Annotated in this window: 85 protein-coding genes and 2 pseudogenes (1 of these 87 only partly in view); 33 read left to right on the top strand and 54 right to left on the bottom strand. The window is 70.6% G+C overall.

Going from position 1 to position 89430, the window contains the following annotated elements:
• Window positions 1–491: 491 nt before the first annotated feature.
• Window positions 492–1508 (bottom strand): GlxA family transcriptional regulator, encoded by a 1017-nt coding sequence (locus AB0I23_RS16210; protein ID WP_359109816.1) that lies wholly within the window; start codon window positions 1506–1508, stop codon window positions 492–494.
• Window positions 1509–1582: 74 nt separating this feature from the next.
• Here AB0I23_RS16210 and AB0I23_RS16205 point away from each other — a divergent pair, with 74 nt between their 5' ends.
• On the top strand, window positions 1583–2170 hold the full coding sequence (locus tag AB0I23_RS16205; protein ID WP_359109815.1) for a cysteine hydrolase family protein: 588 nt from the start codon (window positions 1583–1585) through the stop codon (window positions 2168–2170).
• Between the two features lie 2 nt (window positions 2171–2172).
• Here the strand turns inward: AB0I23_RS16205 and proC are convergent, their stop codons facing one another.
• The 3 genes from proC to AB0I23_RS16190 all read right to left on the bottom strand — a co-directional run bounded on the left by proC (window position 2173) and on the right by AB0I23_RS16190 (window position 4641).
• Entirely contained in the window at window positions 2173–2982 is an 810-nt protein-coding gene (gene proC / locus AB0I23_RS16200) for a pyrroline-5-carboxylate reductase (RefSeq protein WP_359109814.1), read from the bottom strand.
• Between the two features lie 76 nt (window positions 2983–3058).
• Window positions 3059–3880: an ABC transporter permease gene (locus tag AB0I23_RS16195; RefSeq protein WP_359109813.1), complete on the bottom strand. Its 822-nt coding sequence runs from the start codon at window positions 3878–3880 to the stop codon at window positions 3059–3061.
• Window positions 3877–4641: an ABC transporter ATP-binding protein gene (locus tag AB0I23_RS16190; protein ID WP_359109812.1), complete on the bottom strand. Its 765-nt coding sequence runs from the start codon at window positions 4639–4641 to the stop codon at window positions 3877–3879. The genes AB0I23_RS16195 and AB0I23_RS16190 overlap by 4 nt, the downstream gene beginning before the upstream one ends.
• Window positions 4642–4782: 141 nt before the next feature.
• Between AB0I23_RS16190 and AB0I23_RS16185 the strand changes: the two are divergent.
• Window positions 4783–5431: pseudogene (locus AB0I23_RS16185) on the top strand (SulP family inorganic anion transporter); the annotation flags it as partial.
• Between the two features lie 17 nt (window positions 5432–5448).
• Here AB0I23_RS16185 and AB0I23_RS16180 read toward each other — a convergent pair.
• The 7 genes and pseudogenes from AB0I23_RS16180 to AB0I23_RS16150 all read right to left on the bottom strand — a co-directional run.
• A pseudogene (locus AB0I23_RS16180) lies at window positions 5449–6080 on the bottom strand (class I SAM-dependent methyltransferase); the annotation flags it as partial.
• A gap of 17 nt (window positions 6081–6097) precedes the next feature.
• Window positions 6098–6646: a hypothetical protein gene (locus tag AB0I23_RS16175; RefSeq protein WP_359109811.1), complete on the bottom strand. Its 549-nt coding sequence runs from the start codon at window positions 6644–6646 to the stop codon at window positions 6098–6100.
• 79 nt (window positions 6647–6725) lie between these two features.
• Entirely contained in the window at window positions 6726–7217 is a 492-nt protein-coding gene (locus AB0I23_RS16170) for an acetyltransferase (protein WP_359109810.1), read from the bottom strand.
• Between the two features lie 150 nt (window positions 7218–7367).
• Window positions 7368–9218: a dihydroxy-acid dehydratase gene (ilvD, locus tag AB0I23_RS16165; protein WP_359109809.1), complete on the bottom strand. Its 1851-nt coding sequence runs from the start codon at window positions 9216–9218 to the stop codon at window positions 7368–7370.
• 236 nt (window positions 9219–9454) lie between these two features.
• Window positions 9455–10117, bottom strand: coding sequence for a TetR family transcriptional regulator (locus AB0I23_RS16160; protein WP_359109808.1), 663 nt, complete (start codon window positions 10115–10117; stop codon window positions 9455–9457).
• Window positions 10114–10941 carry a sugar phosphate isomerase/epimerase family protein gene (locus AB0I23_RS16155; protein ID WP_359109807.1) on the bottom strand — a complete coding sequence of 276 codons (828 nt, stop codon included), beginning with the start codon at window positions 10939–10941 and terminating at the stop codon, window positions 10114–10116. The genes AB0I23_RS16160 and AB0I23_RS16155 overlap by 4 nt, the downstream gene beginning before the upstream one ends.
• Before the next feature lie 125 nt (window positions 10942–11066).
• Entirely contained in the window at window positions 11067–12017 is a 951-nt protein-coding gene (locus AB0I23_RS16150) for a Ppx/GppA phosphatase family protein (protein ID WP_359109806.1), read from the bottom strand.
• Between the two features lie 40 nt (window positions 12018–12057).
• Between AB0I23_RS16150 and AB0I23_RS16145 the strand changes: the two genes are divergently transcribed.
• Entirely contained in the window at window positions 12058–12915 is an 858-nt protein-coding gene (locus AB0I23_RS16145; RefSeq protein ID WP_359109805.1) for a hypothetical protein, read from the top strand.
• A 44-nt stretch (window positions 12916–12959) separates the two neighbouring features.
• Here the strand turns inward: AB0I23_RS16145 and AB0I23_RS16140 are convergent, their stop codons facing one another.
• On the bottom strand, window positions 12960–14819 hold the full coding sequence (locus tag AB0I23_RS16140) for a BACON domain-containing protein (protein WP_436846941.1): 1860 nt from the start codon (window positions 14817–14819) through the stop codon (window positions 12960–12962).
• A gap of 195 nt (window positions 14820–15014) precedes the next feature.
• Between AB0I23_RS16140 and radA the strand changes: the two genes are divergently transcribed.
• On the top strand, window positions 15015–16427 hold the full coding sequence (gene radA, locus AB0I23_RS16135) for a DNA repair protein RadA (protein ID WP_359109803.1): 1413 nt from the start codon (window positions 15015–15017) through the stop codon (window positions 16425–16427).
• 79 nt (window positions 16428–16506) lie between these two features.
• Window positions 16507–17631, top strand: coding sequence for a DNA integrity scanning diadenylate cyclase DisA (gene disA, locus AB0I23_RS16130; protein WP_359109802.1), 1125 nt, complete (start codon window positions 16507–16509; stop codon window positions 17629–17631).
• 189 nt (window positions 17632–17820) lie between these two features.
• Here the strand turns inward: disA and AB0I23_RS16125 are convergent, their stop codons facing one another.
• On the bottom strand, window positions 17821–18639 hold the full coding sequence (locus AB0I23_RS16125) for a hypothetical protein (RefSeq protein ID WP_359109801.1): 819 nt from the start codon (window positions 18637–18639) through the stop codon (window positions 17821–17823).
• An 883-nt stretch (window positions 18640–19522) separates the two neighbouring features.
• On the opposite strand from AB0I23_RS16125, the gene AB0I23_RS16120 reads away from it, so the two are divergent.
• The 5 genes from AB0I23_RS16120 (at window position 19523) to cseC (ending at window position 24080) form a co-directional block, all read left to right on the top strand.
• Entirely contained in the window at window positions 19523–20425 is a 903-nt protein-coding gene (locus AB0I23_RS16120; protein WP_359109800.1) for an A/G-specific adenine glycosylase, read from the top strand.
• A 165-nt stretch (window positions 20426–20590) separates the two neighbouring features.
• Window positions 20591–21244, top strand: a complete 654-nt coding sequence (locus tag AB0I23_RS16115; RefSeq protein WP_359109799.1) for a SigE family RNA polymerase sigma factor — start codon at window positions 20591–20593, stop codon at window positions 21242–21244.
• Window positions 21232–21990 (top strand): hypothetical protein, encoded by a 759-nt coding sequence (locus tag AB0I23_RS16110; protein WP_436846940.1) that lies wholly within the window; start codon window positions 21232–21234, stop codon window positions 21988–21990. Before AB0I23_RS16115 ends, AB0I23_RS16110 begins: the two co-directional genes overlap by 13 nt.
• Before the next feature lie 9 nt (window positions 21991–21999).
• Entirely contained in the window at window positions 22000–22704 is a 705-nt protein-coding gene (cseB, locus tag AB0I23_RS16105) for a two-component system response regulator CseB (protein WP_359109798.1), read from the top strand.
• Window positions 22701–24080, top strand: coding sequence for a two-component system sensor histidine kinase CseC (gene cseC / locus AB0I23_RS16100; RefSeq protein ID WP_359109797.1), 1380 nt, complete (start codon window positions 22701–22703; stop codon window positions 24078–24080). Before cseB ends, cseC begins: the two co-directional genes overlap by 4 nt.
• 73 nt (window positions 24081–24153) lie before the next feature.
• Here the strand turns inward: cseC and AB0I23_RS16095 are convergent, their stop codons facing one another.
• Complete coding sequence (locus tag AB0I23_RS16095; RefSeq protein WP_359109796.1) at window positions 24154–25812, bottom strand: MDR family MFS transporter; 1659 nt, start codon at window positions 25810–25812, stop codon at window positions 24154–24156.
• A gap of 124 nt (window positions 25813–25936) precedes the next feature.
• On the opposite strand from AB0I23_RS16095, the gene AB0I23_RS16090 reads away from it, so the two are divergent.
• Window positions 25937–26518, top strand: a complete 582-nt coding sequence (locus AB0I23_RS16090) for a TetR/AcrR family transcriptional regulator (protein ID WP_359109795.1) — start codon at window positions 25937–25939, stop codon at window positions 26516–26518.
• Window positions 26519–26553: 35 nt separating this feature from the next.
• Here AB0I23_RS16090 and AB0I23_RS16085 read toward each other — a convergent pair whose 3' ends face one another.
• Window positions 26554–27255, bottom strand: coding sequence for a M23 family metallopeptidase (locus AB0I23_RS16085; RefSeq protein WP_359109794.1), 702 nt, complete (start codon window positions 27253–27255; stop codon window positions 26554–26556).
• A gap of 423 nt (window positions 27256–27678) precedes the next feature.
• Window positions 27679–28695, bottom strand: coding sequence for a hypothetical protein (locus AB0I23_RS16080; protein WP_359109793.1), 1017 nt, complete (start codon window positions 28693–28695; stop codon window positions 27679–27681).
• 58 nt (window positions 28696–28753) lie between these two features.
• Between AB0I23_RS16080 and AB0I23_RS16075 the strand changes: the two genes are divergently transcribed.
• On the top strand, window positions 28754–29011 hold the full coding sequence (locus AB0I23_RS16075; protein WP_359109792.1) for a hypothetical protein: 258 nt from the start codon (window positions 28754–28756) through the stop codon (window positions 29009–29011).
• A gap of 83 nt (window positions 29012–29094) precedes the next feature.
• Here the strand turns inward: AB0I23_RS16075 and AB0I23_RS16070 are convergent, their stop codons facing one another.
• Window positions 29095–31623: an ATP-dependent Clp protease ATP-binding subunit gene (locus AB0I23_RS16070; protein WP_037691061.1), complete on the bottom strand. Its 2529-nt coding sequence runs from the start codon at window positions 31621–31623 to the stop codon at window positions 29095–29097.
• A 430-nt stretch (window positions 31624–32053) separates the two neighbouring features.
• Between AB0I23_RS16070 and AB0I23_RS16065 the strand changes: the two genes are divergently transcribed.
• A complete protein-coding gene (locus AB0I23_RS16065; protein WP_359109791.1) occupies window positions 32054–32692 on the top strand; it encodes an SCO3374 family protein in 639 nt (212 codons plus the stop codon).
• On the opposite strand, the gene AB0I23_RS16060 is transcribed toward AB0I23_RS16065, so the two are convergent.
• From AB0I23_RS16060 to AB0I23_RS16015, 10 genes are all read right to left on the bottom strand, one after another.
• The gene (locus AB0I23_RS16060; protein ID WP_359109790.1) at window positions 32671–33006 is read right to left on the bottom strand and encodes a histone-like nucleoid-structuring protein Lsr2; all 336 of its coding nucleotides are present in this window, start codon (window positions 33004–33006) and stop codon (window positions 32671–32673) included. The two genes, AB0I23_RS16065 and AB0I23_RS16060, sit on opposite strands and share 22 nt — an antisense overlap.
• Before the next feature lie 144 nt (window positions 33007–33150).
• The gene (locus AB0I23_RS16055) at window positions 33151–33708 is read right to left on the bottom strand and encodes an amino-acid N-acetyltransferase (RefSeq protein WP_051956392.1); all 558 of its coding nucleotides are present in this window, start codon (window positions 33706–33708) and stop codon (window positions 33151–33153) included.
• A gap of 9 nt (window positions 33709–33717) precedes the next feature.
• Window positions 33718–34134 carry a BlaI/MecI/CopY family transcriptional regulator gene (locus tag AB0I23_RS16050; protein ID WP_359109789.1) on the bottom strand — a complete coding sequence of 139 codons (417 nt, stop codon included), beginning with the start codon at window positions 34132–34134 and terminating at the stop codon, window positions 33718–33720.
• Window positions 34135–34268: 134 nt separating this feature from the next.
• Window positions 34269–34448: a hypothetical protein gene (locus AB0I23_RS16045; RefSeq protein ID WP_359109788.1), complete on the bottom strand. Its 180-nt coding sequence runs from the start codon at window positions 34446–34448 to the stop codon at window positions 34269–34271.
• A 59-nt stretch (window positions 34449–34507) separates the two neighbouring features.
• Window positions 34508–35089 carry a hypothetical protein gene (locus AB0I23_RS16040; protein WP_359109825.1) on the bottom strand — a complete coding sequence of 194 codons (582 nt, stop codon included), beginning with the start codon at window positions 35087–35089 and terminating at the stop codon, window positions 34508–34510.
• Between the two features lie 138 nt (window positions 35090–35227).
• Window positions 35228–36025 (bottom strand): type III pantothenate kinase, encoded by a 798-nt coding sequence (locus tag AB0I23_RS16035; RefSeq protein ID WP_037691052.1) that lies wholly within the window; start codon window positions 36023–36025, stop codon window positions 35228–35230.
• Window positions 36025–37068 carry a carboxylating nicotinate-nucleotide diphosphorylase gene (nadC, locus tag AB0I23_RS16030; protein WP_359109787.1) on the bottom strand — a complete coding sequence of 348 codons (1044 nt, stop codon included), beginning with the start codon at window positions 37066–37068 and terminating at the stop codon, window positions 36025–36027. The genes AB0I23_RS16035 and nadC overlap by 1 nt, the downstream gene beginning before the upstream one ends.
• Window positions 37069–37070: 2 nt before the next feature.
• Entirely contained in the window at window positions 37071–38822 is a 1752-nt protein-coding gene (locus AB0I23_RS16025) for an L-aspartate oxidase (RefSeq protein ID WP_359109786.1), read from the bottom strand.
• Window positions 38819–39829, bottom strand: coding sequence for a pantoate--beta-alanine ligase (gene panC / locus AB0I23_RS16020; RefSeq protein ID WP_359109785.1), 1011 nt, complete (start codon window positions 39827–39829; stop codon window positions 38819–38821). Before panC ends, AB0I23_RS16025 begins: the two co-directional genes overlap by 4 nt.
• Window positions 39826–40785 carry a Rossmann-like and DUF2520 domain-containing protein gene (locus AB0I23_RS16015; protein WP_359109783.1) on the bottom strand — a complete coding sequence of 320 codons (960 nt, stop codon included), beginning with the start codon at window positions 40783–40785 and terminating at the stop codon, window positions 39826–39828. The genes panC and AB0I23_RS16015 overlap by 4 nt, the downstream gene beginning before the upstream one ends.
• Window positions 40786–40967: 182 nt before the next feature.
• Here AB0I23_RS16015 and AB0I23_RS16010 point away from each other — a divergent pair, with 182 nt between their 5' ends.
• Entirely contained in the window at window positions 40968–42179 is a 1212-nt protein-coding gene (locus AB0I23_RS16010; protein WP_359109782.1) for a threonine aldolase family protein, read from the top strand.
• A gap of 121 nt (window positions 42180–42300) precedes the next feature.
• Here AB0I23_RS16010 and AB0I23_RS16005 read toward each other — a convergent pair whose 3' ends face one another.
• Complete coding sequence (locus tag AB0I23_RS16005) at window positions 42301–42549, bottom strand: hypothetical protein (protein WP_359109780.1); 249 nt, start codon at window positions 42547–42549, stop codon at window positions 42301–42303.
• 104 nt (window positions 42550–42653) lie between these two features.
• Between AB0I23_RS16005 and AB0I23_RS16000 the strand changes: the two genes are divergently transcribed.
• On the top strand, window positions 42654–43766 hold the full coding sequence (locus AB0I23_RS16000) for a DUF5937 family protein (protein ID WP_359109824.1): 1113 nt from the start codon (window positions 42654–42656) through the stop codon (window positions 43764–43766).
• 138 nt (window positions 43767–43904) lie between these two features.
• On the opposite strand, the gene AB0I23_RS15995 is transcribed toward AB0I23_RS16000, so the two are convergent.
• Entirely contained in the window at window positions 43905–44582 is a 678-nt protein-coding gene (locus tag AB0I23_RS15995) for a response regulator transcription factor (RefSeq protein ID WP_359109779.1), read from the bottom strand.
• 42 nt (window positions 44583–44624) lie between these two features.
• On the bottom strand, window positions 44625–45824 hold the full coding sequence (locus tag AB0I23_RS15990; RefSeq protein ID WP_359109778.1) for a sensor histidine kinase: 1200 nt from the start codon (window positions 45822–45824) through the stop codon (window positions 44625–44627).
• A 96-nt stretch (window positions 45825–45920) separates the two neighbouring features.
• On the opposite strand from AB0I23_RS15990, the gene AB0I23_RS15985 reads away from it, so the two are divergent.
• Both AB0I23_RS15985 and AB0I23_RS15980 read left to right on the top strand, forming a co-directional pair.
• Complete coding sequence (locus AB0I23_RS15985; protein ID WP_359109777.1) at window positions 45921–46928, top strand: SAM-dependent methyltransferase; 1008 nt, start codon at window positions 45921–45923, stop codon at window positions 46926–46928.
• Window positions 46929–47043: 115 nt separating this feature from the next.
• Entirely contained in the window at window positions 47044–48186 is a 1143-nt protein-coding gene (locus AB0I23_RS15980; protein WP_359109776.1) for an NADH-quinone oxidoreductase subunit D, read from the top strand.
• Between the two features lie 30 nt (window positions 48187–48216).
• Here the strand turns inward: AB0I23_RS15980 and AB0I23_RS15975 are convergent, their stop codons facing one another.
• The 4 genes from AB0I23_RS15975 to AB0I23_RS15960 all read right to left on the bottom strand — a co-directional run bounded on the left by AB0I23_RS15975 (window position 48217) and on the right by AB0I23_RS15960 (window position 51756).
• The gene (locus AB0I23_RS15975; protein WP_359109775.1) at window positions 48217–49221 is read right to left on the bottom strand and encodes a hypothetical protein; all 1005 of its coding nucleotides are present in this window, start codon (window positions 49219–49221) and stop codon (window positions 48217–48219) included.
• A 105-nt stretch (window positions 49222–49326) separates the two neighbouring features.
• Window positions 49327–50304: an ABC transporter substrate-binding protein gene (locus AB0I23_RS15970; RefSeq protein WP_359109773.1), complete on the bottom strand. Its 978-nt coding sequence runs from the start codon at window positions 50302–50304 to the stop codon at window positions 49327–49329.
• A gap of 30 nt (window positions 50305–50334) precedes the next feature.
• On the bottom strand, window positions 50335–51039 hold the full coding sequence (locus AB0I23_RS15965; RefSeq protein WP_359109772.1) for an ABC transporter permease: 705 nt from the start codon (window positions 51037–51039) through the stop codon (window positions 50335–50337).
• 3 nt (window positions 51040–51042) lie between these two features.
• Window positions 51043–51756, bottom strand: a complete 714-nt coding sequence (locus AB0I23_RS15960; RefSeq protein WP_359109771.1) for an ABC transporter permease — start codon at window positions 51754–51756, stop codon at window positions 51043–51045.
• Between the two features lie 131 nt (window positions 51757–51887).
• Here AB0I23_RS15960 and AB0I23_RS15955 point away from each other — a divergent pair, with 131 nt between their 5' ends.
• A complete protein-coding gene (locus AB0I23_RS15955) occupies window positions 51888–53066 on the top strand; it encodes an ABC transporter ATP-binding protein (protein WP_359109770.1) in 1179 nt (392 codons plus the stop codon).
• Window positions 53067–53111: 45 nt separating this feature from the next.
• On the opposite strand, the gene AB0I23_RS15950 is transcribed toward AB0I23_RS15955, so the two are convergent.
• Window positions 53112–54233: an alpha/beta hydrolase gene (locus AB0I23_RS15950; RefSeq protein ID WP_359109769.1), complete on the bottom strand. Its 1122-nt coding sequence runs from the start codon at window positions 54231–54233 to the stop codon at window positions 53112–53114.
• A gap of 140 nt (window positions 54234–54373) precedes the next feature.
• On the opposite strand from AB0I23_RS15950, the gene AB0I23_RS15945 reads away from it, so the two are divergent.
• From AB0I23_RS15945 to AB0I23_RS15920, 6 genes are all read left to right on the top strand, one after another.
• On the top strand, window positions 54374–56215 hold the full coding sequence (locus AB0I23_RS15945) for a phosphatidylglycerol lysyltransferase domain-containing protein (RefSeq protein WP_359109768.1): 1842 nt from the start codon (window positions 54374–54376) through the stop codon (window positions 56213–56215).
• Window positions 56216–56245: 30 nt separating this feature from the next.
• Window positions 56246–57106 carry a dihydropteroate synthase gene (gene folP / locus AB0I23_RS15940; RefSeq protein ID WP_436846939.1) on the top strand — a complete coding sequence of 287 codons (861 nt, stop codon included), beginning with the start codon at window positions 56246–56248 and terminating at the stop codon, window positions 57104–57106.
• A complete protein-coding gene (locus AB0I23_RS15935) occupies window positions 57103–57576 on the top strand; it encodes a nuclear transport factor 2 family protein (RefSeq protein WP_359109767.1) in 474 nt (157 codons plus the stop codon). The genes folP and AB0I23_RS15935 overlap by 4 nt, the downstream gene beginning before the upstream one ends.
• Before the next feature lie 219 nt (window positions 57577–57795).
• Window positions 57796–58155: a dihydroneopterin aldolase gene (gene folB, locus AB0I23_RS15930; RefSeq protein WP_359109766.1), complete on the top strand. Its 360-nt coding sequence runs from the start codon at window positions 57796–57798 to the stop codon at window positions 58153–58155.
• Window positions 58152–58763 carry a 2-amino-4-hydroxy-6-hydroxymethyldihydropteridine diphosphokinase gene (gene folK / locus AB0I23_RS15925; protein WP_359109765.1) on the top strand — a complete coding sequence of 204 codons (612 nt, stop codon included), beginning with the start codon at window positions 58152–58154 and terminating at the stop codon, window positions 58761–58763. Before folB ends, folK begins: the two co-directional genes overlap by 4 nt.
• Window positions 58764–58861: 98 nt before the next feature.
• Window positions 58862–59344: a DUF3180 domain-containing protein gene (locus AB0I23_RS15920; protein ID WP_359109764.1), complete on the top strand. Its 483-nt coding sequence runs from the start codon at window positions 58862–58864 to the stop codon at window positions 59342–59344.
• A 42-nt stretch (window positions 59345–59386) separates the two neighbouring features.
• Here the strand turns inward: AB0I23_RS15920 and folE are convergent, their stop codons facing one another.
• From folE to dacB, 6 genes are all read right to left on the bottom strand, one after another.
• The gene (gene folE / locus AB0I23_RS15915) at window positions 59387–59992 is read right to left on the bottom strand and encodes a GTP cyclohydrolase I FolE (RefSeq protein ID WP_037691010.1); all 606 of its coding nucleotides are present in this window, start codon (window positions 59990–59992) and stop codon (window positions 59387–59389) included.
• 145 nt (window positions 59993–60137) lie between these two features.
• On the bottom strand, window positions 60138–62165 hold the full coding sequence (gene ftsH, locus AB0I23_RS15910) for an ATP-dependent zinc metalloprotease FtsH (protein WP_359109763.1): 2028 nt from the start codon (window positions 62163–62165) through the stop codon (window positions 60138–60140).
• Window positions 62166–62379: 214 nt separating this feature from the next.
• Window positions 62380–62919: a hypoxanthine phosphoribosyltransferase gene (gene hpt / locus AB0I23_RS15905; RefSeq protein ID WP_072487175.1), complete on the bottom strand. Its 540-nt coding sequence runs from the start codon at window positions 62917–62919 to the stop codon at window positions 62380–62382.
• Between the two features lie 99 nt (window positions 62920–63018).
• A complete protein-coding gene (gene tilS / locus AB0I23_RS15900) occupies window positions 63019–64101 on the bottom strand; it encodes a tRNA lysidine(34) synthetase TilS (RefSeq protein ID WP_359109762.1) in 1083 nt (360 codons plus the stop codon).
• A gap of 198 nt (window positions 64102–64299) precedes the next feature.
• The gene (locus tag AB0I23_RS15895) at window positions 64300–65433 is read right to left on the bottom strand and encodes a zinc-dependent metalloprotease (RefSeq protein WP_359109761.1); all 1134 of its coding nucleotides are present in this window, start codon (window positions 65431–65433) and stop codon (window positions 64300–64302) included.
• Between the two features lie 49 nt (window positions 65434–65482).
• Window positions 65483–66988, bottom strand: coding sequence for a D-alanyl-D-alanine carboxypeptidase/D-alanyl-D-alanine endopeptidase (gene dacB / locus AB0I23_RS15890; protein ID WP_436846938.1), 1506 nt, complete (start codon window positions 66986–66988; stop codon window positions 65483–65485).
• Between the two features lie 86 nt (window positions 66989–67074).
• Between dacB and AB0I23_RS15885 the strand changes: the two genes are divergently transcribed.
• Together AB0I23_RS15885 and AB0I23_RS15880 are read left to right on the top strand one after the other, a co-directional pair.
• On the top strand, window positions 67075–67569 hold the full coding sequence (locus AB0I23_RS15885; RefSeq protein WP_359109822.1) for an inorganic diphosphatase: 495 nt from the start codon (window positions 67075–67077) through the stop codon (window positions 67567–67569).
• Window positions 67570–67774: 205 nt separating this feature from the next.
• Entirely contained in the window at window positions 67775–69496 is a 1722-nt protein-coding gene (locus tag AB0I23_RS15880) for a threonine/serine ThrE exporter family protein (RefSeq protein ID WP_359109759.1), read from the top strand.
• Between the two features lie 24 nt (window positions 69497–69520).
• On the opposite strand, the gene AB0I23_RS15875 is transcribed toward AB0I23_RS15880, so the two are convergent.
• Window positions 69521–70237, bottom strand: a complete 717-nt coding sequence (locus tag AB0I23_RS15875; protein WP_359109758.1) for a DedA family protein — start codon at window positions 70235–70237, stop codon at window positions 69521–69523.
• Window positions 70238–70383: 146 nt separating this feature from the next.
• On the opposite strand from AB0I23_RS15875, the gene AB0I23_RS15870 reads away from it, so the two are divergent.
• Window positions 70384–70749: a YbjQ family protein gene (locus AB0I23_RS15870; protein ID WP_359109757.1), complete on the top strand. Its 366-nt coding sequence runs from the start codon at window positions 70384–70386 to the stop codon at window positions 70747–70749.
• Between the two features lie 46 nt (window positions 70750–70795).
• Here AB0I23_RS15870 and AB0I23_RS15865 read toward each other — a convergent pair whose 3' ends face one another.
• Window positions 70796–71554, bottom strand: coding sequence for a MerR family transcriptional regulator (locus AB0I23_RS15865; protein ID WP_359109756.1), 759 nt, complete (start codon window positions 71552–71554; stop codon window positions 70796–70798).
• Between the two features lie 309 nt (window positions 71555–71863).
• On the opposite strand from AB0I23_RS15865, the gene AB0I23_RS15860 reads away from it, so the two are divergent.
• Window positions 71864–73288, top strand: a complete 1425-nt coding sequence (locus AB0I23_RS15860) for a glutamate decarboxylase (protein ID WP_359109755.1) — start codon at window positions 71864–71866, stop codon at window positions 73286–73288.
• 17 nt (window positions 73289–73305) lie between these two features.
• Here AB0I23_RS15860 and AB0I23_RS15855 read toward each other — a convergent pair whose 3' ends face one another.
• The 6 genes from AB0I23_RS15855 to AB0I23_RS15830 all read right to left on the bottom strand — a co-directional run bounded on the left by AB0I23_RS15855 (window position 73306) and on the right by AB0I23_RS15830 (window position 78856).
• Window positions 73306–74118, bottom strand: coding sequence for an ABC transporter permease (locus AB0I23_RS15855; protein ID WP_359109754.1), 813 nt, complete (start codon window positions 74116–74118; stop codon window positions 73306–73308).
• Window positions 74115–75053, bottom strand: a complete 939-nt coding sequence (locus tag AB0I23_RS15850; RefSeq protein WP_359109753.1) for an ATP-binding cassette domain-containing protein — start codon at window positions 75051–75053, stop codon at window positions 74115–74117. The genes AB0I23_RS15855 and AB0I23_RS15850 overlap by 4 nt, the downstream gene beginning before the upstream one ends.
• Window positions 75054–75147: 94 nt before the next feature.
• Entirely contained in the window at window positions 75148–75789 is a 642-nt protein-coding gene (locus AB0I23_RS15845; RefSeq protein WP_359109752.1) for a PadR family transcriptional regulator, read from the bottom strand.
• An 18-nt stretch (window positions 75790–75807) separates the two neighbouring features.
• The gene (locus AB0I23_RS15840) at window positions 75808–76359 is read right to left on the bottom strand and encodes a DinB family protein (protein WP_359109751.1); all 552 of its coding nucleotides are present in this window, start codon (window positions 76357–76359) and stop codon (window positions 75808–75810) included.
• Window positions 76360–76462: 103 nt separating this feature from the next.
• A complete protein-coding gene (locus tag AB0I23_RS15835; RefSeq protein WP_359109750.1) occupies window positions 76463–77920 on the bottom strand; it encodes an aldehyde dehydrogenase family protein in 1458 nt (485 codons plus the stop codon).
• A 54-nt stretch (window positions 77921–77974) separates the two neighbouring features.
• Complete coding sequence (locus AB0I23_RS15830; RefSeq protein ID WP_359109749.1) at window positions 77975–78856, bottom strand: helix-turn-helix domain-containing protein; 882 nt, start codon at window positions 78854–78856, stop codon at window positions 77975–77977.
• 327 nt (window positions 78857–79183) lie between these two features.
• On the opposite strand from AB0I23_RS15830, the gene AB0I23_RS15825 reads away from it, so the two are divergent.
• Window positions 79184–79687, top strand: a complete 504-nt coding sequence (locus tag AB0I23_RS15825) for an ATP-binding protein (protein ID WP_359109748.1) — start codon at window positions 79184–79186, stop codon at window positions 79685–79687.
• Window positions 79688–79722: 35 nt separating this feature from the next.
• Here the strand turns inward: AB0I23_RS15825 and AB0I23_RS15820 are convergent, their stop codons facing one another.
• On the bottom strand, window positions 79723–79965 hold the full coding sequence (locus tag AB0I23_RS15820; protein ID WP_359109747.1) for a DUF397 domain-containing protein: 243 nt from the start codon (window positions 79963–79965) through the stop codon (window positions 79723–79725).
• Window positions 79966–80224: 259 nt separating this feature from the next.
• Between AB0I23_RS15820 and AB0I23_RS15815 the strand changes: the two genes are divergently transcribed.
• On the top strand, window positions 80225–80692 hold the full coding sequence (locus AB0I23_RS15815) for a hypothetical protein (RefSeq protein ID WP_436846937.1): 468 nt from the start codon (window positions 80225–80227) through the stop codon (window positions 80690–80692).
• 22 nt (window positions 80693–80714) lie between these two features.
• On the opposite strand, the gene AB0I23_RS15810 is transcribed toward AB0I23_RS15815, so the two are convergent.
• Together AB0I23_RS15810 and AB0I23_RS15805 are read right to left on the bottom strand one after the other, a co-directional pair.
• Window positions 80715–82847 (bottom strand): FUSC family protein, encoded by a 2133-nt coding sequence (locus tag AB0I23_RS15810; protein WP_359109746.1) that lies wholly within the window; start codon window positions 82845–82847, stop codon window positions 80715–80717.
• A gap of 89 nt (window positions 82848–82936) precedes the next feature.
• Window positions 82937–84103, bottom strand: coding sequence for a DUF2786 domain-containing protein (locus AB0I23_RS15805; RefSeq protein ID WP_359109745.1), 1167 nt, complete (start codon window positions 84101–84103; stop codon window positions 82937–82939).
• A 105-nt stretch (window positions 84104–84208) separates the two neighbouring features.
• Between AB0I23_RS15805 and AB0I23_RS15800 the strand changes: the two genes are divergently transcribed.
• Together AB0I23_RS15800 and AB0I23_RS15795 are read left to right on the top strand one after the other, a co-directional pair.
• Window positions 84209–84991 carry an ABC transporter ATP-binding protein gene (locus AB0I23_RS15800; protein ID WP_359109744.1) on the top strand — a complete coding sequence of 261 codons (783 nt, stop codon included), beginning with the start codon at window positions 84209–84211 and terminating at the stop codon, window positions 84989–84991.
• The gene (locus AB0I23_RS15795) at window positions 84985–87117 is read left to right on the top strand and encodes an ABC transporter permease (RefSeq protein WP_359109743.1); all 2133 of its coding nucleotides are present in this window, start codon (window positions 84985–84987) and stop codon (window positions 87115–87117) included. Before AB0I23_RS15800 ends, AB0I23_RS15795 begins: the two co-directional genes overlap by 7 nt.
• 13 nt (window positions 87118–87130) lie before the next feature.
• Here the strand turns inward: AB0I23_RS15795 and AB0I23_RS15790 are convergent, their stop codons facing one another.
• Window positions 87131–87361, bottom strand: coding sequence for a hypothetical protein (locus AB0I23_RS15790; protein WP_359109742.1), 231 nt, complete (start codon window positions 87359–87361; stop codon window positions 87131–87133).
• Window positions 87362–87512: 151 nt separating this feature from the next.
• On the opposite strand from AB0I23_RS15790, the gene AB0I23_RS15785 reads away from it, so the two are divergent.
• The gene (locus AB0I23_RS15785; protein ID WP_359109741.1) at window positions 87513–89207 is read left to right on the top strand and encodes a bifunctional 3'-5' exonuclease/DNA polymerase; all 1695 of its coding nucleotides are present in this window, start codon (window positions 87513–87515) and stop codon (window positions 89205–89207) included.
• A gap of 6 nt (window positions 89208–89213) precedes the next feature.
• Here the strand turns inward: AB0I23_RS15785 and AB0I23_RS15780 are convergent, their stop codons facing one another.
• Window positions 89214–89430, bottom strand: partial view of a hypothetical protein gene (locus tag AB0I23_RS15780; protein WP_359109740.1) — the 3' portion only. The gene runs 62 nt beyond the window's last position; the window shows 217 of its 279 coding nt (coding positions 63–279); the start codon falls outside the window, past its right edge — the gene reads right to left on this strand; the stop codon is at window positions 89214–89216.

Here is an 89430-nt window from a genome sequence, read left to right as displayed (position 1 = left end):
CTGGCGTTGACTTTTGGCACGCTGTTGAGTTCTCAAGGAACGGACGCTTCCTTTGTACTCACCCTCTCGGGCTTTCCTCCGGGCTTTTCCCTTCGGTCTTGCGTTTCCGACTCTATCAGACTCTTTCGTGTCCGATTCCCGGTCGAAGCGGGCCCTCTGCGAAGCAGAAGATTTGTTACTGCGCTTTCCAGTTCTTCGCTTTCGCGTTTCCCTTTCCGGCGAGTCCGACTCTATCAGATCCTTTCGGGCCTGATTCCCAGTCAGCGGGGTTTGCCTTCCCGGCTGTTCGGCCGTTCCGACGAGTGAGACTTTAGCGGAATCCTGGGACCCGACGCTAATCGGGGTCGCGTTCCTTCGAACACGGATTCCTCATTTCGCATATGCGCACAGAAAGCAGGGCGACAGACGTCGCTTGCTCGATGTGGTTACTGCGGAATGGCTGTCCGGGGACCGACCGGGGTCGGCGCTCACGTCGGACAACTCGGAGAACATTACGGATGCGGGCGGGCCGTGTCAACCTGCGGCTGGCCCGGAGTGTGGTGGAAGGCCAAGCGGTAGTCCCGGGGGCTGGTGGCCAGGTGGGTCGCGAAGTGCTGGCGCATGGTGATCTCGCTGCCGAAGCCCGTGCGGCGGGCCACCTCGGGTAGCGGCAGGTCGGTCCGCTCCAGGAGCTTCTGGGCTGCGGCGATGCGTTGAGTGATCAACCAGCGCAGCGGTGTGGTGCCCGTGGTCGCCTGGAAGTGGCGCGCGAAGGAGCGGGGGGACATGCCGGCGCGGGCTGCGAGGTCGGCCACCGTGTGGGGTTCGGCCAGGTGGGTGAGGGCAAAGGCGCGCACCGCAGCCAGGGTGTCGGCGTCCCGGTCCGTGTGCGGGGTGGGGTGTTCGATGAATTGAGCCTGGGTGCCGGTGCGGAACGGGGCCGTGACCATCGAACGGGCGATCGCCGCTGCGGCTTCGGCGCCATGGGCCGTGCGGACGAGATGGAGGCAGAGGTCGATACCGGCTGCGGTGCCGGCCGACGTCCAGACGTTGTCGTCGTGGAGGAAGAGGGCGTCCGGGACGACCGTCACCTGAGGATGGCGGGTGCGGAGGAGGTCGGTGAGGTTCCAGTGGGTGACAGCTTGGCGACCGTCGAGGAGTCCCGCCTGCGCGAGGGTGAACGCGCCGCCGCAGAGTGCGGCTATGGGGGTACCTCGGGTGTGGGCGTGGCGGAGGGCTTCGAGGACCGGTGTGGGGGCGGGTGTCAGGTGGTCGTCGAGGCCGGGGACGACAATCAGATCGGCGTCGGTCAGCCAGGCGAGGGTGCGGTCCGGGCTGAGGGAGAGGCCGCCGCGCAGCGGGATGGGGGCCGGGCCGGCAGCGGTGCGGCGCAGCTCGAAGGGCGGGACTCCGCGGTCGGTGCGGTTCACGCCCCAGACCTCGGTGATGACCGAGACGTCGAAGGCGCGGATGCCGGGGAACGCGACCAGGGCGATCCGCGTGGGGGTGGCGGAGGGGTGGGGCGACATGGTGGCAGTAAATCATCGATCGATGACATTTCGACCTCTGGGCTGGTGCGGTCCGGGGCGGCAGCATCGTTCGTATGGAGATCGCAGAGAACGCAGCGCTGGTCGTGGTGGATGTACAGGAAGGCTTTGAGGAGGAGGCTCACTGGGGGCCACGGAACAATCCGGAGGCGGATCGGAACATTGCGGAGCTCATCGACGCCTGGCAGGCGAGTGGGCGCCCCGTCGTGTTTGTGCGGCATGACTCGGCGAAGCCGGATTCGCCGCTGCGGCCCGGGTACTCGGGGAACGCGTTCAAGGGATACGTGGAGGAGCGGCGGGGGAAGGGCAGTGGGCCCGAACTGTTCCTGACGAAGACCGTGAATTCCGCCTTCTACGGCACGCCCGATCTCGGGGCGTGGCTCAGTGCGGGCGGGGTGCGGCAGATCGTGGTGGCCGGGATCCAGACCAATATGTGCGCGGAGACGACGGCGCGGATGGGCGGGAATCTCGGGTACGAGGTGTTCTTCGCGTTCGATGCCACGTACACGTTCGACGGGGTCGGGCCGTGGGGGTGGGCGCTGAGTGCGGACGAGCTGGCGCGGGCCACCGCTGTGTCGCTGCACAACGGTGGCTTCGCGAAGGTCGTGACCAGCGCGGAACTGGTGACTGCCGCCGGCAGGTGAGGTCAGCCGTTGCCCGAGGCCAGCTCGCGGCTGCGGTCGCGGGCTGCTTCGAGGGCGGCGATGAGGGCGGCGCGTACGCCGTGGTTCTCCAGCTCACGGATGGCGCTGATGGTGGTGCCGGCCGGGCTGGTGACGGCTTCGCGGAGCTTGACCGGGTGTTCGCCGCTGTCCCGGAGCATCACCGCAGCGCCGATGGCGGCCTGCACGATCAGGTCGTGGGCCTGGGCGCGGGGCAGGCCGAGCAGGATGCCCGCGTCGGTCATCGCTTCGACGAGGAAGTAGAAGTAGGCGGGTCCCGAGCCGGACAGCGCGGTCGCGGCGTCCTGCTGGGACTCGGGGACGCGGAGGGTCTTGCCCACGCCGCCGAAGATCGCCTCGGCGGTGGCGAGGTGTTCGGTGGTGGCGTGGCTGCCCGCCGAGATGACGGACATGCCCTCGTCGACGAGGACCGGGGTGTTCGGCATGACCCGTACGACCGGAGTCTTCGGAGCGAGGCGGTCCTCGATGAAGGCGGTCGGGATACCGGCGGCGGCGCTGATGACCAGACGGCCGGCCGTGAGGTGGGAGGTGAGTTCGTCGAGGAGCCGGCCCATGTCCTGGGGCTTGACCGCGAGGATGAGGACATCGGCGCGCTTGGCGGCTTCGGCGTTGGTGACGGACTCGACGCCGTAACGGGTACGGAGTTCCTCGGCACGCTCGGAGCGGCGGGCGGTGACCAGCAGGTCGGCCGGGCGCCACCCCGCGCGGATCATTCCGCTGAGCAGAGCCTCGCCGATCTTGCCGGTGCCGAGGACTGCGACTGTCTGGGTCATGCGGTTCACCCTCCGGACGGTGCGGTGGTACGCGGTTCTGGTGGTGCGTCGTCGTTGCCATCCTCGCACCGGCGCGTCAGGTGGTGCGGCGGCGGAGGGTGGCCGCGCCGAGGGTGAGGACGAGGAGGGCGCAGCACGAGACGATCAGGACGTCACGGACGAAGTTGCCGGTGACCTCTGTGTGGTGGAGGACTTCGTTCATGCCGTCGACCGCGTACGACATGGGCAGGACGTTCGAGATCGCTTCGAGGGCGGGTGCCATCCGGTCGCGCGCGATGAACAGTCCGCAGAGCAGGAGTTGGGGGAAGATCACGGCCGGCATGAACTGGACGGCCTGGAACTCGGACGCGGCAAAGGCGGAGACGAAGAGGCCGAGGGCCGTGCCGAGCAGGGCGTCGAGCAGGGCGACGAGGAGCAGCAGCCAGGGGGAGCCGACGACGTCGAGGCCGAGCACCCAGACCGAGAGCGCGGTGGCCAGGAGGGACTGGAGGATCGCGACGGCGCCGAACGCGAGGGCGTAGCCGGCGATCAGGTCGCCCTTGCCGAGCGGCATGGCGAGGAGGCGTTCCAGGGTGCCCGACGTGCGTTCGCGGAGGGTGGCGATCGAGGTCACCAGGAACATCGTGATCAGCGGGAAGATGCCGAGGAGCGAGGCGCCGATGGCGTCGAAGGTCTGCGGGCTGCCGTCGAAGACATACCGGAGCAGCGTGATCAACACGACCGGGACGAGGAGCAGCAGCGCGACGGTGCGCGGGTCGTGGGTCAGCTGGCGCAGGACGCGGGCGGCGGTGGCGAGGGCGCGGGCGGGGCTGAGGGCCGGGGGTTCGGGCTGGGCGCGGGGGTCGGTGGGGGCCTGCGGAGTGGTGGGGGCCTGCTGCGGCGTGTTGGCCGTGCTCATCGGGCGTTCTCCTGACGGGTGGCGGCCTCGTCGACCAGGTGGAGGAAGGCTTCTTCGACGGTGGCGGTCCGGGCGTGGGTGCGCAGCGCCTCGGGGGTGCCGTCGGCGAGGATCTCGCCCTCGCGCATGAGGAGCAGGCGGTGGCAGCGCTCGGCCTCGTCCATGACGTGGGAGGAGACGAGGAGCGTGGCGCCGTGGTCGGCAGCGAGGGCGTGGAAGAGGCTCCACAGGTCGCGGCGGAGTACCGGGTCGAGGCCGACGGTCGGCTCGTCGAGGACGAGGAGCTCGGGGGTGCCGAGCAGGGCGGCGGCGAGGGAGACACGGGTCAGCTGGCCGCCGGAGAGGGTGCCGGCCAGGGCGTCCGCGTGGCTGGTCAGGTCGACATCGGTGAGGGCGCGGGCGACAGCGGCGCGGCGGGTGTCCCGGTGTCCGCGGCCCGGCTGGAGGATCGCCGCGAAGTAGTCGAGGTTCTGCCGGACACTGAGGTCGGTGTAGACCGACGGTGCCTGGGTGACGTACCCGATGCGCGGGCGGAGGGTGGGGTGGCCCGCGGGGGCACCGAGGACGTCGAGGGTGCCGGTGACCTTGGCCTGGGTGCCGACGACGGCCCGCATCAGGGTGGATTTGCCACAGCCGGAGGGGCCGAGGAGGCCGGTGACCCTGCCGGGTTCGACGGTGAAGTCGAGGCCGCGCAGGACGGTGCGGTTGCCTCGTACGACCGTGAGGCCGCGGGCCTCGATGGCACCCGAATAATTCATCATGCGATGAATTTTGATCGTCACCGCGCCCCTTCGTCAAGGGATCGGGGCGGTGCGCAGGCTTCCGGACACCGAGGTGTCGTCGGCACGGGACGTGGAGTGGGCGCAGGCGGTCGGGGGCGACCGGGGCCGTTCCACCTCTGATTGGCCGGGCAGATCTTCGTGCTCGCCGACGTGGCGGCTTCCGGGTCCATGGGGCAGCAGCCGGGCGGGCTGCCCGGACTCGTCAGGGGTACGGGGGTGACGGGCGCCGCCGTCCTGGTGGGGGTCGGGACGCTCGCCGTCCTCACGCTGTGGCGGCGGGCGGCCCGGGTGGTGCCCGCACCGCTCGCGGCGGTTGGGTCTCGCGACGGGGGCGACCGCGCTGATCGTGTCGGCCGAGTCGCTGTTCAGCGCGGCGGCCGTGGACGGGCTGCACGACGGCAGGCGGACCGAGTACCACGAGGAGCTGATCGCGCAGGGGTGGGCAATTCGGTCTGCGGGCTTCTCGGTGCGCTACCGATGGCCGCCGTGATCGTCCGCGGCGCCGCCCATGTGCGGTCGGGGCGCGGACGAAGCCGTCCCGGGTGCTGCACGGGGTGTGGCTGCTGCTGTTCGTGGCCGTGCTGCCGGGCGTGCTCGGCGTGATTCCGGTGGCCGCGCCGACGGGGGTGCTGGTGCATGCGGGCTGCACGCTCGTTCCTGTGCGGCCGTGGTGCCGCTGCGGCGTGAGCATCGCGGGGGAGGCCGTCGTGCCGGGGTGGCGGCAGGGACTGTCGTGGCGACGGGCCTGTTCGAAGGCGTACGGCAGGGCTGGTGCCGACGGTCCTGGCGGGTCCAGGGCACCAGGCGGTGCGCGAAGCCGAGTTCGGCCGGCAGGTCGCGGGAGCGGACGGGCGAACCGTGCGCGCTGTCGTCCGCGCCGAAGAAGCGGCGAAGGCGGGTGTCCTGCCCGGCGATCCAGGGCACGGCGTGTCGGAGACGTTCCACCAGAGCGCGAGCGCGCCGCCCGGGCGCAGGACGCGGAGGGCCTCGGAGGCGGCTCGGGTCTGATCGGTCCAGTGCCAGGACTGTGCGTACGTGATCAGATCGGCCGAGGCGGTGGCGAAGGGAAGGCGGTTGCCGTCGCCGCGCACGATCGGCATGTTCGGGAGCGCGCGGTACAGTTCCGCCGCCATGCCGGGGCCCGGTTCGACGGCGGTGACGTGGGCGCCGCGCTCGTACAGGAGCCGGGTGGAGATGCCGGTGCCCGCGCCGACATCGAGGGTGCGGGCGCCGCGCAGGGGGCGGCCGGTGAGTTCTTCGACCGCGGCGAAGAGGGCGGGCGGGTAGCCGGGACGGGCCGCGGCGTACTGGGCGGCGGCGCGGTCGAAGGAGAGACCGCGGGATCGAGGCGAGGTGAGTCCGCGGGACGGTGCGGGCTCTGCGGGGGTGGTGGGGTCTGTGTGGGGCCATGGGGTCATCCTGACCCCTGCCGGGGCTACCTGTGGCGGGGTTTCCCGCCCTTGGGTGTCTTGCGGCCTGCCGGGTTTCCGGTCCGGGCCGAGCGGCGCTTCGCGTACCGGGCGACGGCCGCCTCGTACTCCGTACGCCGCAGCTTCTCGCCCGGCGCCTCCAGGAACGAGCGGAGGAAGTACGCGAGCAGCGAGCCGACGAACCCGATCGCCTTCAGGCTGCGCAGGTTGTCCTCGCCGGCCGGGTCGGCCGGGCGGCGGCTGAACCCCTCCCAGGACTTGCGGAAGGCGATGGCGCTGCAGATGCCGAACATCAGAACGACCAGGATGCCGACGAAGCTGCCGGCGTCGGCGATCTCCAGGCCCTGATAGGCGAAGCGGAGCACGAAGCAGGAGGCGACGGCCGCGGCGAGGGAGCCGAGGGCGACGCCGACACGGCGGAGCCCGTACCGGCTGTCGTGCTCGACCCAGCTCGTGCCGAAGAAGCGGATGGGCTCGGGCTGCGGGCCGGGGGCGGTTCCGGCGCTCGCGTTGCTGGGCTCGGTACCGTCGGGGGCTTCGCTTTTCTCGCTCACGAGGTCGATTATCCCCGGGTCGACGGCGGTACCGGCGGCGGCGCTGCCCCTGCGCGGGACGGAGCAGCGCCGTCCGGCATCAGCCGCAGTGCTCCCACGGGCTCGTGTAGGTGTACGTACCGACGCCCGCCTCGATCATTCCGCCCCACTTCACACAGCGGCTGCCCGCGGCGAGGCGTACCGGACCGGCGTACGAGGAGTACGTGCCCTGGTCCTTCGTCTGCCCCTTGCCGTCGCCGTCCACATCGAGCCAGGCCCCGGTCGGCAGCGCGTAACCGCTGGTGGAGGAGGAGTGGAGGGTGACCACGCAGTTGGACTTCGTGCTCGCGTTGTAGAGCAGATGGACGCGGGCGAGTTCGGTGGTGGAGTTACGGAAGGCGTGCGAGTCGATCTGGGTGTAGCCGGATCCGCAGATACCGGCCGGGGTGGCGGTGGCAGTCGCAGTGGTGGCTCCTGTGGACGCCGCGTGGGCCGGGACGGCGCCGAGGACCGCCAGTGCGGCGATCGCGGAGGCGATGACCGCCGAGCGGCGGATGAGGACGTCGGTACGGACAGGGATGTGCATGCTCATCCAATCGTGATGAACGCATGATGGGCGTGATTATGGGCATTTACCCGAACACGTGGAGTGACTACCCGTCCGTCTCGTCAGGCACACACAGTGGCCCCCGGCGCGTGGAGAACGCCGGGGGCCACTGTGTGTGCGGGACCTGGTGCCGTATCAGCCGAGTTTCGAGACGTCGCGCACCGCGCCGCGGTCCGCGCTCGTCGCCATCGCCGCATACGCGCGCAGCGCCGCCGAGACCTTGCGCTCGCGGTTTTTCGGCGCGTACACGCCGTTCAGCGCCTCACGGCGGGTGGTCAGCTCGGCGTCGGGGACGAGGAGCTCGATCGAGCGGTTCGGGATGTCGATCCGGATCCGGTCGCCGTCCTCGACCAGTGCGATCGTGCCGCCCGACGCCGCCTCCGGCGATGCGTGACCGATCGACAGACCCGACGTGCCGCCGGAGAAGCGGCCGTCGGTGACGAGCGCACAGCTCTTGCCCAGGCCCCGGCCCTTCAGGAAGGAGGTGGGGTAGAGCATCTCCTGCATGCCGGGACCACCGCGCGGACCCTCGTAACGGATGACGACGACGTCGCCCTCCTTGATCTCCTTGCGGAGGATCTTGTCGACGGCCTCTTCCTGCGACTCGCAGACGACCGCCGGGCCTTCGAAGGTCCAGATCGACTCGTCGACGCCCGCCGTCTTCACGACGCAGCCGTCCTCGGCGAGGTTGCCCTTCAGGACCGCGAGGCCGCCGTCCTTGGAGTACGCGTGCTCCAGGTCGCGGATGCATCCGCCCGCCGCGTCCAGGTCGAGGGTGTCCCAGCGCTCGGACTGCGAGAAGGCCGTCGCGGAACGCACGCATCCGGGGGCCGCGTGCCACAGCTCGACGGCCTCGGGGGACGGGGAGCCGCCCCGGACGTCCCAGTTCTTCAGCCACTCGCCGAGGGTCGCGGAGTGCACCGAGTGCACGTCCTCGTCGAGCAGGCCGCCGCGGTGCAGCTCACCGAGGATGGCGGGGACGCCGCCGGCCCGGTGGACGTCCTCCATGTAGTACGTGCCACCGGGGGCCACGTTGGGAGCGACCTTCGACAGGCAGGGGACGCGGCGCGAGACCTCGTTGATGTCGTCGAGGTCGTAGTCCAGCTCGGCCTCCTGCGCGGCGGCGAGCAGGTGCAGGATCGTGTTGGTGGAGCCGCCCATGGCGATGTCCAGCGCCATCGCGTTGTCGAACGCGGCGCGGGTGCCGATGGAGCGCGGCAGGACCGTCGCGTCGTCCTGCTCGTAGTAGCGCTTGGTGATCTCGACGACCGTGCGGCCGGCCTCCTCGTACAGCGCCTTGCGGGCGGTGTGCGTGGCGAGGACGGAGCCGTTGCCGGGGAGGGAGAGGCCGAGGACCTCGGTCAGGCAGTTCATCGAGTTGGCGGTGAACATGCCGGAACAGCTGCCGCAGGTGGGACAGGCGTTCTCCTCGATACGGAGGATGTCCTCGTCCGAGACGTTCTCGTTGACGGCGTCGCTGATCGCGTTGATCAGGTCGAGCTTGCGGACCGTGCCGTCGACAAGGGTGGCCTTGCCGGCCTCCATCGGGCCGCCGGAGACGAAGACCGTCGGGATGTTGAGGCGCATCGCGGCCATCAGCATGCCGGGGGTGATCTTGTCGCAGTTGGAGATGCAGATCAGCGCGTCCGCGCAGTGCGCCTCGACCATGTACTCGACGGAGTCGGCGATCAGGTCGCGGGACGGGAGGCTGTAGAGCATCCCGGCGTGGCCCATCGCGATGCCGTCGTCGACGGCGATCGTGTTGAACTCGCGGGGGACGGCGCCCGCGGCCTTGATGGCGTCGGAGACGATCCTGCCCACCGGGGCGAGGTGCGTGTGGCCGGGGACGAACTCGGTGAACGAGTTGGCGACCGCGATGATCGGCTTGCCGATGTCCTCGCCGGCTACGCCCGAGGCCCGCATAAGGGCGCGGGCGCCCGCCATGTTGCGGCCGTGGGTGACAGTGCGGGACCTCAGCTGCGGCATCGTCTCTCGCTCCTTCGACAGAAAAGACTGTCTTCGAGCCTACGCTTCGACTCCAAGATCTGGACACCGTGTCCGGAATGCGGGACGGGGTGCTCAGTGAGTGGGCGGAGTCGGGGTTCGGGGGGCGGGGCCGCTGCGCGGGGTCCGCTCCCCCTGCCCGCCCCGTCCCGGAACGGACCTCCGCCCCGGCCCCCGGTCCTCCGACGCCGGACGGACGAAAGGTCACCCCGGGGCGGTCAGGTCTCCGTCAAGTAGCGCTGGAGCGCCGGAGCGACCATGGCGATGATCTTCTCCGGGTCCGCCGAGGCCAGCGGCTCCGCCTTGATCACGTACCGCAGCATCACGATCCCGACCATGTGCGACGCGGCCAGTTCCGCACGGAACGTCGCGTCCGGCACGTCCAGTGTGTCAGCGATCCGCTCCAGCAGGCGCCGCAGGACGAAGCCGCGCAGTACCTTCGCCGCCCCTTCGTGCGTCAGGGCGGAGCGCATGATCGCCAGCAGAGGGGCCCTGGACGCCGGGTTCTCCCATACGCCGATGAAATAGCGGGCCAGCCGCTCCCCCAGGCCGTCCGTGCCCATGCCCAGTACGGACGGGATCACCAGGGCGGGTTCGAAGGAGACTTCGATCGCCGCCGCGAAGACCTCGTCCTTCGTACCGAAGTAGTGGTGGACGAGTGCGGCGTCGACGCCTGCCGCCTTGGCGATGCCCCGGACCGACGTCTTGTCGTAGCCGCGTTCGGCGAATTCCGTGCGGGCCGCTTCCAGGATGCGTTCGCGGGCACCGGGGCCGGTGGCTGCCGTCGTACGGGAGGGGCGGCCTCGGCGTTTCGGGCGCTCGGGAGGTGTGTGTGCCGTGCCCTCGCCGCCGGCGTTCCCGCCTGCCGTGCCGGGGGTCATGAGCGGGGGACCCGCGCCGACGAGGACGCCAGGTGGAGGCGGGTGAAGGCGAGCGCCTCCGCCAGGTCGGCTTCGCGTTCGGCTGCGGACATGGCGCGGCGGGTGTTGACCTCGATGACGACATGGCCCTCGAAACCCGTACGCGCCAGGCGCTCCAGCAGTTCCGCACAGGGCTGGTCACCACGGCCGGGCACCAGATGCTCGTCCTTGTTGGAGCCCTTGCCGTCGGCGAGGTGGACGTGGGCGAGCCGGTCACCCATCCGGTCGACCATGGCCATGCCGTCGGTGCGGGCGGTCGCGGTGTGCGAGAGGTCCACCGTGAAGTGGCGGTAGTCGTTGTTGGTGACGTCCCAGTCGGGGGCGTACGCGAGCATCTCGCGGTCCCGGTACCGCCACGGGTACATGTTCTCGACGGCGAACCGCACGTCCGTCTCGTCCGCCATCCGCCAGATGCCGGTGACGAAGTCGCGCGCGTACTGGCGCTGCCAGCGGAACGGCGGATGGACGACGACGGTCGTCGCTCCGAGCTTCTCCGCGGCCGCACGGGCCCGCTGGAGCTTCACCCAGGGATCGGTGGACCAGACCCGCTGGGTGATCAGCAGACAGGGCGCGTGAACGGCGAGGATCGGCACCTGGTGGTAGTCCGAGAGCCGTCGCAAGGCCTCGATGTCCTGGCTGACGGGATCGGTCCAGACCATGATCTCGACACCGTCGTAGCCCAGACGCGCGGCAATCTCGAAGGCCGTCGCCGTCGACTCCGGATAGACGGAAGCCGTCGACAGGGCGACCTTCGCATCCGGGATGCGCACCACTGGTTCTGCCACGCAGACAGCGTACGGGGCGGGTGCGCGCGCCACCGAGGCGTCAGGGCGGAAAGTGAGAAGGGCCATGACTCCGCTCCCGGCCATCCGCGCGCCCCGTCGCCCCGGTCCTCCAGCGGTACGCGCATTCAGTTCAGGGCGGGGGCCGCCGCCGTCGGGAGGTGGTCCAGGCGGCGCAGGATCACTCCCTCACGCAGCGCCCACGGGCAGATCTCCAGCTCCTCCACGCCGAAGAGATCCATCGCCCCCTCGGCGACCACCGCCCCGGCGAGCAGCTGCGCGGCCCGCCCCTCGGAGACGCCGGACAGCCGGCCGCGCTGGTCGGCCGTCATCGCCGCCAGCTTGGGCACCCATTCCTCCAGCGCCTTGCGAGTGAGTGTGCGCTGCACGTAGAGACCCTCGGCGGAGCGTGCGGCGCCTGCGATCCTGGCGAGCTGCCTGAACGTCTTGGAGGTCGCCACGATGTGGTCGGGGCGGCCGAAGCGGCTGAACTCGCCGACCGTTCGGGCGATACTGGCCCGCACATGGCGGCGCAGCACCTTCACCTCCGAAGGGTTCGGCGGATCGTGCAGCAGCCAGCCGGAGGTGAGACGCCCGGCCCCGAGCGGCAGGGACACGGCGGCGTCGGGCTCCTCGTCGATGCCGTACGCGATCTCCAGTGAACCGCCGCCGATGTCGAGGACCAGCAGCTTCCCCGCCGACCAGCCGAACCAGCGGCGGGCAGCGAGGAAGGTGAGCCGGGCCTCCTCCTCACCGCTGAGGACGGCGAGATCGACGCCCGTCTCCACCCGTACCCGGGTCAGCACCTCGTCGGCGTTGCTCGCTTCCCGCACCGCGGACGTGGCGAACGGCAGCACGTCCTCGCAGCCCTTGTCCTCGGCGGCCTGCAGGGCACCGGCGATCGTCGACACGAGCCGGTCCACGCCCTCGGGGCCGATCGCCCCGTCCGCATCGAGGAGTTCGGCCAGGCGCAGCTCCGCCTTGTGCGAGTGCGCGGGCAGCGGGCGGGCGCCGGGGTGCGCGTCCACCACCAGCAGATGAACCGTGTTCGACCCCACGTCGAGGACTCCGAGTCTCATACGCCGAACGCTACTGCTCCTACGGACTTACTCTTGGCCCGTGCCAAAGACGAAAAAGGCGAAGCCGGGCAAAGCCACGAAGAAGCAGAGAACGAAGCAGGAGATGCAGCAGCCGGAAAAGAACGGGCCCGACCGGTCCGAAGACGAGAAGGGGATCGACTTCGCACGCGCCTGGGTCGAGTTCCCCGACCCCGCGGACGACGAGCAGATCTTCCGCTGCGACCTGACCTGGCTGACCTCCAGGTGGACCTGCATCTTCGGCAGTGGCTGCCAGGGCATCCAGGCGGGCCGCGCGGACGACGGGTGCTGCACGCTGGGTGCGCATTTCTCCGACGAGGACGACGAGAAGCGGGTGGCGGACAACGTCTCCCGGCTGACCCCCGAGCTGTGGCAGTTCCACGACGTCGGTACGGAGACGGGCTGGGTCGAGGTCGACGACGACGGGGAACGCCAGACACGCCGCTGGAAGGGGTCCTGCATCTTCCAGAACCGGCCCGGATTCGCGGCCGGAGCCGGGTGTTCGCTGCACATCCTGGCGCTGCGCGAGGGCAAGGAGCCGCTGGAGACCAAGCCGGACGTGTGCTGGCAGCTGCCGATCCGGCGCACGTACGACTGGATCGACCGCCCCGACGAAACGCGCGTGCTCCAGGTCTCGATCGGCGAGTACGACCGCCGGGGCTGGGGTCCTGGCGGTCACGATCTGCACTGGTGGTGCACGTCGGCGACCTCGGCGCACGGGGCCGGGGAGCCGGTCTATGTGTCGTACCGGCCCGAGCTCACCGAGCTGATGGGCAAGGAGGCGTACGAGCGGCTGGTCGAGCTGTGCGAGGAGCGGTTGTCCTCGCTCCTGCCGATGGCACCGCATCCGGCGGATCCGGTAGGACCCACGGAGGCTTAGGGGGTACTTCGGTGGGCTGAGTACCGACGGGCCGAGGCCGGCATTCAGCCCGTCGGCGCCGGGTCGGACGGGCTTGTCCCCGGGGCGGAGGGGTTCGAGGGGTCCGGTGACGGTGGCTGAGTCGGGTCGGTCGGCGACGGGTCGGTCGGCGACGGGTCCGTCGGCGACGGGTCGGTCGGCGACGGGTCCGTCGGCGAGGGCGTGGGATCCGGCGACGGGTCCGTCGGCGACGGGTCCGTCGGTGACGGATCGGTCGGCGAGGGCGCGGGGTCCGTCGGATCCGGCGACGGATCCGTGGGACCGGGAGAGGACGGCGGCGGGCCGGACGGCACCGACGGCCCGCCGGACGGCATCGCTCCGTACCCTCTGATCGCCACCACCGAGCCCGACGGGGCGAGGCCGATACGGGCGCTCCAGGCACCCGCCGGTTCCCGTGCATGCTCCACAAGGACGTGGATCGTGACGCTCTCGCCTGCGGCAAGGGTGCCGGAGGACCTGCTGAGGCGCAGCCAGGACGCGTCCGCCCGCGCGGACCAGGCCACGGGAGCGCCGCCCGAGGCGGTCAGCGTGATCAGCGTCGTGTGGCCGGAGGAACGGGCCGTGACGAGGAGCCGGCCGGGGCCGCGCCGTCCCGTCCCCGAGCTGATGACCTCGGCGGAGACGTCCGGCGTACGGCTGCCGTCCTTGAAGTGGGCACCGGGCTCGGGGCTGGCGTTGCCCGCGTTCTCGTAGCGGTCGTGCGGATCGCCGTCGAGGCCGCGTCGGCCGTCCGTCTCGGTCGCGGTGACCGAGGCACCGTCGTGCCCCTCGCCGGTCAGCGGTGCCCCCCGATAGGCGGACCACAGGGCGATCACGGGGGCGGCGACGACTGTCGCCACCACCGTCGTCGTCACGGCTCTCGCCCGGAGCCGGTCCCGGCGCGCGGCATGGTCCTTGGGGTCCATCGGGAAGCCCGCCCGGTCGAAGCGCGGACTGCCGGACCGATTCCTCTGCGCGTGGATCATCGCGACGTACGCCGACGGCCGCGGCGCCTCGACGACCGGCAGCGCGGCCGCAGGGGTGAGGGCACCGCCCGGCCAGGGGCCCTCGGCGCCCGCCCGTTCGGCAGCACGACGGCAGCGGGGGCAGTCGTCGACGTGACGGACGAGTTCGCGGCGCAGGACGGCGGAGAGCAGGACGAGGTGGTCGCCGATGAGGCGGGCGACAGTGGGACAGTTGCCGGTCTCGACGACGGCGAGGGCGGCGCGGGTACGTTCCACCTCGCAGGCCGCGGCGGCGAGGATCTCGCGGGCGGTCGCGGGTTCGAGGCCGAGGACGGCGGCCACGGCGCGCGGGGCGAGGCGGTGGCGTACGGCCAGTTCGAGGGCTTCGCGCTGTTCGGGGGTGGTGCCTGCGGCTTCGGGCCAGGCGAGCTGCGCGAGTTCGCGCCGACGTGCTTCGGCGACCGGGGCGGAATCGGGGATGGCGGCGCTCGTGAGGCCCGCCGCGCCGGTGGCCGGGGGCGGGGTGACGGCCGGGAACGTACGGCTCCCTGGACGCACCCCTCCGGGGGTCCTCCCGCCCGGCTGCTTCCTCTCCTGCCGGCGATGCGCCTGACGACCCCGTTTCTGCTCGGCGAGCGTGCGCAGGCACACCCACCTGGCCAGCGCGTACAGCCAGGTTTTACGTTCCTCCTCACCCGCGGGACACCGCCCGTCCTGCCGTTCCGCGATGGCGAGCGCACCCCCGAGCGCCTCGACGGCGACGTCGTGGTCGCAGAGCACGGAGAGGCAGTAGGTGAAGAGGCCGTCGAGATACGGCTCGTAACGAGCAGGCGGTCGCTGCGGCGACGAGTGGGGAGCACGGCGCTGCGTCCGGTGTGCGCCGGTGGTGTGTGCGGGGGTCTCCCGCCTGCTGCTCGTCACCCCGCGACCGTAGGCAGGGCAAGGCATGCCCTTGGCGCCTCTTGCTCACTTTTAACCCTTACGGGTGAACGTACCGCTCAAAAGGGGGCAGGAACCCATGATTCCGCCGGATCCCCCTGTCCGTTCCCTTCCACCGCGGCCGCCCCGCGCACCGCGCCGGGCGGTGGTGTCAGTCCTCACCTATACGGTGGCGCCATGGCTGCCCGTACGAAATCCGCGAAGGACCGGCCGTCCTACCGCTGCACCGAATGCGGCTGGACCACCGCCAAGTGGCTCGGCCGCTGCCCCGAATGCCAGGCCTGGGGGACGGTCGAGGAATTCGGCGGCGCCCCTGCCGTACGGACGACGGCGGCCGGCCGCGTGAGCACGGCCGCTCTCCCCATCGGCCAGGTCGACAGCCGGCAGGCCACCGCGCGGTCGACCGGTGTCGACGAGCTGGACCGGGTGCTCGGCGGCGGGCTGATCCCCGGCGCCGTGGTGCTGGTCGCGGGTGAGCCGGGCGTGGGCAAGTCGACACTCCTGCTGGACGTGGCGGCCAAGGCCGCCAGCGACGAGCACCGCACCCTCTATGTCACCGCGGAGGAGTCCGCGAGTCAGGTGCGGCTGCGTGCCGACCGGATCCGCGCGATCAACGACCACCTCTACCTCGCGGCCGAGACCGACCTCTCCGCGGTCCTCGGCCATCTGGACGCGGTCAAGCCGTCCCTGCTCATCCTCGACTCCGTACAGACCGTCGCCTCGCCCGAGATCGACGGTGCGCCCGGCGGTATGGCGCAGGTCCGGGAGGTCGCCGGAGCGCTCATCCGTGCCTCCAAGGATCGCGGCATGTCCACGCTGCTGGTCGGCCACGTCACGAAGGACGGCGCGATCGCCGGACCCCGGCTGCTGGAGCATCTCGTCGACGTGGTGCTTTCCTTCGAGGGCGACCGTCATGCGCGCCTCCGGCTGGTCCGCGGCGTGAAGAACCGGTACGGGGCGACGGACGAGGTCGGCTGTTTCGAACTGCACGACGAGGGCATCACCGGCCTCGCCGACCCGTCCGGGCTCTTCCTCACCCGGCGCGACGAACCCGTACCTGGCACCTGTCTGACAGTCACGCTGGAGGGACGGCGACCGCTCGTTGCCGAAGTGCAGGCGCTGACGGTCGATTCACAGATCCCTTCGCCCCGGCGCACCACCTCCGGGCTCGAGACGTCCCGGGTCTCCATGATGCTGGCCGTTCTGGAGCAGCGCGGCCGGATCAGCTCGCTCGGCAAACGGGACATCTACAGCGCGACTGTCGGCGGTGTGAAGCTCTCCGAGCCCGCCGCCGACCTCGCGGTCGCACTGGCGCTGGCCAGCGCGGCAAGCGACACACCACTGCCCAAGAACCTGGTGGCGATCGGCGAAGTGGGGCTCGCGGGCGAGGTCAGGCGGGTGACCGGGGTACAGCGCAGACTGGCCGAGGCGCACCGTCTGGGCTTCACCCACGCACTGGTCCCGACCGACCCGGGCAAGGTCCCGGACGGTATGAAGGTCACGGAAGTCGCCAACATGGGCGACGCGCTGAGAGTGCTCCCGCGCCGGTCTCGTACGGAGGCCCCACGGGAGGACAACGCGCGCCGGTAGACTTTGCCCTGGTCTCGCCCGTCCGTACGAACGGCATGAGGGACGTAGGGCACCGCAAACCTGTGACCGGAGGAGTGCAGTGGCAGCCAACGACCGGGCAGCATCGCCCGGAAAGTCCGGCCAAGGCACCGGTAACGAGGCGCTGATGCGCGCCTCGCTGAGCGCCGTCGCGCCCGGAATGGCCTTGCGGGACGGCCTGGAGCGCATTCTCCGTGGCAACACCGGCGGGCTGATCGTGCTGGGCATGGACAAGACCGTCGAGTCCATGTGCACCGGCGGCTTCGTGCTGGATGTCGAGTTCACCGCGACGCGGCTGCGCGAGCTGGCCAAGCTCGACGGGGCTCTGATCCTCGACAAGGACATGAGCAAGATCCTCCGGGCCGGCGTGCAACTGGTCCCGGACGCCTCCATCCCCACCGAGGAGACCGGCACCCGCCACCGCACGGCGGACCGGGTCTCCAAGCAGTGCAACTTCCCTGTCGTCTCGGTCTCGCAGTCGATGCGTCTGATCGCGCTGTACGTGGACGGTGAGCGTCGGGTCCTGGAGGAGTCCGCCGCGATCCTGTCGCGCGCCAATCAGGCCCTCGCCACCCTGGAGCGGTACAAGCTCCGGCTCGACGAGGTGGCGGGCACGCTCTCCGCGCTGGAGATCGAGGACCTGGTGACGGTCCGCGATGTGACGGCCGTCGCACAGCGGCTGGAGATGGTGCGCCGGATCGCGACCGAGATCGCCGAGTACGTGGTGGAGCTCGGCACCGACGGCCGGCTTCTCTCGCTCCAGCTCGACGAGTTGATCGCAGGCGTCGAGCCGGAGCGCGAGCTGGTCGTGCGCGACTATGTGCCGGAGCCGACCGCGAAGCGGTCCCGTACGGTCACGGAGGCGCTGACCGAGCTGGACGCGCTCTCCCACACCGAGTTGCTCGAACTCCCCGTCGTGGCACGGGCCCTGGGGTACAGCGGCTCTCCCGAGACCCTGGACTCGGCGGTCTCGCCGCGCGGCTTCCGGCTGCTGGCGAAGGTGCCGCGGCTGCCCGGGGCGATCATCGACCGGCTCGTGGAGCACTTCGGAGGACTGCAGAAGCTGCTCGCGGCGAGCGTGGACGATCTCCAGACGGTGGACGGAGTCGGCGAGGCGCGGGCACGGAGTGTGCGCGAGGGGCTCTCGCGGCTGGCCGAGTCGTCGATTCTCGAGCGGTACGTGTAGGGGTCGGGACTCACATCGGCTCGGGGCCCGGTCGGTGGACCGGGCCCCGACGTGCCTTTCGGGCGGTGCTCACGTCCTGCTCAGCACGTCGGTACTTCGCGGGACGGTCCTTCGCGCCAGTCCCTCGCGAACTCGTCTTTCGCGAACTGGTCCTTCGCAAGCCGGTACTTCGCAAGCCGGCCTTTCGCGTCAGTCCTCCGCGAGAACGAACGAGGCGCGCTGCAGCGGCTCGCCGGAGGCCTTCGCCTCGACGAGGTACGTACCCGGCCCCGCGGATCCTGCGGGCGGCGTCGCGCACTGCGGGGCGCTCTTCTTCCGGTCCCACTCCACGGTGTGAACGATGGTCGCGCCCGCCGGGACCTTCAACAGCACACTGCCCGCGTCGCGCGGACAGTCCTTGGACGACCACACCTCGGCGTCGTCACCACCGGCCTCGGTGATGGTGAGCACCGCGCTCTTCGGTCCGAAGTCGGCCTTGCAGGCGGTGGACGAGGTGTTCTTGGCGATCAACTGGAACTTCGGCTTCTCGCCGGGGCCGTACTCGAGCGCGGTGCGCAGGGTCAACTGCAGGGCGGAAGGAGTGCAGTCGGGAATCGAAGAGCCGACCGGGACCTGCTGGCCCTCGGTTCCGCCACCGGACACGCTGCCGGAACCCGATCCGGCGCCGGATTCGCCGTTGCTGCCGTCGCCTGTCCCGCCCGTGGTGCCCTCGGAACCCGCGTCGGTACCGCCGCTGCCGTCACCGCTCCCGTCCGTGGTACCCGACTCGTCTCGCCCGCCCGGCTGTTGACTGATGGCGGACTCGGTACTGGAAGGTCCAGGACCGATGGAGTGGGCGGGACCGGACCCGTTGGGCCGGGAATCGTCCTTGTTCCCCTTGCTCCCACCGGAGGTGACGACCCATACGATCAGCAGCGCGAGCAGCGCAATCAGCGTCGCCGCTACGGCCCTCCGTCGCCAGTAGATGGTGGAGGGAAGCGGCCCGATCGGATTGCGCAGAGATCCCACGGCGCAAACTGTACGAGAGATCGGCGCCAACTCCCGCCCCACCCGCCGCTCCGACTCCCAAGTTTTGCGGATCATCATCATGGGGTGGCTGGATTCCAACCCCTCATTTCGTCAGGTGTGAACCCCGACGATCGCGCAATGTGACGATCCCGCACCATTGAGTACGGTCAGTCACATGAAGAATTCGCTCACTGCGGCTGTGCACAGGGACCTCACCGACTTCGCGTGCGGCGCGCCACCGTGGGTGCGGCATCTCGCCGAAATACAAACGGAACCCGGGCCGTTGGTCTTCGGTGTCCTGATCGTCGTGGGCCGGTGGCGGGTGCGCGGAGAGGATGCGGGGAGCCTTGGCCCTGTCGGTGCTTGCGCCGCTCGCGACGGTGGTCGTTCATGGAGTCGGTGAGGTGTTCACGACGGTCGTGGACGGGGGGTCTCCGTGCCGCCCGGCGCGGCGACCTCGTTGACGCCCTGCCCGCCGATGGGTGACTGGTCGTTCCCGAGCCATCACGCGGCCATGGCCGGCGCGGCCGCCGTCGCACCGGCCCGTGCCCGGACGCGCACGGTCCGGTTGCCGTGGCGGCACTGGTGCCACTCCTGCCGTCCCGTCCGCCGTACTCGCTCGTCCGGACGGTGCGGGGCAGCCGGGCATATCCCTCACGGTCTGGATATCGGACGGGCGGGCGGCCGGACCGGGGCCACAGACGCGGACGCCGCTCGGGCCGGGCCCGAGCGGAGGCACGAGCGGAGGTCCGGGCGAAGACACTCACCGGGTCACATCGTGGGGACAGACGGGTGGGATTATCACCCCAAGGGCCCCTCAAGCGGGACGACACCACCGTGACCATGACCATCGTCTGCCCTCCCGTGTCAGGATCGACATGCGATGACTGCCATGACTGCGACACAGACGCCCCCCACATCCCTCCACGCTCCCGTCATCGGGTGGTTCGACCAGCACGCCCGCGATCTGCCCTGGCGCCGCCCCGAGGCGGGCGCCTGGGGTGTGATGGTGAGCGAGTTCATGCTGCAGCAGACCCCCGTCAGCCGGGTCATCCCGGTGTACGAACAGTGGCTGGCCCGCTGGCCGCGCCCCGCCGACCTGGCCGCCGAGCCACCCGGTGAAGCGGTCCGCGCCTGGGGCCGGCTCGGTTACCCGCGGCGTGCGCTGCGGCTGCACGGGGCCGCGCAGGCCATAACGGAACGACACGGCGGCGACGTACCGAGCGAGCACGGCCAGCTGCTCGCACTGCCCGGGATCGGTGAGTACACAGCGGCGGCCGTGGCCTCGTTCGCGTACGGACAGCGACATCCCGTACTCGATACGAACGTCCGCCGGGTGTTCGCCCGGGCCGCGACCGGCATTCAGTACCCGCCGAACGCGACCACCGCCGCCGAGCGGAAACTCGCCCGCGCGCTCCTCCCCGACGAGGACGAACGGGCGGCCCGCTGGGCGGCAGCCACGATGGAACTCGGCGCGCTCGTCTGCACCGCCAAGAACGAGGACTGCACGCGATGCCCGATCGCGACGCAGTGCGCCTGGCGGCTGGCCGGGAAGCCCGCGCACGAGGGGCCTCCGCGCCGCGGTCAGACCTACGCCGGTACGGACCGGCAGGTGCGCGGACGGCTGCTCGCCGTTCTGCGTGAGGCGGTGACCCCGGTGTCGCAGACGGCACTGGACACCGTGTGGGACGAGCCCGTGCAACGGGCACGGGCGCTGGACGGCCTGGTCGCCGACGGCCTGGTCGAGCCACTCCCGGGCGGCCAGTACCGACTTCCGCTGAGCTAGGAGCGGAGCAGAAAGCCCTCCCCCTCCGCTGTTACACAACCGATGGACAGCCGTGCGTCGGCGTATGGCTGCTCCGGACAACGCCGTGACAACCGCTCCGTAACGTCTCCGTCCGTCGGCCCACCAGTGGCCGGCAGAGGATCGACGGGGACGGAGGCGGTTGGAATGGCGCAGGGCGAGGTGCTCGAATTCGAAGAGTACGTACGCACCCGGCAGGACGCTCTGCTACGCAGTGCGCGCCGCCTGGTCCCCGACCCGGTGGACGCGCAGGACCTGCTGCAGACCGCTCTGGCCCGTACCTTCGGCCGCTGGGACGGCATCGCCGACAAGTCCCTGGCCGATGCCTACCTGCGCCGCGTCATGATCAACACCCGTACGGAGTGGTGGCGGGCCCGCAAGCTGGAGGAGGTGCCCACCGAGCAGCTGCCCGACGCCAGCATCGAGGACGGCGCCGAGCAGCGCGCCGACCGTGCTCTCCTGATGGACGTCCTGGGTGTACTGGCTCCCAAGCAGCGCAGCGTCGTCGTGCTGCGACACTGGGAGCAGATGAGCACGGAGGAGACGGCCGCGGCGCTCGGTATGTCGGCCGGAACGGTGAAGAGCACACTGCACCGGGCGCTGGCGCGGCTGCGCCAGGAGCTGGAGAGCCGCGAGGCCATGAGCAGGGAAGCCAGGATCCGTGAGGACCAGGGCCACACGGCGGGTAACCGGGCTCCGGCCGCCGGTCCGGCGGCGCAGCGTGCGCGGGTGGGGGCGCAGGTCCGCGGACAGGCTGACCGGCGTCATGACGAACGGGGGCGGGAGCGGTGCGCGGCCTGACAGGCAGCGGTGAACACGGGGACACGGCCACCGGCAGAAGCGGTACCACCGGCAGGGACACGGTGACCGGCGGAAGCGGGGCGACCCGCGGCGGTGGTCGCCGGCTGACCGGTTGGGCGGCGAGCGGTACGACACTGGTCGGGCTCGCCGTTTTCGCGCTGCTCGCCGTCAGCTGTTCCACCGGTGGTACGGGCACGCGTGACGAGGGCCCGGCCGGCACCCAGCCGGTCGCTCAGGCCACGCCGTCGGCCGCCGCGCCGTCCACGGCGAAGCCCGTCCCGCAAGTCGATCCCGTCCGGCTGGTCAAGCGGGACTCCCGGGTGAGCGAGCGGGTCAGGACGGACCTGAAACCCTGCACGGGCAACGAGTACCCGGTCGACTCCTCGTACGGCAGGCTGACGGGCGGCCCCTCGCCGGACGTCGTGGTGAACGTGATGACCTGCGGCGACGCAGTGGGCGTCGGCACCTATGTGTACCGCCGGCAGAGCAACGGCGCGTACGAGAACATCTTCACCACCGAGCAGCCCGCGGTCTACGGCACCATCGACCGGGGCGATCTGGTCGTGACGACGCAGGTGTACGAGAAGAAGGACACGGTCGCGTACCCGTCGGGCGAGGAAGTGGTCACGTACCACTGGGCCAACAACCGGTTCACCGAGCACGACCGGGTGCACAACGACTTCAACAGAGCCGTCGGCAACGGAGAAGGGAAATTCCCGGAGCCCACGGAACCGACGAAGAACTGAGAGCAGTCGATGGCCGAGACCCACGTCCTGTTCGTCGAGGACGACGATGTCATCCGCGAGGCCACCCAGCTGGCGCTGGAGCGTGATGGATTCGCGGTCACCGCGATGCCCGACGGCCTCTCCGGCCTGGAGGCGTTCCGGGCCGACCGGCCGGACATCGCCCTGCTCGACGTGATGGTGCCGGGCCTGGACGGGGTCAGTCTGTGCCGCCGTATCCGCGACGAATCGACCGTGCCCGTGATCATGCTGTCCGCCCGTGCCGATTCGATCGATGTGGTGCTCGGCCTGGAGGCCGGCGCCGACGACTACGTCACCAAGCCGTTCGACGGCGCTGTTCTGGTCGCCAGGATCCGTGCCGTGCTGCGCCGCTTTGGTCACGCCTCGGGCGGACAGCCGGGGGGCGCGGAGGCGGAGTCGAAGCCCGCCGGCGGGGTGCTGTTCTTCGGTGACCTGGAGGTCGACACCGAGGGCATGGAGGTGCGCAAGGGCGGCGCGCAGGTGGCGCTGACCCCGACCGAGATGCGGCTGCTGCTGGAGTTCTCGTCCGCGCCCGGCACGGTGCTCTCCCGCGACAAACTGCTCGAACGGGTCTGGGACTACGGCTGGGGAGGGGACACCCGGGTCGTGGATGTCCATGTGCAGCGACTGCGTACCAAGATCGGGCAGGACCGGATCGAGACGGTCCGCGGTTTCGGCTACAAACTCAAGCCATGAAGCGGTTGGCACTGCGGACGGGGGTCCGCTGGAAGATCAGTATCGCGATCGCCGCAGTGGGCGCGCTCATCGCCGTGGCGCTGAGCCTCGTCGTCCACAACGCCGCTCGCGTCTCGATGCTGGAGAACGCCCGTGAGGTCCAACTGGAGCGGCTGACGTACGCTCAGCTGCTGTACGAGGCGACGAAGACGAAGAAGACCGATCCCAAGTTCGGCGCCAAGCTCAACGACCCGACGATGCCGCGGAGCCTGCGGGCGGAGACCCGTAAGAACCGGCGCGCCACGCATGTCGACGAGTACGGGAACGGGGTGCCCGATGTGTGGGCCGCCGTGCCGCTGGCCAATGGCGACGTGCTGTCCCTGCACACCCGCTTCGCGGACCGTTCCGCCACGATCATGGGCGATCTCGACCGGGCTCTGATCATCGGCTCCGTCTCGGTGGTCTTCGGTGGCTGCGCGCTGGGCGTGCTGATCGGCGGGCAGCTGTCGCGCCGACTGCGCAAGGCGGCGGCCGCGGCCGGAAAGGTCGCGCAGGGCAATACGGAGGTACGGGTCCGGGAGGCCATCGGCGGGGTCATCCGGGACGAGACCGATGAGCTGGCCCGTGCGGTGGATGCCCTGACGGACGCGCTGAACGAACGGATCGAGGCGGAGCGCCGGGTCACCGCGGACATCGCGCACGAGCTGCGCACCCCCGTGACCGGGCTGCTGACGGCGGCCGAGCTGCTGCCGGCGGGCCGACCCACCGAGCTCGTACGGGACAGGGCGCAGGCGATGCGCACGCTCGTCGAGGACGTGCTGGAGGTGGCCAGGCTGGACAGTGCGTCGGAGCGTGCCGAGCTGCAGGAGATCGCGCTCGGGGAGTTCGTCAGCCGCAGGATCGCGCTGCTGGACCCCGATGTGCGGGTCCACGTGGTGCACGAGTCGTGGGTCAACACCGATCCGCGCCGGCTGGAGCGCATCCTCGGCAATCTGCTGGGGAACGCCGCGAAGCACGGCTCCACTCCGGTGGAGGTCACGGTCGAGGGCCGAGTGGTGCGGATACGCGACCACGGCCCCGGTTTCCCGGAGGCGCTGTTGCGTGAGGGCCCGAGCCGGTTCCGTACCGGAAGCAGCGACCGCTCCGGTCGCGGGCACGGCCTCGGGCTGACGATCGCGGCCGGTCAGGCCCGGGTGCTCGGCGCCCGGCTGACGTTCCGCAACGCGGCGCCGCAGGGCGCGGCGGAGGGGACCGGCGGGGCGATCGCCGTGCTGTGGCTGCCGGAACACGCCCCGACGAACACCGGCAGCTTCCCGATCCTGCACCTCGCCGAACAGCGCGGGCCCGGGAGCTCGCGGGCGGTCGCGCCTTCGGACGGCACACCGTTCGGCGGCTGATCCGGCCGGAGAGCGACGAAGGGGCCCTGGGGCTCGCGGTCCGCGCGCCCCAGGGCCCCTGGTCGTTGCCGGGTCAGACGTTCTCGGTCTGCTTGGCGTCGGCCACCGGCGCCGGTGCCTCCGCGCCGCTCACGGCGGTGGGCTCCGGCTTGGGCTCCGGCTTGGTCTCCGGGCCCGCTCCCCGCAGCGGGACCTCCGTGACGAACACCGCCGCCACCAGCGCGACCACGCCGACCGACGCGCCGACCAGGAAGGCGATGTGTGTGCCGGACGACACCGCGAACTGGTACGCCTCACGCACCGCGTCCGGCAGCTTCGCCAGGCTCGCCGCGTCCAGTTGCGCGGACTTCGAGGTGGCTGCTCCGCCGCCGCGGGCCGCCATCTCGTCCTGCACCCGTCCGGTGAACAGCGCCCCCATGATCGCGACACCGAAGGAGCTGCCGAGCGTACGGAAGAGGGTGGTCGCGGAGGAGGCGACGCCCATGTCCTTCAGCTCGACGCTGTTCTGCGCGACAAGCATCGTGATCTGCATCAGGAAGCCCATGCCCGCGCCGAGGACCGCCATGTAGATGCCGGAGGTGAAGCGGGTGGTGCCGGTGTCCATCTGCGAGAGCAGGAACAGGCCGGCCACCATCAGGATGGAGCCGATGATGGGGAAGATCTTGTACTTGCCGCTGCTGGTGGTGACCCGTCCGGCGATCAGCGAGACGACCATCATCGAGAGCAGCATCGGCAGGAGCAGCAGACCGGAGTTGGTCGCGGACGCACCCTGGACGGACTGCTGGAACAACGGCAGGAAGAGCACCGCCCCGAACATCACGAAGCCGGACATGAAGCCGACGACCGACATCAGCGTGAAGTTGCGGTTGCGGAAGATGTGCAGCGGAATGATCGGTTCGGCAGCCTTCGTCTCGACGAAGAGGAAGCCGACGAGCGAGACGACACCGATCGCGACGAGCTCCATGATCACGGCGGAGTCCCAGGCGTACTCCGAACCGCCCCAGGTGGTGACCAGCACGATCGCGGTGATGCCGAGGGTCAGCAGTCCCGCGCCGAGGTAGTCGACCTTCGCCTTGGTGCGCTTCTTGTCCGGCAGGTGCAGTACGACGGTGACCATGGCGAGGGCGACGGCGCCCAGCGGCAGGTTGATGTAGAAGCTCCAGCGCCACCCGAGGTGGTCCGTGATGGTGCCGCCGACCAGCGGTCCGCCGATCATGGCGATCGCCATCACACCGGCCATCAGGCCCTGGTACTTGCCGCGCTCGCGGGGCGGCACCAGGTCGCCGATGATGGCCATGACACCCACCATCAGGCCGCCCGCGCCGAGCCCCTGGATCGCGCGGAAGCCGATCAGCTGACCCATGTCCTGGGCCATGCCGCTCAGTATGGAGCCGATCAGGAAGAGCACGATGGACGTGAGGAAGATGCCCTTGCGCCCGTACATGTCGCCGAGCTTGCCCCAGATCGGAGTCGAGGCCGCGGTGGCCAGGGTGTACGCGGTGACGACCCAGGACAGATGCGCCAGGCCGCCGAGATCACCGACGATCGTCGGCATGGCCGTGCCGACGATCAGGTTGTCGAGCATGGCCAGCAGCATGGTGATCATCAGGGCGAGCATCACCACCCGGACGCTGCGCTGCCGCGGCTCGGGTGCGGCGAGCGGCTCGTCGGCAGTCTGCTCGGCCGCTCTGCCGCCCGGCTCCCCGTCCGCCGCCTTCTTCAGGTCCGACATGGTTCCCAACTCCCCTGATCCCCTGTCAGCCGGGCCCTTACCTGCCGACCGGCTAGTTGACTACACTGGGGAAAATAGACCCGTAACTAGCCGGGCGTCAAGTAAGTTTTTTTGGGAGAGCACCATGGGCAGCACGCCGCAGCCACGCCGTGGCAATACGCGCCAGCGCATCCAGGACGTCGCCCTGGAGCTCTTCGCCGAGCAGGGTTACGAGAAGACCTCGCTGCGCGAGATCTCCGAGAGGCTGGACGTCACCAAGGCGGCGCTGTACTACCACTTCAAGACCAAGGAAGACATCCTCATAAGCGTCTTCGAGGACCTCAACCGGCCCGTCGAGGAGCTGATCGTCTGGGGCAAGGAACAGCCGCGCACCCTGGAGACGAAGAAGGAGCTCCTGGTCCGCTACTGCGACGCACTGACCGCCGCGGCGCCGCTCTTCCAGTTCATGCAGGAGAACCAGGCGACGGTACGGGATCTCAGCATCGGGGAGACCATCAAGGGCCGCGTCGTGGCCCTCGTCGATCTGATCAAGGAACCCGACGCACGGCTGACCGACCAGGTGCGCTGCTTCACCGCACTCTTCGCCCTGCACGCGGGCATGTTCGCCCTCAAGGACTTCGAGGGCGACCCCGAGGACAAGCGCAAGGCCGTCCTCGAAGTCTCCTTCGATCTCATCACCCAGGCCCACGGCCCGGACACCCCCTAGCGGGGTCCGGGCCGTGGTGGGGTCGCCAGGTCGGGTCAGACCGTGACGCCCTCCTTGTGCAGGAACGAGACCGGATTGATCGCCGAACCGTAGTTGGCGGTGTGACGGATCTCGAAGTGCAGGTGCGGGCCGCTGGAGTTACCCGTGTTGCCGGAGAGGGCGATCTTCTCGCCCGTGGTCACGGTCTGGCCGACGCGCACGTCGATCCGCGACAGGTGCGCGTACTGCGAGTACGTGCCGTCGCCGTGCTTGATCACGATGGCGTTGCCGTACGCGGGGCCGTCGCCGCCGCCGTTCGGGCCGGCCTTCACGACGGTGCCGGAGTGCGCGGCCTCGACCCTGGTACCGATCGGCACGGCGAAGTCCTGGCCGGAGTGCTTGTGCGCCCAGCGGCTGCCGTCGGTGCCGAAGCAAGCGCTCAGCGTGTAGTGGCGGACCGGCGTCTCCCAGGAGGCGGCCTTGACGGCGGCTCCCCTCGCAGCGTTGCGCGCGGCCTTCTTCGCCGCATCGGCCTTCTGGGCCGCCGCCTTGCCCTGCGCGGCTGCCTGCTCGGCGACCGAGTCGGCCGTGGTGGCGCTGATCAGGCTCGTGGTGCCGGGGGCGCTCGCCGGGGCCGCCGCGAACGCAGCGCCCGCGCCGAGAACCATCGACGTCCCCAGGCCGGCCGCCACCACAGCGCCACGGACACGGGACATGGACGGGCGGCGGGAGTGCTGGAACGTCACGCGCTTCGACATAAGCGGAGATCCTCCGGATGTGAGTGGACCCGGCTTGTCCGCCGGGCTGGCCATCCCTTGGTAACTCGCCACCCCACTAATACTCAAACACCCCATCTACGAAGAAAAGCCGTATTCAGGGCTCAGAGAACCGGCCGTCACGGGCCCTGAATCCTCGATGGGCAACTCGGCCGGATCTCCTCGGCCGGACAGGTTTAACCCCAGCTCCAAACCGCCCGAAACGGACATGTTGCCGTGTTTCGGGCCTCCCCTTCCGTCGCGCCGAAGGCCCCGTTCCGCTGCGGGGCGAAGACCCCATCCGCGATCACGGTCCCGTCTCCTATGCCTCGTAGTAAGGCCGAATGGGGGTGTGCTGCTTGTCACCGCCGACAGGACCGAAGACCGTCCGATTCGGGACCTTCGGCATGCAACCTGACTACGCTGTCACCGCCCGGACCTTCCGGCTCGTCTACGAGGAGACCGGGACGCAACTGCGCCACGAGCGGGTGCACGGCTACTGCCCCGGGGATCCGCGGTACGAGGAGGAGTACGCGGCCGCGATCGGGGCCGCGTACCGGCGTACGAAGGTCTTCGGGCGACGAGCTCGGGCGGCGCGACTCCGAGTGGGACCTGGACACCGCGTATCTCAGCCTGGAGGCACAGCGGAACACCACCGGCCCGGCCCGGCAGACCCTGCGCACACCCCAGCGCATCGACGCGCTGCTCGCCGACCGCCCCCGGGTTCTCCTGCGGGGCGACGCGGGTGCCGGGAAGACCACACTGCTGTGGTGGCTGGCCGCACATGCCTCGGCCGGGACACTCGGCCCGCAGCTGGCCGCGCTCAACGGCCCGGTGCCGTTCGTCGTACCGTTGCGCACCCCGATGCGGAACGAGGACATCGAGGCGTTCGTCGCCGCCCGGCACCGGGCCGCCCGGCTGGACGACGACGACCACGACACCATCGCCCAGCTGGAACGGGATCTGACCCAGCAGTTCGCCCAGAACTCCGCCCTGCGCAGTCTGGCCCGCACCCCTCTGCTCGGCGCGGTGATCTGCGCCCTGCACCGACGACGTCAGGGCATCCTCCCGGAGACCCGCTGGAGTCTGTACGACTCGGCCCTCACCATGCTGCTCGGCGACCGGGACCGGCGGCGCAGGATCGAGGCCCCCGACGGCATCACGATGAACGTGGAGGAGCAGGCCCAGCTCCTCCAGCGCATCGCGATCTGGCTGGTGCGGGGCGGCCAGTCGGAGCTTCGCCGCTCCCAGGCGCTCCATCAGCTGGAACGGGCCCTGCCGGGCATGGAGCAGGTACGGAGCCAGGGCTCGGCCGACGAGATCCTGACGCATCTGCTGAACCGCAGCGGGGTGCTCCAGGAACGCACCGACGGTGTGTACCAGTTCGCCCACCGCACCTTCCAGGACTTCCTCGCCGCGAAGGAATTCGTCGAGGGGGACCATCTGGACGAACCTCGCCGCCCTTGGGCGAGCGCCCCAGGTGACCCACCTCGCTGTACATGTGGTGTCACCGGCGGAGTTCGACGCCGAGGCGGCCCTTCCCTCCGTCAAGGACCTGGTGCTCCGCTTCACCACGGGCGAGGCCGCGCTGGAGCAGATCCCCCGCACCTTCCCCGCATTGGAGTCGCTCCTGCTCACCCCGGCCGCACGCGGGGGGTTCATCGATCTGTCCCCGCTCGAAGCCCTGCCCGGCCTCCGGGTGGGCGTCATCGGCGGTTCGCCGATCACCGGCGGCGAAGGGCTCGTCATGCGCACCTGACGGCACAGCGAAGGGGCTGCCCCGGAACCGTACGAAACGGTCCTGGGGCAGCCCCTTCGGATGCTCGGACGCTCAGCGCGCCCTTACACGTCCTTCGTCAGGTTCGGGCCGGCGCCGCCTGCCGCCTGCTCGATCGGCGGGACGTCGGGCAGTGCCGACTTCTCCTCGCCGCGGAAGGTGAACTTCTTCTCCTCACCCTCGCCCTCGGTGCCGACGACCACGATGTGACCGGGGCGCAGCTCACCGAAGAGGATCTTCTCGGAGAGGATGTCCTCGATCTCGCGCTGGATCGTCCGGCGCAGCGGCCGGGCGCCCATCACGGGGTCGTAGCCCTTCTTCGCCAGGAGCGACTTGGCTTCCGAGCTGAGCTCGATGCCCATGTCGCGGTCCTTCAGGCGCTCGTCCACCTTGGCGATCATGAGGTCGACGATCTGGATGATGTCTTCCTCGGTGAGCTGGTGGAAGACGACCGTGTCGTCGACACGGTTGAGGAACTCCGGCCGGAAGTGCTGCTTGAGCTCCTCGTTGACCTTGTTCTTCATCCGCTCGTAACCGGTCTTGACGTCGCCCTGGGCCGCGAAGCCCAGGTTGAAGCCCTTGGAGATGTCCCGGGTCCCGAGGTTGGTCGTCATGATGATGACCGTGTTCTTGAAGTCCACGACCCGGCCCTGGGAGTCGGTCAGGCGACCGTCTTCCAGGATCTGGAGCAGGGAATTGAAGATATCGGGGTGGGCCTTCTCGACCTCGTCGAAGAGGACGACGGAGAACGGCTTGCGGCGCACCTTCTCGGTGAGCTGGCCGCCCTCTTCGTAACCCACGTAACCGGGGGGAGAACCGAAGAGGCGGGAAACCGTGTGCTTCTCGCTGAACTCCGACATGTCGAGGGAGATCAGCGCGTCCTCGTCGCCGAAGAGGAATTCGGCGAGCGTCTTGGAGAGCTCGGTCTTACCGACACCGGACGGGCCGGCGAAGATGAACGAGCCACCGGGGCGCTTCGGGTCCTTCAGACCGGCTCGCGTGCGGCGGATCGCCTGCGAGAGGGCCTTGATGGCGTCCTTCTGGCCGATGACGCGCTTGTGGAGCTCGTCCTCCATGCGCAGCAGACGGGAGGACTCCTCCTCCGTCAGCTTGAAGACGGGAATGCCGGTCGCGGTGGCCAGGACTTCGGCGATCAGCTCGCCGTCGACCTCGGCCACGACGTCCATGTCGCCGGCCTTCCACTCCTTCTCGCGCTTGGTCTTCGCCGCCAGCAGCTGCTTCTCCTTGTCGCGGAGGGAAGCTGCCTTCTCGAAGTCCTGCGAGTCGATGGCCGACTCCTTGTCGCGGCGGACACCCGCGATCTTCTCGTCGAACTCGCGGAGGTCCGGCGGTGCGGTCATCCGGCGGATACGCATTCGGGAACCGGCCTCGTCGATCAGGTCGATCGCCTTGTCCGGCAGGAAGCGGTCCGAGATGTAGCGGTCGGCCAGCGTCGCGGCCTGGACCAGCGCCTCGTCCGTGATGGAGACGCGGTGGTGGGCCTCGTAGCGGTCGCGCAGACCCTTGAGGATCTCGATGGTGTGCGGCAGCGACGGCTCCGCGACCTGGATGGGCTGGAAGCGGCGCTCGAGAGCGGCGTCCTTCTCCAGGTGCTTGCGGTACTCGTCGAGCGTCGTCGCACCGATCGTCTGGAGCTCGCCTCGCGCCAGCATGGGCTTGAGGATGCTCGCGGCGTCGATCGCGCCCTCGGCGGCGCCCGCACCCACGAGGGTGTGGAGCTCGTCGATGAACAGGATGATGTCGCCGCGGGTGCGGATCTCCTTGAGGACCTTCTTCAGGCGCTCCTCGAAGTCACCGCGGTAGCGGGAGCCGGCGACCAGCGCACCGAGGTCGAGGGTGTAGAGGTGCTTGTCCTTGAGGGTCTCGGGCACCTCACCCTTGACGATGGCCTGCGCCAGGCCCTCGACGACCGCCGTCTTGCCGACGCCGGGCTCGCCGATGAGGACCGGGTTGTTCTTGGTACGGCGGGACAGCACCTGCATGACCCGCTCGATCTCCTTCTCGCGCCCGATGACCGGGTCGAGCTTGGATTCGCGAGCGGCCTGGGTGAGATTCCGGCCGAACTGGTCGAGCACCAGGGACGTGGAGGGCGTGCCCTCCGCGGGGCCGCCCGCGGTGGCCGCCTCCTTGCCTCCCGAGTACCCGGAGAGCAGCTGGATGACCTGCTGCCGCACCCGGTTCAGGTCGGCGCCCAGCTTCACGAGGACCTGGGCGGCGACGCCCTCGCCCTCGCGGATCAGGCCGAGCAGGATGTGCTCGGTGCCGATGTAGTTGTGGCCAAGCTGAAGAGCCTCTCGGAGCGACAGCTCCAGGACCTTCTTGGCTCGGGGAGTGAAGGGGATGTGCCCGGACGGGGCCTGCTGGCCCTGACCGATGATCTCCTCCACCTGCTGGCGGACCGCCTCGAGCGAAATCCCGAGGCTCTCCAGGGCCTTAGCGGCGACACCCTCACCCTCGTGGATAAGGCCCAGGAGGATGTGCTCGGTGCCGATGTAGTTGTGGTTGAGCATCCGGGCTTCTTCCTGAGCCAGGACGACAACCCGCCGCGCGCGGTCGGTGAACCTCTCGAACATCGTTAATCGCTCCTCAGAGCGGTCAGGCAGTAAGGGGTCGGTCCCCTCCCTGTCCTTCCGCAGCTTAGTCCCGCAAGCGGGGACCGCTCATTCCAACTGCCGACACCCGTCCTTGGCCTCCTGCCCCGAACGCCGACAACTGCTCCAACCCGATGGTGCGAGACGATGTTCCCGCAGGCCAGGCAGATACCCCTATCGCCAGTACGCCGATGGCGAACGTGAGACGTGCCGAACTGCGTGTCGCCCCTCCCCACTAGGGATGTTCTTACCCGCAATTACAGACAGTCCATGCGGCGCACGCCGGTTCCCTCCGCTACGGGCGAACAACCTTGTGCACGGAATTACGCTCGCACGCCCCCATCATGAACACGCAACGCATGCGGTCGCAGACTCTGCGTAACTCTTGGGGTGGCCCGACAGTTCTTCGGGCATGACCCTCACCGTCCCGCCCCCACGCGAAGCGCTCGCCGACGAGCGCAGGGGTGACTGTGCGTGGTGGTACGAGCACAAACTCGGCTGGCCGACGGAAGGGACAGCTCCGGTGCAGTTGCCGACCGGACTGCGGTTCGACGTCCTGGAACTGCCTGCGGCCGCGGGGTACGCGGCGCTGCGACGGGTGGGGCGCACCGGGCCTGTGGCGCTGACGGGGCAGACCATGGGGCTGCTGGTGGCCGCGGGGAGCGCCGACGAGCTGCCGGGGCTGCTCGACTGGCTGGAGTGGGGCGGGGTCGCCCTCGCGCTGACCGCGGTCGGTACGGGCGGGCGGATCCTCGCACCGGCGCCGCCCGGCTGGGCTCCCGGCTCGCCGGGGGCCGCCGTATGGCTGCGGCCCCCCGAGCTGCGGCACGAGGGGAAGCCGGAGCTCCCGGCCCTCGCCGGCCTCGGGAGCAGGGGTGGGGATGCTCCCGATCTCGTACGGCTCGTGGACGCGATGGCAACGGAATGCCACCGGGCCCGGTTGATTCGTGCCCGGACGGGGCGGACGACAACGGTGCAACCGACAGCGGAACTGTCGGCAAGGGGACTGCCGACGGGTCAGTCGGCAGTTCAGCCGTTGGCCTTCTCGTAAGCCTCACGGATCTCTGCCGGAACACGACCACGGTCATTCACATTGTGACCGTTCTCGCGCGCCCACTTACGGATCTCAGCGGTGTCCTTGTTGCCGCCGGTAACGACGCGACCCTTGCCACGACCCGCCGCGGCGCGGCCACCGGTACGCCGGCCACCCTTGGTGTAGGGCTCAAGAAGACCACGGAGCTTGTCCGCGTTGGTCGTGGTGAGGTCAATCTCGTACGTCTTGCCATCCAGAGCGAACGTCACTGTCTCGTCTGCCTCGACACCGTCGAGGTCATCGACAAGAAGGACCTGAACCTTCTGTGCCACCGGATTTCCTTTCATCGAAAATGCAGTACGCGGAAAGGAAACCGCTTTTCCCCGGAAAACACAAACCCCTGGGAGAGGTTCAGGAGCGCGAGAACACGGGAAACATGCGCGATTCGGACATAGGGTTCCGGCGTCTTCCGACGGTCACAGGTGCAGAAGCATCCGACTGTTGCCCAGGGTGTTCGGCTTCACTCGTTCGAGACCGAGGAACTCTGCTACGCCCTCGTCATAGGAACGCAGCAGCTCGCTGTAGACATCTGTGTCGACCGGCGTCTCTCCGATCTCCACGAAGCCGTGCTTGGCGAAGAAGTCGACTTCGAAGGTGAGACAGAAAACCCGGCGCACACCCAGCCAGCGGGCGGTCTGCAACAGCTTGTCCAGTACTTGATGCCCTACACCGGCGCCCTTGATGCTGTGATCGACGGCGAGAGTACGGACTTCCGCGAGGTCTTCCCACATCACATGGAGTGCGCCGCAGCCGATGACCCGGGCGTCCTCGTCGCGTTCCGCGATCCAGAACTCCTGGATGTCCTCGTAAAGCGTCACCGTTGCTTTGTCGAGCAGGATGCCTTCGCGTACGTACCCGTCGAGGAGACGACGGACCGAGGGAACGTCGCTCGTCCGGGCACGCCGGACGGTGATGGCTGCGTTTATAACCGACGGTTCGGTACGGAAATCGGTATGCGGAAGCTCTGAGGGCATGCCCAGACGCTATCGCCCGGACTCCGCGTCTGCGCCATCGGCCGGACGGTCGCCGGCCTCCGGCAGCTCCGGCGATACGATCCGCATCGCGTCGCTGAGAGCTTCCCGCTGCTCGGCGGACATCATGCCGAAGAAGGCGACAAGAGCGGCGGCGGGGTTGTCGCTGTGGGACCAGGCTTCGTTCATCAGTGCGGCCGAGTAGGCGGCGCGGGTGGAGACCGCCGTATATCGATATGCGCGGCCTTCGACTTCCCTGCGCACCCAGCCCTTCTGATGGAGATTGTCCATTACCGTCATCACGGTCGTGTACGCGATGGACCGTTCCTTCTGAAGGTCCTCAAGGACTTCCCGCACGGTGACCGGACGGTTCCATTGCCAGACCCGTGTCATCACGGCGTCTTCCAGCTCTCCCAATTGGCGAGGCACAGCGTCACCTTAGTGCTAGATGTCTGGAATGACCGATTATTTACGCAACAAAAGGGCGTGCGGCTCCTGATGAGCCGCACGCCCTTCATGCGGTGCGGGATGCGGTACGCGAGGTGCGGTACGCGCCGTACCGGTCAGACGCCTTCGGCCCGCGGCGTCTGCTGCGCCGCCTCGGCGCGGCTGAGCGCCGAGTCCACGGCCGCGTCCTCCTTGGCCTTGTTCGGGCCGCCCTGGCTCTTGACGATCGTCACGACGAGGCCGATGAAGAAGGCGGCCATCACCACGGGGGGCACGAGCGCGGATACGTAGTCCATGGGATCCAGAGTAGCGAGCCCGGTACGGACTTCCGCGCTCCCCCTCCGTCGTCCTGCGGCTATCCGGCGGCGCGCTGCTGCGGAGGCGGGACGGGTCGGCGGCGGGGCGGGAAGACCTCCGAGGGCTTCGGAGCGGGGCGCTCGGACGGTGGGACCGGACGGGCCGGGTCCACCGGGGCCTTCGGCTTCTCGGGTTCTGCGGCCGCGGCCCGGCCACCGGGAAGGGCGAGCAGACGGCTGCGCGGGGCGGGTGCTGTCGTGGGGACGGCGCGCCCGGCGAGACGGGCCCGCACCGATCGCTCGGCGAGCACGTGGCAGCGCTCCAGGAGCGCTGCGGCAACCGGTCTGCCGCGTTGGGTACGCAGGGCGGCCAGATCCTCCGGACGGGGGTCGTATCCGGCGGCCAGGGCGTCCTGGAGCAGCTCCAGATAGCCGGTGACCGAACCTGGCAGGGCGTCGCGGTAGCGGACGAGGTCGGTGAGGAGGAACGCGCGCAGCCGTCCCGCCTCCCCGACCGCCTCGTCCAGGGAACTCGCGAGCCGCAGGCAGTCCTGGACGTCCTCGTCGGGCAGGGGCGCGGGGCGGAGGGCGTTGGCGAGGGCGCGTCGGAGCACTCGCAGCTCGTCCGCGCTGAACGCCATACCGCCGCGTGATCCGTAAGGCGTGGGCATGAAGCGACAATACGTGCTAAATGGACAAAATCCGTTTAACTGGGCGCCGACGGCGCGGCGGCAGCCTTCGCGCCGCCGCGCCGTTCCCGCAGGTACCCGGCGCGCGTCCTACATCCGGGCGATGTTGCGCTCGTACACGAGTCGCAGCCCGATGAGCGTGAGCCAGGGCTCGTGCTCGTCGATGACGGAGGACTCCCCCAACACCATCGGAGCAAGACCGCCGGTCGCGATGACGGTGACGTCGTCCGGGTCGGCCGCCAGCTCCTTCTTCATGCGCGCGACGACGCCGTCGACCTGGCCCGCGAAGCCGTACACGATGCCCGCCTGCATGGCCTCGACCGTGTTCTTGCCGATCACGCTGCGCGGCCGGGCCAGCTCGATCTTGCGGAGCTGGGCGCCCTTCACGCCGAGCGCCTCGACGGAGATCTCGATGCCGGGGGCGATGACCCCGCCCGCGTACTCGCCCCGGGCGGAGACCGCGTCGAAGGTGGTCGCCGTGCCGAAGTCGACGACGATCGCCGGGCCGCCGTAAAGATCGACGGCCGCGACCGCGTTGATGATCCGGTCCGCGCCGACCTCCTTGGGGTTGTCCATCAGGATCGGGACGCCCGTTTTGATGCCCGGCTCGACGAGCACGGCCGGCACGTCGCCGTAGTAGCGGCGGGTGACCTCGCGCAGCTCGTGCAGGACGGCCGGGACCGTGGAGCAGATCGCGATGCCCTCGATGCCGTCGCCCAGCTCCTCGCCGAGCAGCGGGTGCATGCCCATCAAGCCGTTGAGCAGCACCGCGAGCTCGTCCGCGGTACGGCGGGCGTCGGTGGAGATCCGCCAGTGCTCGACGATCTCCTCACCGTCGAACAGGCCCAGGACGGTGTGGGTGTTGCCGACGTCGATCGTGAGCAGCATCAGACGCCGGCCCCGTCGGTGTCGCGGAAGTCCAGGCCGATGTCGAGGATCGGCGAGGAGTGGGTGAGCGCGCCGACGGCCAGGTAGTCGACGCCCGCGGCGGCGTAGGCACCGGCGGTGTCGAGGGTGAGCCGGCCGGAGGACTCCAGGACCGCGCGGCCGCCGACGAGCGCGACGGCCTCCTCGGTCTCGGACGGGGTGAAGTTGTCCAGCAGGATCAGGTCGGCGCCCGCCTCCAGGACCTCGCGGACCTGATCCAGGGTGTCGACCTCGACCTCGATCGGTACGTCCGGGAACTCGTCCCGCACCCGCTTGAACGCCTCGCCGACGCCGCCCGCCGCGATGACGTGGTTGTCCTTGACCAACGCGGCGTCGGAGAGCGACATCCGGTGGTTGACTCCGCCGCCGCAGCGCACCGCGTACTTCTCCAGGGCGCGCAGGCCCGGGGTGGTCTTGCGGGTGTCGCGGACCTTCGTCTTCGTGCCTTCGAGCACATCGGCCCAGGCACGGGTCGCGGTCGCGATGCCGGAGAGCCTGCAGAGCAGGTTGAGCGCGCTGCGCTCGCCGGTGAGCAGGTCGCGGGTGCGGGTGGTGACGGTCAGCAGTTTCTGGCCGGGGGCGACGCGGTCGCCGTCCTCGACATGGCGCACGACCTCGAACTCGGCCGTGCAGACGATGGAGAGGACGGCCTCGGCGACGCGAAGACCTGCGACGACACCGGCTTCGCGGACGGTGAAGTCACCGGTGGCCATGGCCTCCTCGGAGACCGTGGCGACCGTCGTGACGTCCACACCGCCGTCGAGGTCCTCCTCGATGGCGACGTGCGCGACGTCCTCGACCTGGACCGGGTCGAGGCCCGCGTCGGCGAGCAGCTGGGCGAGGTCGGGGTCGAGACCGCACTCCAGGGGGTCCAGCTCGTAGCCTTCTTCCCCGCCGCAGCCGCAGGCGTCCCCGCAGCCGCCCGCGGCCGGTGCCGGCGCGCCGATCTGGATCAGCGGTACGTCCACGGGTGTGGGGCGCGGATTCTCTTCGGGCGTGCTCACGGTTACGGCTCCTCGGGAGTGGGGTGGTTCGTGGGTGCTGCTGCGCAGTCTGGTGCCCCCGCCGCGTGTACGGGCGGGAATGCCTCGGACTCCGTACGGGCCAGGACGAGCTGCCGGTCCGGGGTGATCCGGACGGCGAGGTGACGACGCCAGGTCTCGTCGTCGCGTTCGGGCCGGTCCTCGCGCCAGTGGCAGCCGCGGGTCTCCTCGCGCTGCCGGGCGGCGGCGACCAGGACGCGCGAGACGAGGAGGAGGTTGGTGGACTCCCATGCCTCGACGCCGGGCACCGCGACCTTGGGCTCGGGCGCCTCGGCGTCGGCGGCGGCCCTGCGGTGCAGGGCCTCCAGCTCGTCGGCGGCAGTGGCGAGGCTGGTGGCGGAACGGAGGACTCCGGCGCCCCGGGTCATGATCCGCTGGATCTGCGGCCGCACCTCGGGGGCGAGGAGCGGGGTGAAGGCGGGGAGTGCGGCGGCAGCGGTTTCGGAGGCCGGTGCCTGTTCGGTGCGCGGCCCGCTCTCGACGATGTCCGCAGCGATGCGTTCGGCGAAGACCAGCCCCTCCAGGAGCGAGTTGGACGCCAGCCGGTTCGCGCCGTGCACGCCCGTGCAGGCGACCTCGCCGCACGCGTACAGACCCGGGACCGTCGTCCGGCCGCGCAGGTCGGTGCGGATGCCGCCGGAGGCGTAATGCGCGGCGGGCGCCACCGGGATGGGTTCGGTGATCGGGTCGATGCCGTGGGCGCGGCAGGCCGCCAGGATCGTGGGGAACCGCTGCTCCCACATCTCGGCGCCGAAGTGGCGGGCGTCGAGATACATGTGCTGGGTACCGTGCACCTGCATCTGGCGGGTGATGGCCTTGGCGACGATGTCGCGGGGCGCCAGCTCCGCAAGTTCGTGCTGCCCGACCATGAACCGCGTACCGGACGCGTCGACGAGATGGGCTCCCTCGCCCCGTACCGCTTCCGATACGAGGGGCTGCTGGCCCTCGGAGTCCGCACCGAGGAAGAGAACCGTCGGGTGGAACTGGACGAACTCGAGGTCGGAGACCTCCGCACCGGCCCGCAGGGCGAGCGCGACACCGTCGCCGGTGGAGACCGGCGGGTTGGTCGTGGCGGAGAAGACCTGGCCCATGCCGCCGGTGGCGAGGACCACCGCGGGGGCGTGGACCGCGCCGACGCCGTCGTGCTGGCCCTCGCCCATGACGTGCAGGGTGACGCCCGCGGTACGGCCTTCGGCGTCCGTCAGCAGGTCGAGGACCAGGGCGTTCTCCACGGTGTGGAGGGCGGCGGTGCGGACCGCCGCGACCAGGGCGCGGGAGATCTCGGCGCCCGTCGCGTCGCCGCCGGCGTGGGCGATACGGCGGCGGTGGTGGCCGCCTTCGCGGGTGAGCGCGATGTCGCCGGTCTCGGTGGTGTCGAAGTGCGCGCCGGTCTCGATCAGACGGCGTACGGCGTCCGGGCCCTCGGTGACCAGGGTCCGCACGGCGGACTCGTCGCACAGACCTGCGCCCGCGACCAGCGTGTCGGCCAGGTGCTGTTCGGGGGTGTCGCCCTCGCCGAGCGCCGCCGCGATGCCGCCCTGCGCCCAGCGGGTGGAGCCGTCGTCGAGGCGGGCCTTGGTGACGACGACGGTGGCGAGGCCCGCGGCCGCGCAGCGCAGCGCGGTGGTGAGGCCGGCGACACCGGAGCCGACCACCACGACATCCGCGTCGATGGCCCAGCCGGGGGCGGGGGCGGTCAGCCGTATTCCGGTCACGTGTCGGCTCCGAAGGTCAGCGGGATGTTGTCGATGAGTCGGGTGGCACCCACCCGCGCGGCAACGGCGAGGATCGCGTCACCGGTGGTCCGGTCGTCGGGGATCTCGGTGAAGTCGGCCGGGTCCACGAGCGCCAGATAGTCCAGTGCGAGCGGGGGCTGCGCGGCGGCCGCGTCGTCGAGGATCGTGCGCGCCGCGGCGCGTACCGCCGCGGGTCCGTCGCCCGGCCGGGCCCAGGCCACCGCCTGGGTGTCGGCGGCCGCGCGGACCTCGCCGAGGCGGGTGAGCGCGGCGGCCCGGCCCGTCGTCGCCGTGGTGGTCTGCGCGCGGGCGTGCAGCGCCTGCTGGGCGGCGAGCCGGTCCTGGGCGGCGAACAGGGCCCGGGAGAGGGCGAGGGCGGTGTGGCGCTCCTCGGCGTCGAGGAAGCGGTTCCGGCTGGAGAGTGCGAGCCCGTCGGGCTCGCGGACCGTCTCCACGCCGACGATCTCCACCGGGAAATTCAGATCGCGCACCATGCGGCGGACCAGCGCCAGCTGCTGGGCGTCCTTCTGTCCGAAGAACGCGGCATCGGGGCGGGTGAGGTGCAGCATCTTGGCGACGACGGTCAGCATCCCGTCGAAGTGGCCGGGGCGGGACGCCCCTTCCAGCCGCTCGCCCATCGGGCCTGCGGTGATCCTGACCTGCGGTTCGCCGCCGTGGTAGACCTCCTCGACGGACGGGGCGAAGACGGCGTCGGCTCCGGCCGCGCCCGCGACGGCGAGATCGGCGTCGAGGGTGCGGGGGTAGCGGTCGAGGTCCGCTGCCTCACCGAACTGCAGCGGATTGACGAAGACGGTGACGACGACCTGGCCGTCCGGTCCCGCGGCGGTGCGTGCGGCACGGATCAGGGTGGCGTGGCCCTCGTGCAGGGCGCCCATCGTCATGACGACGGCCCGCGGCCCCTTGCCCGCGCCGAACGCGGCGAGTTCGGCCGCCGTGCTCAGCAGAGTGGCTCCGGTCCTGTTCATCGCGTCCCTCCCGGTCCGGTGCTGCCCGCGCCGTCGGCACCGCCCACGCCGTCGGCCAGGACGCCGAGCAGGTCCTCCGCCAGCTCCGGCTTGAGCAGGCCGTGCGCGAGCGCCCGGTCGGCGGTGGCGCGGGCCATCGCGAGGTAGCCGGCCACGGTCTGCGGGGCGTGCCTGCGCAGCTCCGCTATGTGCGCGGCGACCGTGCCCGCGTCGCCGCGGGCGACCGGGCCGGTCAGCGCGTTGTCACCGGAGCGCAGCGCGTTGTCGAGCGCGGCGCCGAGGAGCGGGCCGAGCATCCGGTCGGGGGCCGCGACCCCTGCCGTGCGCAGCAGCTCCATCGACTGGGCGACCAGGGTGACCAGGTGATTCGCGCCGAGGGCGAGCGCCGCGTGGTAGAGCGGGCGGGAATCCTCCGCAATCCATTCGGGTTCGCCGCCCATCTCGATGACGAGTGCCTCGGCAGCGAGCCGCAGCTCCTCGGGGGCGGTGACGCCGAAGGAGCAGCCGGCCAGCCGCTGCACGTCGACGGCGGTGCCGGTGAACGTCATCGCCGGGTGCAGGGCGAGCGGCAGCGCGCCGGCCCGCAGTGCGGGGTCCAGGACCCGGGTCCCGTAACGCCCCGACGTGTGGACGATCAGCTGTCCCGGGCGGACCGCGCCCGTCTCGGCGAGGCCCTCGGCCAGGCCGGGCAGGGCGTCGTCGGGGACGGTCAGCAGTACCAGCTCGGCGCGGGCGAGCACCTCCGCGGGCGGCACGAGGGGAACGCCGGGCAGAAGTGTGGCGGCGCGGCGCACGGACGCGTCGGAGACACCCGAGACGGCGACCGGGCGGTGTCCGGCGAGCTGCAGGGATGCGGCGAGGGCGGGGCCGACGCGGCCCGCGCCGACGACGCCGACGGTGAGGCGGGCGGGGCGGTCCCTCGCGTCGAGGGGCTCCCTGGGTGTTGTTGCGTTCACGCGGCGATGGCCTTCCGTTCCAGTCCGCGGGGGGTACCGGACGATTTCTCTGCATGCTACGCCAGCGTTTCGTCCGGACTCCCGGCCGTCCACAGGCTGTGGACGAGCACGTGGATCGCCTGGCGGGGCAGGGGACGCGCAACCGTATGGGCGGGGGCGGCGGTCTGCGTGATGATCGTCCCATGGCAGACACGGATGAGCAGGTGCAGGTGCAGGTGCAGGAGCAGGAGCAGGGCGAGGTACGGGAGGGCTCCCCGGACGAGGAGCAGGCGGAGCGCCTTCGCCGGATCGGCGCCTGGCGACGGGCCGAGCGGATCCTGGCGCGGCCGCCCGTCGACCGCACCCTCGGGGAGCAGCTGACCGACCTCGCCGCGCACGCCGCGTCCGTCGCCGATCCGGACCAGCCCGCGGACATCTACGGGGACGGCGTCGTCGCCCAGCTGGAGACGCGGGTCGCCGAGCTGCTGGGCACGGAGGCGGCGGCGTTCTTCCCGACCGGGACGATGGCGCAGCAGGTCGCCCTGCGCTGCTGGGCGGGACGCACCGGCAACCCGACCGTGGCGCTGCACCCGCTCGCCCACCCCGAGGTGCACGAGCGGGGCGCACTGGGGGTGGTGAGCGGGCTGCGTACCGTCCACCCGACGTCCGCGCCGCGGCTGCCCACCGCGGAGGAGATCCGCGACTTCGCCGAACCGTTCGGCACGCTGATGCTGGAGCTTCCGCTGCGCGACGCCGGTTTCGTCCTGCCGGAGTGGGAGGAGCTGGAGGCCGTGGTGGCGGCCGCGCGCGAACGTGATGCAGTGGTGCACTTCGACGGCGCCCGGCTGTGGGAGTGCGCCCCCCGGTTCGGACGCGGGCTGCCGGAGATCGCGGCGCTGGCGGACAGCGTGTACGTGTCGTTCTACAAGACCCTCGGCGGGCTGTCGGGGGCGGCGCTCGCCGGTCCCGAGTCCCTGATCGAGGAGGCGCGCACCTGGCGCCACCGGTACGGCGGGCAGCTCTTCCAGCAGTTCCCGGCGGCGCTGGCCGCGCTGATCGGCCTGGAGCGCGAGCTGCCGAAGCTGGCTTCGTACGTCGCGCAGGCGAAGGTGGTGGCCGGTGCGCTGGCCGAGGGGTTCGCGGAGTCCGCGGTTCCGTGGTTCCGGGTGCATCCGGAGCCGCCCCACACACACCAGTTCCAGGTGTGGTTGCCGTACGCCGCGGATGTCCTGACGGAGGCGGCCGTGCGGCAGGCGGAGGAGACGGGCGTGGCGCTCTTCCGCAGGTGGCACCCGGCCGCTGCGGGCCCGCCCGGGATGTCCTTCACGGAGGTCACGGTGGCGGAGGCGGGGCTGGAGTGGACGGGGCGGGATGTGCGGGAAGCAGTGGAGGAGTTCGTGCGGCGGCTGGCCTAGCGGGGGGTGCCGGGGCGTCGGGACCGTTCTGTCATAGAGCGCCGGACGGGCGCGACGGTGGCGCCGGGCCCACTCCTCCGGTCAGCGGGCGCCCCGGTCGTCGGGTCATCCGGTTCCGTCCTCAAACGCCGGACGGGCCGGGGCTGCCGGGCCGGCCGGAGGTGTCCGGCGGGCGGCGGGTGAGGCGTTCTCGCAGGGCCGTTCGCCAGCGGCGGTTCGCCGGGCGGCCTTCGATCACCGCTTCGAAGCGGCGGGCCTCACGGGCCGCCCGCACGACCTCCCGGTCGTGCCGGCCAGGCGGTGGCGGTGGCGCTTCCCCGTGCTGAGCTGCGCGGTAGCTGTCGATCATGTGTTGCTGCATCGCGTCCATGACCTCAGCGTGGGCCCGTCCCGCAGGTCCGGCCCGTTGATTGACAACCACCGTCAAATGGCGCGTGACGCTCTCACCGCACCCCGCACTATGGAGGCGTGAGCGTGAACATCGACATCGCGGGACTGCCGTCCGAACGTATCGTCTTCGAGACCTCGCCCCTCGCCGAGCTGGGGCTGGCTCTGCACGCCCTCTCCGAGCCGGGGCACCATCCCGGCCTGCACGGCTGGGCGACGGCGACCGCCGCCTCGCTGGAGCCCGACCTGGCCGACCGGCTGCACGAGGCCGAGTTCCTGTGGCGCAACACGTTCTCCGACGTCTTCATGCCGTTCGCCGGGGTGCGCGGCGGCGACGGCAGGACCGGGGCGACGCTCGCCGAGGACCTCGACATCCTCGACCGCCTGGACGACGAACGGTTCGTCGCCTCCGCCCTGGAGTTCACCTGCGCCAGCCTGTACGGGACCGGCGCGCCCTCCCCGCTCAGCGACCCGCGGATGCGCGCCCGCGCACTGGACATGGCGGCGGCGCGCGGCCCGCGACAGGTGGAGTTCACCCAGCAGCTGCTGGCCGACCCCGCCCCCGTACGCCGCTGGGTCCGGCGCCTCTTCGAGGACTGCGACGAGGCGTTCTTCGCGGACACCTGGCGCCGGGTCCAGGTCCAGCTGGTCGCCGACGCCCGGCACAAGACGGATCTGCTGCGCCGCAGGGGCGCCGGAGAGGCGCTGGGCGCGGTGTCCGCCGCGCTCTCGCTCGACGGGAGCGGCAACCGGGTCAGCGTCGACAAGATGACCGAGGGCTCGACCACCGCGACCGACCCGTCCGTCGGCGCCGGGCTGACGCTCATCCCGTCCAGTTTCGGCTGGCCGCATCTGATGGTGCTGCACGCACCCGGCTGGCGCCCGGTGATCCACTATCCGGTGCGCCACCCCGAGCTGCCCTCCCCCGCCTCGGTCGAAATGCTCCAGTTGCGGCTGGAGGCGCTGGCCCACCCCATGCGGATGCGCCTGTGCCGCAACCTCGCCCGTTCCCCGTACACCACCGGTGAGCTCGCCGACTCGCACGGCATCACGGCGCCCGAGGTCTCCCGGCATCTTTCGGTGCTGAAGAAAGCCGGTCTGGTCACCACGCGGCGGCGCGGCCGGTACGTACTGCACCAGCTGGACCTGACGGTGGTGGCCCGTCTCGGCAGCGACTTCCTGGAGGGCGTGCTGCGGTGAGTGGCACCGGGCGCCGTGGGCTCGGTCCAGCCGGACGTGCCTGACCCCGATCGGGGTCCGCCGCAGACGGTGGCGCAACCGGCTGTCCCTGTCCGGTGCGGGGCGAGCCCCGTGGGGGCCGCGATGGCCTCGATACGGTCAGCCCGCCCCGGCCCCGCCGGCCCGCACCAGCCCTGTCTCGTACGCGAGGACGACGACCTGCACCCGGTCGCGCAGGCTCAGCTTGGTGAGAATGCGGCCGACATGCGTCTTCACCGTCGCCTCGGACAGCACCAGCCGTGCCGCGATCTCGCCGTTCGACATGCCCTGCGCCACCAGAAGCATCACCTCGCGTTCGCGTTCGGTGAGCTTGCCGATGTCCTTGTGCTGCGGTTCGTTGCCGCTGCTCGGCAACAGGGGCGAGAAGCGGTCGAGCAGTCGCCTCGTGGTGGACGGGGCGACGACCGCGTCTCCGCTGTGCACCGAACGGATCGCGGCGAGCAGCTCGCCCGGCGGCACGTCCTTGAGCATGAAGCCGCTGGCCCCCGCCTTCAGCCCGGAGAAGGCGTACTCGTCGAGGTCGAACGTGGTCAGGATGAGCACCTTGGGCGCATCGGGCAGGCCACAGATGCGCCGGGTCGCCTCGACGCCGTCCAGCCTCGGCATGCGAACGTCCATGAGCACCACATCCACGGCGGTGGAGCGAAGGTTCTCGATCGCCTCCGCGCCGTCGCCGGCCTCGGCGACGACCTCCATGTCCGGCTGGGCTGCGAGCACCATCCGGAAACCGGTGCGCAGCAGCACCTGGTCGTCGACGAGCATCACGCGGATCGCCATGAGGGTCCTTGTCTCCTGTCCTGTCCAGCATGGGACGGTGGGCTAGTGGGCGGGCTTGAGCGGCAGCAGCGCGCTGATCCGGAAACCGCCGCCGGGGCGCGGCCCGGCGTCGAGCGTGCCGCCGACCATGCCGACCCGCTCCCGCATGCCGATCATCCCGTGGCCCGCTCCGTCGGCGCCGCCGTCCTCGTACAGTTCGTGCGCCGCGCCCCGGCCGTCGTCCTCGACCAGCAGCCCGAGCCCGTCGTCGAAGTAGACCAGCCGCACGCTCGCACCGGCGTCCGGGCCACCGTGCTTGCGGGTGTTGGTCAGGGCCTCCTGCACGATGCGGTAGGCCGTCAGCTCGACCCCGCTGGGCAGCGGGCGCGGGGTGCCCTCGATCTTGAAGTCCACGGCCAGGCCGGTCTGCCTGACCTGCTCGATCAGGTCCTCGATCTGATCGACGTCGGGCTGCGGGACGTACTCCCCGCTCTCCCGGGCGTCGCCGGTCCGCAGCACGCCGAGCAGCCGGCGCATCTCGGCGAGTGCCTGCCTGCCGGTGCTGGAGATCGTCTCCAGGGCCTGCCGGGCCTGGTCGGGCGCCGCGTCCATCACGTACGCCGCGCCGTCGGCCTGCACCACCATGACGGAGACGTTGTGTGCGACGACATCGTGCAGTTCACGGGCGATACGGGCCCGCTCGGCGGCCACCGCGACCTTCGACTGCGCCTCGCGCTCCCGCTCAAGACGGGCGGCGCGCTCCTCCAACTGGTCGAAGTACGCCCGCCGGGTCCGCATCGAGTCGCCGAGCACCCAGGCGAGCACGAACGGCACCGTCATGACGATGACGACGAAGACCTCCTGCGCCCAGTTGCCGTGCGACTCGTTCGGCCAGCGCAGCTGTGAGAGACCGGCCGCGCAGAGACTGCAGACCAGCGCGAGCCGGGACGCCCAGCGCTCACCGACCGTGGCCACGGTGAAAGTGACCACCAGCATGGCGAAGTTCGCGACGCTCGGTCCGACGCCGAACACCAGCTGCGCGACGCCCATCGCGACGGCGAGCAGCAGCATCTTCTCCGGTGCCCGGCGGCGCAGCGCAACGACCAGGCAGAGACCGATGGCGATCGGCACGGCGGGGAGCCGCTCCGATCCGCGGCTCGGGTCGGCCACCACGGACACGCCGGAGAGACCGAGGAGGACGACAGCCCAGAAGGTGTCGACGCCCGTCGGGTGTCTGCGGATGAAGTCGTAGAGGCGCTGCACGTAACCCAGCGTAGGGAAGGCCGACAGGTGACCGGGTCAGCCGAAGGGCCGATCCGGTTCCTGGGACCGTACTCCCCAAGGTGGAGACTTGGCTCCGTGACGGATGAGTGGCGTGGGTGGCAGGAGGCGGCAGAGACCGCTTTGTACGGGGACAGGGGGTTCTACCGGAGCCCCGAGGGGCCTGCCGGGCATTTCCGTACCTCCGTGCATGCCTCGCCGCTGTTCGCCGCCGCCGTGGCCAGGCTGCTGGCCGGGACGGCGAAGGAGCTGGGAACGGACCGGGTCGATCTGGTCGACCTGGGGGCCGGGCGGGGCGAGCTGCTGACGGGGGTGCTGGCCGCGCTGCCGGGCATCGCCCCGGCAGGACTCGCGGTACGGGCGTACGCGGTGGAGATCGCAGCCCGGCCACCGGGTCTGGACCCCCGGATCGAGTGGTGCGCCGAGCCGCCCCAGCGGGTGCGGGGGCTGCTGTTCGCCAACGAGTGGCTGGACAACGTGCCGACACCGGTCGCGGAGACCGACGCGGACGGCGTCGACCGGTATGTGCTTGTCCGCACGGCCGACGGCGCGGAACGGCTGGGCGCACCGGTGACCGGGGCGGACGCCGATTGGCTGCGCCGCTGGTGGCCGTCGGCCGGTCCTGGCAGCCGCGCGGAGATCGGGCGGCCGCGCGACGAGGCGTGGGCGCGGGCGGTCGCCGCCGTGTCCGAGGGGCTCGCGGTGGCGGTCGACTACGCCCACGTACGGGAGGCGCGGCCACCGTTCGGGACGCTGACCGGTTTCCGGGCCGGGCGCGAGGTGCGGCCGGTGCCGGACGGCAGCTGCGACCTGACCTCGCATGTGGCGCTGGACGCGTGCGCGGCGGCGGGTGCGGGACGCGGGGTGGAGCCGGAGGTGGTGGATCAGCGGGAGGCGCTGCGGGGGCTGGGGATCAGCGGGGAACGGCCGTCGCTCGCACTCGCCTCGACCGACCCGGCGGCGTATGTGCGGGCGCTGGCGTCGGCCGGCGAGGCGGCGGAACTGACCGCGCGGGGCGGGCTGGGCGACTTCGGGTGGCTGATGCAACGGGTGGGGACGAGCCTGTCGAGCCCGTCCGGCGAGTGACGAGCGGGCTCCGGGGCAACGCCCGGGGGGCAACGCGGCTCGGGGTGCCGGGCGGACGGGCCGGAAAGCCCGGGGCCCGGAGCGCGCTGAGCGGCGCGCAGGGAATACTGGCCGTATGACGGAGACGACGGTCGGCATCGGTGGCGCGGCGGAGAGTACCGACATGGTGCTCAACATCGGGCCGCAGCACCCCTCGACACATGGCGTGCTCCGTCTGCGGATCGTTCTCGACGGCGAGCGGATCCAGCATGCCGAGCCGGTCATCGGCTATATGCACCGCGGGGCGGAGAAGCTCTTCGAGGCTCGCGACTACCGGCAGATCGTGATGCTCGCCAACCGTCATGACTGGTTGTCGGCCTTCTCCAACGAGCTGGGCGTCGTGATGGCCGTCGAGCGGATGCTCGGCATGGAGGTCCCGGAGCGCGCGGTCTGGACGCGGACGCTGCTCGCCGAACTGAACCGGGTGCTGAACCATCTGATGTTCCTCGGCTCGTACCCGCTCGAACTGGGCGGCATCACGCCGGTTTTCTACGCCTTCCGGGAACGCGAGGAGCTCCAGGCCGTGATGGAGGAGGTCTCCGGCGGCCGGATGCACTACATGTTCAACCGGGTCGGCGGTCTCAAGGAGGACCTCCCGGCGGGCTGGCTCGGCCGCGCCCGGCACGCCGTCGCGTCGGTCCGCTCGCGGATGGACGTGTACGACCGGCTGGTGCTCGGCAACGAGATCTTCCGGGGCCGTACCCGCGGTGTCGGTGTGCTGTCCGCCGAGACCGTGCACGCGTACGGGGTGTCCGGGCCGATCGCCCGCGCCTCCGGGGTCGACTTCGATCTGCGGCGTGACGAGCCGTATCTGGCGTACGGGGAGCTGCAGGACACCCTCGAGGTCGTCACCCGCACCGAGGGCGACTGCCTGGCCCGGTTCGAGTGCCTGCTGGAACAGGCCCACAACGCGCTGGACCTGGCGGACGCCTGCCTGGACCGGATGGCCGGGCTGGCGCCCGGTCCGATCAACCAGCGGCTGCCCAAGGTGCTGAAGGCCCCCGAGGGCCACACCTACGCGTGGACCGAGAATCCGCTCGGGATCAACGGCTACTACCTGGTGTCCAAGGGCGAGAAGACCCCCTACCGGCTGAAGCTCCGCTCCGCCTCGTACAACAACATCCAGGCGCTCACCGAGCTGCTGCCGGGCACGCTGGTCGCCGACATGGTCGCGATCCTGGGCTCGCTGTTCTTCGTCGTCGGCGACATCGACAAGTAACCCCGCCGCCGACCGCCGTGAGAACAGGCCCTACGAGATCGCGCTGCGCAGCTCCACGACGTCCAGTTGCTCCGTCTCGTCGTGCGCCGTCAGGTCGATGACCTTGCCGACGGCCCGGTTCCGGGCCGTCCCCGTGCGGTGCGCTGCCAGCGCCTCCTCACCCACCACGTCCGCGAGGTCCTCGTTCTGCACGGACTCGATCGCGGCGCGCGCCTTCTGTGTACCGAAGAAGTCGAAGCTGCCCTGCGGCACCGGATGACGGCGGGAGGCGGCGTACGGAACGACCGTGCTGGCGGCCGGGACGGCGCGCGGCGCGGGGAGCGCGGTGGACGGGCGGGCCGGAGGCAGGGCGGCCGACGGGCGGTGGTGCTGCTCGGCGTCGGCCGCCGCGTGCTTCCCCTTGCGCTCCTCCGCCTCCTGGGCGCGCTCCGCGAGATCGCGCTTCCTGGCCTGCTCGGCGGTGCGGCGGGCCTCCTGGAGGGCGGCGTTGCGGGTGAGGTCCTGGAGGGCCTGGGCGGCACGCGCATACGCGGCCGGTGTCGGCGTGGAGCGGGCGGCGGGCAGCTCCCGGGGCGAGGCGGCCGCTTCGAGCGCGAACTGCCTGCGCCCCTCCAGCGCGCTGGCCCGCTCGGTCTCGGCGTTGGCGTAACGGCGCAGCAGTGCGGCGTGCTCGCCGCGCAGACCGGCGAGCTCCACACGCTTGCGGCGCAGCTTCGTCTCCAACCGGACGCGCAGGGCCCGCGACTCCTCCAGGTCGGCCTCGAGCTCCGCGATGCGCTCCTCGGTCTTCCATGCGTCGCTGGCGCGGGCACGCATCAGCTCCGCGACGCGGCGGCCGGCCTCCCGGTCCCAGGAGCGCATCAGATACGCACCGGTGACGGCGGCGGCCGCAGCGGCGGCGACCAGTCCGCGCAGGACCAGGGGCTCGGCGAGAAACCAGGCGCCCGCGGCACAGACGACCGACGCTCCGGCGACGACCGAAGGCGGAAGGATTCTGTGCAGAGGTGGCGAATGGCGATGGCGTCCACGTGGCATGGCCTGAAATTTACCGTGTGTACGGGTCACTTGGGAGGCCGCCCGGCAATCTGTTCCCCGCCGGTTACCTGACGGCTTACCCGGCGGCCCCGAAGCGGTCCCTTCCTACTTCTTGATCAGACCTTTCGACCGCAGATAGTCCTTGGCCGCGTCGGCCGGCTTGGCACGCTCGGCGTCGACCTTGCGGTTCAGTTCCGCAAGGTCCTCGGTGGTGAGCGTCTTGGTGAGCTTGCCGAGCGCATCGGCAATGTCCTGCGCTCCGGCGTCCTTGGCATTGAGAACCGGAACGACGTTGTCCGCGTTCTGGAGCTTCTTGTCGTCCTCCAGGAACACCAGGCCGAAGCTGTCCAGCACCGCGTCCGTGGTGGTCGTGAGGACCAGCTGGTCCTTGCCGTCCTTGACGGCCTGCTTGGACTGCGGGGTGCCGACTCCCTTCGGGTCGATACCGGTGACATCAATGCCGTAGGTCTTCTTCAGACCCGGTGCGCAGAAGGGCCGCACCTCGCACTCGTCACCCGCCGCGATCTTCACCTCCAGCTTGGACGCACCAAGATCCGAAAGGGACTTGAGCTTGTTCTTGTCGGCGAATTCCTTGGTCACCGCGAACGCGTTCTGGTCGACCGCTTCGCCGTACGGGAGCACCTTCAGTCCGCGCGGAGTGGCGAGCTTCTCCAGCGCGGCGGTGGTGGCCGCCGCGTCACCGGAGGCGACCGGGTTCTTCTCGGCCGCCGTCGCGCCGTTCGCCTTGGCGTTGAGGAATTCGGCGATCGTCGCGGCGTATTCCGGTACGACGTCGATCTCGCCCTTCTCCAGGGACGGCTCGTACAGTTCCCGGTTCTTCACCGTGGTGACCGATGTGCTGTATCCGGCGTCGCCGAGGATCTGTGCGTACAGCTCGGCGAGCACCTTGGACTCGGTGAAGGCCGCGGCGCCGACGACGAGCGAGCCCTTCTTCCCGGCGTCACCGGACCCGGCGGAGCCGCCCTTGTCCTTCTCCAGGCTGTCGCCGCCGCAGGCGGCGAGCGAGCCGGTCAGGGCGACCATGCCGATGACCGCGCCCGCTATGCGCGAGGTCTTGCTCATGATGTTCTCCGTCCACAGCAACAGGGCTGATTACGAGGCGTGTCGGGCAAATCGGATGGGCCAGGCGGTCCGGCGGCGACGGAGCGGCGACAGGGCCCGGTCCAGCCCCACCAGCACGGCCTCCACCGCCAGGGCGAGCACGGCGACGAGCAGCGCGCCCGCGACCACCTGCGGTGTGTTGTACGTGTTGAACCCGGCGGTGATGATGCGGCCGAGCCCGCCCTGGCCGACCATGGCGGCGATCGTCGCCGTGGCGATCACCTGGACCGCCGCCGAGCGCAGACCGGTCATGATCATCGGGTAGGCGAGCGGGAGCTCGACCCTTACGAAGAGCTGACTGCCGGACATCCCCATGCCGCGCGCCGCCTCGGCCGCCGAACGGTCCACCTCCGTCATCCCGACGTAGGCGTTGGTCAGCAGCGGCGGCACGGCGAACAGGACCAGCGCGATGATGGTCGGCACATATCCGGCGTTGCGCAACGGCGACACCATGAACAGGGCCAGCACCGCGAAGACCGGGATCGCCCGCCCCGCATTGGAGAGGTTCACGGCCAGCGCGCCGCCCTTCCCGATGTGCCCCAGGTACAGGGCGACCGGCAGCGCGATCGCGCAGGCCAGCGCGAGCGACACTCCGCTGACGTACAGATGCTCGCCGAGCCGGTGCCCCGCCCCGCTCTCCCCCGACCAGTTGGCGCCGGTGGTCAGCCAGGTCCAGGCCTCGCCGAGTACTCCCATGGGTCAGACCGCCTTCACCTTGGCGACCGCGCCCACGGCGTCGCGCGTCGCGCGTATGCGGGTCCAGGGCGTCAGCAGCCGTTGCACCCCGAGCAGCAGCAGGTCCGCGACCACCGCGAGCAGCACGCAGAGCACCGAAGCGGTGAGCACCTGCGCCTTGAAGAAGCTCGGCAGGGCGTCCTCGATGAGGTTGCCGAGGCCGCCTCTGCCGACGATCGAGCCGACCGTGGTCAGCGCGACGGTGGAGACGGTGGCGATCCGGACCCCGGCCATCACCGCGGGCAGGGCGAGCGGGAGTTCGACCTCCCACAGGAGCCGGCCCGGCCCGTATCCCATGCCCTTCGCGGCGTCCTTCGCCTCCTGCGGCACGGCTTCGAGCCCGGCCAGGATGTTCCGTACGAGAATGGTCAGCGAGTACAGCACCAGGCCGGTGACGACCAGTGCCGCCGAGAGCCCGAACAGCGGCAGCAGCAGCGAGAACATCGCCAGCGACGGCACGGTGTAGAGCACCGTCGTCAGTCCGAGCACCGGCCCCGCGATCCGCCGGCTGCGGCGCGCGAGCAGCGCCAGCGGAAATGCCACCAGGATTCCGATCACCACCGAGACAGCGGTGATCCAGATGTGCTGAACGGTCGCATCGGTCAACTCCTGGCTGCGGGAACGGAGATACTCACCGCAGATCCAGTCGTTCGTCACCAGGCAGTTCTGTCCGGCCATCCGTCCCCCCACCTCCCGTTCGCCGGTCCGCACTGACGTCTGGCGACCCTATCCCCGACTACTGACAATCGCCGAGGCCGTTGTATTCCAGCAACATGTCCTTCACAGAACACGCGCCACAATGGGGAACCATGATCCGTTTCGAGCACGTCACCAAGCGGTACGCCGACGGCACGACCGCAGTCGACGACCTTTCCTTCGAAGTGGCCGAGGGTGAACTGGTCACGCTCGTGGGGCCGTCCGGCTGCGGCAAGACCACCACCATGAAGATGGTGAACCGGCTGATCGAACCGACCGAGGGGCGGATATTCCTCGACGGGGACGACATATCCGCCATCGACCCCGTCCGGCTCCGCCGTGGTATCGGCTATGTGATCCAGCAGGTCGGGCTGTTTCCGCACAAGACGGTGCTGGAGAACACCGCGACGGTTCCTCATCTCCTGGGCTGGAAGCGGGAAAAGGGCCGCGCGCGGGCCGCCGAACTCCTCGACCTCGTCGGACTTGATCCTTCCGTTTATGGTGACCGATATCCGGACCAGCTCTCCGGCGGTCAGCGCCAACGCGTGGGAGTGGCAAGGGCGCTGGCCGCGGATCCGCCGGTACTGCTGATGGACGAACCTTTCGGAGCGGTCGACCCGGTGGTCCGTGAACGGCTGCAGAACGAATTCCTCAAGCTCCAGGCCCAGGTCCGGAAAACCGTGTTGTTCGTCACGCACGACATCGAGGAAGCCGTCCGGCTCGGCGACCGCATCGCCGTCTACGGACAGGGCTCCATCGAGCAGTTCGATTCCCCCGCGACCGTGCTCGGCGCCCCCGCCACCCCGTACGTCGCGGACTTCGTCGGCGCCGACCGCGGCCTCAAGCGGCTCTCCGTGACCCCCATCGAGGAGGGCGACCTCGACCAGCCGCCCGTCGTCCACCTGGACGACCCGCTCTCCCGGGCGACCGAGCGGCTGCGCGCCGAGGGCGCGCGCTGGGCCGTCGTCCTGGACGCCGACGACCATCTGCACGGCTGGATCCCGGCCGGCACCGCCCTCACCGAGACCAAGGGCGCGGTCCGCGAACACGCCCGCCGCATGGAGGCGTGGCTTCCCGTCGGCGCCCCGCTCAAGCAGGCGTTCGCCACGATGCTGCAGCACGACGCGGGCTGGATCGCGGTCATCGACAAGGAGAGCACCGGCCGGTTCCTCGGAGTGCTCACCCCTGCCCGCCTCCATGAGGCACTGCGCCGCTCGATCGACGCGGACGCCCAGGACCTGCCGCGCGCCGACGTGGAGGTGGAGACGGTGGCCAGGGCAGGCTCGCTCTGAGCCGGGGGTACGCGCCGGGCTTCCCCACGAGCCTTCCGCAACCGGTCAGTTCTCGCTGAGCCGGCTGCTCATCCACTCCAGCGCCGAAGGGATCTCCCGCCGCCAGGTGTTGAAGTTGTGCCCGCCGCTGTTCAGCACGATCGAGGACACCTCGGCGGGCGCCTTCACCTTCGCCATGAACCTCCGCGTGCTCCGGTAGTTCCCCTCGCCCTGCCGGGACGTCGTCACCAGGAACGACGAGTCGGGCTGGGGCAGATGGTCCAGGCTCCACAGCAGGTTCGCGCGCTTGCGCTCCGCCCGGTTCCCATGGAAGAGATCACCGGTCGTCGGGTCCTCGGCCGCCTTGTAGTACGCGGAGAGACCGGCGCTCGCCACGAACCTGTCCGGGTGGTGCAGACCGATCTTCAGCGCGCAGTACCCACCGGTCGAGTTGCCGATGATGCCCCAGTTCCGCGCCCGCTTCCCGATCCGGTACGAGTCCGAGATCGCCTGGGGCAGATCCTTCGCGAAGAACGTCTCGGTCTGCGGCCCGCCCGCTATGTCCACGCACTCGGTGTCCCGCGGCGGCGCGACCGTGGGCCTCAGCATCACCAGGATCATCGGCTGTGCCCGTCCGGCTCTCACGCGGTCGAGTGCGGTGCGTGGGTACGCAAGGCCCTTCAGAAGGTTCTCCGCGGTGCCCGGATAGCCCGTGAGGACGACGACCGCGGGGAACTTCCGGTTGGCGTACTCCGACTGGAAGTACTCCGGCGGCAGATACACGTACGCCGAACTCTCGATCTTCGACCGCCGCCCCGCGATGACGACCTTGTCGATCCGGCCGCCCGTCGTGGGGCGCGAACCACCGGGGACGTCCAGCCGCTGTATCCCGACCCGGACGATGTTCTTCGACGCCAGGGTCCCGGCCGCCCGGTCCGTGACCACGCCCAGGTCCTGCTGCCCGCCGAGGAGATCGGCCCAGGAGCCGTAGAACTGGAAGGCGTTGTTGGCCATCAGGCCGGCCGAGGTGAAGACCATCACCTGGGTCGCCAGCAGGAAGCCGACCCGGCCGAACACCGCGGACGCACTGCGGCGGGCCAGTCTAGGCCAGGTCAAGACCGTGGCAGCGAACAGAATGACGGCCAGCGCAATGGCCAGGGTCAGAACCGTCTTGCTGGTGAGCCCCATGATTGGGTGAGCCTTCTTGTCAGGAAATTTCCGGGATGCCGGTGAACCCACCGCCCGGAAGCCTCGTCCTAGAGGTCGCACATCGTCCGGAACGCTTCGGCCGACGGACTCAAAAATCTCTCGCGGAGCCACGGGAAGCGATGTCTATCACGCTAGATGAGGATAAAACGGGATCGGTTCCGAAAGCTGTGCGCAAGTTCGTACGCGGACCGCGCCCCGAATCCGTACCGACACTCGTCGGCACCTCCTGCACTCTCGTCGGCCTGATCGACGTCGCCGCAGGGGTGTTCCCACGTTTCCGGCACAGCCGGATGCACACGCTCGCCGAAGTCCTTCCAGGAGCCCTCGGCCCCTTCGCCGCCGCGCTGTCGCTGAGCGCGGGCGTCCTGCTGCTGCTCCTCGCCCACGGCCTCAGGCGGCACAAACGGCGGGCCTGGCGCGCCGCCGTGGTCCTGCTGCCGGCCGGTGCCGCCGCGCAGTTCGTCTACCGGCACTCGATCCTCGGCACCCTCGTCTCCCTCACGCTCTGCTACCTGCTGGTCCGGCACCGGAGCGAATTCGCCGCGCTCCCGGACCCGCGCAGCCGCTGGAGGGCGCTGGCCAACTTCGTTCTCCTCGGGGCTGGTTCACTCGGCCTGGGGCTGATCATCGTCTCCGTCCACCCCGGCCACGTCGTCGGAAACCCCTCCATCGCCGACCGCCTCCAGCACGTCCTGTACGGGCTGTTCGGCTTCGAGGGACCCGTCGAGTACGCCGGAGTGACCTCCTGGACCGTGGCGTACTCGCTCGGCGCCCTCGGTCTGCTGACCGCCGTCACCACCATCTACCTCGCGTTCCGCCCCGAACATCCGGCCGCCCGGCTCACCGAGGAGGACGAGGTCCGGCTGCGGGCACTCCTCGACAAGCACGGCGGCCGCGACTCGCTCGGCCACTTCGCGCTCCGCCGCGACAAGGGCGTCGTCTTCTCCCCCAGCGGCAAGGCAGCCGTCTGCTACCGCGTGGTGTCCGGGGTGATGCTGGCCAGCGGCGACCCGATCGGCGACGTGGAGGCCTGGCCGGGCGCCATCGAACACTTCATGGACGAGGCCAAGGCGCACTCCTGGACCCCCGCGGTGATGGGCTGCAGCGAGACGGGCGGCGAGGTCTGGACCCGTGAAACCGGGCTCGACGCGCTGGAACTCGGCGACGAGGCGGTGGTGGATGTCGCGGATTTCTCGCTCGCCGGGCGCGCGATGCGCAACGTGCGCCAGATGGTGAAGCGCATTGAGCGGGGCGGTTACGAGACCCGCGTCCGGCGGGTCCGCGACATAGGCGAGGCCGAGCTGGCCCGCATCCGACGGGCCGCCGCCGACTGGCGCGGCACCGATACCGAACGCGGCTTCTCCATGGCTCTCGGCCGGATCGGCGACCCGGCCGACGGCGACTGCATCATCGCCACCGCCCACAAGGCCGACGAGCACACCGCCGACTCCCCGTACGGCGATCTGAAAGCCGTGCTCCACTTCGTCCCGTGGGGCACGGACGGCATGTCCCTGGAGCTCATGCGCCGCGACCGCGCCGCCGACCCCGGGATGAACGAGCTGCTGATCGTCGCCTCCCTGCACGACGCGCCCCGGCTCGGCATCGAGCGGGTCTCGCTGAACTTCGCGATGTTCCGCTCGGCGCTCGCCCGCGGCGAGAAACTGGGCGCGGGTCCGGTGCTGCGGGGCTGGCGCGGGCTGCTGATCTTCCTGTCGCGCTGGTTCCAGATCGAGTCGCTGTACAAGTTCAACGCCAAGTTCCGGCCCCGCTGGGAGCCCCGCTTCGTCGTCTACCGCTCCAGCCGCGACCTGCCACGGATCTCGTTCGCCGCAATGCAGGCCGAGGGCTTCGTCAACGTCGGGCTGCCCCGTCCCTTCGCCCGTCGTTTCCCGGCCGCCCGGCCCCGTCCCTGCGCCCACGCACCGGGTCCCGGGCCGGAGCGCGGGGCCAGCGCGGCGTAACACCGCCCCGTACGGGCCTACGCTGGTCGCATGAGTACGTTGCGTGGACGAGGCACGGTCCAGGGCCTGCCGGAGTGGGACCGCTGTGCGGTCATGGGTGTCGTCAATGTGACCCCCGACTCCTTCTCCGACGGAGGCCGCTGGTTCGACACCACGGCTGCGATCAAGCACGGCCTCGACCTGGTCACCGCAGGCGCCGACCTGGTCGATGTCGGCGGCGAGTCGACCCGCCCCGGCGCCAGCCGGGTGGACGAGGCCGAGGAGCTGCGGCGCGTGATCCCGGTCGTCCGGGGGCTGGCCCAGGAGGGCGTCACGGTCTCCGTGGACACCATGCGGGCGCGGGTCGCCGAACAGTCCGTCGCCGCAGGTGCGGCCCTGGTCAACGATGTGAGCGGCGGGCTCGCCGACCCGGACATGATCCCGGTCGTCGCCGCCGCCGGAGCGCCGTTCGTGGTCATGCACTGGCGCGGCTTCAGCAAGTCGATGAACAGCCGTGCGGTGTACGAGGACGTCGTCGCGGAGGTCGTCGCGGAGCTGCGTACGCGGATGGACGCGGTGGTCGCGGGCGGTGTCGCCCCGGAACGGATCGTGGTCGACCCCGGCCTGGGCTTCGCCAAGGACGCCGCCCACGATCTCTCCCTCGTCGCCCACCTCGACGAGCTGCGCGCGCTGGGCCGCCCCCTGCTGGTCGCCGCCTCCCGCAAGCGGTTCCTCGGTCATGTGCTGGCCGGTGAGGGCGCCGCACCGCCGCCCGCCCGGGAACGCGACGCGGCCACCGCGGCGATCTCCGCCCTCTCCGCCCAGGCGGGCGCCTGGGCGGTCCGGGTCCACGAGGTCCGGGCGACCGCCGACGCCGTCCGGGTCGCCCGCGCCGTCGAGGGAGCCGCGTGAGCGACGACCAGGAACAGGTGGCAGCCGACATCGCGGCGGTCGAACAGGCCAACACCGCCTTCTACGAGGCGATGGAACGCGGCGACCTGGACGAGCTCTCCGGGCTCTGGCTGCCCGGCGAGAACCTCACCATCTCCTGCGTCCACCCCGGCTGGCCGGTGCTCAGCGGGCGCGGCGAGGTACTGCGCAGTTACGCCCTGATCATGGCGAACACCGAGTACATCCAGTTCTTCCTGACGGATGTCGGGGTCTCGATGACCGGGGACACGGCCCTCGTCACCTGCACCGAGAACATCCTCAGCGGGGGCCCCGCGGAGGACGGCGGCAAGCTCGGACCGCTGGTCGGCCAACTCGTCGTCGCCACCAATGTGTTCCGCCGCACCGAGGACGGCTGGAAGCTCTGGTCGCATCACGGGTCCCCGGTCCTGACCGAGTCCGAGGACGACGAAGAGGACGAGTCGCCCTCCTGACCCCGCCGGAAGGGCACGCTCCCCGGACGGATACGCCCCTGAGGGGATTGGACTCCGGGCTACGGGGTAGGAGACGCGCTTACCAGCCCCGCACGGTCCCGTCCATAGCCCCCGCGGGTGAGCACTGTCCGTGCTCGCAGGTAGATTCGAAACCAGGGCACCTTGCCGTCCGCACGCGGCCCCGTGTCTCTACGACCAACGACAGCAGGAGTGATTCGCGTGGATCGTGTCGCGCTGCGCGGCCTCAAGGCCCGTGGGAACCATGGCGTCTTCCCCCGGGAACGGGAAGAGGGCCAGACCTTCATCGTCGACCTGGTTCTCGGCCTCGACACCCGTCCTGCGGCAGCCGCCGACGACCTGACGAAGACCGTGCACTACGGCGTGGTCGCGGAGGAGGTCGTCGGCATCGTGCAGGGAGAACCGGTCGATCTGATCGAGACGCTCGCGGAGCGCATCGCCCAGAAGTGCCTGGGACACAAAGGCGTCGAGGAGGTCGAGGTCGTCGTGCACAAGCCGGATGCGCCGATCACCGTCCCGTTCGACGATGTGACCATCACCATCACCCGGAGCCGAGCATGACAGCATTTTCCACCGAGGGGCAGAGCGACCCGACCGTACAGCCGGTGCCCGCCTCCGTGGTCGCGCAGGTCGACGCGGCGGACATCACCCTCTCCAACCCCAAACCGGCCGTGATCTCGCTCGGCTCCAACCTCGGCAACCGCCTGGAGACCCTGCAGGGCGCCATCGACGCCCTGGAGGACACCCCCGGCCTCCGGGTCAAGGCGGTCTCCCCGGTGTACGAGACGGAGCCGTGGGGCGTCGCGCCCGGCTCCCAGCCGTCGTACTTCAACGCGGTGATCGTGGTGAAGACGACGCTGCCCCCGTCCTCCCTCCTGGAGCGCGGCCAGGCCATCGAGGAGGCCTTCGACCGCGTCCGCGAGGAGCGCTGGGGCCCGCGCACCATCGACGTGGACATCGTGGCGTACGCGAATGTGGTCTCCGACGACCCGGTGCTGGCCCTCCCCCACCCCCGGGCCCACGAGCGTGCCTTCGTGCTCGCCCCGTGGTACGACGTCGACCCCGAGGCGCAGCTGCCCGGCCACGGCCCGGTGGCCGAGCTGCTCGGCACGATCGGCCGCGACGGCGTACGGCCCCGGGCCGATCTGGAACTCCGCCTGCCCGAGTAGTCGTTAGGCTCGGGGCAGGTCCGCACAGGACACGGAACAGACAGCCGGACAGACGGGCGGACGGCCCGGCCGGCCGGCGGCGAAGGGCGGCTTTCTCGGTGAAGCAACTACGGCTCGGGGTATTGGCCGGACTCTTCGCCGCGGCCGGCGTGCTGTCCTGGGGCGGTGCGCGCCTCTGGGACTCCCTCGCGACCCTGCCGAGCGTGCCCGTCGCCGCGCCCATCGTGCTCGCGGTGATCGCCGTCATCCTGCTCGCGACGGCGCTGTCCATCCGCTCCCGGCTGCGCGCACAGCGGGAGCGCCGCCCCGGCGCGAAGGGCGTCGAGCCGCTGATGGCCGCCCGCGCCGTGGTCTTCGGCCAGGCCAGCGCCCTGGTCGTGTCGCTGGTCGCCGGCATGTACGGCGGAGCCGGTGTCTTCCTGCTCGGCTCGCTCGACATCCCGGCCCGCCGCGACCAGGCGATCTACGCCGGTTTCGCGGTGCTGGCCGGGATCGGGGTGGTCGCCGCCGCCCTGTTCCTGGAGCGCGTCTGCAAGCTCCCGGAGGACAAGGACGACGACAAGAACGCCGCCTCCACCTGACGCTCCGCCCCCGTCCGGTCCACCGACACCGCCTCCGGGGCCTCAGCGGGCCATGATCAGGCTCATCGCCTCGGCGCGCGTCGCGGGGTCGCGGAGCTGGCCGCGTACCGCCGAGGTCAGCGTCTTCGCCCCGGGCTTGCGGATACCGCGCATCGACATGCACATGTGCTCGCACTCCACGACGACGATGGCTCCGCGCGGCTCCAGGATCCTCATCAGTGAGTCGGCGATCTGCGTGGTGAGCCGCTCCTGGACCTGCGGGCGCCGGGCGTAGACGTCGACCAGCCGAGCCAGCTTCGACAGGCCGGTGATCTTGCCGGAGGTCGCCGGGATGTACCCGACATGCGCGACCCCGCGGAACGGCACCAGGTGGTGCTCGCAGGTCGAGAACACCTCGATGTCCTTGACCAGCACCATCTCGTCGTGGCCGAGATCGAACGTGGTCGTCAGGACGTCCTCGGGCTGCTGGCTCAGGCCCCCGAATATCTCCTTGTACGCCCGCGCCACCCGTCCCGGCGTCTCACGCAGCCCCTCCCGGTCCGGGTCCTCCCCGACGGCGAGGAGAAGCTCACGCACAGCGGCCTCGGCCCGCTTCTCGTCGAACTCACCGATCGAACCCTGGCCGTCCAGCGTCACCGGGTCGGTCATCTGTGCCTCGTTCCTTCAGCTGTCACCTGCGCGGACATCGCGCAGACATGCAAAAAGCCGCGCCCCCACAGGCTAAAACCTGGGGGGCGCAGCATCCATTCCGGGTCGGTGGACCCCCGTGACGGGGGTCACACCGGGGTCCGTACTAGCTCTCGGGACGGTCCTCAGGGATCGCCTCGGTGGCCGCGGCGGTGTCCGTCGGGGTCGACCCGTTGGCGGTGGTGACGCCGTTGGTGAGGGCGAGTTCCTTCGGTGAGAGCACCGGCGGCCGCGTCGACGGCGTACGCCGTGCGGAGCCGGTCCACGCCGGGCGGGCCGGACGCTTCACGATTCCGGCGAAGATCTCGGCGATCTGCTCCTTGCCGAGGGTCTCCTTCTCCAGCAACTGGAGAACCAGGTTGTCGAGAACGTCGCGGTTCTCGACGAGGATCTCCCACGCCTCGTTGTGCGCGGTCTCGATGAGCTTCTTGACCTCTTCGTCGACGAGCGCCGCGACCTCTTCCGAGTAGTCGCGCTGGTGGCCCATCTCCCGGCCCACGAAGGGCTCGGTGTTGTCGCCGCCGAACTTGATCGCGCCGAGCCGCTCCGTCATGCCGTACTGCGTGACCATCGCGCGGGCCGTGGCACTGGCCTTCTCGATGTCGTTCGCGGCGCCGGTGGTCGGGTCGTGGAAGACCAGCTCCTCGGCCGCGCGCCCGCCCAGCATGTAGGCGAGCTGGTCGAGCATCTCGTTGCGCGTCGTGGAGTACTTGTCCTCCTCCGGCAGCACCATCGTGTAACCGAGGGCGCGGCCGCGGGAGAGGATCGTGATCTTGTGCACCGGGTCCGAGTTGGGGGAAGCCGCCGCGACCAGGGCGTGTCCGCCCTCGTGGTACGCGGTGATCTTCTTCTCCTTGTCGGACATGATCCGGGTCCGCTTCTGCGGGCCCGCCACGACGCGGTCGATCGCCTCGTCCAGCATCTCGTTGTCGATCAGCTTCTTGTTGCTGCGCGCCGTGAGGAGCGCCGCTTCGTTCAGCACGTTCGACAGGTCGGCACCGGTGAAGCCGGGCGTACGACGGGCCACGGCGCCGAGATCGACGTCCGGGGCGACCGGCTTGCCCTTCTGGTGCACCTTGAGGATTTCGAGACGGCCCTGCATGTCCGGCCGGTCGACCGCGATCTGCCGGTCGAAACGGCCCGGGCGCAGCAGCGCGGGGTCGAGGATGTCCGGCCGGTTGGTGGCGGCGATCAGGATGACGCCGCCCTTCACGTCGAAGCCGTCCATCTCGACGAGCAGCTGGTTCAGGGTCTGCTCGCGCTCGTCGTGACCACCGCCGAGACCCGCACCGCGGTGCCGGCCGACGGCGTCGATCTCGTCGACGAAGACGATCGCCGGGGCGTTCGCCTTGGCCTGCTCGAACAGGTCACGGACCCGGGAGGCACCCACACCGACGAACATCTCGACGAAGTCGGAACCGGAGATCGAGTAGAACGGGACGCCCGCCTCGCCCGCGACGGCGCGTGCGAGCAGCGTCTTGCCCGTACCGGGAGGCCCGTACAGCAGGACGCCCTTGGGGATCTTCGCGCCGACGGCCTGGAACTTCGCCGGCTCCTGGAGGAACTCCTTGATCTCGTGGAGTTCCTCGACGGCCTCGTCCGACCCCGCCACATCGGCGAAGGTCGTCTTCGGGGTGTCCTTGGTGATCAGCTTGGCCTTGGACTTGCCGAACTGCATGACCTTGGAGCCGCCACCCTGCATCTGATTCATCAGGAACAGGAAGACGACCACGATCAGGACAAAGGGCAGCAGCGAGAGAAGGATCGAGACAAACGGGGACTGCTTCGACGGCGAGACGGTGTAACCCTTCTCGATGTCACCGCTCTCGAACTTCTTCTGCAGCGTGTCGGCGAGCTGAACACCCTGGTCACCGATGTAGCTCGCCTGGAACTTGCTGCCGGACTCGCCCGAGAGTTTCTGGCCGCCCTTCAGCTCGATCTTGAGGATTTGTTCGTCGCCGGTGGTCAGCTTGGCCTGTTCCACCTGGTTCTTGCTGATCGCCTGGATCACCTTGCCGGTGTCCACCGTCTTGTAGCCGCCCGACGAGCCGACGACCTGCATCAACACGACCACGGCGAGGACGGCCAGCACGATCCACATGACCGGCCCACGGAAGTATCGCTTCACGTCCATCCATACGGAGCGAAGTCGCCCCGTCCCTCCTGCCCGTAGGTAAATGCTGCTGTGAGAAAAGACTGTTCTTCGGACGGTACCCCAGCATTGTCACTTGCGGCCGCCTGGGCCGTCTGTCAAACCGTCCTTCAAAGGCTCCAACGGCGGGAACCCGTCAGGGGTTCCCGGAGGCGCGCCCGGGTCGGGTGCGGGCCGGAGGAGGTCTGCGGCGCGTTCAGCCGCCGTAGACGTGCGGGGCGAGCGTGCCGACGAAGGGCAGGTTGCGGTACTTCTCCGCGTAGTCCAGCCCGTAACCGACGACGAACTCGTTGGGGATGTCGAACCCGACCCACTTGCAGTCGAGCGCGACCTTCGCCGCGTCCGGCTTGCGCAGCAGGGTGCAGATCTCCAGGCTGGCGGGTTCGCGGGAGCCCAGGTTCGACATCAGCCAGGACAGGGTCAGGCCCGAGTCGATGATGTCCTCGACGATCAGGACGTGCTTGCCCTTGATGTCGGTGTCCAGGTCCTTGAGGATCCGGACGACACCGGAGGACTGGGTGCCCGCTCCGTACGAGGAGACGGCCATCCAGTCCATCGTGACGGGGGTGGACAGCGCGCGCGCGAGGTCCGCCATCACCATCACGGCGCCCTTGAGGACGCCGACGATGAGCAGGTCCTTGCCCGCGTACTCCGCGTCGATCTTCGCGGCCAGCTCGACGAGCTTCGCGTCGATCTCTTCCTTGGTGAGGAGCACCGACTGAAGGTCGGTGCCCATGTCCTTCTCGTTCACCCACGTCTCTTTCTTTGCCTGCCCGGTCCGGAGTGGTGCCCCGGCCGTGCGCGGCCGCTCGCCTGCATGTCAGCCGCTTGTGCTTCAGCTCTGCCGAATCACCAGTCTGCCACCCTGGCGCCGGGCTTCGACGCGGCCGGGCAGGTTGATGGCCTGCTGGCCGCGCCAGCCGGTGATCAGCCGGTCGACTTCCTCGATGTGGCGGGCGAAGAGAGAACCGGCCGGAGCGCCTGCCTCTATGGCCGCCCGGCGCAGCACCCGACGGCGTACGGCGGGGGGCAGCGCGAACAGCTTGGCGCAGTCCAGCTGCCCGGCGTCGTCCCGTACGGCGGTGTCGGCCTCGGCGGCCCAGGTGTCCAGGGCGTCGGCGTCGTCGCGGGAGAGCTGCGCGGTACGGGCCAAGGCCTCGACGACGCCTTTGCCGAGGGCCTTCTCCAGGGCGGGCAAGCCCTCGTGGCGCAGCCGGGAGCGGGTGTAGGCGGGGTCGACGTTGTGCGGGTCGTCCCAGACGGACAGGGACTGGACCAGGCACGCCTTACGGGCGGTCTGCCGGTCGAGCTGCAGGAAGGGACGGCGATAGCGGCCGGCCGGGCCGGAGGCGGCGGCCATGCCGGAGAGCGAGCGGATGCCGGAGCCGCGGGCGAGGCCGAGCAGGACGGTCTCCGCCTGGTCGTCGCGGGTGTGGCCGAGCAGGACGGCGGCGGCGCCGTGGCGCTCCGCCGCGGCGTCCAGGGCGGCGTAGCGGGCCTCGCGCGCGGCGGCCTCGGGTCCGCCGTCGCGGCCGACGTGCACGGCGACGGCCTCCACCGGGTCGAGGCCCATGGCGGCGAGGCGGGCGACGACCTCGGCGGCGCGGACGTCGGACCCGTCCTGGAGGTTGTGGTCGACGGTGATGCCGCCGGCCCGGACGGCGAGTTTGCGGGCCTCGAAGGCGAGGGCCGAGGCGAGCGCCATGGAGTCGGCGCCGCCGGAGCAGGCCACCAGTACCAGCGGGGCGTCGGGGCGTCCGGGGAGCGCGGGGCGCCGCCTGCCCGGGCCGGCTTCGGCGAGCTCGGGGCGCGGGGCGCGTTCGGTGCGTTCGGTGCGTTCGGCGAATTCGTTCAGTACGTCGTGGAGTACGCGGCGGACCGCCAGGCGTATCGCCGCGACCGCAGGATGGGGACCCATGTCCGGTGCCCTTCGTGAAGTTTTGGGAGTGCCTCGGAGCGGCGGGACGGGAAGAGTGCCGTCACCCGGAGTGCGTCGATGGTGACAGAGCCAAGCCGTTCATCGAGCATTGCACGCCTTCCCATGCCCCTACGGTCCCTCGGATGGGTGAATACCGGGGCGTACTTCTTCCGGCTTCCCCCGTCGATCGCCTCATGATCACGACTCTGCCTTACGGTGCACCCTCGCGATCCAGTCCGCCGGTTTGGCGATCTCGGCCTTGGTGGGGAGCGTGTTCGGGGAGGTCCAGACCCGGTTGAAGCCGTCCATGCCGACCTCGTCGACGACGGCGCGCACGAACCGCTCGCCGTCCCGGTACTGGCGCAATTTGGCATCGAGGCCGAGGAGCTTGCGCAGTGCCTGGTCGAGGCGGCTGGCGCCGCGCGCCCGGCGCTGCTGGAACTTCTCCCGGATCTCTGCGACGGAGGAGACGACCTCGGGGCCCACACCGTCCATCACAAAGTCGGCGTGCCCTTCGAGCAGGGACATCACGGCGGTGAGCCGGCCGAGGATCTCGCGCTGGGCGGGGGTCTGGACGATCTCGACGAGGCTGCGGCCGCCGCCCTCCCCGTCCTCGCCCTCGGGCGTGCTGCCGACGAGCGACTGGGCGGCCTCGCGGAGCCGTTCCAGCACGGTCATCGGGTCGACGTCGGTCTCGTCGAGGAATGACTGGATCTCGCCCTGCAGATGGTCGCGGAGCCAGGGGACACCGGTGAACTGGGTGCGGTGGGTCTCCTCGTGGAGCGCGACCCAGAGCCGGAAATCGTGCGGGTCGACGTCGAGTTCGCGCTCGACGTGGACGACGTTCGGGGCGACGAGCAGCAGCCTGCCGCCGCCGCTGAGGGAGGCCGGCAGCTCACGGCTCGCGGGGGCGAACGTCTCGTACTGTCCGAGGACCCGGGAGGCCAGGAACGACAGCAGCATGCCCAGTTCGACGCCGGTCACCTTGGAGCCGACCGCGCCGAGCACGGCGCCGCCGGGGCCGCCGGAGCGCCGGTTCTCCATTTTCGCCAGGAGCGGGCGCAGCAGTTCGCGGAAGCCCGCGACGTTCGCCCGGATCCAGCCGGCCCGGTCGACGACGAGGACCGGGGTGTCCTCCGGTTCGGACCCCTCCGGGATCATCCGGGTGAAGGAACGGACGTGCTCCTCCGACGCCTTGGCATGCCTGCGGAGCTCCGCGACGACCTCGCGGGCCGCCTCGCGGCTGATGTCGGGTCCCGGCCGCACAAGCCGGGTCGCGGTCGCGACCGCGAGATTCCAGTCGACCATCTCGGCACCACCGATGCTCGTCATGCGTCAACCGTACGTGCTCGGGTCCGTCCGCGGTGTGCTGTTGACCGGCTCATCGGGTAGGGGCGGCGAGGGTCGTGGCGAGGGCGTCGAGGGCGGACTGGGCCTCGGACGGTGACGTCGTGCCGGACGCGAGGAAGGCGAAGGCGAGCAGCCGGCCCTGTGCGTCGACGACTGTCCCGGCGAGGGTGTTCACCCCGGTGAGGGTGCCGGTCTTGGCGCGGATCAGTCCGGTGCCGCGCGAGGTCGAGGTGTACCGGTCGCTGAGCGTGCCGGTGAAACCGGCGATCGGGAGGCCGGTCAGGACAGGGCGCAGCTCGGGGCGGCCGGGTTCGGCGGCGCGGGCGAGGAGGCCCGCCAGCAGCCCGGCGGTGACCTTGTCCTTGCGGTTGAGTCCGCTGCCGTCGGCGAAGTTCGCGCCGGCCAGCGGCAGGTGCAGCTTCTTGAGTCGGGCGGTGACGGCCCGTCGGCCGCCGTCGAAGTCGGCCGGTTCGCCGGCGGCCAGGGCGGTCTGCCGGGCCAGCGCCTCGGCGATGTCGTTGTCGCTGTTGGTCAGGGCCCGTTCGACCAGGGCGGACAGCGGGGCGGAGAGATGCTTGGCGACCGGCCGGGACGTGCCGGCGGCGCGGCCCGGCACGTGGTCGGACTCGGTGCGGATACCGGCGTCGTTCAGGAGGCCGGCGAAGGTGCGGGCGGCGTCACCGGCCGGGTCGGCGCTGCGCGGGGCGGGTCCGCTGTCCGTGCGGTCGAGCCGCGCCTCGTCCAGCATCAGGGCGCTGACCGGGGCGATGTTCTCGTTGGGTCCGATCGGGTGCAGGGCGGGGCCGGAGTACCGGGAGGTGTCGTACCGGAGCCGGACGGTGTCGACGCCGCGGTCGCGCAGGGCACGCACGGAGTCGGCGGCCAGTTCCCGCAGCGCCGCCTTGTCCAGGGTGGGGTCGCCGCCGCCCACGAGGGTGAGGGTGCGGGAGTCCGGGGATGCCTGCACGGTCGTGGCGATGCGGTGGTCGGGGCCGAGGGCGGAGAGCGCGGCGACGGCGGTGGCGATCTTGACGGTGGAGGCGGGCGTCATCGCTGTGTCGGCGCCCTTCCCGTACAACCGCTTGCCGGTGACGGTGTCGACGACGACGGCGGTACGGACGGTGCCGAGCGCGGAGGAGCCCAGCAGCTCGTCGAGAGTGGCACGGAGAGCGGCAGTTGCCCCGTCCGGCGTGTCCGGCGCGTCCGGAGCGGTCTCGTCGACCCCGGTACCGAGGGCCGCGAGGACGGCCGGGGCACTGGGGGCGGGGGCCGGCGCGGCGGGCGCGGCGGGTTCGTGATGTGCGCCACCTGTACGGTCCCGGGCGGCGGCCCACTGCTGCTCGGCCTTACGCTGACCCGAGTCCCAGGGACCGGCGGCGAGGACGGCGCCGGCTGCGAGCGCCAGGCCGAGGACGGCGGAGCCTGCCGTGAACTGCCAGTTGCTCAATCCGTTCACCTTGTTCAGACAGCCCGCCACGGCCGGCCTGCGCAACGCGTCCAACGGGTTGATCGACGGTCTTTTCACCGGATCGGCCACCGTTGACCAGCCCCTTTCGCGAGCACGCATCTCCGTGGGGGACACTTAATCACCAGTCGTATGTGTTGATCATGGAGGAGCCACCCGTGGAGTTCGACGTCACCATCGAGATCCCGAAGGGTTCGCGGAACAAGTACGAGGTGGACCACGAGACCGGTCGGATCCGCCTGGACCGTCGACTCTTCACCTCGACCAGCTACCCGGCGGACTACGGTTTCGTCGAGAACACCCTCGGCGAGGACGGCGACCCGCTGGACGCGCTGGTCATCCTGGACGAGCCGACCTTCCCCGGCTGCCTCATCAAGTGTCGCGCCATCGGCATGTTCCGCATGACGGACGAGGCCGGCGGCGACGACAAGCTGTTGTGCGTCCCGGCCTCCGACCCGCGGGTGGAGCACCTGCGCGACATCCACCACGTGTCGGAGTTCGACCGCCTGGAGATCCAGCACTTCTTCGAGGTCTACAAGGACCTGGAGCCCGGCAAGTCCGTCGAGGGTGCTGACTGGGTCGGCCGCGCCGAGGCCGAGGCCGAGATCGAGGCCTCCTACAAGCGCCTCGAGGCGCAGGGCGGCACGCACTGACACGTGCGGTGTCCGTGATCGCCGCGCAGGCGTGACCACGGTTCCGCTTACGGTTCCCGATGTGGTTCCGTAAAGAGTTCGGCGCAGCGAACGGGCGGCATACCTCTCACCGGTGTGCCGCCCGTTTCGCATACCCGCCCATGTCCGTGCCCATACTGGGCAGGAGCGCAACCCAAGACGCGCAGCCAAGAAGGAGCGAGGTCCAGTGGTGGCGGAGCCGGGCGGTCCCGAAGATCAGAAGCCCCAGTCCGACGAGGCGCGCAGCGCCTTCGTCCCGCCGGCCGGGGTGGAGCGCCCCGCGACGTCGCCCGAGGACGACCACCCCACCTCGGAGTTCGCCCTCCCGGCCGGTCTGACGACCGAACCGCAGGGATCCGGATCCGGCCCGGGCTCGGGTTCCGCTTCCGGGTCCGGACCGGGCTCCGGCTCGGGTTCGGACACCATCGGTTCGGCCTTCGCCCCGCCGCGCACGTACAGCGCCAGCCAGTCGCCGCCCGCCTTCACCCCCGCGCACGGCATCCCGATGGTCCGGCTGACCAAGGAAGCGCCCTGGCAGGACCGGATGCGCACGATGCTGCGGATGCCGGTCGCCGAGCGGCCGGCGCCCGAGCCGGTGCAGAAGCCCGACGACACCGGACCCGCGGTACCGCGCGTGCTCGACCTGACGCTGCGTATCGGGGAGCTGCTGCTCGCGGGTGGCGAGGGCGCGGAGGACGTCGAGGCAGCGATGTTCGCGGTGACCCGTTCGTACGGTCTCGACCGGTGCGAGCCGACGGTCACGTTCACGCTGCTGTCGATCTCGCACCAGCCGTCGCTGGTCGACGACCCGGTGACGGCCAGCCGTACCGTACGCCGTCGCGGCACCGACTACACCCGGCTGGCCGCCGTCTTCCGGCTCATCGACGACATCACCCACGAGGACGTCGAGGTCTCCCTGGAGGAGGCGTACCGACGGCTCGCCGAGATCCGGCGCAACCGGCATCCGTACCCCGGCTGGGTACTGACACTGGCCGGTGGCGGGCTGGCGGGTGCGGCATCGGTGCTGGTCGGCGGCAACGCACTGGTCTTCGTGGTGGCGGCGGTCGGCGCGATGCTCGGCGACCGGCTCGCCTGGCTCTGCGCGGGGCGCGGGCTGCCGGAGTTCTACCAGTTCGTGGTGGCGGCGATGCCCCCGGCCGCGATAGGGGTCGCGCTGACCCTGACCCACTCGACGGACATCCGGCCGTCCGCCGTCATCACCGGTGGGCTGTTCGCGCTGCTGCCGGGGCGGGCCCTGGTGGCGGGTGTGCAGGACGGGCTGACCGGCTACTACATCACCGCCGCCGCCCGTCTGCTCGAAGTCATGTACTTGTTCATCGGCATCGTCGTCGGTGTGCTGCTGGTCCTGTATCTGGGACTTCAGCTGGGCGCCCAGCTGAACCCCGAAGCCAGGTTCGTCGCCCACGACCGTCCGGTGGTGCAGATCCTGGCATCGATGGCGCTCTGTTTCGCCTTCGCGATCCTGCTCCAGCAGGACCGGTCCACCGTGCTGGCGGTGACCCTCAACGGCGCCGTGGCCTGGGTGATCTACGGAGCGATGGCCAGGACCGGCAACATCTCGCCGGTGGCGGCGACAGCGACGGCGGCCGGTCTGGTGGGCCTGTTCGGGCAGCTGCTCTCGCGCTACCGGTACACGTCGTCGCTGCCGTTCATCACGGCGGCGATCGGCCCGCTGCTGCCCGGCTCGGCCACGTACTTCGGTCTCCTGGGCATGGCACAGGGCAATGTGAACGCCGGGCTCGCCTCGCTGTCGTCCGCGGCGGCGACGGCGCTGGCCATCGCGATCGGGGTGAATCTGGGAAGCGAGATCTCCCGGCTGTTCATGCGGGTGCCCGGGGCGGTCGGCGGAGCGAACCGCCGCGCGGCCAAGCGGACGCGCGGCTTCTGACGCTGCCGCCGGTACGGCTCCCGGTCAGCGCTTGGCGTGCCGGCCGCGCTGGCCCGTGGACGGGGCGCCGCTCCCGGCGATCGGGCCCCGGTCCTCGCCGCCCCCGGCGGCCGCTTCCTTCTTCGACCTGCTGCGGGCGCGCAGGAACTCGATCGCGATCGGTACCACCGAGATCAGCACGATCAGGATGAGCATCGCCTCGATGTTGTCGCGGACGAGCCCGATCTGCCCGAGCCCGGCGCCGAGCAGTGTGACCCCGACGCCCCAGAGCACACCGCCGATGATGTTGAACGTGATGAACGAGCGGTAGTTCATCCGGCTCACACCGGCGATGATCGGCGTGAACGTACGCACGACGGGCACGAAGCGGGCCAGGATCAGCGACTTCGGCCCGTACTTCTCGAAGAACTCGTGGGCCTTCTCGACGTTCTCCTGCTTGAAGAGGCGGGAGTCGGGGCGCTTGAAGAGCGAAGGTCCGACCTTGCGGCCGAAGAGATAGCCCACCTGGTCGCCGATGATCGCCGCCAGCGCCACCAGGACGCAGACCAGCCACAGCGGGGTGTGCAGCTTCTCCGTCGTCACCAGCAGACCCGTGGTGAACAGCAGGGAGTCGCCGGGCAGGAAGAAGCCGATCAGCAGCCCGGACTCGGCGAAGACGATGACCAGCACACCGAGCAGTCCGAACTGCCCGATGAGATAGTCCGGGTCCAGCCAGCTCGGTCCGAGCGCAAGCGTATTCAAGGGTCCGGGCTCCAGGATCGGTCGATGGCGGCTGCGTGGCCGCCCAAAGCTATCAACGCCGGATGACCGCTCCGGGTTCCAGTGGATCGCGCGGGGATGCACACCGGGCGAACCGGGACAAAGCTGTCCCCAGGAGGTGCCACACGATGGGCATTGAGGATTACGGCGGCGGGCAGACGGCACAGTCCGATGTCCTGGTCGTCACCACGAACGACGTCCCCGGGTACCGCGTGACCCGGGTGATCGGTGAGGTGTTCGGCCTGACCGTGCGCTCGCGTCACCTCGGCAGCCAGATCGGCGCCGGGCTGAAGTCGATGATCGGCGGCGAGCTGAAGGGGCTGACCAAGACCCTCGTCCAGACCCGCAATCAGGCCATGGAGCGGCTCGTCGAGCAGGCGAAGGCGCGCGGCTCCAATGCGGTGCTGATGATGCGGTTCGATGTGACGGAGGCGGCCGACGCGGGCACGGAGGTCTGCGCGTACGGCACGGCGGCCGTCGTCGAGAAGGCCTGACCGAGCCGACGGGGGGCCGAGGTGCTCTCGGCCCCCGTATCCGGAGTCATCCCCGGCGCTCCGCGTTGGCGTTGATCGCGTCCCGCAGGTGTTCGGCCAGGCCGGGCCTGATCGACTCGTAGTAGGCGCGGAACTGCGGGTCGCTGACGTACATGTCGCCGAGCCCGCGGTGGATCTCGTAGGAGCACTCGTAGAACCATGTGGAGATGTGGAGCCGGTGCGCCTCGGCGAGCTCCGTCGCCCGCTCCCCGGCGGCGGGTTCGCCCGCCTCCATCACGGCGGTGTACGCCTCGCTCCACTCGGCGACCTCGGCCTGCATCCGCTTCCAGTCGGCCTTGGTGTAGCGGGCCACCCGGCGCTGCGACTCCGCGTACGTGGCGGTGGAGCCCCAACGGCGCTCCGCTTCCTCCGCGTGCTCCTCCGGGTCCTTGGCCCCGAAGACCTCGAACTTCTCCTCGGGCGTGAGATTGATACCCATCTTCCGTGCCTCCATGGCTGTTTCGACGCCGGCGGCCATCTTCTGGAGTTCGGCGATCCGACCGGACAGCAACGCGTGCTGGCGGCGCAGGTGGTCCTGCGGATCCGCGGCCGGGTCGTCGAGCAGCACCGCGATCTCTTCGAGCGGGAAGCCGAGTTCCCGGTAGAACAGGATCTGCTGCAGCCGGTCGAGGTCGGCGTCGCTGTAGCGCCGGTGGCCCGCGTGGCTGCGCCCGCCGGGCGAGAGCAGTCCGATCCCGTCGTAGTGGTGCAGGGTGCGCACCGTGACTCCGGCGAAACCGGCAACCTGTCCTACGGAGAAGTCCACGGCTCTCTGCTCCCTTCTGCTCTTCGCTCTGTACGTCGGTGCGTCGGTACGGGCCCGAGCCTGAGCCCTGACGCGACGTGAGGTGCAAGCCCGGACAGTACGGGCGACCTCTGGAGACCTCTGCGGTGAACCGGGGCCCCTCCCGGTCCTGTCCAACGCGCCTGTCACGGCAGTTGTCCGTATCGTCGCATCCGTATGGTCGTGCCGCGCCCTGCCCCACGGAGGTTCCTGCCATGCCCACGCCCGTCAACGTCGCCGTCGAGCAGGCCACCGCCAGAGCCACCACCAGCTGAGAAGGGCTGTCCGCCGATGCCACTCCATCAGGGTTCGAACCACGGCAGGGAGCCGTCCGAGGAGCGCCGCAGGCTCGCCTTCAACCCCTTCTTCGGGGAGGCGGACCCGACCGCGGGTATGACGTCCGCGCCGCCCAGACATCGGCTGCCCGACGGCCCGCTGCCGCCCTCCACCGCCTACGGACTCGTCCATGACGAGCTGATGCTCGACGGCAACTCCCGGCTCAACCTCGCCACCTTCGTCACCACCTGGATGGAGCCCGAGGCGGGGGTGCTGATGGGCGAGTGCCGGGACAAGAACATGATCGACAAGGACGAGTACCCGCGCACCGCCGAGCTGGAACGGCGCTGCGTGGCGATGCTCGCCGACCTGTGGAACGCCCCCGACCCGTCGACGGCCGTGGGCTGTTCGACCACCGGCTCCAGCGAGGCCTGCATGCTCGCCGGCCTGGCGCTCAAACGACGCTGGGCGGCCAGGAACGCCGACCGCTATCCGTCGACCGCCCGACCCAATCTGGTCATGGGCATCAACGTGCAGGTCTGCTGGGACAAGTTCTGCAATTTCTGGGAGGTCGAGGCCCGACAGGTCCCGATGGAGGGCGGCCGCTTCCATCTCGACCCGCAGGCCGCCGCCGAGCTCTGCGACGAGAACACCATCGGTGCCGTCGGGATCCTGGGCTCCACCTTCGACGGTTCGTACGAGCCCATCGCCGAACTCTGCGCCGCCCTGGACGCGCTGCAGGAGCGCACCGGGCTCGACATCCCCGTCCATGTCGACGGTGCGTCCGGTGCGATGGTGGCGCCGTTCCTGGACGAGGACCTGGTGTGGGACTTCCGGCTTCCCCGGGTGTCGTCCATCAACACCTCGGGGCACAAGTACGGTCTGGTGTACCCGGGTGTCGGCTGGGCGCTGTGGCGCTCGCCCGCCGAACTCCCCGAGGATCTCGTCTTCCGGGTCGACTACCTGGGCGGCGACATGCCGACCTTCGCACTGAACTTCTCCCGGCCCGGCGCCCAGGTGGTGGCTCAGTACTACACGTTCCTACGGCTGGGGCGGGACGGCTACCGGGCCGTTCAGCAGGCGTCCCGCGACGTGGCGAGCGGACTCGCCGCCCAGATCGAGAAGCTGGGCGACTTCCACCTCCTCACCCGGGGGGACGAGTTGCCCGTCTTCGCGCTGACGACCGCGCCCGGAGTGCGGGCGTACGACGTCTTCGACGTGTCCCGGCGGCTGCGCGAGCACGGCTGGCTGGTGCCCGCGTACACCTTCCCCGCCAACCGGCAGGACCTGTCGGTGCTCCGGGTGGTGTGCCGCAACGGCTTCTCCTCGGACCTCGCGGAACTGCTCATGGAGGACCTGCGCATTCTGCTGCCCGACCTGCGCTCCCAGCGCCATCCGTTGAGCCACGACCGGGACGTCAGGACGGCGTTCCATCACTGAGTCGGGGGGCGGGGGTTCTACCGGCCGAGCCGGGCGAACCTCCGCACCGCCAGCGGGAAGAACACCGCGATCAGTGCCAACGGCCATACCAAGGCGAGAAGTTCCGCATGGGCGGCCGCCCAGGACCCCCCGGAACCGCCGGGGTTGCCGAACAGCCCGCGGGCCGCCGTGGCCGCCGCCGACATCGGGTTCCACTCGACGACCGCGCCCAGCCCGTCCGGCATCGACTCCGGCGTCGCGAATACGTTGGAGAGGAAACCGGCCGGCCAGACCAGGATCTGCACCGCCTGCACCATCTCCGGCTTCCCCGCCACCATCGCCAGCTGGATGCCGATCCACAGCATCGCGAACCGCAGCAGCAGGAGCAGCCCTACCGCGCCCAGCGCCGCGGTGACCCCGTTGTGCCAGCGCCAGCCGACCGCGTATCCGACGCCGGTCATCACCGCGAGCGCCGCCACCGACTGGAGCATGTCCGCGACGCTCCGGCCGACCAGCACCGAGCCGGACACCATCGGCATGGCGCGGAACCGGTCGATGACGCCCTTGGTGAGGTCCTGGGTGACGGCGAGCATGGTTGCTTCCAGGCCGAACGCCATGGTCAGCGCGAGCATGCCCGGCACCAGGAACTCGGCGTGGTCGCCGTCGACTCCTCGGCCGCCGCCGACCAGATACGTGAACATCAGCAGCAGCATCACGGGGAAGACCAGACCGACGACGATCCGCACCGGCTGCCGCGCCCAGTGGGCGAGTTCGCGCCGGGTCATCGTCCAGGAATCGGCCAGCGCCCAGCCGACCGCGCTCGTGCCGGTGCGCGAACCGGTGGCACTCATGCGGCAACCTCCGTGTCCGCGCCCGTGAGCGCCATGAAGACCTCGTCCAGGGTGGGGCGGCGCACCGCGACGTCATCCGCCTCGATCCCCGCCTCCTGCAGCGCCCGCACCGTCCGGGTCAGCGTCGCCATCCGGTCCCCGGCGGGCGCCCCGATCAGCCGCCGGTCGGCGTCGAGGACCGTGCCGCCCGTCAGGAGCCGCGCCGCGGTGTCCAGCTGGGACGCGTCACGGACGACGACGACGATACGATCCCCGCCCACCTGCGCCTTCAGCGTGTCGGCGGTGCCGCCCGCGACGACCCGGCCGCCGTCGATCAGCGAGATCCGGTCCGCGAGCTGATCGGCCTCCTCCAGATACTGCGTGGTCAGCAGGACAGTCGTGCCCCCTCCGACCAGGGAGCGCACCGACGACCACACCTCGGCACGCCCGCGCGGGTCGAGTCCGGTCGTCGGCTCGTCCAGGAAGAGCACCTCGGCGTCGGTGAGGAGGGAGGCGGCCAGATCGAGCCGCCGGCGCATACCGCCGCTGTACTCCTTGACCGGCTTGCGGCCGGTGTCCGCGAGCCCGAAGCGGGCCAGCAGTTCGTCGGCCCGCACGCCCGCCCGGCGTGCGCCCAGGTGGTGCAGCCGGCCGAACATCTCCAGGTTCTGCCGTCCGCCGAGCTCCTCGTCGAGGGCGGCGTGCTGCCCGAGCAGCCCGATCCGCCGCCGGACCTCACCGGCCTCGGTCCGTACGTCGAACCCCGCCACCTCGGCCCGGCCCCCGTCGGGGCGGAGCAGCGTGGACAGGACGCGTACGGCCGTGGTCTTGCCCGCGCCGTTGGGGCCGAGCACGGCGTGCACCGTGCCCCGGCCGACCGTGAGATCGAGGCCGTCCAGGGCGCGCCTGCCCCCGTACTTCTTGCGCACATCGTCGAGAACGATCGCGTCCGCCACTCTCGCCACACCCTCTCGTCGCCACCCGCCCCATCTAGTCAAACTTGACTAGATGGGGAAAGGTAACCGGAGCCAACCCATTCGTCAAACTTGATCAGTCGAGATCCCCGGGATCCGGGACACCGGTCGCGTACGGGTTCTCCTCACCCTCGGCCAGCACCCCGACGAACGGGTCACCCTCCCCCGCGAAGGTGTAGGCGCCGCCCTCGATCCGCTCGATCAGCCCCCGCGTCCACTCGGCCCCCGCGTCCGCCGAGTGGACCCACATGTTCATGATCTCGCCGATGTGGCCGAGCGACTCGGGACCGTCCTCCGGCGTGTAGTACTCGGTGACCGAAGCCCGCCAGGCCGCCAGTCCCGCCACCCGCTCCTTGAGCAGCGCGACCGCCTCGGACCGCTCCAGGTCGACGATGAAGCCGATGCCCGCCGACAGCACGTCCATCTTCTGGTCGTACGAGGTCAGCGCCGCACGCAGCAGCGAGAGGTACTCCCCGGTGCCCTTCTCGGTGATCTCGTACTCGGTACGCGGCGGGCCGCCCGCGGTGCTCGGGGCGATCTCATGGGCGATCAGCAGCCCCTGCTTCGCCATCTGCTTCAGGGCGTGGTACACCGAGCCCGGCTTGGCGTTGGACCACTCGTGGGCGCCCCAGTACTCCAGGTCGTTGCGGACCTGATAGCCGTGCGCCCGGCCGTGCTGACGCACGGCACCGAGCACCAGCAGCCGGATCGCGGACATCCCACCCACCCTTCCTATTCAACTTTGACCAGAGTAGCCCGCCTCCTCGGCGACCAGTTCGAACGCGGTGCGGCCGTCCAGGGACTCCCGGATGATGTCCGCGTGCCCGGCGTGCCGGGCGATCTCCTCGACGAGATGGACCAGCAGCCAGCGCATCGAGCAGCGCTCGTCCTTCGGGAACCAGGGCGCCTCGGGCAGCGGGAACGTGTCGTTCATGCTCTCCACCGAGTGGATGAACTCCTCGGTCTCCGCCGCGACCTTCGCCCAGAACTCCAGCATCTCCGGGACCGTCTCGCCCCCGACCAGCCGGAAGCTGTCCGCCCAGGTCTCCTCGGTGCGGGCCTTCTCGTTGGGGCGCTGCTGGGCGAGGCGCAGCCAGTTCAGCTCGGTCTCGGCGACATGCTTGAGCAGCCCGGAGAGGGAGAGTTCGCTGGCGCTGGGCCGGCTCGCCGCCTGCTCCTCGGTGAGTCCGAGCAGCGAGCGCCGGATCGCGCCGCGCTGGGTCTCGACGAAGGAGAGGAGCGCGCCGCGCTCGTCGCCGTGGGCCTCTGCGGGAACGTGAGTGACCATGATGTCCGCCCTTCGGAACCGTTCGAGCCCGCGCTCGGTGTCTTCCTGACACCGACCAAGCTACGGACCCTTGCGGACAGCTTCCGTCCTCAACGAGCGTGCATCAGAGGGAGAATTCGGTCCGGCCGTGCTGGATCGAGATCCACTTCTGGGTGGTGAACGCCTCCACGGTGGCATCGCCGTTCAGCCGCCCGGCCCCGGAGAACTTCTCGCCTCCGAACGCCACCATCGGGTCGTCCGCGATCGTGGAGTCGTTGACGTGGAACATCCCGGTGACGACACGCTGTGCGAACCGCACCCCGCGCTCGGCGTTCCCGGTGTGCACGGCGCCGCTCAGCCCGTACGGGGTGTCATTGGCGATCCGCACGGCCTCCTCCTCGCCGTCGAACGTCATCAGCAGCGCCACCGGCCCGAAGATCTCCTGGGCCAGCAGCGGCGATTCGTCCGGGAGACCCGCGAGGACGGTCGGCTCGACGAGATTGCCGCGGGTTCCGCCCCGTACGAGCGCCGTGGCGCCTTCGGCGACCGCCTGGTCGATCAGCGCCGTCAGCGCGTCGGCCTGGAAGGTGTTGATGACCGGGCCGATCTGGGTGGCGGGGTCGCGCGGGTCGCCGGTCCTGAGCGCGGCCACCTTGGCGGTGAACTTCTCGGTGAATTCCGGCGCGATGGAGCGGTCCACGAGGATGCGGTTGGCGGCCATGCAGACCTGCCCCTGGTAGACGAAGCGGCTGAAGACGGCCGCGTCGACCGCGTAGTCGATGTCCGCGTCGTCCAGCACCACCAGGGCGCTGTTGCCGCTGAGTTCGAGGATGGCCCGCTTGAGGAGTCCGCCCGCGGTGGCACCGACATGGCGGCCGACCCGGTCCGAGCCGGCGAAGGAGATCACCTTGGGCACGGGATGCGCTATCAGTGCGTCGCCGATCTCGGCGATGTCGGTGACCAGGACGTTGAGCAGTCCGGGGGGCAGCCCGGCGTCCTCGAAGATCTTGGCGATTACTCCGCCGCCGACGACGGGAGCGTTCTGGTTGGGTTTGATGACGACCGCGTTGCCGAGCGCCAGGGCCGGTGCGACCGACTTCATCGTCACCAGGAAAGGGAAGTTGAACGGGCTGATCACACCGATGACGCCGACGGGCAGCCGGTAGACGCGGTTCTCCTTGCCGTCCACCGGGGACGGCAGGATCCGCCCCTCGGGGCGGAGCGCCTGCTGGATCGCCTCGCGCAGGAAGTCCATGGCGCAGCGGATCTCGAACTCCGCCTTGAGCCGGGTGCCTCCCAGCTCGTCGATGATCGCCCCGATGATGTCCTCGGTGCGCTCCTCGGTGATACGCAGGGCGCGTTCGAGGACGAGGCGGCGTTCGTACGGGTTGGTGGTGGCCCAGACCCGCTGGGCACGCTCGGCGGCACGGTAGGCCTCGTCGACCTCCTGCGCGGTGGCGACGGTGATGGCGGCGAGCTTTTCGCCGTTGTACGGATTGAAATCGATGATGTCCCACGAGCCGGTGCCGGTCCGCCACTCACCGTCGATGTACTGGTTGGCCAGCTCGTTGAAGAAGGACATGCGATCCCTTACTGCAGGTGCAGACTCCTGTTGATACGTCATCGTACTGATGAATCAGGCCAGTTGAAGAAGGCCGCGGAGCAGATCACGGCTCTCTTCGGGACCCGGACTGTCCTGGTGGAGCCGCGTCATCGCCTTTTCGTACTGGGCGACTTCCTCGGCCTTGTCCAGATAGAGCGCACTTGTCAGCTGCTCCAAATAGACAATGTCCGACAGGTCGGATTCCGGGAATCGCAGCATCGTAAAGGAGCCGCTCTCCCCGGCGTGTCCGCCAAAACTGAAGGGCATCACTTGGAGCGTGATGTTCGGATGCTCCGACATTTCAATCAGATGCCGCAATTGCGCACGCATCACTTCGCGTTCGCCGTACGGGCGGCGCAGTGCCGCTTCGTCCAGCACGGCATGGAAGCTCGGGGCGCGTTCGGAGACGAGAATCTTCTGCCGCTCGAGCCGGAGCGCGACCCGGCGGTCGATCTCGGCGGCGGGTGCGCCGGACATACCGCGGGAGACGACGGCGTGCGCATAGGCCTCGGTCTGCAACAGACCGTGGACGAACTGGACTTCGTAGATCCGGATGAGCGAGGCCGCCCCCTCCAGACCGATGTACGTCTGGAACCATCCGGGCAGCACGTCCCCGTAACTGTGCCACCAGCCCGCCACGTTGGCTTCACGGGCCAGGACGAGGAGCGAGTCGCGCTCCGCCTCGTCCGTGACTCCGTAGAGCGTGAGCAGGTCCTCGACGTCCCTGGCCTTGAAGCTCACCCGTCCCAACTCCATGCGGCTGATCTTCGATTCGGAAGCACGGATGGAGTAGCCGGCCGCCTCGCGGGTGATGCCGCGCGAGTCGCGCAGCCGCCTGAGCTGAGAGCCCAGCAGGATGCGCCGCACCACGGATCCACTCGACTCGCCTGCCGCCACTGGTCCAACCCTCCCCATCGCTTCCTGGGCATCGGGGCACCCCCTGAACCCCAAGAGCCGGATTCTGCCATCAAAACGCTTCAGCCCGTACTCATTCGATTACGGAAATGAGAAGACTTACAGAAAGCCATGAATCTGTCCGTAGGAAGAAATGAGCAAGAACCGGCACGGGATCGGACAGGTCCGGCGCGTGCACGTGCATCTGCCCTTGCATCTGCTCAGCGCATTCGGAACCATGGGCACCGCGCACCTGCGTGCTCGTTCGTGTTGTGCCGCTGTACCACCGCAGTACCGCTACAGCCGCGAATCCCGGGAGTGCCTCGCATGGGGACGAATGGATCGACGATGCTCGGGCCGTTAAGGCAGGGCCTCCCCCCCATCGATCCCTCAGCCGCCTCCGGATCGGCCACCTGCACCCTGCCGGCCCGGTACGAAGCCGTCGGTGGGGCCCGCCAGTTCACCAGGGCGACGCTGGACCGGTGGGAGCTGAGCGACCGTTTCGACGACGTCGCCCTGGTCGTCTCCGAACTCGTCACCAACGCACTGCGGCACGCGCTGCCCGACGACGCCCCGAGGGATCCCCAGGAGGCGCCGGTGAGGCTGTACTTGATGCGCTGGTCCTCACGGCTGGTGTGCGCGGTGCGCGACCCCAGTCAGGCGAGTCCGGTGGCGTCCGAGGCGGCGGACTCGGCGGAGTCGGGCCGCGGGCTGTTCCTGGTGGAGTCGTTCAGTGACGGCTGGGGCTGGCACCCGTCCCCCGCACTGGGTCCGGAGAATCCGCCGACGGGCTCGCAGGCGCCGCGCGGCAAGGTGGTCTGGGCGCTGTTCCGGCTCTCCGGCGCCGCCTGACGCACGCGGGTCCGCGTTTTCCACGCGTACGCCGGTCAGCCGCCCGCTGTCAAATGATCGAACTCCCCGTCCTTCACGCCGAGCAGCAGCGCCTCTATCTCAGCCGGCGTATAGACCAGAGCGGGCCCGTCGGGGTGGCGTGAATTCCGCATCGCCACATCCCCGTCGGGCAGCTTGGCGAACTCCACGCAGGATCCCTGGGAGTTGCTGTGCCTGCTCTTCTGCCAGACGACTCCGCGAAGCTCTGTGGCCGCCATGCCGTTGTACACGTGGTGCACAGGACGCTCCCCGAGTTGCAAGGTGCAAGTGTCAACTGGTTCGGATCATAGCTGTGTTCATATACCGATGCATGAGCAGATGCACGTGCACGCGCGGTGTTCTCTTGATTACAGCTTTGCCTTCCCCCGACTGCCGCTCCACGGAGAGACAGACGAACGGAACGTCTATTTGGCTCCCACCAGCAGGAGTTGCCCCGCAAATCGATCGGCGCGCCCTGGTAACTTTGCCCGGTCTTTCGTCAACAAGGGGGAATTCCAGGTGCACCCACTCGTACGTACCGGCGCCGTCGTCGTCGCGGGTCTGTCCGCCGCTGTCGCGCTGACGGGCTGCGGCAGTGACAGCGGGAAGAGCGTGCCCGACACGGGCGCAGCCGACGTGCGCACCTCGGCACCCGCCGACGGCAGCGGTTCCACGTCGGACGCCGCGGCGCTCGACGGGACATGGGCCGGGGTGAGCGGCGGCAAGGCCGTCGCCCTGTCCGTCACCGCCGGGAAGGCCGCGCTCGTCGCCGACGCCCACGTCTGCTCGGGCGAGGTGAAAGACATGGGCAAGGTGATGCTGGCGCTGAAGTGCACCGACGGTGACACCGCCCGCACCATGGGAACCATCACGTCCAACGACGGCAGGGCGATCGTCGTGGAGTGGGACGCCGGCGCCAAGGACACCCTGGCCAAGACGGAGCCGGGCGCGCTGCCGACGGGACTGCCGGGCCTGCCCACCCCGTGACGCGGGAGCGGTACCGGACCGTTCAGCTCCGTCCGGCACCGCTCGTCCCGAACCGGTCGCCCGCGCCGCCGTCCAGCGCCCGGGAGAACTCCTCCAGGGACTCCAGCAGCAGGTCGGCCCCGTTCCGCACGACCGGATCGGATGTCTGCCCGCACCGCCGGTCCTCCTCGTCCCACCGCTCCAGCGCCTCACGGACCGCGTCGCAGCGCGGCACGCGGCGCTCCCGTACGTCCTTCGCGCCCTGCTCGGTGGCCCGGCGCAGCGCGTCGGCGAGTTGCGGGGCGGCGGGTACCGGGGTGGCGCCGCCCGCCGGCAGGTGCCCCTCCATCAGCATCGCGGCCCGGCCGAGCTGGACGAGGGCGTGCTGGGCGTCCTCCGCGGCGGCGCGGGAGAGGCCGCGGTGGCGCACGGGTTCGTGCTGGGCCCTCGCGACCGCCTCCTGCCAGGCCACACGGGCTTCGCGGGAGGCGAGGAGCGCGGCGCGGACGTCCTCGGGACCGCGTTCCGCCGGGTCCGCGTACTGGTCGACGACGGCGGCGGCGTACCGCCCGACGGCTGCCAGCCAGGTGCCGAGCCGGTTCCGCAGCCGAGGCGTCTCCCAGGCCGGATAGACGGCGTACGAGATCATCGCGAGGACCCCGCCCACCAGGGTGAGGACGACGCGTTCGGGCACGGTCTGCGCCCATGCGCCGCCCGCCATGCCGAGCAGGAAGACGACGTACGCGGAGAGGCACGCCTGGCCGACCACGTACCCGGTGCGCATCAGCAGGTACATCAGCAGGGCGCAGACGACGGCGAGAGCGGCGGCGAGACCGACGCCGGGGTCGCCGGCCTGGACGATGGCGGTGGCGACGAAGACCCCGACGATCGTGCCGCCGAACCGGCCCGCGGCTCGGGCGTACGTCTGGGAGAACTCGGGCCGCATCACCATGACGGCGGCCATCGGCGCCCAGTAGCCGTGACCGAACGGCAGGGCGGCGCCGATGAGATAGCCGACGGCGACGACGACAGTGGCCCGGACGGCGTGCCGCAGGATCGGCGAACCGGGGCGCAGTTCGGCGCGCATCGCCCGCAGGACGACGGGGACCAGCCGCGGCAGGGTGGGGCGGCGGCGGTGCGGGGCGATCGTGTCGGCCGCGTCATCGGCCTCCGCCCGGTCCTCCTTCGTCCCGTCGCCCTCGGCGGTCTCGATGACATCGGCGAGCAGCGCGCTGAGGCGGCGCGCGGCGCGGCCCGCCGCTCCGGTGAGGATCGCCCCGGTGTCGGGGGTCTTCAGGGCGGCTACGGCGGGGGCGGGGAGGCGCATCGGTGCGCCGTGCCGGATCGCGTGGGCCGCGGCGTCCAGTACGGAGCCCGCGGCGGCGAGGAGTTCGCGGACCCGGCCGCGTTCCGGACCTCCGGCGGGGGCGCCCACCGCCGGGTCCGCGAGCGAGGCGAGCACCGGTCTGATCCGTTCGGCGAGGCCGCGGGCGCCGTGCAGTTCGGCGGGGCGGTGGCGGGCCTGGCGCGGGGTGACGGCAGCGGCGTTGCGGGCGGTCATCAGCGGGACCGGGTCGAACTCGGCGACCGGGTCGTGGCGCAGCCTGCGCGCGTAATCGGCCTCCGCCGCCAGTGCGTCGGCCAGGGCGTCGCGCTGGGCGCCCCATCTGCGTACCGGAAACAGGACGATCAGCGTCGCCTGGACGACCCCGCCGAACGCGATCATCACGGCGTGCACGGCCGCCTGGGCGACGGAGGCGGGGAGGGTGATCGTGACCAGCATGATGCCGACATTGGACGCGGCGATGAGGCCGCCCGTCGGCCCGGCCGCCCAGACCAGCCCGGCCAGGAATGTCCAGAGGACGAGCAGGGCGATGAACAGCAGGAGATGGGCGCCGGCGAGATAGCCGATGAACGTCGACACGGCGAGACTCGCACCGGAGACCAGGGCCAGGACGGGCCGGGGGCGCCAGCTGCGCTGGAACGTGGCGATGGCCGCCTGGAACGCACCGAACGCGGAGCTGGCGGCGACCACTGGTCCCAAGAAGGCGAGGCTGACCCCGATGACCAGGGCGAGTCCGGCCGCACCACGGACCGCGACGAGCGGTTCGAGGCGCCGCCGCTCGATCGTCAGCCCCGAGCGGGCGGTCTCTCTCAGCGCCCGGAGCCAGCTCATGGACCGAGCCTAGCCGGAATGCCCGACGTATCAGACTTTCCGGTCATCCGGTCGCAGGAGGGGCTCCGCCCGCCGCCGCGTCCGCCCCGCTACCGGGAACCGTCGATGCCCGGCCGCCGCTCGCCCATCCGGGCCCGGTCGGCGGCGACTGTGCCGTGCGCCCAGCCCTCGCCGTCCGTCACCCCGCGCACCCGGGCGCTGGTCGTCTTCGGGAACATCCGGTCCGCGGCGTCCGTGACCGCCACGTCCCGCGCCGCCAGGACCGGAAGCAGATCGCCGTCGGCGGCGGCTCCCTCCGAGACCGACGCCGCGGTCACCCGGGCGGTGTCGGACGCCAGGCGCGCGCCCAGTCGCTGGACGTACGCCATCAGGAAGGACTGACGGAACGTCTTGGTCCGCTTGCGCCCGCCGGCCCGCTGGCCCGCCTCGGCCTTCGCCATCGCCGCCGCGCCCTGGACCAGCAGGGAGGTGTACAGCAGCTCCACGGCCTCCAGGTCCGGCTCGAAGCCGACGACCGTCGAGAAGCCGAGCTCGCTGTTCCACACGGCACGGCAGCGGTTCGCGGAGGCGACGGCGTCGAGCAGGATCGCCTTCGCCGTCTCGTACGGGGCATCGACCCCGATCCGGCAGGCGCCCGGTGCCTCCTTGTTGTGCGTACGGGCGGCGAGGAGGGCCTCGTCGATGGAGTGCCGGGCCATCAGCTCCTGTGCCTTGGTGGTGAGCGCCTCCGCCTCCTCCGGGAATCCGGTCGCCTCCGCCTTCGCGAGCAGCGCGCGGATCCGGGTCAGCATGCGGGGTTCGTCGTGCGCGGCGGGCAGATCGAGCCGGAGGCCGGGGGCGCCGGGCGGCGGCCCGACCGGCTCGATCGAGGGGAGCCGGAGCAGCAGCCGGTAGAGACGGAGGAGGGCGGAGGCGTAGGAGAACCGGTCGGGCCGGTTCCGCGGTGGTGGCGCGGGCAGCTCGGCCAGTTGGGACCGCCAGCGGAGCGGCAGCCGCTCGTACCGGCCGGTCTCCGCAGTGATCAGTCCGGCGGCGAGCCCGGCCCCGTTCTCGTCGAGTTCGCGGCGGACGGTCCGTACGACATCGGCGGGCTGCCAGCCACGCTCCCAGGCGCGGCGGACGAACTCCTCACCACGCCGGACCAGTTCCGCGTCGGCCCCCGGATCGGCGGCGAGGAGGGAGGCACCGGTGTCGAGACCGGCGTCGCCGTCCGAGTAGAGGGCTGCCGCGAATGCCTGGTCGATCACCGGTTCCATGAGGTCAGGGTAGGCAGGCTGCGCGGCGCGGTAGGCCTGGCCCCACCCCGGATACGGGTTCTGGTGGTCGTGTCCGGAGGTTCCGCGCGCGGTTCGATCGAAGACATGACCTCCACTGCTGCCGCCGACGCGGTACGGCTCCGCTCCGTACGACGCTCGTACGGGAACCTCGACGCCCTCGGCGGCGTCGACCTCACCGTCCGCCCCGGCACCTTCACCGCCGTCATGGGGCCCTCCGGCTCCGGCAAGTCGACGCTCCTGCACTGCGCGGCCGGGCTCGACCGGCCGACGTCCGGCACGGTCGAGGTCGGCGGGACGGCGCTGACCGGGCTCAGCGAGCGCCGGCTGACACTGCTGCGCCGGGACCGGATCGGTTTCGTCTTCCAGTCGTTCAACCTGGTCCCCTCGCTGACCGCCGCCCAGAACGTGGCGCTGCCGCTGCGGCTCGCGGGCCGCCGGCCGTCCCGTACCGAGGTGCGCGCCTCACTCGCGCGGGTCGGACTCGCCGACCGGGCGGACCACCGGCCCACCGAACTCTCCGGCGGCCAGCAGCAACGGGTGGCACTGGCGCGGGCCCTGATCACCCGGCCCGCGGTGCTCTTCGGGGACGAACCGACCGGCGCACTGGACACCGCGACGGGCCAGGAGGTGCTGGTGATGCTGCGGGAACTGGTGGACCGGGAGGGACAGACGATCGTGATGGTCACGCATGATCCGGTGGCGGCGGCGTACGCGGACCGGGTGGTCTTCCTGGTCGACGGACACATCGCGGACGACCTGACCGGACTCTCCGTGGAACGGATCGCGGCCTGGACGACCGCAGCGCGCCCGAGCGCGGCCCGTACGGACGCCGCGGCCAGGGATCGCGCGGAGGCGGCCTCGTGCTGACCGTCGCCCTGGCCGCGCTGCGAACCCGCTGGACCACTCTCATCGGCACTTTCGTCGCGCTCGCGCTCGGCGTGGGGCTGATCGCGACCATGGGGCTGGGACTCGCCTCGACCTTCGACGCCCCGGACCGGAAGCCGCAGCGATTCGCCGCGTCGCCGGTGGTGGTGAAGGGCATCGACACGCTGACCGTGCGGGTCCGGCGCGGACCGTCCACCGCTCATGTCAGCAGGAGACTCACTCATCCACACCCTGTGGATATCAAACTCCTGCGCGACCTGGCGGCGCTCGGACCGGTGGCCCGCGACGGACAGGACGTCGGCGGCGGCCCGGACGCCGTGGGCGTGGACGCTCCCGTCGCCGAGGTCCGCCGCATCGTGGGTGACCGCGCGGAGGTCCTCACCGGCGACGAACGCCGCCGCGCCGACCCGGTGACCGAGCGGGACGCCGAGGCGCTGCCGGCCGTGAACGCCCTGCTCGGCACGGCGGGCTCCGTCACCGCGTTCGTCTCGGTCTTCGTCGTCGCGTCGACGTTCGCCTTCGCGGTGGCGCTCCGCCGACGGGAGTTCGGTCTGCTGCGCACGGCGGGCGCCACCCCCGGCCAGCTGCGGCGCATGCTGCTGGTGGAGGCGGCCGTGGTCGGTACCCTCGCCTCGGCGGCCGGATGCGCACTGGGCGCCTGGGGCGCACCGCACCTCGCCCGTCTGCTGGTCGACGGCGAGTTGGCGCCCTCCTGGTTCGCCATCCGCCCCACGGCCTGGCCGCTCCACGCGGCGTTCTGGACCGGTCTGACCGTAGCGCTGACCGGTGTCTGGGCGGCGTCGCGACGGGCGGGCAGAACGGGGCCGGCCGAGGCGCTGCGCGAGGCCGACATCGATACGGGCGTGATGCCGCCCGTGCGTCGGCTGCTGGGCTTCGCACTGCTCGCGGGCGCCGTGTTCCTGATGACGAAGTCGCTGGTCACGGACCCGTCCGGGCTGCTGAAGCGGAAGACGTACATGACACAGCCGATGGTGCTGATCACCGGCGTCGCCCTGCTCGCGCCGCTGCTCGTACGCCCGTTGACGCGGCTGCTCCGGCTTCCCGGGGCGACCGGAATGCTCGTACGGGCCAATGCGGCGGCGTCGTTGCGCCGTACAGCCGCCGTGGCCACTCCCGTACTGATCGCAGTGGCACTGGCCGGCTCGGTGCCGGGTTCCGCGATGACGGTGGCGCAGGCGAAGGGCGCCGAGGCGCGCGAGCACACCCGGGCCGATCTGGTCGTGACGGGCGCGGACCTCGAGGTACGGCCGGTCCCCGGGGCGACGCTGTCCGCGTCCGCGTCGACCGCGGTCTTCGTACGGGAGGAGGGCACCGCGCTCATCGAGGCGGAGGCGCGGGCCGTCGACGACGCGAAGACGCTCGCGGCCGTCGAGCGGCTGCCGGTGGTGGCGGGCGACGTCCGTGACCTCGACGACCGTTCGATCGTCGTGAACGAGGAGTGGGAGCAGCACACGGTGGGCGCGTCGGTACGGGTATGGCTCGGCGACGGCCGCCCGGTGTCGCTGCGGATCGCGGCGGTGCTGGCCATCGGTACGGGGAACAACGGCGCGTACGTGACGGCGGCGAACGCACCGACGGCTCCGGTGGACCGCATCGACGTACGCCTCGCCCCCGGCGCGGACAGGACGGCGGTCGCCGCCGCTCTGCACGGCTCCGGCGGCACGGTCCGGTCGACGCAGCAGTGGCTGGCCGCCACGCATCCGCGCACGAGCCCGCAGACGCGGCTCGGTCTACTGGTGGTGCTGGGCATCGCCCTCGTCTACACGGCGATCGCGCTCGCCAACACGCTGCTGATGGCGGGATCCGTACGGTCCGCGGAGCTGGGCGCACTGCGGCTGGCCGGGGCGACCCGCACGCGGGTCCTCGGGATCGTCGCCGGGGAGACGCTGCTCGCGGTGGCACTGGGGGCGGTGCTCGGTGCGGCCGTGACCGCGGTGAACCTGGCAGGACTCGGCGCCGCACTCGCCGCACTGTCCGCACCGGTGACGGTGTCGGTGGAGTGGCCGGTGGCGGGGGCCACGGCCGGGGTGTGCGCGGTGGTCGCGGTGGCGGCGGCGATCCTGCCGAGGGCCGTGCGGCACCGGTGAACGGGAGGGCGGGTCAGCGCGGGCTGTGCCTGTTGAACGCCACGAACATCGCGATGACCACGACGATCGGCACGGTCACACCGGGCGCCGGCCCGACCGGGTTGCGGCGGTTGTCCACAGAGCGGTCGGTGCCCCACTCGCTGCGGACGAGGACGGCCTCGTCGTCGCGATCGGCATCCCTGTCATGGCTGTCATCGCTCAGGATCAGCAGCGTATCGAAGCACCCCGGCCCGCGAACCTCCATGCTCGCGGCTCGGACGGTCCGGCATCGCTCCTCACGGCTACGCACGAACCCGGCAATCCGAACCCACGCCTTCCGGCAAGACACCGGCCTGCGGTGTGGGGCCGCGCGCGGCCCCACACCGCTGTCAGTCCCACCTGCCAGACTCGGACACATGACCGAACGCTGGGCTCTGGCCACCACAGAGACCGGCGGCGCCCGCCTCGCCCCCCTGACCACCGGCGGCCTCCCCGCCGCCCCGGTCCTGACCGAACCCGACCTCGTGGAGGCGGTCCGTTCCCGCCCGGACGTCATCCGCTGGGTCTGGCGGTCGACCCCCGAGATCTACCCCCGCCTGCTCGCCGCGGGCGTACGGATCGACCGCTGCTACGACATCGAGGCAGCCGAGTCCCTCCTCCTCGCGCACGAGGGCCGGCTCGGCGAACCCCGCTCCGCCGCGGCCGCCCACGCCCGCCTCCGTCACGCCCCCGTACCCCCCGATCCCCCGTCCCGCGCCGCGGAGCCCGGCTCACAGTCCTCCCTCTTCGAGCCGCGGTCCGGCACGGACATCCCCTTCGAAGCGCTCCTCCAGGTGTACGCGGAGCAGCTCCGCCGCCACGACGCCACCGCCCACGCCGGCCGCATGCGTCTGCTCACGGCCGCCGAGTCGGCCGGCATGCTGGTCGCCGCCGAGATGAACCGAGCCGGCCTGCCCTGGCGGGCCGACGTGCACCGGGGTCTCCTGCACGACCTGCTGGGCGAGCGGTACGCCGGCGGCGGCGAACCCCGCCGACTGGCCGAGCTGGCCGAAGAGGTGTCCACGGCGTTCGGCCGCCGGGTACGCCCTGACCTTCCCGCCGATGTGGTCAAGGCGTTCGCACAGGCCGGGATCAAGGTGAAGTCGACCCGCCGCTGGGAGCTGCAGGAACTGGACCATCCGGCGGTGGAGCCACTGATCGAGTACAAGAAGCTGTACCGGATCTGGACGGCGCACGGCTGGAGCTGGCTCCAGGACTGGGTGCGGGACGGCAGGTTCCGCCCCGAGTACCAGCCGGGCGGCACCGTCAGCGGCCGCTGGACCACCAACGGCGGAGGGGCGCTGCAGATCCCCAAGGTGATACGGCAGGCGGTCGTCGCCGACGAGGGCTGGCGGCTGGTCGTCGCCGACGCCGACCAGATGGAGCCGAGGGTTCTGGCCGCGATCTCCCGTGACCCCGGCCTGATGGAGGTCGCGGGCCACGACGGCGACCTCTACACGGCACTGTCGGACCGCGCCTTCCACGGCGACCGTGACCACGCCAAGCTGGCGCTGCTGGGCGCGATCTACGGCCAGACGTCGGGCGACGGCCTGAAGAACCTCGCGGCGCTGCGACGACGCTTCCCGCTTGCCGTGGCGTATGTCGACGACGCGGCGAAGGCGGGCGAGGAAGGCCGTCTCGTGCGGACCTGGCTGGGCCGGACCAGTCCGCCGGCGGCCGGGAGCGGGGAGGACGACGAGGCCGGTATCCCGCAGGAGAGCGACGAGCAGCCTTCCGAGGAGGCCGGGTTCACGCCGGGCTACGCCTCGTCGAACGCCCGGGCGCGCGGCCGCTTCACCCGTAACTTCGTGGTGCAGGGCAGCGCCGCCGACTGGGCACTGCTGTTCCTGGCCGCATTGCGCCGGTCGCTGGCCGCCGCCGGCCTCCGGGCCGAACTGGTCTTCTTCCAGCACGACGAGGTGATGGTGCACTGCCCCGAGCGGGAGGCCGAGGCAGTCGTGAAGGCGATCCGGGCCGCCGGTGACCTGGCGGGGCGGACCGCCTTCGGCATGACGCCGGTGCGCTTCCCCTTTACGACGGCGATCGTGGAACGCTACTCCGACGCCAAGTAGCAGAGCTCACGTGTCGGGGTGCTCGGCCGACCCCGTCCCGGGCTCGCCCTTCCGCAAGGGCTCCGTGGGCTGCGTCGGCTGCGTCGGCTGCGTCGTCTCCACGGGCGGAACGACGCGTCCTCTACCCGCACCCGGCCCTCCGAACCCGCCGAACCCGGCCAGCCCGTGGTCGTAGTGCACGGCCCGCAGATGCTGATGCCGGTGCCGGGCATTGAGCAGATGG

This window comes from Streptomyces atratus, assembly GCF_040655115.1.
GTDB lineage: Bacteria > Actinomycetota > Actinomycetes > Streptomycetales > Streptomycetaceae > Streptomyces > Streptomyces atratus_D.
The sequence above is the reverse complement of the archived record's forward strand: the minus strand, read 5'-3'. Positions and strand labels throughout refer to the sequence as shown.

Bases quoted from the DNA above. Each gene is read 5' to 3' on its own strand.
- AB0I23_RS16120 (WP_359109800.1), top strand. From the start codon at position 19,523: ATGACTGCCATGACTGCGACACAGACGCCCCCCACATCCCTCCACGCT.
- AB0I23_RS15830 (WP_359109749.1), bottom strand. From the start codon at position 78,856: ATGGGGAGGGTTGGACCAGTGGCGGCAGGCGAGTCGAGTGGATCCGTG.
- AB0I23_RS16040 (WP_359109825.1), bottom strand. From the start codon at position 35,089: ATGGCGTTCAGCGCGGACGAGCTGCGAGTGCTCCGACGCGCCCTCGCC.
- AB0I23_RS15965 (WP_359109772.1), bottom strand. From the start codon at position 51,039: ATGGGAGTACTCGGCGAGGCCTGGACCTGGCTGACCACCGGCGCCAAC.
- cseC (WP_359109797.1), top strand. From the start codon at position 22,701: ATGAAGCGGTTGGCACTGCGGACGGGGGTCCGCTGGAAGATCAGTATC.
- AB0I23_RS15895 (WP_359109761.1), bottom strand. From the start codon at position 65,433: ATGACGAGCATCGGTGGTGCCGAGATGGTCGACTGGAATCTCGCGGTC.
- ilvD (WP_359109809.1), bottom strand. From the start codon at position 9,218: ATGCCGCAGCTGAGGTCCCGCACTGTCACCCACGGCCGCAACATGGCG.
- AB0I23_RS15785 (WP_359109741.1), top strand. From the start codon at position 87,513: ATGACCGAACGCTGGGCTCTGGCCACCACAGAGACCGGCGGCGCCCGC.
- AB0I23_RS16055 (WP_051956392.1), bottom strand. From the start codon at position 33,708: ATGCCCTCAGAGCTTCCGCATACCGATTTCCGTACCGAACCGTCGGTT.
- folP (WP_436846939.1), top strand. From the start codon at position 56,246: ATGAGTACGTTGCGTGGACGAGGCACGGTCCAGGGCCTGCCGGAGTGG.
- AB0I23_RS15955 (WP_359109770.1), top strand. From the start codon at position 51,888: ATGATCCGTTTCGAGCACGTCACCAAGCGGTACGCCGACGGCACGACC.
- AB0I23_RS16090 (WP_359109795.1), top strand. From the start codon at position 25,937: ATGGGCAGCACGCCGCAGCCACGCCGTGGCAATACGCGCCAGCGCATC.
- AB0I23_RS16070 (WP_037691061.1), bottom strand. From the start codon at position 31,623: ATGTTCGAGAGGTTCACCGACCGCGCGCGGCGGGTTGTCGTCCTGGCT.
- AB0I23_RS15855 (WP_359109754.1), bottom strand. From the start codon at position 74,118: ATGAGTGCCACCGGTTCGCGCACCGGCACGAGCGCGGTCGGCTGGGCG.
- AB0I23_RS15950 (WP_359109769.1), bottom strand. From the start codon at position 54,233: ATGGGGCTCACCAGCAAGACGGTTCTGACCCTGGCCATTGCGCTGGCC.
- AB0I23_RS16080 (WP_359109793.1), bottom strand. From the start codon at position 28,695: ATGGTCCCCCTCGACGAATTCCTTCGCGGCGAGGAAGTCCTGGAAGGT.
- AB0I23_RS15845 (WP_359109752.1), bottom strand. From the start codon at position 75,789: ATGTCCGCGATCCGGCTGCTGGTGCTCGGTGCCGTGCGTCAGCACGGC.
- AB0I23_RS16065 (WP_359109791.1), top strand. From the start codon at position 32,054: ATGACCCTCACCGTCCCGCCCCCACGCGAAGCGCTCGCCGACGAGCGC.
- AB0I23_RS16190 (WP_359109812.1), bottom strand. From the start codon at position 4,641: ATGATGAATTATTCGGGTGCCATCGAGGCCCGCGGCCTCACGGTCGTA.
- AB0I23_RS15800 (WP_359109744.1), top strand. From the start codon at position 84,209: ATGACCTCCACTGCTGCCGCCGACGCGGTACGGCTCCGCTCCGTACGA.
- AB0I23_RS16010 (WP_359109782.1), top strand. From the start codon at position 40,968: ATGGCAGACACGGATGAGCAGGTGCAGGTGCAGGTGCAGGAGCAGGAG.
- AB0I23_RS15840 (WP_359109751.1), bottom strand. From the start codon at position 76,359: ATGGTCACTCACGTTCCCGCAGAGGCCCACGGCGACGAGCGCGGCGCG.
- AB0I23_RS15995 (WP_359109779.1), bottom strand. From the start codon at position 44,582: ATGGCGATCCGCGTGATGCTCGTCGACGACCAGGTGCTGCTGCGCACC.
- AB0I23_RS16150 (WP_359109806.1), bottom strand. From the start codon at position 12,017: ATGAGACTCGGAGTCCTCGACGTGGGGTCGAACACGGTTCATCTGCTG.
- AB0I23_RS15810 (WP_359109746.1), bottom strand. From the start codon at position 82,847: ATGAGCTGGCTCCGGGCGCTGAGAGAGACCGCCCGCTCGGGGCTGACG.
- AB0I23_RS16115 (WP_359109799.1), top strand. From the start codon at position 20,591: ATGGCGCAGGGCGAGGTGCTCGAATTCGAAGAGTACGTACGCACCCGG.
- folK (WP_359109765.1), top strand. From the start codon at position 58,152: ATGACAGCATTTTCCACCGAGGGGCAGAGCGACCCGACCGTACAGCCG.
- AB0I23_RS16205 (WP_359109815.1), top strand. From the start codon at position 1,583: ATGGAGATCGCAGAGAACGCAGCGCTGGTCGTGGTGGATGTACAGGAA.
- AB0I23_RS16195 (WP_359109813.1), bottom strand. From the start codon at position 3,880: ATGAGCACGGCCAACACGCCGCAGCAGGCCCCCACCACTCCGCAGGCC.
- AB0I23_RS16170 (WP_359109810.1), bottom strand. From the start codon at position 7,217: ATGAGCATGCACATCCCTGTCCGTACCGACGTCCTCATCCGCCGCTCG.
- AB0I23_RS15960 (WP_359109771.1), bottom strand. From the start codon at position 51,756: ATGGCCGGACAGAACTGCCTGGTGACGAACGACTGGATCTGCGGTGAG.
- cseB (WP_359109798.1), top strand. From the start codon at position 22,000: ATGGCCGAGACCCACGTCCTGTTCGTCGAGGACGACGATGTCATCCGC.
- AB0I23_RS15835 (WP_359109750.1), bottom strand. From the start codon at position 77,920: ATGTCCTTCTTCAACGAGCTGGCCAACCAGTACATCGACGGTGAGTGG.
- folE (WP_037691010.1), bottom strand. From the start codon at position 59,992: ATGACCGACCCGGTGACGCTGGACGGCCAGGGTTCGATCGGTGAGTTC.
- hpt (WP_072487175.1), bottom strand. From the start codon at position 62,919: ATGGGCACCGACCTTCAGTCGGTGCTCCTCACCAAGGAAGAGATCGAC.
- panC (WP_359109785.1), bottom strand. From the start codon at position 39,829: ATGAACAGGACCGGAGCCACTCTGCTGAGCACGGCGGCCGAACTCGCC.
- AB0I23_RS16095 (WP_359109796.1), bottom strand. From the start codon at position 25,812: ATGTCGGACCTGAAGAAGGCGGCGGACGGGGAGCCGGGCGGCAGAGCG.
- AB0I23_RS16085 (WP_359109794.1), bottom strand. From the start codon at position 27,255: ATGTCGAAGCGCGTGACGTTCCAGCACTCCCGCCGCCCGTCCATGTCC.
- AB0I23_RS15860 (WP_359109755.1), top strand. From the start codon at position 71,864: ATGCCACTCCATCAGGGTTCGAACCACGGCAGGGAGCCGTCCGAGGAG.
- AB0I23_RS16005 (WP_359109780.1), bottom strand. From the start codon at position 42,549: ATGGACGCGATGCAGCAACACATGATCGACAGCTACCGCGCAGCTCAG.
- tilS (WP_359109762.1), bottom strand. From the start codon at position 64,101: ATGGGTCCCCATCCTGCGGTCGCGGCGATACGCCTGGCGGTCCGCCGC.
- AB0I23_RS16210 (WP_359109816.1), bottom strand. From the start codon at position 1,508: ATGTCGCCCCACCCCTCCGCCACCCCCACGCGGATCGCCCTGGTCGCG.
- AB0I23_RS15975 (WP_359109775.1), bottom strand. From the start codon at position 49,221: ATGCCACGTGGACGCCATCGCCATTCGCCACCTCTGCACAGAATCCTT.
- AB0I23_RS15970 (WP_359109773.1), bottom strand. From the start codon at position 50,304: ATGAGCAAGACCTCGCGCATAGCGGGCGCGGTCATCGGCATGGTCGCC.
- AB0I23_RS16035 (WP_037691052.1), bottom strand. From the start codon at position 36,025: ATGCTGCTCACGATCGACGTCGGCAACACCCACACCGTCCTGGGCCTG.
- AB0I23_RS15870 (WP_359109757.1), top strand. From the start codon at position 70,384: ATGGGCATTGAGGATTACGGCGGCGGGCAGACGGCACAGTCCGATGTC.
- AB0I23_RS15805 (WP_359109745.1), bottom strand. From the start codon at position 84,103: ATGGAACCGGTGATCGACCAGGCATTCGCGGCAGCCCTCTACTCGGAC.
- AB0I23_RS15790 (WP_359109742.1), bottom strand. From the start codon at position 87,361: ATGGAGGTTCGCGGGCCGGGGTGCTTCGATACGCTGCTGATCCTGAGC.
- AB0I23_RS15825 (WP_359109748.1), top strand. From the start codon at position 79,184: ATGCTCGGGCCGTTAAGGCAGGGCCTCCCCCCCATCGATCCCTCAGCC.
- radA (WP_359109803.1), top strand. From the start codon at position 15,015: ATGGCTGCCCGTACGAAATCCGCGAAGGACCGGCCGTCCTACCGCTGC.
- AB0I23_RS16160 (WP_359109808.1), bottom strand. From the start codon at position 10,117: ATGACCCCCGGCACGGCAGGCGGGAACGCCGGCGGCGAGGGCACGGCA.
- ftsH (WP_359109763.1), bottom strand. From the start codon at position 62,165: ATGGACGTGAAGCGATACTTCCGTGGGCCGGTCATGTGGATCGTGCTG.
- proC (WP_359109814.1), bottom strand. From the start codon at position 2,982: ATGACCCAGACAGTCGCAGTCCTCGGCACCGGCAAGATCGGCGAGGCT.
- AB0I23_RS15945 (WP_359109768.1), top strand. From the start codon at position 54,374: ATGTCTATCACGCTAGATGAGGATAAAACGGGATCGGTTCCGAAAGCT.
- AB0I23_RS15980 (WP_359109776.1), top strand. From the start codon at position 47,044: ATGACGGAGACGACGGTCGGCATCGGTGGCGCGGCGGAGAGTACCGAC.
- AB0I23_RS16045 (WP_359109788.1), bottom strand. From the start codon at position 34,448: ATGGACTACGTATCCGCGCTCGTGCCCCCCGTGGTGATGGCCGCCTTC.